Here is a 112060-nt window from a genome sequence, read left to right as displayed (position 1 = left end):
GCTGCGTTCGTCCACGGCCACCGAGTCCGAGCAGGCGCGCCGCCAGGCCACCGAGGCGAGCCGGGCCGCCGAGCAGCGCATGGCGGAGGCCGAGACGGCGCTGCGCGAGGCGCGCGCCGAGGCCGACAAGGTGCTCGCCGAGGCCAAGGAGCTCGCGTCCAAGCAGCTCTCGGCCGCCGAAGGGGCCAACGAACAGCGCACGCGTACGGCCAAGGAGCAGGTCGCGCGGCTGGTCGGCGAGGCCACCAAGGAAGCCGAGGCCACGAAGTCCGAGGCCGAGCAGCTCGTCGCCGACGCGCGCGCCGAGGCCGAGAAGCTGATCAAGGACGCCGCCGAGAAGGCGCGCACGATCACCGCCGAGGAGACCGCGGGCCAGCTCGCCAAGGCGGCCCGTACGGCGGAGGAAGTACTGGAGAAGGCGTCCAAGGACGCCAAGGACACGACGAAGGCCGCCACCGAGGAGGCCGAGCGGATCCGCAGCGAGGCCGAGGCCGAGGCGGACCGGCTGCGCGCCGAGGCGCACGACATCGCCGAGGGGCTCAAGGGCACGGCGAAGGACGACACCAAGGAGTACCGCGCCAAGACCGTCGAGCTGCAGGAGGAGGCGCGCAGGCTGCGCGGCGAGGCCGAGCAGCTGCGGGCCGACGCGGTCACCGAGGGTGAGCGGATCCGGGGCGAGGCACGGCGCGAGGCCGTCCAGCAGATCGAGGAGGCGGCCAAGTCCGCCGAGGAGCTGCTCGCCAAGGCGAAGGCCGACGCGGACGAGCTGAAGTCGGCCGCGACCACGGAGAGCGAGCGGGTCCGCACCGAGGCCATCGAGCGCGCCACAAGCCTGCGCAAGCAGGCCGAGGAGACCCTGGAGCGCACCCGCGCGGAGGCCGACCGGCACCGCGAGGAGGCCGCCGAGCAGGCCGAGGCCACGAAGTCCGAGGCCGAGGACGCCGCGCGCGCCCTGCGCGAGGAGACCGAGCGGGCGATAGCGGCACGTCAGGCCGAGGCCGCCGACGAGCTGGCGCGCCTGCACACGGAGGCCGAGGAGCGTCTTGCCTCCGCCGAGCAGGCACTCACCGACGCCCGCGCCGAGGCGGAGCGCATCCGCAAGGAAGCCGCGGACGAGACGGACCGCCTCCGCTCGGAGTCCGCCGAGCGGATCCGCACCCTTCAGGCGCAGGCCGAGACCGAGGCCGAGCGGCTGCGCACCGAGGCCGCCGCCGACGCATCGCAGGCGCGCGCCGAGGGCGAGAACGTGGCCGTGCGGCTGCGTTCCGACGCCGCCGCCGAGGCCGAGCGCCTCAAGACCGAGGCCCAGGAGTCGGCCGACCGGCTCCGCTCGGAGGCCGCAGCCGCCGCCGAGCGCGTGGGCGCGGAGGCCGCCGAGGCGCTGTCCGCGGCCCAGGAGGAGGCCGCGAGGCGCCGCCGGGAGGCAGAGGAGACCCTCAGCTCCGCGCGCGGCGAGGCCGACCAGGAGCGCGAGCGGGCCCGTGAGCAGAGCGAGGAGCTCCTCGCCTCCGCCCGCAACCGCGTCGAGGAGGCTCAGGCCGAGGCCGTCCGCCTCGTCGAGGAAGCCGACCGCAGGGCGACCGAGATGGTCTCCAGCGCCGAGCAGACCGCCCAGTCCGTACGGGATTCCGTGGCGGGCCTGCAGGAGGCGGCGCAGGAGGAGATCGCGGGCCTGCGCAGCGCCGCCGAGCACGCGGCGGAGCGCACCCGGACCGAGGCGCAGGAGGAGGCGGACCGTGTCCGCTCCGACGCGTACGCCGAGCGGGAGCGTGCCTCGGAGGACGCCGCCCGTGCCCGTCGCGAGGCGAGCGAGGAGGCCGAGGCCGCCAAGTCCCTGGCCGAGCGCACCGTTTCGGAGGCGATCGCGGAGGCCGAGCGGCTGCGTTCGGACGCCTCGGAGTACGCCCAGCGTTCGCGTACGGAAGCCTCGGACGCCATCGCGTCGGCCGAGCAGGACGCGTCCCGCACCCGTGCCGACGCCCGTGAGGACGCCAACCGCATCCGCAGCGACGCCGCGAGCCAGGCCGACCAGCTGATCGGCGAGGCGCGCAGCGAGGCGGAGCGGCTGCAGAACGAGACGGTCGCGGAGGCCGAGCGGCTCCAGGCCGAGACCATCGCCGAGGCCGAGCGGCTGCGTGCCGAGACGGCGGCGGAGGCCGAGCGGGTGCGCTCGGAGTCGGTGGCCAAGGCCGAGAAGCTCATCTCGGACGCGACGGGCGACGCCGAGCGGCTGCGCGCGGACGCGGCCGAGACGGTCGGCTCCGCCCAGCAGCACGCCGAGCGCATCCGGTCCGAGGCCGAGCGCGTCAAGGCGGAGGCGGCGGCCGAGGCCGAGCGGCTAACCTCGCAGGCGCGGGACGAGGCCGAGCGCACCCTGGACGAGGCGCGCCAGGCGGCCAACAAGCGCCGTTCCGAGGCGGCCGAGCAGGTCGACACGCTCATCACGGAGGCCGCGGCCGAGGCCGAGAAGCTGACGGGCGACGCCCAGGAGAAGGCGCTCAAGGCCACCACGGACGCGGAGGCGCAGGCCGACACGATGGTCGGCGCAGCCCGCACGGAGGCCGACCGGCTTGTCTCCGAGGCGAGGGTCGAGGGCAACTCCCTGGTGGAGAAGGCCCGTACGGACGCGGACGAACTGCTCGTCGGCGCCCGCAGGGACGCGACGGCCATAAGGGAGCGTTCCGAGGAGCAGCGCGACCGCATCACCGCGGAGATCGAAGAGCTGCACGAGCGTGCGCGCCGCGAGTCCGCGGAGGCGATGAAGACCGCGGGTGAGCGCTGTGACGCGCTGGTGAAGGCCGCGGAGGAGCAGCTCGCCGAGGCCGAGGCCAAGGCCAAGGAGCTGGTGTCGGACGCGAGTTCCGAGGCCGGCAAGGTCCGTATCTCGGCCGTGAAGCGGGCCGAGGCGCTGCTCAAGGAGGCCGAGACCAAGGTCGCCGAACTGGTGCGCGACGCCGAGCGGGTCAAGGCGGAGGCGCAGGCCGAGGCGGAGCGTACGGTTGACGAGGGCAAACGCGAGCTCGAGGTTCTCGTCCGCCGGCGCGAGGACATCAACGCCGAGATTTCCCGTGTCCAGGACGTACTGGAGGCGTTGGAGTCTTTTGAGGCCCCACCGATTCCGGGCGCGAAGGACGGTGGCGTCAAGGCCGGTGCGGCGGCAGGCTCAACTCGATCGGGTGGCAAGCCGTCTGAGGGCTAGCCAAAGAACTTCTCGCGTGCTTTGTAAGGACCTTCGGCACTGTCGCTGGCAAGTGCTCCGGCGGTTAGCCACTCAAAAGGGGTGTCATTCTCCAGATCAAACGGGCATCTGCTCGATGACACGCCGCTTGGACCCCTAGGATTCCCCCTATCACCTCACCGGTCTCATTCGACAGGAACCCCATGAGCGACACTTCCCCCTACGGCTTCGAGCTTGTGCGGCGTGGGTACGACCGCGCTCAGGTGGACGAACGTATCTCCAAGCTCGTCTCCGACCGTGACAGCGCTCTTGCTCGTATCACTGCTCTGGAAAAGCGCATTGAGGAGCTGCACCTCGAGACGCAGAACGCGCAGGCGCAGGTAGCCGACGCCGAACCGTCGTACGCGGGCCTCGGCGCGCGTGTCGAGAAGATCCTCCGCCTCGCCGAGGAGGAGGCGAAGGACCTGCGCGAGGAGGCTCGTCGCGCAGCCGAGCAGCACCGCGAGCTCGCCGAGTCGGCGGCCCAGCAGGTGCGCAACGACGCCGAGTCGTTCGCGGCCGAGCGCAAGGCCAAGGCGGAGGACGAGGGCGTCCGGATCGTCGAGAAGGCCAAGGGCGAGGCGGGCGCGCTGCGCAGCGAGGCGCAGAAGGACGCGCAGCAGAAGCGCGAGGAGGCGGACGCCCTCTTCGAGGAGACCCGCGCCAAGGCCGCCCAGGCCGCGGCCGACTTCGAGACGAACCTCGCCAAGCGCCGCGAGCAGTCGGAGCGTGACCTGGCCTCGCGTCAGGCCAAGGCCGAGAAGCGTCTCGCGGAGATCGAGCACCGCGCCGAGCAGCTCCGCCTGGAGGCAGAGAAGCTCCGCACGGACGCCGAGCGCCGCGCTCGCCAGACGGTGGAGACCGCTCAGCGTCAGGCGGAGGACATCGTCGCCGACGCGAACGCCAAGGCCGACCGGATCCGCTCGGAGTCCGAGCGGGAGCTCGCCGCCCTGACGAACCGTCGGGACTCCATCAACGCGCAGCTCACCAATGTGCGCGAGATGCTGGCGACGCTCACCGGTGCGGCTGTGGCCGCCGCCGGGTCGCCTGCGGAGGACGAGCCCGTCTCCCGCGGGGTGCCCGCGCAGCAGACCCGATAAGGGCCGTCGAGACGCTCAGAGCCCCTTGCCGCTCCGGTGGCAGGGGGCTCTGTCCCGTTCTAGCGTGGCCGCATGATCGAGCTCGAGGGGCTGACCAAGCGGTACGGCGAGAAGCTGGCCGTCAACAACCTCACCTTCACCGTGCATCCGGGCATGGTCACCGGCTTCCTCGGGCCCAACGGCGCCGGCAAGTCCACGACGATGCGGATGATGCTCGGGCTCGACAACCCCACGGCGGGCGCCGCGCGGATCGACGGCAAGCGGTACGCCCAGCTGAAGGACCCGCTCAAGTACATCGGCGCCCTGCTCGACGCCAAGGCCATGCACGGCGGGCGCAGCGCCTTCAACCATCTCCTGTGCCTCGCCCAGAGCAACGGCATCCCGCGCGCCCGTGTCCATGAGGTCCTGGACACCGTGGGCCTGACGCAGGTCGCCAAGAAGAAGGCCAAGGGCTTCTCGCTCGGCATGGGGCAGCGGCTCGGCATCGCGGGCGCCTTGCTCGGCGACCCCGAGATCCTGATGTTCGACGAGCCGGTCAACGGGCTCGATCCCGAGGGCATCCACTGGATCCGCAACCTGATGAAGTCCCTGGCCTCGCAGGGCCGCACGGTCTTCGTCTCCTCGCACCTGATGAGCGAGATGGCCCTGACCGCCGACCATCTGGTCGTCATCGGCCAGGGACGGCTGCTCGCGGACACCTCGATGGCGGACTTCATCCAGCAGAACTCACGCAGTTACGTCCGGCTGCGCTCCCCGCAGCGCGAGCGGCTCCTCGACGTGCTGCACCAGGAGGGCGTCACCGCCGTCGAGGCGGGCAACGGCACCCTCGAGGTGGACGGCACCCCCGCCGAGGATCTCGGTGAACTCGCCGCCCGCCATCAGCTCGTACTCCATGAACTGAGCCCCCAGCGGGCCTCGCTGGAAGAGGCGTTCATGCAGCTCACCGCGGAGTCCGTGGAGTATCACGCGCACGCCGACCATGCGGGCTCCGACGCCGCCCCGCCTCCTGGCGCGCAGGGCACGGGCTGGGGCGAGAGCTGGCAGCAGCCGAAGAGGGGGGCCTGAGCGATGGCCGCGACGCAGGTACTGAAGTCGGAGTGGACCAAGATCCGCTCGGTCTCGTCGACCGTGTGGACGCTGGGTCTCGCGCTGGTCGTCACGGTCGGGCTCGGTCTGCTGATCAGCATTCTGGCCAAGAACGACTACGACAGCCTCAACGCCCAGGACCGCCGGGTCTTCGACCCGACCTTCACCAGCTTCGCCGGCATGAGCCTCGGCCAGCTCGCGATGATCGTCTTCGGTGTCCTCGTCGTGTCGAACGAGTACAGCACCGGCATGATCCGCACCTCGCTCTCCGCGGTCCCGCAGCGCGCCACCTTCATGGCGAGCAAGGTCGCGGTCGCCACGCTGCTCTGCCTGGTGGTGGGCCTGGTCACCAGCTTCATCGCGTTCTTCGTGGGCCAGGCGATGCTCGGCGAGCACAAGGCGCTGATCGGCGACCCCGGCGTGCTGCGCGCGGTGATCGGCGGCGGGCTCTACATGACGCTCATCGCGATGTTCTCGATGGGCGTCGCGATGATGCTGCGCAGCCCGATGCTGTCCCTCGGCATCCTGATGCCGTTCTTCTTCCTCATCTCCAGCATCCTGGGCAACGTCTCGGCGACAGAAAAGATCGGCCGCTTCCTCCCCGACCAGGCCGGCAACAAGATCATGCAGGTAAAGACCCCCCTGGACGACGACACCCCGTACGGCCCCTGGGGCGGCCTCGCGATCATGGGCGTCTGGGTGGCGGTGGCACTGCTCGGCGGCTACGCGCTGCTCAAGAAGCGGGACGCGTAGCGTCCTCGTCCGGCGGCAGCAGTTCGTCGAAGCCGCGCCAGCCGTCCCACTCCCACACGTCACGCTGCAGATCCGGTTCGAGCGGCACGAAGCGGCCCAGCTCGAAGTCCTCGGGCCCGACCTTGAACCACCGCTCGTCCGCGACCTCCGTCCCCAGGCCCACGGTCCGCGCGGTCAGCCGCACCATCAGCTCCACACCGGCCGACTGCGACAGGTCCTTGCCCTGGATGCGGGTGAACGGCAGCCGCGGCACCGGAGCGTCGACCGGGATCCACACGGTGAACGGAGCACCCCGCTCGACGGCGAGCCAGCAGCGCTCCTCGGCCGGTTCGCCCTTCTCGTCGAGCACATTGAGCCACTTCTTGTAGATGACGAGGCTGCCGTCGTGCGGTGAGCGTTCGAGATAGCGCAGATGGGCGCGGGCGTGCAGGTCGACGACGAAGAGATTGTCGAAGCGGTTGTAGAACCGGATCGCGATGATCGCGTTCTCGCTCTGCGCGTGCGAGCGCCGGTACCCGGGGAAGTCGGCGGTCCACGCGTGCGAGATGGACGCCCGGCGCCGCCAGACGAACGGCCGCAGCGCGAACATCTTGATCAGTACGAAGCCGAGGAGCACGGCGGGCGCGAGCGCCCCGATCACCGAGGCCATGGTCGCCAAGAGCTGCTGCGCGGTGCTCCCCGCCTGGGGATCGAGGTTGTCCGTGCCGACGCACGCGCGCAGCGCGGACAGCGCAAGGTCGAACAGCCGTTCAGGATCGCTGAACCGCTCGCTCAGGGAGCGCGGCGAGTCCTCGGCCATCGTCCACAGCACGGCGATCACCGCGGAGACCCCGGCGAGCACGGTCAGTGTCATGAGCAGCAGGGCGTGGACGGACCGGCCCGCGATCCATCCTCGCGCAGACGTCCGATAGCGCGGGTGCGCGCCACCCCTGCGAGGCCATCTCACCAAGGACCCCAACTTCCCTTCCCCGCACCGCACTTCACCCGGTCCCCCACGGTGGATCGGCTTCTTTCCCGCAACCCGCCGAGGTTAACCCGGCGGCCGAGGAGCGGTGAAGCGGCGGCGCGGGTACGTGTTCCCGTGGAAGGCTGTCCCCGCACCGCGTCGACCATCCCCGAAGGGCGCCATCGTGAGGACTGAGGACCGAAGCCTGGAGTCGCTGGGTCTCGCCGGCGTACCGGCCAGAGAGCCACTGACCTATCCCGGCCGCCCCATCCCCGCCCCGTCGCTGCTCAACGGCGGCGAGCTGCTCCGGCTCGACGTGCGGACCGGCAGGCTCGGCGATTGGTACGTGGAGGAGCCGGTGCGGCGCCGCCTCGACGAGGCCCTCGTGGACGAGGGCCAGGCCGTCACCGGCCGCCGCCACCCGGTGATCGCCGTGGGGTCGAACGCGTCACCCGGCCAGGTGGCGTACAAGCTGACCCGGCTCGGCATCCCCGCCACCGTGCCCATGGTGCCGGTCCGGGTGCGCGGCATCGCGGTCGGCTGCTCCGGGCACATCAGCCCGGCGGGCTATGTCGCGGGCACCCCGTACGTGGACCGGGAGGCCGAGACGCCCCTTGTGGTGACCTGGCTGGACGCCACGCAGCTCAAGGCGGTCGACGACACGGAGTTCCCCGACTACCGCAGGGCCATACTGCCGGGCGACGACTTCGAGATGACCATGCCGTCCGGTGAGCGCCTCGGCGGCGCGTACATCTACTTCAGCGCGCACGGCGTCCTCGCCGACCCGGCGACCGAGCGCCCACGGCCGGGCGGCGGCGACCAGGCGGAACTGCTCGCCGCGCTCCTGAAGGACTCGCCCCGCCTGAGGGAACTGCTCGGCCCCGATCCGGCCAGCTGGGTCGCGGCGGCGGGTTCCACGTCCCGGCTGCGCGAGCTGGGCACGCGCGTCTTCGGGGACGAGGGCTGGGTGCTGCCGCAGACCGACTTCCTGCCGTACGTCGACGAGTCGAGCCGGCTGCGCGTGTACGACGAGCTGCCCCCGCTTGCGGGCTCCCTGCCGTCGGCTCCGTGACGCCTGAGCCCTTTACGCACTCTTGGCCGGAACCGTCAACGCTCGGATACCCTCCTAACCCTTACGGGGGCGTGTGCCCCGACGTCCTGAACCATTCGATGGGTGCGGAGAATGATCGAGGCAGTCGGCCTGACGAAGCGCTACGGCGCCAAGACAGCCGTGTACAACCTTTCCTTTCAGGTGCGGCCCGGCACGGTCACCGGCTTCCTGGGCCCGAACGGCTCCGGCAAGTCGACGACCATGCGCATGATCCTCGGGCTCGACCAACCCACCACGGGTCAGGTGACGATCGGCGGCTACCCGTACCGCAAGCTCCCCAACGCCCCCCGCCAGGTCGGCGCGCTGCTCGACGCCAAGGCGGTGCACGGCGGGCGGCACGCCCGTAATCACCTCCTGTGCCTCGCGCAGCTCTCCGGCATCCCGGCCCGCCGGGTCGACGAGGTGCTCGGCGTCGTGGGCCTCCAGGAGGTGGCGAAGAAGCGCTCCAAGGGCTTCTCGCTCGGCATGGGCCAGCGCCTCGGCATCGCCGCCGCACTGCTCGGCGACCCGCAGGTGCTGCTCTTCGACGAGCCGGTCAACGGTCTCGACCCCGAGGGCATCCTCTGGGTCAGGAACCTGATGAAGTCCCTCGCCGCCGAGGGCCGCACGGTCTTCGTCTCCTCGCACCTGATGAGCGAGATGGCCCTCACCGCCGAGCACCTGATCGTCATCGGCCGCGGGCAGCTCCTCGCGGACATGAGCGTCAAGGACTTCATCTCGCACAACTCCGCCGACTTCGCGCGCGTGCGTACGCCGGAAGGCGACGTGCAGCAGCGCGAGAAGCTGTCGGCCGCGCTGAGCGAGGCCGGCGGCCAGGTCATGCCCGAGCAGGACGGCGCGCTGCGCGTGACCGGTCTTCCGCTCCCCCGCATCAGCGACCTCGCGCACGACGCGGACGTCCGCGTCTGGGAGCTCTCGCCGCACCAGGCCTCGCTGGAAGAGGCGTACATGCGGATGACGCAGGGCGCCGTCGACTACCGCTCGACCGTCGACCAGCGCGCGGGCCTCCAGCAGCAGCTGCCGCCGGGCGCGATGCCTCCGCAGCAGATGCCGGTGCCCGGCCAGGGCCAGCCCGGGTGGTACGCGCCGCCGCCGCCCCAGCAGGGCGGCCAGCCCTTCGCGATGCCGCAGGGCGCGCCCGGCGCACCGCAGGGCACCCCGAACCCGTACGCGACCGCCGCCCCGCAGGCGCCCGCCCCTGCCCCGGCCCCTGCTCCCGCCCCCGACATGACCAAGCGCGACAGCGAGGACCCCCGATGACCACGCCTCCGACTCCGCAGCCGCAGGCGCAGCCCCAGCAGGCACCTCAGCAGGCCCCCCAGCAGGCCTACGCACAGGCCGGTGCCCCCGTGCCCCAGGGCGCCCCGATGGCTCCCCCGCCGGCCGCCCCCGCGCCCCCCTCCGCCTGGCAGCAGGCGATGAACAACGCCTACACCTCGCCGATCCCGGTCAAGAAGACCCACCTGGGCAACGCCCTGGCCTCCGAGTGGACGAAGATCAAGTCCGTCCGCTCGACCATGTGGACCCTCGGCGTCTTCTTCCTCCTGGTCGTCGGCATCGGCCTGCTCGTGGCCGGACAGACCGAGGACCGGGACTACGCGGACGTGCCGTTCACCATCCCGGCCTTCTTCGGTCTGGTGCTCGGCCAGATCTGCCTGATCACGCTCGGCGTCCTGGTGACGTCGTCCGAGTACGGCACGGGCATGATCCGTACGACGTTCACGGCGTCACCGCAGCGCTATCGGGTGCTCACCGCCAAGATCATGATCTTCTTCGTGATCGCCTTCGTCGTCTCGGCGGGTTCCGTCCTCCTGGTGGGCCTGATGACGTCGGGGATGCACAGCGGCCCCGAGGCCGGCGACGTCGCCTGGGCGGGCACGGTCCTCAAGGGCGGGCTCTACGTTTCGCTCCTGGGCGTCCTCGCCCTCGCCGCCGGATCGATGCTGCGGCACTCCGCGGGCGCGATCACCGCGATGCTCGGCGTGGTCCTTGTCCCCGCGATCCTGCCCGTGTTCCTGATGATCTCCGAGGGCACGCGCCCGCTCGGCGAGAAGATGCTGGACTACAACGCCATCAACTCGCTCGCCAAGATCTTCGAGATGGACGGCGAGGGCGGCGGCACCTCGCAGCTGCTGCTGCTCGTCGGCGTGACGGCGGCCGCGATCGCCGGCGCCTTCGCGCTCCTGGAGAAGCGCGACGTGTAGCCGCCAGGGGTTACACCCGGGTCTCAGTACCTGGGCGCGTTACGGGACCGCTGCACCCGCGTGGTGCGGCGGTCCTTCGCGTTCCAGCACGCCTTGTGCCAGTGCCTGCGCTCGTCGACCCCGGAGTGCTCGGGCCAGGCCACCACATGCGCGAGCCCTGAGGGGATCTCCTGGTCGCAGCCGGGGCAGCGGTAGGTCTTGCCGGCCGCGCTCGCTCCCGCGACATGGCGCAGGCTCCACTGCTCGCCCCGCCAGTTCTCGGTGGACTGGAAGCCGCCGTAGCGCCCCGTCGTCTCCCCGTCCATGCGCGGACTGTCTTCTCCGGCGCCCTTCGGGCGGTTGCGACGCGGGGACACGGGACACCTCACGGGATGTACGGGGGCCAGGGGTGTGACCAGCCTACGCGGAGCGGACCCGGGTAGTCGTCCTGCACCAACCCCCACAGATCCCCCCTGCATTTCGCAGAAAATCCGTCAATCTTCATGCCAAGCCGTGCCTTTGGCACGTGTCATGCGTTGTTGCCCGTAGGGGGAGTGCCTGCGTCGGCGCCAAGGAGGCAGGAGTGCGATGCGTGTAGGTAGTTTTGTTCTGGCCGCCCAGTTCCCCGGACAGGGGCAGGGGGAGGCGCTGCACCGTGCGGTGCGGTCCGCCGAGGTGGCCGAGGAGGCGGGCCTGGACTCGGTCTGGCTCGCCGAGCACCACTTCGTGCCGTACGGCACGTGTCCGTCCGCCGTGACCCTGGCCGCGCTCCTTCTCGGGCGTACGCGGCACATCCGGGTCGGCACCGCCGTGAGCGTCCTGCCGACGGTTCATCCCGTCGCCCTGGGCGAGCAGGCGGCCCTGCTGCACCTGACGTCCGGCGGGCGCTTCTCGCTGGGCGTGGGACGCGGCGGGCCATGGGTGGACCTGGAGGTCTTCGGGTCCGGCCTCGAGGCGTACGAGAAGGGCTTCCCGGAGTCGCTCGACCTGCTGTTGCGGTGGCTGACCGAGCCCCGGGTCGCGAGCGACGCGGACCGGTTCCCGTTCCGCGAGGTCGCCGTGGTGCCACGGCCCCAGGAGGCGCTGAGCGGCGCGGGCGGGGATGCCGGGGAGCCGCCCGAGGGACCCGAGGTGATCGTCGCCTGCACCTCGCCGGCCAGCGTGCGGCTCGCGGCGGAACGCGGTCTGCCGATGCTGCTCGGCATGCACGTCGGGGACGAGGAGAAGGCCGAAATGGTGGCGTTGTGGCAGAGGTACGCGCGCGCCGCGGGGCGCACGCCGGAGGAGGTCCTGCGGGCCGCGCACGTCTCGGCCGGGGTCGCGCAGATCGCGGACCGGCGCCTTGACGCGGCGGAGACGCTGCAGAAGGCGATGCCGGGGTGGCTCAAGCAGGGGCTCGACGCGCACGTCACGGTCGACGGCCGGGCACGGGCCATGCGGGACCCGCTCGCGTACACGGAGCTGCTCTGCGGGCTGCATCCGGTGGGGACCCCGCAGCTGTGCGCGGACCGGATCGCGGCGACCTCGGAGCGCACGGGGATCACCCGCTTCGCGCTGCTGGTCGAGGGCTCGGGCGATCTGGCGACGACGGAGGAGAACGTCCGCAGGCTGGGGGCCGAAGTGTTGCCCCAGCTCGGCTGAGCCGCCGAGGCGGGGAGCTGCCGCTCCTGTACCAGAACACCTCCCGCGTACGGAGCGGCAGCAAAAGGCCTCAGCAGTCCCGCAGTTCGGGGGACTGGTTGAGCAGCTGGCCCCGGATCGAGGTGAACCGGGCGAGCCTGTCGTCCACGGATGCATCCAACGGGAACACCGCCACACGGTGGCAGTTCTGGAATGCGAGACGCACTCCGAAGTGGCGCTGCAGAGCACCGCGAATCGCGTCACTCGCCAGCGCCCGCAGGAGCTGTCCGCGTGCCTGCTCACTCGGCGGCGGCGTCTGGTTGTCGGCGAACTCGCCGCCGTCAACCTTCAGCTGGGCCACCAGGGAGCTGATCATCTCCCATGCGTAAGGCAGGGAGGTCCGGACGCAGTCGACGAATTCCGCTTCATCGACCTCGCCTCGCTCGGCCTGTTCCAACAGTGCCGGTGAGACGTCGAGCGACATGGGTTCTCCTCTCGCACCCCCGGGGAGCGGGGGCTTCCGGACAGGGCAGGAGCCCGTGCACGCAGCGTGCATGCACGGCGACCTCCTGCTTATACGGTAAGCACCGGACCCGCGCTGCACCAGGAGATTGGGAACATAACCGGCCAGGATCGAACAGGGCCATCGCCGGAGGAATCGCGCGGACCACCTGGGGTCGAGTAGCGTTGCGCCCCATGCGTCTCGTCATTGCCCGATGCTCCGTGGATTACGCGGGCAGGCTCACAGCCCATCTCCCGTCGGCCCCCCGCCTGATCCTTGTGAAGGCGGACGGCAGTGTCTCGATCCACGCGGACGACCGGGCCTACAAACCTCTCAACTGGATGTCCCCGCCCTGCACCTTGAAGGAGGGGTCGGGGGACGACGCGGGCGTGTGGACCGTCGTGAACAAGGCGGGCGAGAAACTCATCATCACGATGGAAGAGATCCTGCACGACTCCTCGCACGAACTGGGGGTCGATCCCGGCCTCATCAAGGACGGCGTGGAAGCACACCTTCAGGAGTTGCTCGCCGACCGGATCGAGACGCTCGGCGAGGGCTATTCGCTGATCCGGCGCGAGTACATGACGGCGATCGGCCCCGTGGACATCCTCTGCCGCGACGCCGACGGGCAGACCGTCGCCGTCGAGATCAAGCGGCGCGGCGAGATCGACGGCGTCGAGCAACTCACCCGCTACCTGGAGCTGTTGAACCGCGACCCGCACCTGGCTCCCGTCAAGGGCATCTTCGCCGCCCAGGAGATCAAGCCGCAGGCCCGCGTGCTCGCCACGGACCGCGGCATCGGCTGCGCCGTCCTGGACTACAACGCGATGCGCGGCATCGAGGACGACAAGCTGCGGCTGTTCTAGGAGTTCTCGCAGGAGTTCTTGTACGCGAGAGGGGGCCGGGTCCTGGTGGACCCGGCCCCCTCTTCGTACGACTGCGTACGACTGCGTACGCGCGTCAGATCGTCGACGCCGGGCTGCTGCTCGCGGGGCCGCTCGCCGAGTTCGACGTGTCCGGGGACGACGGCGGGTCCGGCGTCGGATCCGTGCTCGGCGGCGGAGTGGTCGGCGGCGGGGTCGTCGGCGGCTTGGTCGTGGGCGGCTTCGTGGTCGGCGGCTTGGTCGTCGGGGGCTTCGTCGTGGGCGGCTTGGTGGTCGGCTTGTCCGTCGGCTTCGTCGTCGGCTTGTCCGAGGTGTCGTCGGACGGCTTGCCGCTGTCGCTCGGCTTGTCCGACGGGCCGTCGCTCTCGCCCGGGGTGCCGTCGTCGGCGGTGCCGGGGATGTTGTCGGGGCCGTCGCTGTCCGGGCGGCTCGTCGAGTCCTTGGCCGGCTTGTCGGCGGTGAGGCCGTCGTCGCCCTGGTCCTCGCTCGCCGACTGCTCGGTCTTGACCTTGTCGGGCGGGTTGTCGTTCCCGTCCGACGTCGCGCCGAGGGTCACCACCGTGCCGAGCACCGCGGCGAGGAGGGCTCCCGCGCCCGCCGCCACGAGGTTGCGCCGGGTGCCGTTGACGATGGAGCGGCGGGTCGGAGCCGGGCTCGCGCCCGCCGCGGGTGCGGCGTTGCGGGTGACCAGGGTCTCGGGCTCCGGAGGCGGTGCGGGCAGCGCGAAGGCCGCCGGTACGCCGCCGGGGGGCGACGCCGACTCGTCGTGGCGCGCGTCGGGCATCTCTTCGCCCGCCGCCGGGCTCGCGCCCGGGATCACGCCGCCCGAGCGGTCGGCGACCAGGGCGAGGGCCCTGCGGCCCGCGATCATGCCCCGCTTGTCGGCGAGCGCGCCGCGCAGGCCGACGGAGGCCTCCAGCTCGACGCGGGCCCGGTCGAGCTGTCCGCCGCAGAGCGCGAGGACGCCGAGCTCATGGTGGAAGTACGCCTCTTCGGCGACCTCACCCGCGGTCCGCGCGGCCTCCTGGCCCGACCGCAGGGCCCGCTCCCAGGCGCCCCAGTCGAGCCCTCCCGCGAAGGCGGGCGCGATCGTACGGGCCAGCAGCACCGCGGCGCTCTCCTCGCCCCCTGCCGGCGCCCCCGACGCGGACTGCCCCGCGACCAGGACGCTCAGGGCGGCGAGCACGGCGTCCGCCTCGGCGACGACCCGCTCCGGGCCGACCGAAGGGTGCCCTGCCCACCAGGCGTAGTGCTGGGCGGCGCCCTGTGCGCGCTCGGCGGCGTCGTCCGCGTATCCGGCGGCCTCCAGCTGTGTGCGCACCCCGGCGGCGAGCCGGTAGTGGGAGCCGACGGGGGTGACGAGCGCGGTGGAGACCAGCTCGGCGAGGGCCGCGTCCGCGTGGGTGTCCCCCACGAGGGCGGGCAGATGCGCCTGGTGGGGCAGTTCCCCGCCGAGCGCGACCGCGAAGCGCAGGGTGCTGCGCGCCGAGGGGCTCAGACGGGAGGCGAGCAGGACCGCGGGCGCCGCGCCGTCGGCGAGCGAGGGCAGCGGCACGTCGTGCCCCTCGGCGTCGAAGGGCGCGTCGACCGGTCCCTCGGCGTAGTAGCCGTACTCGTCGAAGGCGTTCGGGTCGGCGCGCAGCTGGTCGCGCTGGCGCAGCAGGGCGCCCGCCTGGACGAAGCGCAGGGGCAGCCCCTCCGACTCGAACCAGAGGTCGCCCGCCCAGCTCGCCTCGTCGTCCGTCAGGACGCGGCCGACGGCGCGCTCCAGGAGTTCGAGGCCGCGGCTGCGGCCGAGGCCGCCGAGGAAGACCTCTTCGAGGTGCGAGTCGGGCGACGGCGCCGCGACGTCGGGGGTCGCGGAGATCAGGAAGGCGCACTCGGGAGTGGCGTCGAGGAGCTCTTCCAGGGCCGCGGCGCCGAACTCCAGGTCGTCCAGGACGACGACGGCGCCGATGTCGTGGACGAGTTCGAGCAGGAGGGCGCGGTCGGGGCGGTGCAACGGAGCGTTGTAGACCGTGCCGAAGAGGTCCTGGAGCAGGTCCGCGGGCGTCTTGTGGTACCCGGAGAGCCGTACGACGCCGTCCGGCGCGAGGTCCGCGCAGTCCTCGGCGACGGCGTCCAGGAGCGACGTGCGCCCCGAGCCGGCGGGTCCGGTGAGGCGCACCGAGCGCCCGCGTGCGAGCAGGCGCACGAGCCGCTCGCGCTCCTCCTGGCGCTCCAGGAGCGGCAGCCGGGGCAGTGCGGGTCCCGGCGGCACGGGCGGCGCCGAGGCGCGGCGCACCTCGGCGCGCTCGGCCGCGGTGCGCCTGACGGGCCGTGCGGGCAGCTCGCCGGGCGGGCAGGGTTCGATCTCGCTGCCGTCGACGGGGTTCACGGTGAGCAGGAAGTCGCCCGAGACGAGCTGCACGGTGCGGGCGAGCGCGGGCGCGGGCTGCCCGAAGTCGGGTGTCAGAGGATCACGCGGTGGACGCACGGGACGCGCCGAATCGTCGTCGTTGATGCCGTCATGGCCGTACTCTTCCGGTCCCCGGTTCATCGGGTCCATGGTCAAAGCCCCCCAGATGCGTCGTGTACACAGCCCCCTCCGGCCTTGTGCACACTGCGCTGTCGCTTCTGGTCCGGTGCCCCCGCTCGGGCGTCTGTCTCGTCATGACGGTGGGCGACCGAACCCTAGACCTTCGCTCAGTATCTACGAACGGGCGGGGTACCGCGCCGTCCGAGACGTCACAGCTTCGTGAGGATTGTGCGCGAGACGTGCCTCACACACGGGGAAGTGATTCGACCCCGATGCCGCCTTCGATGGCGAGGATTCTGTGCAGCCGGGTCGCCACGAGCAGGCGCTGCATCTGCGGCGGCACACTGCGGAGCACGAGCCGGCGCCCGCACCGTCCCGCGCGCCGGTGCGCGCCCATGATGACGCCGAGTCCCGTGGCGTCCCACGAGTCGAGTTCGGACAGGTCGAGCACCAGGTCACCGGCTCCGTCGTCGACGGCCGAGTGCAGGACCGTTCGGGCGTCCGCCGCGCTGCGTACGTCGAGGCGTCCCCCGACGACCAGCTGGGCCTGGTCGCCCCTGATGTGCATATGCGCTCCCCGAGAGTGCTGAGTTTCGTGTGACGTCTGTTCCGTACGGCGTCTGCGTATGTCACTGCAACTGACTGCCGCATGGGCAAGGAAGTTGCCGTCTGTAAGCGAACCGATACCGAATTCACTCCGAGGGGTGACCCCACAGAGGCGGAGACAGACGTCAGTGCTTGTAGAAGCCCTGCCCGCTCTTGCGTCCGATGTCACCGGCGTCAACCATCCGGCGCATCAGCTCGGGCGGCGCGAACTTCTCGTCCTGGGACTCCGTGTAGATGTTGCTCGTGGCGTGCAGCAGGATGTCGACGCCCGTCAGGTCGGCGGTCGCGAGCGGTCCCATGGCGTGCCCGAAGCCGAGCTTGCACGCGATGTCGATGTCCTCGGCGGTGGCGACGCCCGACTCGTACAGCTTGGCGGCCTCGACGACGAGCGCCGAGATCAGACGGGTCGTCACGAATCCCGCGACGTCGCGGTTCACGACGATGCAGGTCTTGCCGACGGACTCGGCGAACTCACGGGTACGGGCGAGGGTTTCGTCGCTGGTCTTGTAGCCGCGCACCAGTTCGCACAGCTGCATCATCGGCACCGGCGAGAAGAAGTGGGCGCCCACGACGCGCTCCGGACGCTCCGTCACGGCCGCGATCTTCGTGATCGGGATGGCGGAGGTGTTCGACGCGAGCACGGCGTCCGGGCGCACGATCTTGTCGAGCGTACGGAAGATCTCGTGCTTGACCTCGAGCTTCTCGAAGACGGCCTCGACGACGATGTCCGCGTCGGCGACGGCGTCCATGTCGGTGCTCGTCGTGATGCGCCCGAGCGCCGCCTCGGCGTCCTCGGCGGCGAGCTTGCCCTTGCTCACGAACTTGTCGTACGACGCCTTGATCCCGTCGGTGCCACGGGTCAGGGCCTCATCGGTGACGTCCCGCAGGACGACGTCCCAGCCCGCCTGGGCGGAGACCTGTGCGATGCCGGACCCCATGAGTCCGGCTCCGATGACGGCGAGCTTCCGTGCCACTGTTCCGACTCCCCTACCGCTTATCACGCCTGGCTTACACGCTGTTTACGTTTGCCTCTGCGGCGCACGTTAGCGTTCGTGAGCCCGCCTGTGGCAGCAACGAGATGCGCGTCACGTCTCAGATGACGGACATCACACTGGTACGGGTCATTCGGCGTCCCGCACCGCGTAGTTGAGGACCTTCTCGCCGAGCAGGTCCTCTATCTCGTCGAGCAGGACGAGGGCCTCACGGGACACTTCAGCGGGTTTGCGGCACTTGGTCATCTCGTCGCCGATCCACGCCATGAGCGTGGCGTGGACCCATGAGAGCTGACCCGCGATCAGGCCGGGCATGGGGTCGTCGTCGGCGGCCTCCACCTCGTCGGCGAGGGTCTTCTTGAGGTGGTCGAGCGCTTCCTGCTGGATCTCCCAGAGCCGCGAGCGCAGGCCGTGCGCGTCGGTGATGACCTTCATGAAGTCGGCCCAGCCAGTGAAGAGACCGATGGAGGGCGACACGCCCTCCACGTCCGAGCGCAGCTCGCGCAGGACGGCGGCGGCCGCGGACTCCCCCGCGCGACGGCCGCGCACGTAACCGGAGAGCCGGTCGACGACGGCCTCGCCCCGGTCGAGGAAGAGGTCCTCCTTGACCGGGAAGTAGTTGTAGACGGTGTTCACCGAGACGTCCGCGGCCTCCGCGACGTCCGCGACGGTCACCGTGACGAAGCCGTGCTCCAGGAAGAGCCCCGTCGCGATGTCGGAGATCCGCTGCTTCGTCTGCCGCTTCTTGCGCTCCCTGAGTCCTTCAGCCATGACCTCACCCTACGACCACTGGCTAGGGCGACTGAAAACTTGGGCCGTCACAAAACTTGGTGTCATTGCAAAATTGCAGCGACTCTGTTTTTGTGGTCGCCATGGCAATCATCAGCACGGCCGGACTCACCCAGACGTTCCGGACCAAGCGCGGCGCCGTCGAAGCCGTGCGCGGCATCGACCTGACCGTCGCCCCCGGCGAGATCCTCGGCTTCCTCGGACCGAACGGCGCGGGCAAGACGACGACGCTGCGCATGCTCGCCACGCTCCTCGCCCCCACCGGCGGCGCCGCCACCGTCGCGGGCTGCGACCTGGCCCGCGACCCGGCCGCCGTACGGCGCAGGATCGGTTACGTGGCGCAGTCCGGCGGCGTCGACCTGAACATCTCCGTACGCGAGGAACTGGTCACCCAAGGGCGGCTCTATCGCCTGACCAAGCCCCAATCAGCTGCCCGCGCCCGGGAGTTGGCCGCGGACCTGGACCTCACCGACCTCCTCGACCGCAAGTGCGCCACCCTCTCCGGCGGCCAGCGGCGACGCCTCGACATCGCCATGGGGCTCATGCACCGGCCCGAGGTGCTCTTCCTCGACGAACCGACCACGGGGCTCGACCCCGGCAGCAGGGCCGACCTGTGGGCCCTCGTGCGGCGGCTGCGCGACGAACACGGCACCACGGTCGTCCTGACCACGCACTACCTCGACGAGGCCGACGCGCTCTGCGACCGCCTCGTCGTCATCGACAAGGGCGTCGTGGTCGCCGAGGGCACACCGAGCGCGCTCAAGCTCCGCTACGGAGGCTCCATCGACGCCTCGCTCCAGGACACGTTCCTCGCCGTCACCGGGCGCGACCTCACCCCCAAGGACACGGCGCCCGTCGCCGTCTGATCCCCGATAACCCCAGGACCTGACATGTCTGCGTTTCTCTCCGACACCGCGCTGATCTTCGGGCGGTACGCCCGCCAGACCCTGCGCTCCAAGTTCCAGATCCTCTTCGGCGTCCTGATGCCGCTGCTCTACCTGCTCTTCTTCGGCCCGCTCCTGACCGACCTGCCGCTCGGCTCGCGCGGGGACTCCTGGCAGGTGCTCGTGCCGGGCCTGCTGCTCCAACTGGGCCTGTTCGGCGCCTCGTACAGCGGATTCGCGATCATCATCGAGAAGCAGTTCGGTGTCGTGGAGCGGATGCGGGTGACGCCGGTCAGCCGGCTCGCGCTGCTCCTTGGGCGGGTCCTTCGTGATGCCGCGCTCTTCGTCTTCCAGGCGGTGCTCCTGGTCCTTGCGGCCGTGGTCATGGGGTTGCGGGCGCCGCTCGCCGGCATCCTGATCGGCTTCGCCTTCGTTGGGGTCCTGACGGTCGTCCTCGCGTCGCTGTCGTACGCGCTCGCGCTGCTGGTCTCCAAACCGCACGAGTTCGGGCCCGTCATCAACGCGGTCAGCATGCCCTCGATGCTGCTCTCCGGCCTGATGCTGCCGATGGCCCTGGCGCCGGGCTGGCTGGACGTGCTCTCGCACTTCATGCCGTTCCGCTATCTCGTGGACGCGGTGCGGGCCGCCTACGTGGGCGAGTACGCGAGCACGGCAATGCTGTACGGCGTCCTGATGGCGGCGGCGCTCGCGCTCGGGTCCGTGACGGTCGGCACACGTGTCTTCCGGAAGGCGGGCGCGTAACTAGGCTGGCCCCATGGTCAATCTGACGCGCATCTACACCAGGACCGGCGACAAGGGCACGACGGCCCTCGGTGACATGAGCCGGACCGCCAAGACCGATCCGCGGATCTCGGCGTACGCCGACACGAACGAGGCCAACGCCGCGATCGGCACGGCGATCGCCCTCGGTCAGCTCGACGAAGAGGTCGTGAAGGTCCTCGTCCGGGTCCAGAACGACCTCTTCGACGTGGGCGCCGACCTGTCGACGCCGGCCGCCGAGAACCCGGAGTTCCCGCCGCTGCGCGTCGAGCAGTACTACGTCGACAAGCTGGAGGCGGACTGCGACCGCTTCAACGGGGAGCTGGAGAAGCTGCGCAGCTTCATCCTGCCGGGGGGCACGGCGGGGGCCGCGCTGCTGCACCAGGCGTGCACCGTGGTGCGGCGGGCGGAGCGGTCGACGTGGGCGGCGTTCGAGGTCCACGGCAAGGCCATGAACCCCTTGACCGCCACGTATCTGAACCGTCTCTCCGACCTGCTGTTCATCCTGGCCCGTACGGCGAACAAGGCCGTCGGCGATGTGCTGTGGGTGCCGGGCGGCGAGCGTTAGAGCTTGCTGAGGGGGCTCGGGCGGTCGTCCTTGGCGGACTCCACCGGCGGTGACTTCTTCGGGAAGAGCGTGTACGTCGCCGCGATGATCACGTTGATGCCGATCAGCCACACCATCCGCTGCTGCCACCCCCGCAGCGAACCGATGTCGCCGTCACCCTCGACGTACCAGATCGCACCCTGCAGCAGCGCCATGGCGATCAGTCCCGCCAGGATCCAGCGGGCGGCGATCTTCCATTCGTGGATGGCACGCGCGGTGCCGTACTTGGGGGTGGACGGCGGCGGGCCGCCCGCGAAGCGGTGGGCGACTCGGACGTCGACCCACTTGATCGTGTAGTGGCCTAGCGCGATGGAATAGCCGATGTAGACGGCGGCCAGGCCGTGCTTCCAGTCCGGCTCGGCGCCGTTCTTCAGGTCGATCGCGGTGACGACGAAGAGGACGACTTCGAGGACCGGCTCGCAGAGCAGTACGGCGACGCTCGCACGCGGCATCTTCGCCGCGTAGCGCAGGGCAAGGCCCGCGGCCAGCAGCACCCAGAATCCGACCTCACAGATGATGATCAGCGTGACGATCACGGTTCGCTCCTCTCGGTCACCTTTCCAGGCTCCCGGCGGACCGGCCGCGGATCATCGTCAGCAGTGACGAAGCGGGACTGCATCCTTCGATGTAGCGCGCGGTTCCTCCCTCAGGATCAGGCATGGCCGCCGCGTGCCGTGTTGGATGGACGCATGGCCTTGTCCCTCCCCCGCCCGCACCGCGTCGACGTACAGATCGCCGTGGGCAGCGTGCTCGCCGGGCTCGCCCTGTGGGGGCTCGGGCTGCCCATGCAGACGGACCGGCTGCTCGGCCTCAACTGGTCGCTCGTCCCGCTCCTCGTCCTGGGCGGGGCCGAGCTGCTGCGCCAGAGCATGCCGCGGACCGCCCTGATCATCGCCACGCTCGCGCTGACCTTCGACCAGTTCACGGCGGGCAACCTGGCGTCGGTCCTGATGTTCACGGACATCATGTACGCGGCCGTCGTGTACGGGACACCGGCCTCGGCCCGCCGCATCCCGCTCACCACGGGCGCGATCACGGTGGTCCTCACGGTCGGCCTGCTCGCGTGGTGGCAGGAGCCGGAAGCGGTGCTCATCGGCGTGGCGACCGGCATCGTCTCGTTCGGTCCCGCGGCCACCGGCGTCCTGGTGCGCAACCACCGTGAGGCCACCGCCGCGGCCAAGCTGCGGGCCGAACAGACCGCGCTGCTCGCCGAGATGGACCGCGTACAGGCCGTCACCGCCGAACGCGCCCGGATGGCCCGCGAGCTGCACGACATGGTCGCCAACCACCTCTCGGCGATCGCCATCCACTCCACGGCCGCGCTCTCCCTGGACGATGAGAGGACCACCCGCGACGCCCTCGCCGTCATCCGCGAGAACAGCGTCGAGGGGCTCGCCGAGATGCGCCGCCTCATCGGCATCCTGCGGGACGCCGGCGAGGACCTGGAGCCGACGGCCGCGCCCACCCTGGACGGCCTCGGCTCCCTGATCGCGGGCGCCCGCACCAATGGTCTGGACGTCACCCTCGACGACGGTCGCGAGCCGGAGGGCCCGAAGCTTCCCGCACCCGTCGAGCTCGCCGCGTACCGCATCGTCCAGGAATCCCTGACCAACGCCCTCAAGCACGCGTCGCCCGGCCTGGTCACGGTGACGCTCACCCAGGGCCCCCGCTCCCTCGACGTCCACGTGACCAGCCCTTACGGCTCCCCCGCCGGACCCCGCGCCCCCGGCTCCGGAGCCGGCCTCGTCGGCATGCGCGAACGCACCGAACTGCTCGGCGGCGCCTTCGAGTCGGGCCCCGTCGCCACCGCGGACGGCAAGGTCTGGGACGTCAGCGCCACCCTTCCCGTCGACCCCGCAGACCAAGGAGCCACCCCATGATCCGAGTGCTCGTCGCCGAGGACCAGTCCGCCGTACGGGCGGGGCTCGTCCTGATCCTGCGCAGCGCGCCGGACATCGAGGTGGTCGGTGAGGCATCGGACGGCGAGGAGGCGGTGGCGCTCGCCCGTGAACTGAGGCCCGACCTCGTGCTCATGGACATCCAGATGCCCCGCCTCGACGGCGTCTCGGCGACCCGTCAGGTCGTGGCCGACGGTCTCGCGGACGTCCTCGTCCTGACCACCTTCGACCTCGACGAGTACGTCTTCGGCGCGCTGCGTGCGGGCGCCTCCGGCTTCCTCCTGAAGAACACCGAGGCCAAGGACCTCCTGGAGGCAGTCCGCGCGGTCGGCCGCGGCGAAGGGCTGATCGCCCCGGCCGTCACCCGGCGGCTGATCGCCGAGTTCGCCGCCCCGAAGAACGCGAGGCCCGCGCGCCGGGAGAACGGACCCGATCCCGCCATCCTCGACACCCTCACCCGCCGCGAGCGCGAGGTGCTCGCCCGCCTCGGCGAAGGGCTGTCGAACGCGGAGATCGCGGGCCGTCTGGACATGGCGGAGGCGACGGTGAAGACGCACGTCAGCCGACTGCTCGCCAAGCTGGAGCTGCGCAGCAGGGTCCAAGCCGCCGTGCTCGCGCAGGAGTTGGGTGTATGAGCCCGGCTCCGGCGCCTGTGACCGGCGCGATCCGGCCAATGGTTCAGACCTCTTGACCGCTGGTCCAGACCTTTCTATTCTCACCGCACTGCGGTGAGCACTCCCCCCACGTGTTCCACGTGCTCACGGGCGGCGCAGGGATCCACCCCCTATGACCCCCGGATCTCACCCGAGGAGCACACCTTGCGCACCTTGCGCTTCAGACACAGAGCCGTGGCAGGCCTCACCACCCTGCTGCTCCCGCTCGCCACCCTGGTCGCACTCGGCGGTCCCGCCGAAGCCGCGCCGGATGCCGCCCCCGCGGCCACCGCCACGTACGCCAAGACCCAGGACTGGGGCAGCGGCTTCGAGGGCAAGTGGACCGTCAAGAACACCGGAACCACCACCATCAGCTCCTGGAACGTCGAGTGGGACTTCCCCTCCGGCACGAAGGTGACGTCCGCCTGGGACGCCACCGTCACCAACTCCGGCAACCACTGGACCGCCAAGAACCTCGGCTGGAACGGGACGCTCACCCCCGGCGCCTCCGTCTCCTTCGGGTTCAACGGCTCGGGCCCCGGCGCCCCCTCCAACTGCCGGATAAACGGCGGCAGTTGTGACGGCGGCAGCGTCCCCGGCGACGAGGCGCCCTCGGCACCCGGCACCCCCACCGCGTCCGACATCACCGACACCTCGGTGAAGCTCGCCTGGAAGGCGGCCACCGACGACAAGGGCGTCAAGAACTACGACGTCCTGCGCGACGGCTCCAAAGTCGCCACGGTGACCGGCACCTCGTACGCCGACAGCGGCCTCAGCAAGGGCACCGACTACTCGTACACGGTGCAGGCCCGCGACACCGCCGACCAGACGGGACCGGCCTCCGGCGCCGTCAAGGTGCGTACGACGGGCACCACCGACCCGGGCCCCGGCCCCGGTGACAAGGTCAAGCTCGGCTACTTCACCCAGTGGGGCGTCTACGGCCGCAACTACCACGTGAAGAACATCGACACCTCGGCCTCCGCCTCCAAGATCACGCACATCAACTACGCCTTCGGCAACGTCCAGGGCGGCAAGTGCACGATCGGCGACGCGTACGCCGACTACGACAAGGCCTACACCGCCGACCAGTCCGTCGACGGCAAGGCCGACACCTGGGACCAGCCCCTGCGCGGCAACTTCAACCAGCTGCGCAAGCTCAAGGCCAAGCACCCGAACCTCAAGGTCCTGTGGTCCTTCGGCGGCTGGACCTGGTCCGGCGGCTTCACCGACGCCATGAAGAACCCGGCGGCCTTCGCCAAGTCCTGCCACGACCTCGTCGAGGACCCGCGCTGGGCCGACGTCTTCGACGGCATCGACCTGGACTGGGAGTACCCCAACGCCTGCGGCCTGACCTGTGACACCAGCGGTCCCGCCTCGATGAAGAACATGATGCAGGCGTTCCGCAACGAGTTCGGCAAGGACGCCCTCGTCACCGCCGCCATCACCGCCGACGGCTCCAGCGGCGGCAAGATCGACGCGGCCGACTACGGCGGCGCCTCGCAGTACGCCGACTGGTTCAACGTCATGACGTACGACTTCTTCGGCGCCTGGGCGGCCAAGGGCCCGACGGCCCCGCACTCCCCGCTCACCTCCTACCCCGGCATCCCGCAGGACGGCTTCAACTCCGCCGACGCGATCTCGAAGCTGAAGGCGAAGGGCGTCCCCGCCGCGAAGCTCCTGCTCGGCATCGGCTTCTACGGCCGCGGCTGGACCGGCGTCACACAGAAGGAGCCCGGCGGCACGGCGACGGGCGCCGCGCAGGGCACGTACGAAGCGGGCATCGAGGACTACAAGGTCCTGAAGAACTCCTGCCCCGCCAACGGCACCATCGCCGGCACGGCCTACGCCCACTGCGGCAACAACTGGTGGTCGTACGACACCCCGGCGACGGTCAAGAGCAAGATGGCCTGGTCGAAGCAGCAGGGCCTGGGAGGCGCGTTCTTCTGGGAGTTCAGTGGTGACACCACCAACGGTGAGTTGGTGAGCGCCATCAACGACGGTCTGAAGTAGCCCGTCCCGCACAGACGAAGCCGGGGAGAACAGGTACGCCCCCTGTTCTCCCCGGCTTCTTCATGCCTGCGGGCGAGGCTACACATAGCTACGCCACGTTGACCCGTTGCCCAGGAGGCGCCGCCTCCAGCCACGCCAAGAACCCCGTCAGCGCGTCCTCGCCCATCGCCAGCTCGAGACGGACGCCGCGGTGCAGACAGCCGAGGACGATCGCGTCGGAGAGCAGCGCGAGCTCCTCCTCGCCGTCCGGGGCGCGACGGTCGACGACCTCGATGGCCGAGCGCTCCAGGGTCCGCCGGGGACGGGGAGCGTACGAGAAGACCCGGTACCACTCGATCCGGTCGCCGTTGTAGCGGGCGACCCCGTACCCCCAGCCCTTGCCGGAGGTGTCGCCCTTCTCCGGGGCGTTCCAGCGCAGGCTGCAGTCGAAGGTGCCGCCCGAGCGCTGGATGAGCCGGCGCCGCAGCCCGAAGACGAAGAGCCCCACCAACACCAGCACGACCAACACGAGTCCGCACACGAGCAGAGTGAGGATCATCGGCACCGACCTCCTCGCCTCTACGTAACGGACCAACAGAATTGCACCCGCATTGCCTCAGCCGCGACCCGGTCCGGATTGCTCCGGACCTGGCCGCGGCTGAGTCACGTCAAACGCCGTCGCGCCCGTTTCAGCGCGACGACACCGCCCGCAGTCGGACGTCCGCGCGACGCTCGGCGGAGGCGTCGGCCTCCGACTTCGCGCGCTCGAGCGCCCGCTCCGCACGCTGGACATCGATCTCGTCCGACAGCTCGACGATCTCAGCAAGCAGCGACAGCTTGTTGTCCGCGAAGGAGATGAATCCTCCGTGGACGGCGGCGACGACCGTGTTGCCGTCACTCGTACGAATGGTCACCGGGCCCGACTCCAGCACACCCAGAAGCGGCTGGTGACCGGGCATGACGCCGATGTCGCCGGACGTGGTGCGCGCGACGACCAGGGTGGCCTCGCCGGACCAGACACTGCGGTCCGCGGCGACCAGCTCGACATGCAGCTCAGCAGCCAAGGGTGGCTCCTCGGGTCACCACCCGGCGGCTTCGCCGGGTGTTGGGTCAAATTCTAGTGGGCGTACCGGGAGGGGCGGGACTCGCCCACCCCTCCCGTGAGTCATGGACTCAGGAGACGCCGAGCTCCTTGGCCTTCGCCTTCAGGTCCTCGATGCCACCGCACATGAAGAACGCCTGCTCGGGGAAGTGGTCGTACTCGCCGTCGATGATCGCGTTGAACGCCGCGATCGACTCGTCGAGCGGCACGTCCGAACCGTCGAGACCGGTGAACTGCTTGGCGGCGTGCGTGTTCTGCGACAGGAAGCGCTCGACGCGGCGGGCACGCTGGACGACCAGCTTGTCCTCCTCGCTGAGCTCGTCGATGCCGAGAATCGCGATGATGTCCTGGAGGTCCTTGTACTTCTGCAGGATTCCCTTGACGCGCATGGCGGCGTCGTAGTGGTCCTGCGCGATGTAGCGGGGGTCCAGGATGCGGGACGTCGAGTCCAGCGGGTCCACCGCCGGGTAGATGCCCTTCTCCGAGATCGGACGCGAAAGCACGGTCGTCGCGTCGAGGTGCGCGAAGGTCGTGGCCGGGGCCGGGTCGGTGAGGTCGTCCGCGGGGACGTAGATCGCCTGCATCGAGGTGATCGAGTGACCACGCGTCGAGGTGATGCGCTCCTGGAGGAGGCCCATCTCGTCGGCCAGGTTCGGCTGGTAGCCCACCGCGGAGGGCATACGGCCGAGCAGGGTCGAGACCTCGGAACCGGCCTGCGTGAAGCGGAAGATGTTGTCGATGAAGAACAGCACGTCCTGCTTCTGCACATCGCGGAAGTACTCCGCCATGGTCAGACCGGCGAGGGCGACGCGCAGACGCGTGCCCGGCGGCTCGTCCATCTGGCCGAAGACCAGGGCGGTCTTGTCCAGAACGCCCGACTCTTCCATCTCGTCGATGAGGTCGTTGCCCTCACGCGTGCGCTCGCCGACACCGGCGAACACGGAAACGCCCTCGTGCAGCTTGGCCACACGCATGATCATTTCCTGGATGAGGACGGTCTTGCCGACGCCCGCTCCACCGAACAGACCGATCTTTCCACCCTTGACGTACGGGGTGAGAAGGTCGACGACCTTCAGGCCGGTCTCGAACATCTCGGTCTTGGACTCGAGCTGGTCGAAGGCCGGGGCCTTGCGGTGGATCGGCCAGCGCTCGGTGACGTCGGCCTCGGCCTCGGGGTGGTTCAGGATCGCGCCGAGGGTGTTGAACACCTTGCCCTTGGTGATGTCACCGACGGGGACGGTGATGCCCGTGCCCGTGTCGGTCACCGCGGCCTGGCGGACCAGACCGTCGGTGGGCTGCATCGAGATGGCGCGGACGATGCCGTCGCCGAGGTGCTGGGCGACCTCGAGCGTCAGCGTCTTCTTCTCGCCGTCCTTGGCCGGGTCGGCCACCTCGACGTGAAGCGCGTTGTAGATGTCCGGCATCGCGTCGACGGGGAACTCCACGTCGACGACCGGGCCGATCACCCGGGCGACGCGGCCCGTGGCAACGGCCGTATCAACAGTGGTCGTCATTACTTGTCACTCCCCGCGGAAGCGTCGGCCAGGGCACTGGAGCCACCGACGATCTCGCTGATTTCCTGGGTGATTTCGGCCTGGCGGGCCGCGTTGGCAGAACGGGTGAGCGCGTTGATCAGGTCACCCGCGTTGTCGGTCGCCGACTTCATCGCGCGGCGCGTGGCGGCGTGCTTGGAAGCAGCCGACTGGAGCAGCGCGTTGTAGATACGGCTCTCGACGTAGCGCGGCAGAAGGGCGTCGAGGACGTCCTCCGCCGACGGCTCGAAGTCGTACAGCGGACGGGCCTCGTCACTCTGGCCCGCCTCCTCCGCGACCTTGTCGAGGCTCAGCGGGAGCAGCCGGGAACCGGTCGCTTCCTGCGTCATCATCGAGATGAACTCGGTGTAGACGATGTGGAGTTCATCCACGCCGCCCTCCGCCGTGTCCGTCTCGATGGCCTCGATCAGGGGTGCGGCGATCTCCTTGGCGTCCGCGTAGGAAGGGGCATCGGTGAAGCCCGTCCACTGCCCGGAGATCTTCCGCTCACGGAAGTTGTAGTGCGCGATGCCACGGCGGCCGACGATGTACGTGTCGACCTCCTTGCCCTCGCCCCGCAACTTCTCCGTGAGCTTCTCCGCACCCTTGATGGCGTTGGAGTTGAAGGCGCCGGCCAGACCGCGGTCGCTCGAGAGGAGCAGGACAGCGGCCCGGGTCGGAGCCTCGGCCTCGGTGGTCAGCGGGTGCTTGTCGTTCGCACCCGTGGCCACCGCGGTGACCGCGCGGGTCAGCTCGGTCGCGTACGGAGTGGAGGCGGTCACCTTGCGCTGTGCCTTGACGACACGCGAGGCGGCGATCATCTCCATCGCCTTGGTGATCTTCTTGGTCGCGGTGACGGATTTGATGCGACGCTTGTAGACCCGGAGCTGGGCTCCCATGAGTCAGGTCCCTTCCGTCGTCACTTGGACGCGTCGACGGCGGCCGGAGCGTCCTCGCCGAGCAGCTTGCCGTCCGAGGTCTCGAACTGCTTCTTGAACTCGGCGACGGCGTCGGCGATGGCCGTGATCGTGTCGTCGGACATCTTGCCGCCCTCCTTGATGGAGGTCATCAGGCCCTGCTCCTTGCGGTGCAGGTACTCGAGCAGCTCACGCTCGAAGCGCCGGATGTCGACGACCGGGACCTCGTCCATGCGGCCCGTGGTGCCGGCCCAGATGGAGATGACCTGGTCCTCGGTGGCCATCGGCTGGTACTGAGCCTGCTTGAGCAGCTCGACCATGCGCTGACCGCGCTCGAGGGAGGCCTTCGACGCGGCGTCCAGGTCGGAACCGAAGGCGGCGAACGCCTCCAGCTCGCGGTACTGGGCGAGGTCCACGCGCAGACGTCCGGAGACCTGGCGGATCGCCTTGTGCTGGGCGGAGCCACCGACACGGGAGACCGAGATACCGACGTTCAGGGCCGGACGCTGACCGGCGTTGAACAGGTCGGACTCCAGGAAGCACTGACCGTCGGTGATGGAGATGACGTTGGTCGGAATGAACGCCGACACGTCATTCGCCTTGGTCTCGACGATCGGGAGACCCGTCATCGAGCCCTTGCCCATCTCGTCCGAGAGCTTCGCGCAGCGCTCGAGAAGACGCGAGTGCAGGTAGAAGACGTCACCCGGGTAGGCCTCGCGCCCCGGCGGGCGGCGGAGCAGCAGGGACACGGCGCGGTAGGCGTCGGCCTGCTTCGAGAGGTCGTCGAAGATGATGAGGACGTGCTTGCCCTCGTACATCCACTGCTGGCCGATGGCCGAACCGGTGTAGGGCGCCAGGTACTTGAAGCCCGCCGGGTCGGACGCCGGGGCGGCGACGATGGTCGTGTACTCAAGCGCGCCGGCCTCTTCGAGGGCACCGCGCACGGAGGCGATGGTGGAGCCCTTCTGACCGACGGCGACGTAGATGCAGCGCACCTGCTTGTTCACGTCGCCCGAGCGCCAGTTGTCGCGCTGGTTGATGATCGTGTCGACGGCCAGGGCGGTCTTGCCCGTCTGGCGGTCGCCGATGATCAGCTGACGCTGGCCACGGCCGATCGGGGTCATCGCGTCGACGGCCTTGTAGCCGGTCTCCATCGGCTCGTGGACCGACTTGCGGTCCATGACCGTGGGGGCCTGCAGCTCGAGGGCGCGGCGGCCGGACGTCTCGATCTCGCCGAGGCCGTCGATCGGGGCGCCGAGCGGGTCGACGACACGGCCGAGGTAGCCCTCGCCGACCGCGACGGACAGGACCTCGCCGGTACGGGTGACCGGCTGGCCCTCTTCGATGCCGCTGAACTCGCCGAGTACGACGGCGCCGATCTCGCGCTCCTCAAGGTTGAGGGCGAGACCGAGGGTGCCGTCCTCGAACTTCAGCAGCTCGTTGGCCATGGCCGAGGGCAGACCCTCGACCTTCGCGATACCGTCACCGGCGACGGTGACCGAACCGACCTCCTCGCGCGAGGCCGCGTCCGGCTTGTACGCCTGGACAAAGTTCTCCAGTGCGTCCCGGATCTCCTCCGGCCGGATCGTGAGCTCCGCCATCTGGGTTCCCTGCTCTCCTTGTTGGGCCCGAAGTTTCACTTTGGGGGTCTGGGGACTCCCCCCAAGTAAGAGGTGAATCCTCTGCACGGCCCAACTAGGGCCGTAATTACAACGTCTTGCGTTACTGCTAGCGCGCCATGCGGCGGTGTGCGTCCTCGAGGCGGTCCGCGATGCTGCCGTTGATGATCTCGTCGCCGACCTGCACCGTGATCCCGCCGAGGACCTCGGGGTCCACGTCGAGGTTCAGGTGCATCTCGCGGCCGTAGACCTTCGCGAGGGCGGCACCGAGGCGCTGCTTCTGCTGGTCCGAGAGCGGCACAGCGGAAGTGACGACGGCGACCATCCGGCTGCGGCGGTCCGCGGCCAGCTTGGAGAGGGACTCGAGTCCCGACTCCAGGCTACGTCCACGGGGCGCGGTCACGAGGCGCTCGACGAGCCGCTCCGTGGCCTCGTCGGCCCGGCCACCGAGCAGGCTGCGCAGCAGCTCGCTCTTGGCGGCACCCGAGGCGGCGCGGTCGGTCAGCGCGGACCGGAGCCCGGTGTTCGAGGAGACGATCCGGCCGAACCGGAACAGCTCGTCCTCGACGTCGTCAAGCGCGCCCGACTTCTGCGCACCGGTCAGCTCGGCGAGGTTGGTGAGCTCCTCGAGGGCGTCCACCAGGTCACGCGACTGCGACCAGCGCGAGCGGACCAGGCCGGCCACCAGGTCGGCGGTCTCGCCGCCCACCTGCCCGCCGAGCAGGCGCCCGGCGAGCTCTGCCTTGGCCTCACCGGACTGCGACGGGTCGGTCAGGACCCGGCGCAGCGACACCTCGCGGTGCAGCAGCGCCGTGACCGAGGCCAGCTCGTCCGCGAGCCGCTTGGCGTCGACCGACGTGTTGTCGGTCAGCGCGTCAAGACGCTCGCGCGCGGCGGCCAGGGCCTCGCGGCTAGCTCCGTGGGCTGTCATCGAGCCGCCTCGGCCTTCTCCTCGAGCTCGTCGAGGAAACGGTCGATGGTGCGGCTCTGCCGGGCGGAGTCCTCGAGGGACTCACCGACGAGCTTGCCGGCCAGGTCGGTGGCCAGCTGGCCCACGTCCTGACGCAGCGACTGCGCGGCGGCCTTGCGGTCGGCGGCGAGCTGCGCGTGACCGGCGGCCACGATCTCCTCGCGCTGACGCTGGCCTTCGGCACGCATCTCAGCGATGAGCTGGGCGCCCTGCTCCTGCGCCTCCTGGCGCAGACGCGCGGCCTCGTGCCGTGCCTCGGCGAGCTGAGCCTTGTACTGCTCGAGCACGCTCTGGGCCTCGGTCTGAGCGGCCTCGGCCTTCTCGATACCGCCTTCGATCGCCTCCCGGCGCTCGTCCAGAACCTTGTTGATGTTCGGGAGGAGCTTCTTCCAGAAGAAGAAGAAGACGATGGCGAAGGCGATGGTGCCGACGAGCAGCTCGGGGCCCGGCGGAATGAGCGGGTTCTGCTCCTCCGCGTGCTCGGCCGCCAGCTGTACCAGGTTGGCGATCACATCATTGCCTTTCGTCGAACGGGGCTAATCGTCTTTGGCGATCAGGAGCCGTAGACGAACGGCATGACGATGCCGATGAGGGCGAGCGCCTCACAGAAGGCGAAACCGAGGATCTGGTTGGCACGGATCAGACCAGCGGCTTCGGGCTGACGGGCCAGGGCCTCGGTGCCCTTACCGAAGACGATGCCAACACCGATGCCGGGGCCGATCGCGGCGAGACCGTAACCGATGGAGCCGAGGGCCTTGAGGTCACCGGTGACGGCGGCGAGTTCGAGAGTCGCGGACATGCCGTTACTTCCTTCTCTTTCATGGACCGGTGGGGGTTGGCCACCGGGCGCTTAGGGGGTTTTGCGGAGGGGCTCAGTGGTGCTCGGCGAGAGCGCCCTGAATGTACGAGCAGGCAAGCAGCACGAAGACGTACGCCTGAACCGCCTGCACGAAGAGTTCGAAGAGGATCATGCCGATCGTCATCGCGAAGGAGACACCGGCGGCGGGGATCATCCAGCTGTTCAGCAGGTACCAGGAGGCGACGGTGAACATCACCAGCATCAGGTGACCGGCGAACATGTTGGCGAAGAGTCGCACCGCGTGCGTGAAGGGACGCACGAGCAGGTTCGAGAAGAACTCGATGAACGACACGAGCCACTTGATCGGGCCCAGCGAGTTGTCGTAGCCGGTGATGTTCTTCCAACCGCCGACGAAGCCGTGCTTCTTGAAGGTGAGCGGTACCCAGATCAGGTAGACGATGACCGCAAGAACCACCGGGTACGCGAAGATCGACGCGACCGGGAACTGGGCCAGCGGGATCACCGACCAGATGTTCATGATCCAGATGAAGAAGAACAGCGACACCATGAGCGGGACGTACTTCTCGCCGTCCTTCTTGCCCATCGTCTCGTAGACGATCCCGCGGCGCACGAAGTCGTAGCCGGCTTCGCCCACCATCTGCAGCTTGCCCGGGACGACCTTGGCCTTGCCGAACGCCGCGTAGAAGAAGGTGACAACGATGAGCGTGGCCAGCAAGGCAAGCAGCATCACCTTGTTGAACTCGAACCCACCGACGGTGAAGATCGGCTGGAAGAGGAACGAATGCAGGCCCGGCGCGGGGAAGCCACAGCCGTTGTCGGACATGATCCGACAGCTCCACTCAAAGGCGAGCTCAGTTTGGTCAGCACTCACCGCGGGCTCCTTCGGCGTGACGCATAGGTACGGCAACCTCGTTGTCGTGTCGGCGCGGCGCGCAGCCGCGGTTCGGCACCAGACTGGTGTTTCGGATGTGGGCGCGGCGTCCAGGCATCGAGCCTCGCGATCGTGCAGGCGTCAGCTCAGATGCCCGCGCCGGCAGTGCCGCAGTTGGCACCGGACGATAGCAGCATCTCGAACGCGCATTTATCCCGGCCCTACCCTTCACGTCGAGGACCCCGACTTCTCCGGCTTGTCGTTCTGCGCGGAGTCGGGTTCAACGTAAAGGATCTTGGCCTTCATGTGCGCACGAGCCTGTGAGGCCATCCATGCGATGGTCGCCACGACGAGCGCGAGGGCGAAGGTCTTCGGATTGAAGAGCGTGGTGTCCTTGAACAGGCCCATGAAGATGAGAAGCAGCAGAAGCTGGGCGACGTAGAGCATCAAGCCCATCGCCTGGAACAACTGCGGAAGCGATTTCGCAGTCCGTTGCAGCACGAACATTCCGAGCCCCATGAAGGCGATGACCACCGCGGTGCCGACGACTGCGCCGAGAGCCCCCTTGCCACCCGCGACCACACCAGTCACCACGGCGACGATCGCACCGGCGGCAGCAGTGGGTACGGCGGATTGCAGGAGAGTTCGGGTGTCTTGAGACGGCATGGCGGCGCTCCGCTTACTGATGGGGGCAGGGTGTCGTCATGGACGAGCGTAGTCCGGGGTCGAGAGTGTCCCTCGGGCCAATGGACCGTCGCACTACGGTCCTTCGGCTCTATCCCCTGGTTTCGTGAACGGTATCACAAACTATTTGATGAGGTCTTTACCTGCTAGGTGTGCTCGCCGTCACACATGAGAGTTAATCCGCGCGTATGTGCACGCGGCGCGGCAACTTGTCTGGTATTGGGCGAGTTTGCCAGCCGCCGTCAACTCGACGACTCGGCCTTGTGCCGATCCTCGAAGTGTGAGCGGGTGCCAACTGCCGTCGCTCCGTTGACGCCCGATGCGACCGGAGGGCTGTCCTCCGATGCTGCGTCCGTCACATCCGTCCCGTCCGCCGCGGTGTCCGTCACGGCGCCCTTGCGCCGCCGGTAGCGCGGCGGAACAAAGGACTCCGCCCAGCGCGGGATGTGCGGCCTGAAGCGCGGCAGCATCAGCAGGACGAGGCCCACCGCGCTCAGGGCGACGATGACGAGCAGGATCCACATGCTGGCCGAGTGGACCGAGTAGGCCACCGTGCCGAAGCCGATCAGCGCCGACCAGAAGTACATGATCAGCACCGCGCGGCTGTGGGAGTGGCCGATCTCGAGGAGACGGTGGTGCAGGTGTCCGCGGTCGGCGGCGAACGGCGACTTGCCGTTCCACGTACGCCGCACGATCGCGAGAACCAGGTCGGCGAACGGGATGGCGATGATCGTCAGCGGCATCAGGAGCGGGATGAAGACCGGAAGCATCGCGTGCGTCGCGTCGCGGGTGCCCCCGAAGTTCAGGCTCAGGGCGTCACCGTCGATCTGCCCCGTGGCGGAGATCGCGCCCGCCGCGAGGACCAGGCCGATCAGCATCGAGCCCGAGTCCCCCATGAAGATCCGGGCGGGATGGAGGTTGTGCGGCAGGAAGCCCAGGCACATGCCCATCAGGATCGCGGCGAAGAGCGTGGCGGGGGCCGCGGCCTCGATGCCGTAGCCGTACCAGATGCGGTAGGCGTAGAGGAAGAACGCGGTGGCCGCGATGCAGACCATGCCCGCGGCGAGGCCGTCGAGGCCGTCCACGAAGTTCACGGCGTTGATGGTGATGACGACGAGCGCGACCGTCAGGAGCGTGCCCTGGCCCTGGTCGAGGAGGACCATGCCGTAGCCGGGGACCGGGATCCACAGGATCGTCAGGCCCTGGAGGACCATGACACCCGCGGCGATCATCTGGCCGCCCAGCTTGATCAGGGCGTCGATCTCGAACTTGTCGTCCAGGACACCGATCAGCCAGATCAGCGCGGCGCCGGAGAGCAGCGCGCGCGGTTCGTTGGACCGCTCGAAGACGTCGTTCAGATTCGGCAGGTGGTCGGCGACGAGGAGTCCGGCGCACAACCCGAAGAACATCGCGATACCGCCGAGCCGGGGCGTTGGCTCCCGGTGCACGTCGCGGGCGCGGATCTCCGGCATGGCGCCGGCCACGATCGCGAACTTCCGCACCGGGCCGGTCAGCAGGTAAGTCACCGCGGCCGTGATGCAGAGCGTAAGGAGGTATTCACGCACGGGCTTCCCCACAGGTATCGCTGGCCATCTCAGCCCCACACCCTAGCTTCGTGAGCCAGGCGGTCGCGCCGGCTCGCAGTCTGGATACGCCTACATCTCCGTCGTCAGAAGGTAGCTGACGGCCAAGGCGCTCGCTCACCCCACATCGTGCCAGTACCTGCTCCCATAACTCCTGACAGCGGAGCATGCGCTCGACGCCGCCCGCCTGAGTTGACACGACGAAGCACGCAGGAGCCCGCCCCCGAGCTCCGGGGCCCGATTGCCCCGCACGTTGCAGCCCTGTCCAGAGTTTGCAGTCGCGGCCCGACACGCCCGAAGCGCTCGGTGAAACTCGCCAACCTCCCTGGCGACTCTTCTTCTGCACAACCGGAACAGCCATGCGCACAAGTCCTCCACCTGCTCAGCAGCGGGTGAAGTTGCCGCACATGATCAAGTCACGGGTCGCCCCACAAGGTCGATTCAAGACATTGATCAAGAGATTTAGTCGTCAACTAGCAAAATCGCATTGATTAACTTTGTGCGTGCGCGATAGAAATATCGAGCAAACGGGGGTCGACGAAGTTCGAAACAACATGTCGATGCCTTCTCTGATGACCTAAGGAGAAGAATGCACAAGGCAATAGGCGCCGCTGTGACAACAGCGGTGATCGCAGGTTCCTTGGGGATCGCAGTCCCGGCTTCCGCCGATTCAAGCACCAGCACACGATCTGTCGCGCAGGAAAATCAGGATTCCGGCAAGAGTGGGACCGACGCCGGAGTTCAGCGGCTGCGGTGCGGCGGCACGATCAAGCGACTCTCGGCCGGCCCGGGCCCGTTGGGAAACAAGCGCTGGGACATCTACTACAAGAACTGCGGCAGCAGCAGCGTGAAGCGCAAGGTCGACATCAAGTTGGGGCGCGACCTTCCCTGCAAGACAATCAAGGCCAACAAGACGAAGAAGTGGCACTACGAAACGGGCTACTTCGGCCCTGACAGCCCCCGCAAGGTGACGAAGTGCTAGCAAAACAGCTCGTCTTCTAGCGAATGAGTCCGGCTTGGATTTGCATCCAGATTCCAAATTCCAAGCCGGACTTGCACTTCCCCCGACGCGTCATTGATCGTTCGGCAGCCCCGTTCGGCGTACTGGGTCGTTCGTAAGCACGGTGGGCGGCAACGGTCGGCGTCCACGCGGAAGCGGGACCACGGGGGAGGTGCCGAGCCACCATCGTTGTCCGACAGGACCACTCCGCCATCGGCGATCTTGCATAGCCATATTCGCTGATGCGCGACAGAAATCGTGAGCAATCGGGAGTCGCCACGCCATGACCAGGCGTCGGCACTCTCGTCGATTTACGGGGAGAAATAATGCGCAAGTTCGTAGGGACCACTCTCGCCGCAGCTGTCCTGATGGGGACGCTGGGTATGTCTGGTACTGCTGTCGCCGCACCGCAGTCCGGTACGCCGACCACCGCTTCAGAGAGTGCCTCTGGGGACGTGGAGGCCCAGCGACGTAAGTGCGTATCACCGAAGAAGTGGTACAACAAGCGCTTCAACCGAATGGTGCGGGTCAAGAACTCCTGCGGATACAAGGTCTGTTTCTCGGTGACCATGGCGGCTTCGAGGGATCCCGAGTTCGCGATCGGAGCTCGCAAGACCGAGGACTTCCGCTACGGCGGGATCGCTTGGACGAAGGGGACCGGCCTCAAGCGCGTCTCGTGCTGATGAGACGGCCGACGCCTTCTCGGTAGGTTCTCAGGTTCTGCGCCAACGTATTTCGCTGGCGCCAAGCCTCTTCTGGATGTGCTCAACGCACGCATCGAGATGCGAAGTGGTGGTCCAGTCCGATTTCCGGGCTGGACCACCTTTTCCATTTTCCCACTCAGTACGGCGGAAATCTGCCCACCAGTTCTCGCACTTCCTCTCGTACTTTCGAGTCGCTCGCCGCTGTGGACGGGTCACGCACCGCATCGGCCAGGAGCCCGGCGATGCGCACCATCTCCGCGTCGCCCATGCCCTGCGTGCTGACGGCCGCGGTGCCGAGGCGCAGGCCGCGTCCGTCGGCGTACGGCAGGGCGCAGGTGTCCAGGACCAGACCGTGGGCGGCGAGTCTGCCGCGGGCGGTGTGCGCGTCGACGCCCAGGGGCGCGGGGTCGGCCAGGATCAGGTGCGTGTCCGTTCCGCCCGTGGTGAGCGTGCAGCCCGCGACGGCCAGCGCCTGGGCGAGGGTCCGCGCGTTGGCGACGACCCGGTGGGCGTACGCGGTGAAGGCCGGGGTTGCCGCCTCGCCGAAGGCGACCGCCTTGGCGGCGATCGTGTGCATCTGGGCGCCGCCCTGCGTGAAGGGGAACACCGCGCGGTCGATGCGGGAGGCAAGGGCGGAGTCGCACAGGATCAGGCCGCCGCGTGGGCCGCGGAGCACCTTGTGGGTCGTGGCGCAGACGACGTCGGCGTACGGCACGGGGCTGGGGGCCGCTCCGCCGGCGATCAGGCCGATCGGGTGGGCGGCGTCGGCGATGAGGTACGCGCCGACGTCGTCGGCGATGTCGCGGAACGCCGCGTAGTCGATGTGCCGGGGGTAGGCGATGGAGCCGCAGACGATCGCCTTCGGGCGGTGCGTACGGGCGAGGGTTCTGACCTCGTCGTAGTCGATGAGGCCGCTCTCCGCGTCGACGCCGTATCCCACGAAGTCGAACCAGCGGCCCGAGAAGTTCGCGGGCGAGCCGTGCGTGAGGTGGCCGCCGTACGGCAGGCCCATGGCGAGGACGGTGTCGCCGGGGCGCAGCAGCGCGGCGTACGCGGCGAGGACCGCGGAGGAGCCGGAGTGCGGCTGCACGTTGGCGTGCTCGGCGCCGAAGAGGGCCTTGGCGCGGTCGACGGCGATGCGTTCGGCGACGTCCACCAGCTCGCAGCCGCCGTGGTGACGGGCGCCGGGATAGCCCTCGGCGTACTTGTTGGCGAGCGGTGAGCCAAGGGCGGCGAGCACCGCCGGCGAGGTGAAGTTCTCCGCGGCGATGAGCTGGAGGCCGGACGCCTGCCGGTCCTGCTCGGCGAGGAGGACCTCCGCCATCTGGGGGTCCGCGCGGCGCAGCGCGTCGAAGTCAGCGGGCGCCGTCGGGGCGGCGGTGGGTGCGGTGCTGACCGGCATCTTGGGCTCCGGGCCTCGCGAGGGGTGCGGGTCCCTCCAATGTAGGCCCGCCACACGGTGCCCGCGCGGCGTCGCGCGACCAGGGGCGCAGAGAAAGGTTTAAGCCTTGGCCCGCACGCCCGTCAGCGCCGTCACCACCGGGTCGAGCGCCTCGTTGATCTCGTCGCCCACCGAGCGGAAGAACGGCAGCGGCGCCCCGTAGGGGTCGTACACCTCGTCCGCCTCGGCCGTGGGCGCCAGGAGCCATCCCCGCAGTGCCGCGGCGGCCCGCACGAGGGCCCTGGCCCGCTCCACCACTCCCCCGTCGGGGTGCGGCAGCGTCGCCGGGTCTATGGCCCGCACGAGCCGCGTGAACTCCTTGAGCGTGAACGTGCGGAGCCCCGCCGAGTGGCCCATCGAGATGACCTGCGCCCGGTGGTCCCGGGTGGCCGTCAGGACGAGGTCGGCGCGGATGACGTGCTCGTCGAGGAGCTCGCGCCCCTTGAAGCCGGAGGCGTCCGCGCCGAAGTCGGCGAGCACCGCCTCCGCGTTGGTCTCCATGGGGGCGCCCTCGTGCCCCCAGGTGCCCGCGCTCTCCACGATCAGGCCGCCGGTGAAGGGATCGCCCAGGCGGTCGGCCAGGGCATGCCTGGTCAGCCGCTCAGTGATCGGCGAGCGGCACACATTGCCGGTGCTGACGTGGAGGATGCGGAACGAATCGGGATAAGCCGCTATGCCACGCCCCGTCTCAGGGGCTGTCAATTCGCCACCTCGAGGTCGGGTACCACCTTGCGGAGCTCCTCCGCGGTCAGGGCGCCCGCGCGCAGCAGCACCGGCACCTGCCCGGTGACGTCCACGATCGAGGAGGGGACGATGCCCGGCGTCGGGCCGCCGTCCAGGTACACGGAGACGGAGTCGCCGAGCATCTCCTGCGCGGCGTCGCAGTCCTCGGGGGACGGGTGTCCCGTGAGGTTCGCCGAGGAGACCGCCATGGGGCCGACCTCGGTGAGCAGTTCGATGGCGACGGGGTGCAGCGGCATCCGGATCGCGACGGTCCCACGGGTGTCCCCGAGGTCCCACTGGAGCGAGGGCTGCTGCTTGGCGACCAGGGTCAGGGCCCCGGGCCAGAAGGCGTCGACGAGCTCCCAGGCCGACTCGGAGAAGTCGGTGACCAGGCCGTGCAGCGTGTTCGGGGAGCCGATGAGGACAGGCGTGGGCATGTTGCGGCCACGGCCCTTGGCGTCGAGCAGGTCGGCGCAGGCCTCCGGCGTGAAGGCGTCGGCACCGATCCCGTAGACGGTGTCGGTGGGCAGGACGACCAGCTCGCCACGGCGGACGGCCGACGCGGCCTCGCGCAGACCGGTCGTACGGTCGGTCGCGTCATTGGTGTCGTATCGCCGTGCCATCTAGCGGGCCTCCTCGTACACGTACTGCTGGCTTGAAGTGGTGGGGTTCACGGCATCGCCTTGCGGGCGGTCGCGAACCTCGGCCTGTTGTTGAGGTCGGGGTGATCGGCCGCGTCGGCCCAGCCCCGCTCCTCGGTGAAGATCCACGGCACCTGGCCGCCCTGGGTGTCCGCGTGCTCGATGACGACGACACCGCCGGGCCGCAGCAGCCGGTGGGCGGTGCGTTCGATGCCGCGGATCAGGTCGAGGCCGTCCTCGCCGGAGAAGAGCGAAAGCTCCGGGTCGTAGTCACGGGCTTCCGGAGCGACGTACTCCCACTCGGTGAGCGGGATGTACGGGGGGTTCGAGATGAGGAGGTCGACCTGGCCGTCGAGCTCCGGCAGGGCGTCACGCGCGTCGCCCTGGGAGAGCTTGACCCTGGACCCCTCGACGTTCTTCCGCGTCCACTTCAGGGCGTCCTCGGAGAGCTCCACGGCGTGCACGCGCGAGCGCGGGACCTCCTGCGCCATGGCCAGGGCGATGGCCCCGGAACCCGTGCAGAGGTCGACGATGAGCGGCTCGACGACGTCCATCGCGCGCACCGCGTCTATGGCCCATCCCACGACGGACTCGGTCTCGGGCCGCGGCACGAAGACACCGGGCCCGACCTGCAGTTCGAGGTAGCGGAAGAACGCGCGCCCGGTGATGTGCTGGAGCGGCTCGCGGGCCTCACGGCGCGCGATCGTCTCCCAGTAGCGGGCGTCGAAGTCCGAGTCCTTGACGGAGTGCAGCTCGCCCCGCTTCACGCCGTGCACGAAGGCCGCGAGCTCCTCCGCGTCGTTGCGCGGCGAGGGCACGCCGGCGTCGGCCAGCCGCTGGGTGGCCTGAGCCACTTCCGCGAGCAGCAGGTTCACGCTGGTCCTCCGGGGGCAGTGCGGTTGTCGGGTGCTTACGCGGCCGCGAGCTTGGCTGCGGAGTCCGCGTCGACGCAGGCCTGGATGACCGCGTCGAGGTCTCCGTCGAGCACCTGGTCCAAGTTGTACGCCTTGAAGCCGACGCGGTGGTCCGAGATGCGGTTTTCCGGGAAGTTGTACGTCCGGATCTTCTCGGAGCGGTCGACGGTGCGGACCTGGCTGCGACGGGCGTCCGCGGCCTTGCTCTCCGCTTCCTCCTGAGCCGCGGCGAGGAGCCTGGAGCGCAGGATACGCATCGCCTGCTCCTTGTTCTGCAGCTGGCTCTTCTCGTTCTGGCAGGAGGCCACGACGCCGGTGGGCAGGTGCGTGATGCGCACCGCGGAGTCGGTCGTGTTGACGGACTGGCCGCCGGGGCCCGACGAGCGGTAGACGTCGATGCGCAGGTCGTTCGCGTGGATCTCGACGTCGACCTCCTCGGCCTCCGGCGTCACGAGGACACCGGCCGCGGAGGTGTGGATCCGGCCCTGGGACTCGGTGGAGGGCACCCGCTGCACGCGGTGCACGCCGCCCTCGTACTTCAGGCGCGCCCAGACGCCCTGGCCGGGCTCGGTCGCGCCGTTGCCGCCCTTGGTCTTCACGGCGACCTGGACGTCCTTGTAGCCGCCCAGCTCGGACTCGGTGGCGTCGATGATCTCGGTCTTCCAGCCCACGCGCTCCGCGTACCGCAGATACATGCGCAGGAGGTCGCCGGCGAAGAGCGCCGACTCGTCGCCGCCCGCGCCCGCCTTGACCTCGAGGATGACGTCCTTGTCGTCGCTGGGGTCGCGGGGCACCAGGAGGAGCCGCAGCTTCTCGGTGATCTCCTCGCGCTGCTTGTCCAGCTCCTTGACCTCCGCGGCGAACTCCGGGTCCTCCGCGGCCAGTTCACGGGCCGTCGCGATGTCGTCGCCGGTCTGCTTCCAGGCACGGTACGTCGAGACGATCGGGGTCAGCTCGGCGTAGCGCTTGTTGAGCTTGCGCGCGTTGGCCTGGTCGGCGTGGACCGAGGGGTCCGCGAGCTTCGTCTCCAGATCGGCGTGCTCGCCGATCAGTTCCTCGACCGCCTCGAACATCGGGGTCTCCTGAGTTTTCTACGCGAAGGTGCCGCGCAAGGGTTCTACGCGAAGGTGGCTGCTGCGATCAGACGGCAAAGCGCCGGTCCCAACCGCCCCCTCCCGGGGGCGGCCGAAGACCGGCGCAGTGGCTCGCTACTTGTTGGCTGCAGCCTTGCCGAAGCGGGCCTCGAAGCGGGCCACGCGGCCACCGGTGTCGAGGATCTTCTGCTTGCCCGTGTAGAACGGGTGGCACTCGGAGCAGACCTCGGCACGGACGGTGCCGCTGGAGATCGTGCTGCGGGTGGTGAACTCCGCGCCGCAGGTGCAGCTGACCTGGGTCTCGAAGTACTCGGGGTGGATGTCGCGCTTCAAGGTGTCTCCTAGTTTCGGGAGGGCGCCGGGTCGTACGCGCGGATTGCTCGTACGTGAACCGGGGCCGACGTACCAGTCTGCCAGGACGGGTCGCATCTGCCCAAACCGGGGTGGGCGCTGTTCTATTCCCTGCGGCCTGCCGAGGGCGTTCTACTTGCTGGTCACGACGTCGCTCGCGTCGCCCTTGTCGCCCGCGGACTTCTCGGTGGCGGACCTGGGAATGGGCTTGTCGGCCTTGAGCGCGTCCCAGACCTGCTGGTCGGCCTTCTGAAGGGGCAGGACGCGGTTGGGGTCCGCCGGGTCGTACTGGATGGGCATCGTGACCATCTTCATGTCGCCCGCGCCGATGCCCTTGAGGCCGCCCGCGAAGCCCGCGAGGCTCTTGACGTCGTTCAGGTCGGAGTCGGTGGTGATGGCGCTGGTCGCGTCGTTCGCCAGGTCGTACAGCTTCTTCGGGTTGCTGAAGACGCCGACGTCCTTGACCTGGTTGATCAGGGCCTTGATGAAGGCCTGCTGCAGCTGGATGCGGCCGAGGTCGCTGCCGTCGCCGACGCCGTGCCGGGTGCGGACCAGGCCGAGGGCCTGCTCACCGGTGAGCTGGTGGGTGCCGGCCTTCAGGTTGAGGTGGCTGTCCTTGTCGTTGATCGCCTTCTTGGTGGTGATCTCGACGCCACCGAGGGTGTTGATGAGCTTCTTGAAGCCGGAGAAGTCCACTTCGACGTAGTGGTCCATCCGGATGCCGGACATCTTCTCCACGGTCTTGACGGCGCAGGCGGGTCCCCCGACCTCGTACGCCGTGTTGAACATCTGCCGCTGTCCGCCCGGGTCCGTCTTGCCGTCGTCCGTCTTGCACTCGGGGCGGGATATGAGGGTGTCGCGGGGTATGGAGACGACGCTGGCCGTCTTGTGGCCCTTGTTCACGTGCACGACCATCGCCGTGTCGGAGCGGGCGGCGCCCTCGTCCTTGCCGTACTTGGCGTTGTCGCCGGAGCGGGAGTCCGAGCCGAGGACGAGGATGTCCTGCGAGCCGTTGTCGACGTTCTGCGGGCGGTCCGTGCCGAGCGCCGCGTTGATGTCGACGCCCTTGATGTTGCCGTTGAGCTTGAAGTACACGAAGCCGAGGCCCGCACCGCCGATGACGACCACCGAGGCCGCGGTCCACGCGGTGACGACGAGGACCTTGCTGCGCTTCTCGCGCGGCTTGCGACGCCGACCGCCGCCGCCTCGGGCGCGCTTCGGTGCCGTATCCGCCGCGGGTGCGCTCTCGTCGGTCATGTGCTCCTCAGTCCTCGTCGGGTCGGTTACCCCCTGCTTTCAGGGTTCAGGCGTGGTCTGGCGTCACTAGTCAGACGTGGAAACCGAAAGAAGGGTTGCACAGCGATTTGTGAGCGCCCCGGCGCGCACTTGTGACGCATCGTGCACTCCTTTGCCACCCTTATGGCCTCTCACCAGCGGTTTCTCCAGCCGCGGGGCTACTGCCCGTGACCATAAGGATCTCTTAGACGTGTGGCCAAGGTCATTACGCGCTCCTCACGCGCCCCCTGCGACACAAAAGGGCCGCCCCCGTCGGATGACGGGGGCGGCCCTTCTTGCGATGCCGCGGGGACTAGTCGTTGCCGTTGCCCGGCGTCGGGGTCGTCTTCGCGATCTGCATGAGGAACTCGGCGTTCGACTTCGTCTGCTTCATCTTGTCGAGAAGCAGCTCGATGGCCTGCTGCGAGTCGAGCGCGTGCAGCACCCGGCGCAGCTTCCAGACGATCGCGAGCTCTTCGCTGTTGAGCAGGATCTCTTCCTTGCGGGTGGAGGACGCGTCGACGTCCACCGCCGGGAAGATGCGCTTGTCGGAGAGCTTCCGGTCGAGCTTGAGCTCCATGTTGCCGGTGCCCTTGAACTCCTCGAAGATCACCTCGTCCATGCGCGAACCGGTGTCGACGAGCGCGGTGGCGAGGATGGTCAGCGAGCCGCCGTCCTCGATGTTGCGCGCCGCACCGAAGAAGCGCTTCGGCGGGTAGAGCGCGGTCGAGTCGACACCACCGGACAGGATGCGGCCGGAGGCCGGGGCCGCCAGGTTGTACGCACGGCCCAGGCGGGTGATCGAGTCGAGGAGCACGACCACGTCGTGGCCCAGCTCCACGAGGCGCTTGGCGCGCTCGATGGCCAGCTCGGCGACCGTGGTGTGGTCCTCGGCGGGACGGTCGAAGGTCGAGGAGATGACCTCGCCCTTCACCGACCGCTGCATGTCGGTGACCTCTTCCGGACGCTCGTCGACCAGGACGACCATCAGGTGGCACTCGGGGCTGTTCGTGGTGATCGCGTTGGCGACCGCCTGCATGATCATGGTCTTGCCGGTCTTCGGCGGAGCCACGATCAGACCGCGCTGGCCCTTACCGATCGGCGACACGAGGTCGATGATGCGGGTGGTGAGCACGCCCGGGTCGGTCTCCAGGCGGAGCCGGTCCTGCGGGTAAAGGGGCGTCAGCTTGTTGAACTCCGGCCGCCCGCGCCCGGATTCGGCCGCCATGCCGTTGGCCGAGTCGAGGCGGACGAGCGCGTTGAACTTCTCGCGGCGCTCGCCGTCCTTGGGCTGACGGACGGCGCCGGTGATGTGGTCACCCTTGCGCAGACCGTTCTTGCGGACCTGGGCGAGCGACACGTACACGTCGTTCGGACCCGGGAGGTAGCCCGACGTACGGATGAACGCGTAGTTGTCGAGGATGTCCAGGATGCCCGCGACGGGGATCAGTACGTCGTCGTCGGCGACCTGCGGCTCGCTCGCGCCGCCGAACTCGTCGCGGCCACGACGGCCACGGCGGTCGCGGTAACGCCCGCGGCGGCCACGACGGCCACCCGCCTCGTCGTCGAAGTCGTCCTGCGGTCCGTTGTCGCGCTGGTCCCGCTGCTGACGGTCCTGGCGGTCGCCGCGGTCCTGGCGGTCCTGACGGCCGCCGCCCTGCTGACGGTTGCCGCCCTGGCCCTGCTGCTCGTCGCCCTTGTTGCCACGGCGGTCGCGGTCGCGGCCACGGCCCTGGCGGTCACGGCGCTCACGGCGGCCGTCGTTGTCACCGGAGCCGTCGCCCTTGGCCTCGGCCGGCGCGTCCGTCCTGGCCTCGCTCTTGGCGTCGTTCTTCGGCTCGCTCTTCGCCTCGGCGGTGACCGTCTCGGGGCTGCCCGCGTCGGCGGTGGCACGGCGACGGCGGCGCTCGCCCTTGTCGGCACCCGCGGGCTGGCCCGGGATGTCGATCTGCTGCTGGGCGGCGTCATCGGCCTTGGCCGGCTGCTCGGCCTTGTCGGCCTTGCTCGCCTTGGCGGCCTTGTCCGAGCCCGTCGCGTTCGCTGCGGTGTCCTCGCCCGTCCGGGCCTTCGAGGTGGCGCGGCGCTTGGGCTTCGTCTCGGTGTCCGCGGACGAGGCGGGCGCGGCGCTCTTGGCGGAGGCTCCGCCTCCGGCCTGCGCCTCCTTGATGACCTCGATCAGCTGGCTCTTGCGCATCCGCGCGGTGCCCTTGATACCGAGGCCGGATGCGACCTGCTGCAGTTCCGCCAGCACCATGCCATCGAGGCCGGTGCCGCGGCGCCGCCGGGACCCGGCCGAAGCACCGGTGGCAGGCGCCGCAGAGGCGTCCGTGGCGGGCGTGTCGGCAGTCACGCCCATCAGATCGGTGGTGTCGCTCACGAAGGGTCCTTCCCTGGAGCGGACGTCGGCCTGTCTGGCTCGGCGACCGGTTGTGCTGTCCGGAGGTCCTTTGGTGTGTGGACCGTGCCGGGGCGGTGGTCCGCCAACGCGCGGCGGAAGAATTCACTGGTGATGGCGAGTCCCGGTGAGGTGCCACTGAGGTGCGGTGTCACTCGGCTCGGTCACGCCGGTTCCGGAGCGTGCTCGGCACCGCTCAGTGCGAGGCACAGAGCAGTTTGGGAGGCTCCCGGAAGGATGGATGTCCCGGACGGGGACACGAAGCACCTCGCCATGGTGGGGTCGGGTGCAGACTTGAGGTTAACACTACCGGATCCAACAAACATTCCCCCTCTTCTAACCGGCTAACGGGTGTCAGGGCGCAAGCGGCAACACGCTCGCGCCGGACGCGTCGAGCGCCAGGCGATTGGCCGCCCAGCCCTCGCCGGCAAGGCGTGCGACCTTGTCCGCCGCACTCTCGTCGGCCAGCGCGAGGACCGTGGGTCCCGCGCCGGAGATCATCGCCGGGACACCGTCCGCGCGCAGGCGCTCGACCAGGGCGGCGCTCTCGGGCATGGCGGGTGCGCGGTAGTCCTGGTGGAGCCGGTCCTCGGTCGCGGGGAGCAGCAGCTCGGGGCGCCTGGTCAGGGCCTCTACGAGCAGTGCGGCCCGGCCCGCGTTGGCGGCGGCGTCGACGTGCGGGACGGTGCGCGGGAGCAGTCCGCGCGCGGTCTCGGTCAGGACGGGCTTTCCCGGTACGAACACCACCGGAACGACGGAGTCCGCGGGGTCCATCCTGATCGCCCGCGCCGCTCCCCCCTCCATCCAGGAGAGCGTGAAACCGCCGAGCAGACAGGCGGCGACGTTGTCGGGGTGGCCCTCGATCTCGGTGGCGAGTTCGAGCAGCGCGTTGTCGTCGAGCCGGGCGTCGCCGCCTATCGTGACGGCGCGCGCGGCGACGATGCCGGCGCAGATGGCGGCGGACGAGGAGCCGAGGCCCCGGCCGTGCGGAATGCGGTTGGCGCAGACGATTTCAAGACCGCGCGGCTGTCCGCCGAGCAGGTCGAAGGCGGTGCGCAGGGAACGCACCAGCAGATGCGACTCGTCGCGTGGGAGCGTCTCGCTGCCCTCACCTGCGATGTCGATGTTCAGTCCGGTGTCGGCCACCCGTACGACGACGTCGTCGTACAGACCCAGCGACAGGCCGAGGGCGTCGAAGCCCGGGCCGAGGTTGGCGCTGGTGGCGGGGACGCGCACCCGGACGGCGGCGGCGCGGAACGCGGGACCGGCCATCGCTCGATGACTCTCCTTGAGCTGCGATCTTTTGAGGACTTGCCACGTGATGAGGCACTACCCGAAGGCCGCTCTGCGGCAGCACCGCGGCATATGCGGCGGGGCGGGTTCGGTACAGCCTATCGAAGGAAGGTTCTGTGGCGACATAGGGCGCACAGGAGGCGCACGATGCGTGTCGTAAGCCCCCTGTGCACCCCCTATGCGGAGTTGCGGGTTTTCCAGGCGGTTATGCCCGCCGTCAGACTGCGGTTATCCCGGACCGGGACGGTTATGCCAGATCCGGGACGCTCGCGCCAGACCGGATTCGGCTACGCCAGACCCAGACGCTCGGCCGCGGCCGCCGAGTCGACCGGCACCGTGACCGGCTGCGGTGCGCCGGCGACGGCCCAGTCCGGGTCCTTGAGGCCGTTCCCGGTGACGGTGCAGACGATGCGCTGCCCCTTGTCGACCTTGCCCTGCTCGGCCGCCTTCAGCAGACCGGCGACGGAAGCGGCCGACGCCGGCTCGACGAAGACACCCTCCTGGGACGCCAACAGCTTGTAGGCGCGCAGGATCTCACGGTCCGTCACCTCGTCGATGAAGCCGTCAGACTCATCGCGCGCGTCGAGGGCGTACTGCCACGACGCGGGGTTGCCGATGCGAATCGCGGTGGCGATGGTCGACGGGTCCTTGACGATCTCGCCGCGCACGATGGGCGCGGAACCGGAGGCCTGGAAGCCCCACATACGAGGAGTGCGCGTCGAGATCGAGTCGGCGGCGTACTCCTTGTAGCCCTTCCAGTAGGCCGTGATGTTGCCCGCGTTGCCCACCGGGAGCACGTGGATGTCGGGGGCGTCGCCGAGCGCGTCGACGATCTCGAACGAGGCGGTCTTCTGGCCCTCGATGCGGAACGGGTTGACCGAATTGACCAGCGCCACCGGGTAGTTCTCGGAGAGGGCGCGGGCGAGGTTCAGGCAGTCGTCGAAGTTGCCGTCGACCTGGAGGATCTTCGAGCCGTAGACGAGCGCCTGGCCCATCTTGCCGAGCGCGATCTTGCCCTGCGGCACCAGGACGGCGCAGACCATCCCGGCGCGTACGGCATAGGCGGCGGCCGAGGCCGACGTGTTGCCGGTGGAGGCGCAGATGACGGCCTTGGCGCCCTCCTCCTTGGCCTTCGTGATCGCCATCGTCATGCCGCGGTCCTTGAAGGACCCGGTCGGGTTGGCGCCCTCGACCTTGAGATGCACCTCGCAGCCCGTGCGCTCGGAGAGCACCTGCGCGGGCACGAGCGGCGTGCCGCCCTCGCGGAGCGTCACGACCGGCGTCGTGTCGGAGACGGGAAGACGATCCCGGTACTCCTCGATGATTCCGCGCCATTGGTGGGTCATTGCTGCCTACTCCCCTTCAACCCGCATGATGCTGGCGACACCACGCACGGTGTCGAGATTCCGCAGCGCCTCGACGGTGCCGGTGAGGGCGGCGTCGGGCGCGCGGTGGGTGACGACGACGAGGGAGGCCTCGCCGTCCTTGCCCGTCTGACGGACCGTATCGATCGATACGCCGTGCTCGGCGAAGACCGTCGCGACCTGGGCGAGGACACCCGGCTTGTCGGCTACGTCGAGGCTGATGTGATAGCGCGTGACGACCTCGCCCATGGAACTCACGGGCAGCTGGGTGTACGCGGACTCGCCGGGCCCGGTGGCCTCGCCGAGCTTGTTGCGGCAGACGGCGACGAGGTCGCCGAGGACGGCCGACGCGGTGGGGGCGCCGCCCGCGCCGGGCCCGTAGAACATGAGCTGACCCGCGGCCTCCGCTTCCACGAACACGGCGTTGTACGCCTCGCGGACCGACGCCAGCGGGTGGCTGAGCGGAATCATCGCGGGGTGCACGCGCGCGGTGACGGACCCGCCGTCGGCGGCGCGCTCGCAGATGGCGAGCAGCTTGATGGTGCAGCCCATGCGCTTCGCGGACGCGAAGTCGGCGGCGGTCACCTCGGACATGCCCTCGCGGTAGACGTCGTCGAGACGCACGCGCGTGTGGAAGGCGATACCGGCGAGGATCGCGGCCTTGGCGGCGGCGTCGAAGCCCTCGACGTCGGCGGTCGGATCGGCTTCCGCGTACCCGAGCGCGGTGGCTTCGTCGAGGGCTTCCTGGTAGCCCGCCCCCGTCGTGTCCATGGCGTCGAGGATGAAGTTGGTCGTGCCGTTCACGATGCCGAGGACGCGGTTGACCTTGTCGCCGACGAGGGACTCGCGCAGCGGCCGGATCAGCGGAATGGCACCGGCGACGGCGGCCTCGTAGTACAGGTCCCGCCCGTGCTCCTCGGCGGCGGCGTGCAGCGCGGCGCCGTCCTGCGCGATGAGCGCCTTGTTGGCGGAGACGACGGACGCACCGTGCTCGAAAGCGGTGGTGATGAGGGTCTTCGCGGGCTCGATGCCGCCGATGACCTCGACGATGACGTCGATGTCCCCGCGTTTGACCAGCGCGGTCGCGTCGGTGGTGATGAGAGAAGGATCGATTCCCTCACGCACCTTCGAGGGGCGACGGACGGCGACCCCGGCGAGCTCCACCGGGGCGCCGATCCTGGCCGTGAGGTCGTCGGCGTGCGTCGTCATGATGCGCGCCACCTCTGAGCCGACAACCCCACAGCCCAGCAGCGCCACCTTCAGCGGACGCGTACGCATCATCCGACCTCACTTCTCATACATCTACAGTGGGACCAGTCTCGCCCACCCAATCGCGGTTTCCGTCCACGGTCCGGATGGTGAGACATCTATTTCACTGGCCGATACTCTGCCAGACGTTCTTCCTCGGCCGGTATTTCCTCAGCCGACATCCAGACGCAGAAGATCTTCCTCCGTCTCGCGCCGGACGATGACCCGCGCCTCGCCGTCCCGCACGGCGACGACCGGCGGGCGCAGGGCGTGGTTGTAGTTGCTCGCCATGGAACGGCAGTACGCGCCTGTCGCGGGCACGGCGATCAGGTCGCCCGGGGCGAGGTCCGCCGGAAGGAACGCGTCCTTCACCACGATGTCCCCGCTCTCGCAGTGCTTGCCGACGACGCGCACGAGCATGGGCTCCGCGTCGGACTCACGCGAGACGAGCGCGACGCTGTACTCGGCGTCGTAGAGCGCCGTACGGATGTTGTCGGACATGCCGCCGTCGACGGAGACGTACGTACGCAGTCCTTCGAGGGGCTTGACGGTGCCGACCTCGTACAGGGTGAAGGCGGTGGGCCCGACGATGGCGCGGCCGGGCTCGACGGAGATGCGGGGAGTGCGGAGGTTCGCGGCCTCGCACTCGCGCGTGACGATCTCGCTCAGCGCCTTGGCGATCTCGTGCGGCTCGCGGGGGTCGTCCTCGGAGGTGTAGGCGATGCCGAGGCCACCGCCGAGGTCGATCTCGGGAAGCTCGACGCCGTGCTCGTCCCGCACCTCGGCGAGCAACTGGACGACGCGCCGCGCGCTGACCTCGAACCCGGCCATGTCGAAGATCTGCGACCCGATGTGCGAGTGCACGCCGATGAGCTCGAGCCCGTCGAGCTGCAGGGCCCTGCGCACGGCTTCGGCGGCCTGCCCCCCGGCGAGGGCGATGCCGAACTTCTGGTCCTCGTGGGCCGTGGCGATGAATTCATGCGTGTGCGCCTCGACGCCGACCGTCACGCGGATCTGCACGCGCTGGCGGACGCCGAGCCGGTCGGCGATGTGCGCGACGCGCACGATCTCCTGGAAGGAGTCGAGCACGATGCGTCCGACACCGGCGGAGATGGCCCGCTCGATCTCGTCTTCGGTCTTGTTGTTGCCGTGGAAGGCGATGCGATCGGCGGGCATGCCCGCGGCGAGGGCGGTGGCGAGCTCACCACCACTGCACACATCGAGGTTGAGCCCCTCCTCGTGCAGCCACCTCACGACGGCCCGCGAGAGGAAGGCCTTCCCGGCGTAGAAGACGTCGGCGTCCGTGCCGAAGGCGCCGCGCCAGGCGTGGCAGCGGGCGCGGAAGTCGGCCTCGTCGAGGAAGTAGGCGGGGGTGCCGAACTCCTCGGCGAGCCGGGTCACCTCGATGCCGCCGACGGTGACGACACCGTCGGCGCCGCGCCCGACGGTCTGAGACCAGACCTTCGGGTCGAGGGAGTTCAGGTCGTCGGCCGGGGCGGTGTAATGCCCTTCGGGCAGCACGTCGGCGTGGCGGGGCCCGGCGGGGTGTGCGGAACGGCTCATGTCGCGGTCGTCTCTCTCACTTCGGTCACGTGGGGCGCGGCGGGGGTGGCGGACGCTTCGTTGCTGTGGCGCGCGTCGGCCGCTGCGTCGATGTCCGTCACGTCAGTCACGTCGGTCACGTCTCTACGTGTCACAAGTACTCGGGGGCACTGATGCCGAGCAGGGACAGGCCGCCTGCGAGCACCGTCCCGGCGGCTTCGGCGAGCGCGAGCCGGGCGCGGTGGGCGGCCAAGGGTTTCTCGTCACCGAGCGGCAGGACATCGGGCTGAAAGGCGAGGAAGGCATCAGCGATGACGACGAGATGCCGGGCAAGCCGATCGGGCGCACGGTGCCGGGCGGCCGCGGCGAGGATGCGGGGCTGGTCGACCAACGCGTCGAGCAGCTCCCACGCCTCCGGCCCGGCTATGTCCCCGGGCTCGGCACGGAAACCGAGGGCGGCGGCGTTGCGGCTGAGGGCGCGGGCGCGGGAGTGGGCGTACCGCACACGGAAGAGGGGATTGCTCGCCCGCTGGACCAGATGCTCTTCACCCATGCGGGGCCGATCGTGCGCGGCGGAACTGAGGAGGGCCCAGCGGGTGGCGTCGGGGCCCAGGGGGGTGAGGGGCGCGGGGTGGGGGCGGAGGATCTCGGCGTGCGCGGATGGCTTCTCGTAGGCGTCGATGTGTACGCCGAGTGCGTCGGCCGCCGTCCAGGTGGGGCCGGGGGCTCCGTCGCGGGGGGCTTCGTCACCGGGGGCTTCGTCGCAGGTGAGGCGGACGGGGGTGCCCTGGGTGCGGAGGATGCGGCGGAGGGAGTCGGCGAGGACGGCGGCGCGGGGTTCGCGGGGGAAGTGGAGGGTGAGGGGGGTGGTGCGTCCCTCCGCTGGGCCGGGGGGACGGTGGCCGTAGCGGGCGCCGCTGTCGAGGACGTCACGCACGAGGGCGACGCTGCCCGATCGGTGGGTGCGGGGGCCACCGTGATCGAGGGTGATGTTGAGGAACCCGGGCCCGGTGATGTCGATGGCCGCGATGCCGGGCTCCATGGCGAGCCGCGGGGAGAGCACCTCGGCGACTTGCCGGGGCGTACGTCCGGCGGCGCGGGCGATCTGCAGGGCGACGTTGGTGGCGTAATCCCCACACCCACCGGGCCGGGGCCGCTCGACGAGAACCCGCAAGGGGGCGCCGCCACCGACCTCACCAGGGCCACCGACCTCACCAGGGCCACTGAGCTCGCCGAGGCCACTGAGCTCGCCGTCGTCGACGGCGCGACGCATGGCGCGCAGCACGGTGCGGGAGAGCTCGACGGGGGTCACGGGTCAAGCGTATGGGAGGAGGGGGGTGGGGACGCGACCTGGTTTACCTGATGGTCCGGGATGTGGACGGGGGGCGGGCTGGGAGCCGAAGGTGGTGGGGGTCAGGCAGAGAGGGCCGAACCGGATCGACCTCAACCGCCGGGGCGGCCGGCGCGCTCGGCTTCGCCGGCGGCAGCACCAAACTCCCCGCTGAGCGACCCACCACCGCCGGCGGACCCGCCACGGCGGCCGTTCTCCATCAACTGACGTACGATGCCCAGGAGTTCAGACGGCTCGAAGGGCTTGGCAAGGAAGGCGTCGACGCCGACCTCGAGCCCGCTCTCCACCTCGTACTGAGTACAGGCGCTGACGATGACGACGGGCAGATCGCGGGTCCGCGGATCGGACCGAAGGCGAGCGGCGGTACGCAGCCCGTCGAGGCGGGGCATCACCACGTCGAGCGTGACGACATCGGGTCTGACCTGGTCGACCACATCCAGGCACTCGGCACCATCAGCCGCGGTCACGACCTCGAAGCCCTCCAGCTCGAGGTTGACCCTGATCAGCTGCCGGATGACCTTGTTGTCGTCCACAACAAGCACGCGGCCTGACACGCCTGACACAACTCGAGAGTAGGTCCGCGCCCACCACCGCGTCCGGGTTTTCCCCACTTCCGCCCCGCACGGGGGATCGCGCGGCGAAGCCGGCGGTGACCCGCGGCGAAGCCGGCGGTGACCTCTGGGACGCAGGGTGCGGATGCGCCCGCCCTCACGGCCACGGAGTGCGGAAATACCTGTTCATGGGGAGCCGTTAGGAGCTGGTAGGGTTCTACACGTCGCCGCGCAAACCGGCCGACGCGCCCCCGTAGCTCAGGGGATAGAGCAACGGCCTCCGGAGCCGTGTGCGCAGGTTCGAATCCTGCCGGGGGCACCTTGTAGGAGGTGCCCAAGACCCCGTCATCAGCGGAAACGCTGAGGGTGGGGTCTTCGCGTATGTGCGGGCGGATCGGCAGGGCGGTGGCTGTCATGGTCCGGGGAGAGCGATTCGCGTCACCAGCTACACGCAGCTGATTCCCACCGGGCCTCCCCCAGCCTTGTGCGCTGATGGGATCTTTTTGAGTCCTGGTGATGCCGCGCTCGTCGCCCAGGCTTTGTTGCGCGCCGGTGCGCGAGGGTGTCGCGTAGGGCGGTTCGGTTGGGGCGATTAGTTTTGTTGTGGCGATTAGTTTTGTTGTAGGGGGCGGTCTGTATGGGTGAACTGTCGGTCCGACTGGGATTTGGGGATCATCATGGCCGTTACCTACACCTTTGACGTCTTCTCCAGCCTTGATGGCTTCGGGGGCGCCGGTGGTGACTGGACCGGGTACTGGGGCAAGCAAGGGCCCGAGCTTCTCGATCATCGCCTTGGTCTTTATCGCGAGGATCAGCGGATGGTCTTCGGGGCACATACGTATCGGGCTTTCTCCCAGATGCTGGCCGCCAGTACCGAGGAGTCCGAGGTGCGTGATCCGTGGGTCACGCGGATGATCAATCTGCCGGCGACGGTGGTGTCCACCACCTTGAAAGAGCCTCTCGACTGGGCGGATGCGACCGTCGCGAGCGGTGACGCCGTCGAGGTCGTCGCTCGGCTCAAGGAAGAGTCCGCCGTGCCGTTGCGCTCGCACGGCAGCCTGTCGATGAACCGGGCGTTGATGGCGGCCGGCCTGGTTGATCGGGTCCAGGTCACGCTCTTTCCCGTGATCACCGGGCGGAGCGGGCTGGATCCGATCTTCCAGGGTGCGGACGACTTCGATCTCGAGTTGATCGAAAGCCGTGTGCTCGACGGTCGTACTCACGAGCTCATTTATCGGCCCTCCGTGCACGGCTGAGGGTTTCTAGTTCTATGGCCAGGGGCGTGGCCGTGAACATTGAGGAGTAGGTGCCCACCGCCAGGCCGATCAGGAGCGCCAGGGCGAAGTCCGTCAGAGGGGCGCCTCCCAGCGTTGCCAGCGCCGTGAGGATGAATGCTGCGCCCATTCCCGTGTTGATGGTTCTGGGGAGGGTTTGCAGTAGCGCCTTGTTGGTGACTTGGGGGTAGGGGGTTGCGGTTGCGGTAGCGCGTTGGGTAGCGCTAGCGCGTTGGGTTGCGGTAGCGCTAGCGCGTGGGGTTGCGGTAGCGCGTGGGGGCTTTTTTGTTAGTTCTCTTATTCTGTCGAACACCACCACCGAGTCGTTTACCGAATAGCCGATCACCGTCAAGAGCGCGGCCAGAAAGATTCCGTCTATCGGTTTGCCAAGCCACGCGAAGATGCCGACGAGGATGACCACGTCGTGTGCCAGGGCCGCGACTGCGGCGGTTCCCAGGAGCCAGCGGAATCTTGCCGCCAGGTACGCGAGTTGTGCGGCCAGGGCCACTCCGAGGGCGATCAGGGCGCCCTGGCGTAGTTCCTTGCCGAGGCTGGGGCCGATTGATTCGTCTCGGAGTTTTGTGGGTGCTTCGTCTGTCAGGGTGCCGATCGTGGTGGTGATCTCCTCTGCCTGGGCGTTCGTCAGGGTGTGGGTGCGGATGGCGAGGTGATGGGTGGGGGTGCTGGGGGCGTTTGTTGTTTGGACCACCGTCTCTGGGAAGCCTGACTGCGCTAGGGCCTCTCGGGCTTTCTCTGGGGCGATGTGGGTGTCGGTGGCGTACTCGATTACGCGGCCGCCCGTGAATTCGATGCCGAAGTTCAGGCCCTGTGTGGCGATTCCGGTGATCGCCAGGAGCAGCGCGGCCGCGGAAGCCGCCAGCCATCTGCGGGGGTGGCGCATCAAGTTGGGGTTAGCGCGCGTCAGGCGGGCTCGGATCGTGCCGATGCCCGCGATGCCCGTCAGGGCGGGGCGGCGGCGTACGGCTGGGCGTGCCGCGGCATGGTCGGCCAAGGCGCGCGTGATGACCAGGGCGCTGAACATCGAGGCCAGGACGCCGATGCCCAGCGTGACGCCGAAGCCTCGTACCGGGCCTGATGCAAGGAAGAAGAGAAGCCCTGCGGCGATGAGCGTGGTGATGTTGGAGTCCGCGATCGCGCTGAACGCGTTGCGGAATCCTGCGGTCAGGGTGGACCGGGGTGTGGGGCGGTCCCGGGCCGCGTACTCCTCGCGGGCGCGTTCGAAGACGAGGACGTTGGCGTCGACCGCCATGCCGATGGCCAGCACGAAGCCGGCGAGGCCGGGGAGCGTGAGGGTGGCGCCGAGTGCGGCGAGGGTGGCGTAGGAGATCAGGCCGTAGGCAGCCAGGGCCACGGTGGCGAGGGCGCCCATGAGTCGGTAGACGGCGATGATGAAGAGTCCGGTCAGCGTGGTGCCGATGGCTGCCGCCCAGATGCTGGCCGTGATGGCCTGCGCGCCGAGGCTGGCGCCCACCGTGCGCTGCTCGATGATCTCCACCGGTACGGGGAGGGCGCCTCCGCTGATCAGCAGGGCCAGCTCGCGGGCCTCGCTGTCGCTGAACGAGCCCGTGATCTGCGTCGAGCCGCCGCTGATGCCGGATCCGCAGGTGACCGAGGGGTCCACCTGGGGCGAGGAGATGATCTTGCCGTCCAGGACGATGGCGACCCTGCGGGCCGGGTCGCCCGCCGGGTGGCAGGCGGCTTCGCCCGTCAGGCGGGCCCAGGCGTCGCGCCCTGGTCCTTTGAAGTCGACGGTTACGTGCCAGCCGGCGCCTGCCTGCTGGTCGAAGCGGTTGGTGGCCTTCTCGACCTGCTCGCCCGTGAGTGAGGCTGCCTCCAGGTGCAGGGGCGTGCCTGATTCGTCGGTCAGGGTTTGCTGGTGGGGGTGGGAGGGGGGTGTGGGTGACGCTGGGGGTGACGTTGGGGGTGAGGAGGGTGTGGGCGTGGGGTGGTGTGGGGTGTCGAGGGTTTCTTTTGCTGTGCCGGTCACTTGGTGGAAGGTGAGTTCGGCTGTGCGGCCGAGCATGTCCGCCGCCTTGGCCGGGTCCTGGGCGCCGGGCAGTTCTACGACGATCCGGTTGTCCCCGGAGCGGGCGATGGTTGGCTCGGCGACACCGAGCGCGTCGATACGGCCGCGCAGCACCTCCACGGTGCGGTCCGTGGCCTCCTTGTCCGTCTCGGAGGAGGCGGTGGAGGTGGAAGCAGAGGTGGAGGTGGGGCGGGTTTCCAGGACTAGTTGTGTGCCGCCGCGTAGGTCGAGCCCCAGGTGGACGGGCACGGTCAGGGCTACGTAGAGGGACAGGGCCACTGCGGCCAGGGCTAGTAGGGCTCTGATGAGTTGGGGACGAGGGCGAGGGCGGGGGCGGGGGCGGGGGCGGTTGGTTTTGGCTGATCGGCGCGGGGTGGGGGCGCGTAGGGACTTATTTGCGTCTGCGCTCGGGGGATGGTTCGCGTCGGGGCGCGGGGGTGGGTGGTGCACAGTGGGCCTCCGGCAGGCATGCCGCGGCCAGGGCAGTGGCCACGGTCATCGAGGTAAAGGGGTGTCAGGTGCCGGGGGGTGGGGGTGGTGCACGTGCGCCGGGTGGGCCCGCCGCTTGCAGAGATGCGGGCGGCCGTGGTGCCGCCGGGGGCGCCCACGCGGCCTTGTCCAGGGCGGCGGTTGTGCCGTGCGCGGTGGGGGCGGCAGGGGGCGGCGGTGAGGGGCGCTCGCCGGTGATGTCGCGTTGGCTGCGGGTCGCGGCGCTGGAGACTGCGGGGTCCGCGTCGGCTGCGTGCGGGGCGATGGATGCGGGTGCGTACGCGTCGTCTGCGTGCGGGGCGCTGAGCAGGCGGGCGGTGCTGGAGGCTGCGGGGTTGGCGTCGGCTGCGTGCGGGGCGCTGAGCAGGCGGGCGGTGCTGGAAACTGCGGGGCTCGCGTCGGCTGCGTGCCGTGCGCTGGATGCGGGTGCGTACGCATCGTCTGCGTACGAGGCGCTGAGCAGACGCGCGGTGCTGGAAACTGCGGGGCTCGCGTCGGCTGCGTGCCGTGCGCTGGATGCGGGTGCGTACACATCGTCCGCGTACGAGGCGCTGAGCAGACGCGCGGTGCTGCGACCCGCGGGGTTCGCGTCGGCTGCGTGGGGGGTGCTGAGCAGGCGGGCGGTGCTGGCAACCGCCGGGTTCGCGTCGGCTGCGTGCCGTGCGCTGGATGCGGGTGCGTACACATCGTCCGCGTGCGGGGCGCTGAGCAGGCGCGCGGCACTGGCAACCGCCGGGTTCGCGTCGGCTGCGTGCCGTGCGCTGGATGCGGGTGCGTACGCATCGTCTGCGTGCGAGACGCTGAGCCAACGCGCGGCGCTGGAGGCTGCGGGGCTCGCGTCGTCTGCGTGCCGTGCGATGGATGCGGGTGCGTACACATCGTCCGCGTGCGGGGTGCTGAGCAGGCGCGCGGTGCTGTGACCCGCGGGGTTGGCGTCGGCTGCGTGCCGTGCGCTGGATGCGGGTGCGTTTGGGCTGGTCGTGTGCGGGTTGCTGTGTGTGGGTGTGTCTGGCGGTCGGTGATGCTCGTTGAGCATCTGGGCTGATTGGGTGTGCGGTTGTTTGTGCGTGGCGCCATGCGTTTGTGCGCTGTCAGCGGGCGAACGTGGTGAGGTTTCGTCAAATGGCTTAGCTGGTGTGGCAGTTGCCGACCCCGCTGCTGGTGCGGGGACGGGTTTGCTGCTGGGCTCGGGTGGTCCCAGCAGGGTGGTCAGGACCGTGAGCAGTACGGCTAGCCGTAGGGCGAGGGCGCTCGGGACGGCTTGCCATGAGCGGGTCACGGGCCGTCCCTCTCTTCGTGTCCGTGTTGGTGTTGGTGGTGGTGTTGCTCGTGGTCGGCGTGCGTTTTAGGCCTCAAGGCCCGGCCGGGGAGTAGCGGCTGGGCCTTGAGGCGGTCTGGTACGTGGGGGGAATCGGGCACGTAGGGCGGGCTTCACTCGTCGCCCGGTCCGGCATGCGGAGCGCACCGGGCGGACGACGCCGGCCAGGACCGTGGGTGGGCGGGGTCGGTCAGGGTTTGTCGGGCTCTGGGATGCGTGCCTCGAAGCTTGGGGTCAGGGTTCGATCAGGCCCGCTCTGATTGCGTAGCGCGTGAGTTCCAGGCGGTTGCGTAGGCCCAGTTTGTGCAGCAGGTTCGCTCGGTGTCGGTGGACCGTCTTGATGCTGATGAAGAGCATCTCCGCGATCTCCTTCGAGGAATGCCCCTCGGCCACGAGCTTCAGCACCTCCTCCTCCCTCGCCGTCAGCACCTGGTCCGGCGGCTCCTCGCCCTGGCGGACCCGGTCGAGGTAGTTGCGGATCAGCGCGGTGACCGCGCCCGGGTAGAGGAAGGGCTCGTCCCGCATCGCCGCCCTGCAGGCGGCCACCAGGTCCCGGTCGGCCACCGACTTCAGCACGTAACCGCTCGCGCCCGCCTTCAGCGCCTGGAAGAAGTACTGCTCGTTGTCGTGCATCGTCAGCATCAGGACGCGTACGCCCGGCTTCAGCGCCGCCAGTTCGCGAGCGGCCTGCAGACCGGTCATCCGGGGCATCGCGATGTCCAGTACCGCCAGGTCGACCTCGTGCGTGCGGGCCAGGGTGATGGCCTCCGCGCCGTCCCCTGCTTCGGCGACCACCTGGAGGTCCGGCTCGCCGTCCAGGATGAGCCGCACCCCGCGACGTACCAGCGCGTGGTCGTCGGCCAGGAGGATGCGGATCGGCGGCGTACTAGTAGTCATGGTTGCCATCGTGATTGTCGTCGCGGTTGTCGTCGTGGTTGTCGGTGCTTCCCGAAGGTTGCGGAGCTGCGGGTGGTCGTGGAGGGGACGAGGTGTCCGCGAGCGGGACCGTCAGCCTTACCTCCGTGCCGCCCGCCCGCAGGCCCGACGTGACGTCCAGCTTCGCCCCGATGAACAGCGCCCGTTCCCGCATCCCCCGGATACCCGCCCCCTCGTGGGCGACCCCCGTCCCCCGGCCGTCGTCCGCCACGGACAGCACCACCGCACCGTCCGACCTGGTCAGGCTCACCTCGACCCGGTCCGCCTCCGCGTGACGGGCCGCGTTGGTCAATGCCTCCTGGGCCACCCGGTACAGGACCAGTTCCGCCTGCTGATCCAACGGCGGCAGGGATGCGTCGAAGCGGCGTACCACGCGTAGCCCGGCGTGTGTGGCGAACTCCGTGGTCAGAGAGGTCAGCGCGCTGATCAGGCCCAGGTCGTCCAGCACGCCGGGCCGCAGCCTGCGCACCAGGCGGCGTACTTCGTCCAGGCTCCCCCGCGTGATCTCCTGCGCCTGCTGCAGCTCAGCGCGCAGAGGTTCGTCCGCCGCGTCCGCCGCCCGCTTGAGGGCCAGCAGGACCGCGGTCATCGTCTGGCCGACCTCGTCGTGCAGCTCCTGGGCGATACGGCGGCGTTCCGATTCCTGCGCCAGCAGCACGCGAGCGCTGCTGGCGGCCCGTTCCTGCTCCAGCCGTTCGAGCATGGCGTTGAACGTGCGGATCAGTTCGGCGGTCTCTCCCCCGCCCTGTTCCGGCAGGCGGTGCCCGGGGCGCAGCAGGTCGACCGTGGTCATCAGGCGGGTGAGCCGTTCCAGCGGGGCCAGGCCGATCCGCAGCAGGGCCGCGTTGGCGACCAGCATGACGCCCAGGCCGGCCACGAGGATGATCGCCTCGGTCAGCACCACCGGCACGGAGACGGTCACCGGCGCCCACAGCAGCAGCGCGGTGGCACTTCCCAGCACCACCGCGTTGAGTGCGAAGATCCGCCAGAACAGGGACAACGGGTGGCGCCTCTCTTGTGTGTGCCGTGGGGACGTCTCGGCTCGTCCTGCCGGGTCGATGTCGGTGTCGATGCCGATGTCGGTGTCGATCTTCGCCGGTCTTCCGTCCAGCCTGCCTGCTTCCGTTCTCTCCGTCGATGGGGCCCAATGCCCATTTCCTCACCTCGGCCGCACCATGGACCCCTCCGTATCGGGATGGGCCTCCGGAACCGCCCTAGATGGGTATCGCGCCCGATGGGCTTTACGTGCCGCTCCGGCGACGGTGGGGGCATCAACGCGCCGCCCGCCCCGGCGGCCGCCCCGCCGGAAGCCGGAAGAAGGAACCGCCATGTCGCACGACGCGCACCTGCGCCTGGAACACGAACGAGATTCCCGGCTGACCCAGTTGCAGGCCATGCAGGCCGGCGACGGAGCCGGGCGCGAAGCCGAGGAGCAGGTGATGCTGGCGCAGAGGGACACCATCGAGCGGGTCCTCAAGGAGATCGAGGCCGCTCTCGCCCGCGTCCGCGACGGCAGCTACGGCACCTGCCCCACCTGCGCCAAGCCCATCCCGGTCGAGCGCCTGGAGATCCTGCCCTACACGCAGTTCTGCGTGCCCTGCCAGCGCAGGACCGCCTGACCGCCGCCCCCACGGCAACGCCACCACGGCACCGCCCGCCCTCCGTCTCCCGCTCCCCGTCTCTCCCGCCCTGCCCGAGGGGTGAAGTGGTGAATCACCAGATCATCGACGACCAGGTCATCGACGACCGCGGTACGCACCTGTCGCCCGAGGACCTCGCCGCCCTGAGCGAGAACCTCCGCGAGCAGTTCCTCTTCCGGCGCGAGCAGTTGCAGCAGCTCTCCGCCCCCGCGCTGACCCGTGCGGACGCGCTCCTCGACCGGCAGAGCGCGTCCCGCACCGAGGTCCGCATCAAGCTCTCCGCCTCCGCCCGCATGGTCCTCGCCGACGTCGAGGCCGCCCTGCGGCGCATGGACCGCGGCGACTACGGCGCCTGCCACCTCTGCCGGCGCCCCATCGACCGCGAGCGCCTGCTGATCGTGCCGCAAGCCCGCTACTGCGCACGCTGCCAGCAGGTCCGAGGAGTCGATCGATGACCATGACGCCCGACCGCTCCCCCAGCCCCGACCGCGCCCCCATCCCCGGCCCCGGCCCCGCTCCCGCAGCGGGTCGGCATCGCTCATGGCCCTGGTGCCGCCGGTGTTCCGGCATCGCCCTCGACCTCGGCAGTGCGCGGACCCGTGCCTGGACGTCCGGGCGGCGGATGATCCTCGACGTGCCCACGGTGACCTTCACCGGCGGCAGCACCGTCCATCCCGTGCGGCGCGGCGCCATCGTCGACACCCCCGGAACCGCCTTGATGCTCGACCGGCTGCTCGGCCACCGGCTGCCCCGCTTCGGGCGCCCCTTGCTCATCCTGACCGCGCCCGTCCTCGGCGGGGTCGCCTACCGGGCCGCGGCCCGCGCCGCCGTCGAGGTCCTGCGTCCGCGCACCGTCCTCACGATCTCCACCGCGCGAGCCGTGGCCACGGCCGTGGACGCCGATCTGACCCGTCCCCTGCTCGTCGTGGACATCGGCGCCCATCTCACCGAGGTCGCCCTGCTCTGCGAGGGCGATGTGGTCGACGCCCGGCACACCGCCCTGGGGACCAGCGACGTGGACGGCCCGACGCTCCCCTCACCGTCACCAACCTCACCACCCTCACCGTCACCATCCCCCTCGCCGCACCCCCGCATCACCGCCTCCGTCGTCGCGATGGTGACCGCGATGCTCGAACAGGACCGCACCTCCCGCGCCGGCGAAGCCCTCCGGCGGGGCGCGCTGCTCGCGGGCGGCGGTGCGCTGCTGCCCGGCATCAGTTACGGCCTCGCCGCCGAGCTGCACGCTCCCGTCCAGCCCGTGCCCGCCCCGCACACCGCGGCGGTCCGCGGTGCCGCGAAACTCCTCGGGGCCGCGCACGCCCACCCCGCCAGGGCCCACCCCACCAGGACCCACCCCGACTAGCCCACCTCAGGAACACCATCCCGACGACCGAGGAGCCCCCGTGGCCGGCCCCATCCCCCCGGCGCAACCGCCCCCCGAAGCACAAGAACCCCACCTGCCCGATCCTCATCCCCGTCCCCACCCCCGTCGCCCCCACCCCCGTCCCCTCCTGTGGCGCCTGCGTCGCAATCCCATGCGTCGCCGCACCGACCTCGTACAGGCATGGATCGCCGTCGGCCTGTTCCTGGTCGTCCTGACCGCCACCCCGGCCGCCGTCGTCCTGGTCCGCGACGCGGTCGGCCGCCACACCGAACAGATCGCCCGGCATCAGGCCGAGACCCGGCACCGCACCACCGCCGTCCTCGTCCATGACGCGCCCCGCCACCCCGAACCCGGGTCGGTCGAGGCGAAGAACGTGCTGTACCCGGTCACCGTCCGCTTCACCGACCGTCACGGAGACACCCGTACGGCGCAGCAGGACGTCGAGCCCGCCACGTCCGCCGGGAGCACCGTCCCCGTCTGGGTGAGTGACGAGGGGAAGCTCACCGGCCCGCCCCTCACCGATGACGAGGTCCGCGACCACACCGTGGGCTACGCCGTCATGGCCGCCGTCGCCGTCCCGCTCATCGGCGCCGCCGCGTACGCCTGCGCCCACCGCAGGCTCGAGCGGATCAACCTCGCCCGGTGGGAGGCGGATTGGGCCGCCGCCGACGCTCGGTGGGCCGCTTCTCCCTAGGCCCGGCGGATCGGCGGCAGCTCGTACGTCCCGTCGAAGACCGCGGCGCGAGGCGTGTGCATGCGCAGGATCGGGCGGAAGCGGCCCTCCGGTGTGGGCAGCCAGTTCGCCGCCGTCTTGTCGTCGGCGGGACGTTGTGGCTGGAGGAGGAGGGTGAGGGAGCCGTCGTCGTCGTAGCTCAGGCCCGGGGTGCGGTCGCCGATGGAGTGGCGTTCGACCGGGTCGGCGACCAGCTGCCGGTCCGGCAGGCCGTACATCGTCACCGACCAGAACGCGTCCACCGGCGGCGGCTTCTCGAAGCGCAGGGTGTACGACTGCTCGCCCTCCAGCGGCCTGCCGTCGCCGTCCTCCCACGCCAGCGCGCACGCCGCTTCGTAGCCGTGCTCGCCCCAGAGCGCGGTGTGCGCCGAGGTGGCGCGCAGCATGCGGCCCAACTCCCGGTCGGTGCAGATCCATTGGGGGTCCTTGAGCGTGCCGGTCTCGAAGTGGTCGGCGTTGTAGTCGAACGCGTGATACGCGAGTTCCCAGCCGTTCTGTCGACCGTCCTGCTGCGGTCGGCCCTCGCCCCCACCCCCGCTGCCGTCCGCGGCCGCCCGCTCGACCCGTTCCTTGCCCGCCGCGAATCCCGCGCGCAGCGCTTCGGCGAGTTCCGGCTCGGGCTGCGTGTACGGGCTCTCCGCGTCCAGCAGACCCAGTGGCGCGAACCGTTGCTGATACGCGAGGTCGGGCTGCGCGGGCGGGAAGGCGGCCATGCGGGCCCGCAGCTTCTCGTAGAAGAGGATCTCCGGCTCGCCGTCCGGGACGTACGTGTGGGTCGGCAGCCCTCGGGGCTCGCCGGATGCCGTCCAGTACGGCTCCAGGAGGGTGTCCTCCTGGAGTTCCCGCACCGCCGCCACGTCGTCCGGTCCCGTGCACGCCCATCGCCCGACGATCGTCGCCACCTCGGTCGGCACGGCGATCCGGGTGGCGCCCAGCGGGACCTCCTCGTCCCAGCCGGGGGGCGTGAGCAGGTAGCTGGCCTCCTCGGTGCCGGTGGCGCGGCGGCCCACGTAGGCGAAGTTGTTGGTCCACGCGTCCACGAACTGCAGGACGTAGTAGCGGCCGCCGGTGTCCGGGACGGTCAGGAGCAGGGCGCCGCCGGAGAGGTCGAGCTGCGCGAGGGAGCAGATCGTGTCCGGGTCCGGGTCGGGGGCGGGGTCGGCGCTCGTCGGCGGGTCCTGGGAGTCTGCGGGTCTGCCGCCGTGGCTGAACTCGTTGAGCGGCGCGGGAGGCACGGAGCCCATGCCGTTGCGGGAGACGCGGTCGACTTTGTCGAGGTTGAGCACCATCGGGTGGCCGTAGATGTACGCCTCGGCCGCCAGCGCCTGGAGATCGGTCGTGCCGTCGGTCATGCCCGCCGCCTTCTCGTGATCAAGCTCGTTCGTCGTTCGCGATCAAACTCGTTCGTCGTTCGTCGTTCGTGATCAAGGTTCTAGGGCCATCGTCGGGCCGCCCTGCCCCTCCAGCCGTTCCTGCCGCTCACACGGCGTGGCGCGGTCGGGCGGCGGCCGCGGATCACTCCGGCGGTGCCTGGTCGCCGAAGCGGCGTTCGAACTTGGCGACCTGGCCCTCGGAGTCCACGACCCGGGCGCGGCCCGTGTAGAAGGGGTGGCTCTCGGAGGAGATCTCCACCTCCACCAGCGGATACGTCTCGCCGTCGTCCCACTCGATGGTCTGGTCGCTCTCGGCGGTGGAGCGGGTGAGGAAGGCGTAGCCCGCCGAGCGGTCCCGGAAGACGACGGGCCGGTAGTTGCTGTCCTTGTCCTGGGTCATGCCCCCAGGTTCCCCGCGCGCGAACACGACGGCGACCCCGAGGACGCCACGCGAGCTACGGAGCCGACATCGCCGCCGCCCTAGGCACGGGCCCGGTTCTTCGTGGCCGCCTTCTTCGCGGGGGTCTTCTTCGCCGCCGTACTCGTGTTCGCCTTGGCCGTACTCGCCGTCTTCGACGTCGACTTCCTCGCCGCCGTCGTCTTCTTCGCCGCCGCGCCCGTCGCCTTCTTCGCCGTGGACTTCTTGCCGCCCACGTCCTTCGGGGTCGTCTTCGCCCGCCCGGACGAGGACGCAGACGAGGAGGCAGCCCGCTTCCGCCCGCCGCGCTCCAGCGGAGTCACTTCCGCCATCGCTCCGTCGTCCCGCGCCGTCTTCGCCGCGCGCACGCTCTTCTCCAGGGCCGACACCAGGTCGATCACCTTGCCCCCGCCGGAGTCGGCGTCGGTGGCCGGCGCCGCGGGGCTCGTGCCCTCGGCCTTCGCGGTGAGGAGCTCCTCGAGGGCCGCGCGGTAGTCGTCGTGGAGGGTGGAGACGTCGACCTCTCCCAGCGTGTCCATCAGGGCGTCCGCCAGATCGAGCTCCGCGTCCCTGACCTTGACCTGGGTGTCCGGGGCCACGCCGTCCGGCTCCCTGATCTCGTCCGGCCACAACAGCGCGTGCATCGCGATCACGTCGTCCACGACGCGCAGCATCCCCAGCCGCTCCCGCCCCCGCAGCGCGTACCGCGCGATCGCCACCTTCTCGCTCCGCTTCAGCGCCTCCCGCAGCAGCGTGTACGGCTTGGTGGCGGGCACTCCGTTGGCCGACAGGTAATAGGCCGTGTCCATCTGCATGGGGTCGACCCCGCCCGCCGGCACAAAGGCCACGATCTCGATCGTCTTGGCCGTCGGGAGCGGCAGGGCCGCCAGATCCTCGTCGGTGATCGGGATGACCGAGCCGTCCGGGTCCTCGTACCCCTTGCCGATCTCGGCGGACGTCACCTCCCGCTCCTCCAGCTCGCACACCTTGCGATAGCGGACCCGGCCGCCGTCCTCCGTGTGGATCTGCCGGAAGGACACCGAGTGGTTCTCGGTGGCGTTCATGAGCTTGACCGGGATGCTGACCAATCCGAAGGAGATCGCACCGTTCCATATGGATCGCACGTCAGGCACCTCTCAGCTGCCGAGCACCGTTTCGGGGTGGTTCCTCCCCATTCGTGGGATTCTCATCGTATGACGCCGATCACCGAGGTGGAGGGGCGGCGGCTCTCCCTCAGCAATCTCGACAAGGTCCTCTACGCCGCATCCGGCTTCACCAAGGGCGAGATGCTGCACTACTACGCCAGCACGGCCGACGCCCTGCTCCCCCATCTCCGCAACCGGCCCCTGTCCTTCCTGCGCTTCCCCGACGGGCCCGACGGCCAGCAGTTCTTCGCCAAGAACGTGCCCCCGGGCACCCCCGACTGGGTGCACACCGCCGAGGTGCGGCGCTCGGACGGCACCACCCGGCAGATCGTCGTGAACGACCTGGCGAGCCTGATGTGGGCGGGCAATCTGGTGACCGAGTTCCACACTCCCCAGTGGCAGGCGGACGCTCCCGCCCTGGCCGACCGGCTCGTGCTCGACCTGGACCCCGGCGCCCCCGCCACCGTCGTCGAGTGCTGCCGGGCGGGCCTCTGGCTGCGCGAGCGCCTCCAGGCGGACGGCCTGGACGTGTACGCGAAAACCTCGGGCTCCAAGGGCCTGCATCTGCTCTGTCCCTTGGAGCCGACGCCCTCCGAGCAGGTCACCGCGTACGCGAAGGCGCTCGCCCAGGCAGCAGAGGCCGCGCTGCCCGACCTGGTCGTCCACCGGATGACCCGCAGCCTGCGCCCCGGCAAGGTCTTCGTCGACTTCAGCCAGAACGCCGCGGCGAAGACCACCGCCACCCCCTACACCCTGCGCGCCCGCCGGGAACCGACGGTCTCCGCCCCCGTGACCTGGGAGGAGATCGAGGGGTGCGACGACCCGGCGGACCTCGTCTTCCTGGCCGCCGACATCGCGCCCCGCCTGCAGCGGCACGGGGACCTGCTGGACCCGCTCAACGACCCGGACCAGGGCCGCCCGCTCCCGCACGGGCTCCCACGGCCGGGAGAGTGAGATCGTTCCGACGCCGAGGAGATCCGCCGGAAGGGCCCTGGGCCCTAGACCCGCCGCCACGTGTGACGGTCGCGGGCCATCGCGTGCAGTGCCTCCACATCGGCCGGTTTCAGTACGCCGCCGACGCCCGCGAGGGCCGACACCTCCCCGTCGCGCACGATCCGCACCTCGCGCGGCGGGGCCGTCACGTCGAGGTCCGTCGCCCCGAAGAGGGCGAGGACCGGGCGGATCTCGGCGGTCAGCGCGAAGGACGCCCGGTCGGCGTCGGCGCGGATCTCCCTCAGGAGTGGACGCGGGTCCGCGCGGCCGACCGTGACCATCGGGTCGGCGACGCGCACCCGCTGCTTGCGGGCGGGGAGCGTGTGGACGCTGAACAGACCGCCGGGGCCGATCAGGAGGTGGTGGATGCGGGCGCCGCCCGGCAGCGGCACCGAGTGCAGGGTGTGCCAGCCCGCGCCTTCGAGGCCGTCGAGCACCTCGCCGATGGCCTGCTCGGCGGTGAGCGCCCGCTGCCGCGGGTCGGCGCGCAGCCTGCGGGCGGGGGCCGGTTCGCGGTCAAGGGCGATCAGGAGGGTCTCGCCGGGGCGGTTCGGTGCGAGGTCGTCGTCCGGGTGGAGGGCGAGGCGGGCCAGCTCGGCGGGGGTGGGGACGGGCGGTGGGCCGATCGAGACGCCGCCCGTGATGAAGGGGGCGAGGGCACGCAGGACCGCTTCTCTGTGGTCGTCGGCGAGGAGGGTCACGCGGGCCGACTCCCTCTCGTACCACGCCACGTTCCTGCCGTCCGCGCGGCAGACGTACAGCCGCTCCTGTCCGTGCCGCCAGGCCGGTATGACGCGCAGTCCGCTCATGCACCATCACCCCACGAACCATGGGAGCAGCAAGGACATGCCTTGGGCAAGAACCAGGCACGAACCAGGCACGAACCTGGGCGCCTCGGGGAGAAGTTGAGCCACTCGGGACGGCAGTCATGACGGCGGTCGTGACGGCAGTCGAGACGGCGGTCGAGACAACGCTCGCGATCCCCCGCGACAGCCGCGTCACCGTGCCGTCCTCGCAGTGATGGCCCGCTGTTACATTGCCGACGAATGGCCGCAATAGCGGACATCTAGCTTCGGAGCAGAGGCGTCCGCGCCTCGACCGGCCAAGCCCCCAGCCGTAAGGACCGTCCGCTCATGAGCAGCCTCCGCCGCCGTACCGTCCTCCGTTCCGTCGCCGTGACCGCCGTCGTCGGCGGCGCGCTCCTCACGCCGGCCGTCGCCGCCGTCGCGGACACGCCCTCCCGAGCCGAGGACACCCGGACCGTGGCGCCGGCCGCCCCCGGCACCCCCGAGGGTGGCGTCAGGGCGGGCACCGAGGGGTTCCACAGCGGCGACCCGGTGTTCATCGCCGCCGGCGGGGCCATGGCGGCGGCCGGTGCGGCCGGGCTCGGGTACGCCATGCTGCGCCGCGGCCGCACCGACGCCTGAGCCCCCTCCCCCACGCACCCACCCGCAGGAGCCGCCGTGAGCCCGAGCACCCCCGCCGACGAAGCACCCGCCCCCGCGTCGTCCGCCCCCGCGCCCGCCCCCGTAAAGCGCCGTCACACCACCCGCATCGCGGCCGCCGCCACGCTGACCGCCGCCCTCGGCGTCGGCCTCATCGCCTGCGGTCAGGGCTCCGGCGGCAGCCCCGCGCCCGACGTCAAGGTCGACAACGCCGCCGCCGCACCCGCGGCCGAGCCGCACGCCCCGCTGAAGAAGTCCCGGCCGACGGGCCTGCGCATACCCGCGGCCGGGGTCGACGCGAAGTCGATGCTCGACCTCGGCGTGGGCGCGGACGACGCGCTGGAGGTGCCACCCGTCGACAAGGCGGACGAGCCGGGCTGGTGGACCGGGGGTGTGACTCCCGGCGAGAAGGGGGCGGCCGTTCTGGTCGCGCACTACGACACCGCGGAGGGGCCCGCGCTGATGAGGCACGTGGGAAAGGTGAGAATGGGGGACACGATCTCGGTGCCGCGAGCGGACGGAAGCACGGCGACGTTCAAGGTGCGCGAGATAGAACAGGTGGACAAAAAGAACTTCCCCACCCATAAGGTGTATGGGGCGACCGACCGGCCCGAGCTGCGCCTGCTGACCTGTGGCGGCCCGATCAAGGACGGTCACCGCACCGACAACATCATTCTCTACGCCGACCTCGCGCCGTAGCCGGACCCGGGCAACGTGCCCCGGGCCCCGCGGCGCCGCAACCGAACCTCGCGCCGCAGCGGAGCAGCCCCGGGCCGCTCCACCGGCAGGCAGGAGTGCAGTGCACCGGAGCCGTCTCGCGCTCGCCGCAGGACTCGTGCTGCCCGCCGTCCTGCTGGCCGGCGGCTGTGGCGACCCCGGCGACCTGCGCGGGGCCGGTTCCACGCCCACCGCCGAGGCTCCCACCCGCCTGTGGCCGAAGCTGCCGCCCCCGTCGGCGCCCGCCGAGGACTACGGCACGATAGAGAGCCTGCCGGTCAAGGGCGTGGACGTACCGGGCGGCGACCTGCACAAGGTGAACCCGGTGACCGTCGCCAGGGCCGACTTCGACGAGAACCCGGGGATGTACAGCCGTTCGGACGCGGTCTACAAGCAGACGGCCGAGAAGCTCGACGCATGCGACACCAAGGACGCCGACGACGCCGATTGCCCCGTCCTGAAGGCGTACTACCGCGACCTCACCGGTGACGGCAGGGACGACCTCATCATCGGCATCGAGCTGGCCCGCGGGCACGCCGAGAACCTCGACATACGCGCCTACGCCATGGAGAAGCGGCAGTTGACGCAGATCATGGAGATGGGGGACGCGGTGCTCGGCGTCGAACTGGCCGGCCACGAGGTGATCGTCCGCGCCGTATCGGGCATGCCGGGGTACGAGTACCGCACCGTCTGGTCCTGGGACTCCCACCAGAAGTCCATGCTGCCGACGACCGACGAGATCGTGCGCTCCCCGAACGCGCCGAAGGGCAAGCCGTCGCGCAAGCCCGAGCCCGCGGCGAGCAGCCGCCCCGTGCCCTCCCCGAGCGACTCACCGGATGCGACCCCGGGTGCGTCCCCGAGCGGAAGCCGATGAGCCACCGGCTGCCGCGCGGACCGCGGCTCCCCGCCTGGACGGCGACCCTGACCTGGAAGGCCGGGGTCTTCATCACCGTCATGTGCTGCGCGCTCGCCGCGCTGCTCGGCGCGCTCGTGCACGTGTCGGTGACCAACCAGACCGTGGGCCAGGCCCGCGAGCACGCCCTCACCCGGCTCGACGACGCGACCGAGGCGTTCGAGGCGGGCGACGACCTCGGTCCCGGCGCGGGGATCGACCCCGAGGGCCTTCCCGAGCGGCTGCGGGATCTCGCGGTGGGCGGGGAGCGCGGGACGATGGTCGCCGCCCAGGACTCCCGGCCGACGATGTGGGCCGCGGGACCGGCCACGGACCGGCGCGCCATCGCCGTCCGGGTCGACTACGCCCAGGGCGCCCGCACCATCGACGGTCTCGACCGGGCGATCCTCGGCTCCTCGGTGCTCGCGATCGGGGCGACGCTCCTGGTCGGGGCGTTCTCCGTGACCCGCGTGACGCGGCGCCTGCACCAGACGGCGAGGGTGGCCCGCCGGATCAGTGCGGGTGACCTCGACGCCCGCGTGAACGACCCGCGCACCCGTGAACCCTCGCGCACCCAGGACGAGGTGGCCGCGGTCTCCGGCGCGCTCGACACGATGGCGTCCTCGATGCAGGGCAAGCTGCAGAGCGAGCAGCGGTTCACCGCGGACGTGGCGCACGAGCTGCGCACGCCGCTGACCGGTCTGCACGCGGCGGCCGAGCTGCTGCCGCCGGGCCGCCCGACGGAGCTGGTGCGCGACCGGGTGGCCGCGCTGCGCACCCTCACCGAGGACCTCCTGGAGATCTCCCGCCTCGACGCGAAGAGCGAGCGTGTGGAGCTGGACGACCACCATCTCGCCCCATTGGCCGAGCGCGCCGTGCGGGGTTCGGGCATCGATGCCGAGCTGGTCGTCGTACGCGATGTCTGCGTGGTGACCGATCGGCGGCGCCTGGAGCGGGTGCTCGGGAACCTCATCGCCAACGCGGACAAGCACGGGCGCGGGCCGGTCGTACTGACCGTCGACGGGCCCACGCTCTCGGTGCGCGACCACGGCGACGGATACCCGGACTACCTGGTGGCGCACGGCCCGCAGCGGTTCCGCACGGAGGGCACGACCAGGGGCCACGGGCTCGGCCTGACGATCGCGTTGGGCCAGACGGCCGTGCTCGGCGCACGCCTCACGTTCGCCAACGCGGCGGACGGCGGGGCGGTGGCGACGCTGACGCTGCCGTACGAGGAGACCGCGGAAGACGGTTGCCGGGGTGCCGACGGGGCGGTCTGAGCGGCCGTCTGACGCCGTGTGACCTTTTGCGCGCCCAGCGTGCCGATTTTAGTGTGAATTGCGGCCTATGACCCATGCTTCAGGGGCTTGTGCTCCAGGGACTCGCGGGCCGTATCGCATCCGCGCTTTCCATCCGCGCTCTCCAGAGGAGACCCCCATGTCCCTTCGGTCCACCGCAACCGGCACCCGGCTCGGCATACTCGTCGCCGGCGGCGCGCTCGCCGCCTGCACCCTCACCGGTCCGGCCGTCGCGGCCGACGACACCGGCACCAGCGGCCACCCGCGCACCTACAAGGGCCGCGTCATCGCCAAGTCCGGTCTGCTCCTTCGCACCTCCCCCCACCGGGGCGCCAAGGTGATCCGGAGCGTGCCGTACGGCAAGGTCGTCACCATCTACTGCAAGACGACCGGTGACCACGTGTCCGGCAACAACCGCTGGTACCTGCTCACCAACGGGACCTGGGCCTGGGGTGCCGCGCACTACATCGCCAACATCGGGCCCGCCCCGCGCTGGTGCTGACGCACCACAAGCGCACGGTGACATAAGCGGACATTGGCGCCTATCGCTTGCTACGTTCCGGGCATGACCGGAACAGCGACGGCGCCCCCCTCCGTACCCGCTGTCCGTGTGCCCCGGCGCCGTGGCACCGAAGTCGCGCTGATCGTCGTGGCCGTCCTGCTCTCGGTCTACGGCTACTGCGACGTCGGCCTCGCCAAGAACGGCACCGTCCCGCCCGGCGCCGCCGGTTACGGCGCCGGGCTCGGCGTGCTCGCGCTCCTCGCGCATCTCGCCGTCCGCTTCCGCGCGCCCTACGCCGATCCGTTGCTCCTGCCGATCGCCGTGCTCCTCAACGGCCTGGGGCTCGTCCTGATCTACCGGCTCGACCTGGAGACCCCCGGCGACGAGGCGGCGCCCACGCAACTCGTCTGGTCCACCGTCGGCGTGGCGCTCTTCATCGCCGTCGTGTTCTTCCTGCGCGACCACCGGGTGCTCCAGCGGTACGCGTACATCTGCGTCGTCGCCGCCCTGGTCCTGATGATCGTGCCGATCTTCTTCCCGGCCGTGAACGGCGCCCGCATCTGGATCAGGGTCGGCGGATTCTCCATCCAGCCCGGCGAGTTCGCGAAGATCCTGCTCGCGATCTTCTTCGCCAGCTATCTCGCCGCCAACCGCAACGCGCTCGCCTACACCGGCCGTACGGTCTGGAAGCTGACCAAGCTCCAGCTGCCCACCGGGCGGGTGCTGGGCCCGATCGTGGCCATCTGGCTCCTGAGCGTCGGGGTCCTCGTCCTCGAACGGGACCTCGGCACCTCGCTGCTCTTCTTCGGCCTCTTCGTGATCCTGCTGTACGTGGCCACCGGGCGCACCGGCTGGATCGCGGTCGGCCTGGTCCTCGCCGCGGTCGGGGCGTACACGGTCGGCTCGCTCGAACCCCATGTGCACAGCCGGGTCGAGGACTGGCTGCACCCCTTCGCCTCCATCGACGCGGGCCAGGGACCCAACCAACTGGCCCAGTCGCTCTTCGCGTTCGCGGCAGGCGGGATGCTCGGGACCGGGCTCGGGCTCGGCCACTCCATCCTCATCGGCTTCGCCGCCAAGTCCGACTTCATCCTGGCGACGGCGGGCGAGGAACTCGGCCTCGCGGGGCTCGCCGCGATCTTCCTGCTCTACGCGCTCCTGGTGGAGCGCGGCTACCGGGCGGGGCTCGCGCTGCGGGACGCCTTCGGGCGGCTGCTCGCGGTCGGGCTCGCCTCGATCGTCGCGCTCCAGGTGTTCGTGATCGCGGGCGGGGTGTCCGGGCTGATCCCGCTGACCGGCATGGCGATGCCGTTCCTCGCGCAGGGCGGCTCGTCCGTCGTCACCAACTGGATCATCGTGGCGCTGCTCATCCGGGTCAGCGACTCGGCGCGGAGCCAGCCGGTCGGGCCGCCCAGGGAGGACGCGTGACGCGGTACATCCGGCACGCCGCCGCGTTCTGCGCGCTGCTCCTGCTCGCCCTGCTGGTGAACGCCACCCGCGTCCAGGTCGTCCAGGCCGAGCACTTCGACGAGAACCCCGCCAACCGCCGCCAGGCCATCGCACGCTTCGGCCAGCCGCGCGGCGACATCATGGTCGACGGGCGCGCGGTCACCGGCTCCAAGGACACCGGGGAGCAGCTCCGCTACGAACGGACGTACAAGAACGGCCCGTTGTACGCGCCGGTGACCGGGTACGCCTCGCAGGTCTACGGCACGACCCTCCTGGAGAACGCCGAGGACGACATCCTCTCCGGCACCGACCCGATGCTCGCCCCGCTCCCCCTGTGGAACGACATCAGCCGCGCGCAGAACCCCGGCGGCATGGTGCGGACCACGATCAGGGCCGCGGCGCAGCAGGCCGCGTACGCGGGGCTCGGCGGCAAGAAGGGCGCGGTCGCCGCGATCGAGCCGTCGACCGGGAAGATCCTCGCCCTGGTCAGCACCCCCTCGTACGACCCCGAACGGCTCTCCGGCACCAGCGAGGCGGTGGCCAGGTCCTGGGCGTCGCTGAACGGCAGCGCGGACAAGCCGATGCTGAACCGGGCAATCCGCCAGACGTACCCGCCGGGGTCGACGTTCAAGGTGGTGACGGCGGCGGCCGCGCTGGACTCCGGCACGGTCACGGACCTGGACGCCGCCACCAAGTCCCCCGTCCCCTACACGCTGCCCGGCACGAGCACGCAGCTGACGAACGAGGTCGAGGGCTGCAAGAACGCGCCTCTCCGCTACGCCTTCGAGTGGTCCTGCAACACGGTCTTCGCCAAGCTGGGCGTGGACACCGGCCTCGGCGACATGCTGGAGACGGCGAAGAACTTCGGCTTCAACGACAGCGGCCTGGAGATCCCTTCGTCGGTGGCGGCCAGCAACTTCGACACGACGATGGACAAGGCGCAGCTCGCGCTCTCCTCGATCGGCCAGTTCGACACGCGGGCGACGCCCCTGCAGATGGCGATGGTCGCGGCGGCGGTGGCCAACGGCGGCCAGGTCGAGTCCCCGCATCTGGTGGACGAGACCACGACCGACGACGGCGACGTGGTGCGCAACACCGGCACCGGCTCCCTCCACCAGGCCATGAACCCGGCCACGGCCATGCAGCTGAGGGAGATGATGACCGACGTCGTCGAGGAGGGCACCGGCGGCAACGCGGCGATCCCCGGCGTGACGGTCGGCGGCAAGACGGGCACGGCGCAGCACGGCATCGACAACACCGGCACGCCGTACGCCTGGTTCATCTCCTGGGCGCAGAACTCCGGCGACGCCCAGCCGTCGGTCGCGGTGGCGGTGGTGGTGGAGGACGCGGCGGCGGACCGGGGGGACATCAGCGGGGGCGGCAGTGCGGCGCCGGTCGCCAAGGCGGTGATGGAGGCGGTGCTCGCGGGTTCCTGAGCGGAGGCCTGCGCCCGACGCGATGCCGGGCGCGGACTCCTGGTGTCACTTGGCGCCCGGCAGCGCTTCCCTCCGTCGCAGCCAGGCCTCCGGGACCGCGTCGGCTCCCGTGCGCGCGCCGACCACTCCGCCGGTGATCGCGCACGTGGTGTCCACGTCGCCGAGCCCCTCCGCCGTGGTCCACAGCGCCCCGACCAGGTCGTCCTGGTGCCGCGCTGCCGACCACAGGGCGAACGGGACCGTGTCCGTGGCCCGGATGCGCTGTCCGTTGCCGAGCTCGTCCGCGGCCTTCCACGGCTCGGTGTCGAAGGACAGGGCGGCCGCGCGCAGCACGCCCTCGCGGACCTCGCCGGGCGGAGTGTGCTCCGCGACCGCGGCCAGCGTCAGCTCCTCGCGTACGGAGAGCGCGGCCGCCACGGCCACGGCCACCGCGCCCGCGATGCCCTCGGGGTGGGCGTGCGTGACCTGGGCGGACAACGCGGCCTGCGCCGCCGCCAGTTCGAGGTCGGCCGAGAACCACGCGCCCAGCGGCGCGACCCGCATCGCGGCTCCGTTGCCGAGACTGCCCTGCCCGTCGAAGAGTTCGCGCGCCAGTTCCTGCCAGCGCTGCGGCTCCTCCAGGAGCCGGGGCAGCAGCTCGTGCATGCCGCTGCCGTATCCGCGCCCCGAGTCGGCGTCGTACAGCAGCGCGAACGCCCCGGCGAGCTCCGTCCGGCGGATCTCCCCGTGCTCGTCGAGCACCCGCTGCACGCCGAGCGCCATCGCGGTGTCGTCGGTCCAGTGCCAGTGCGGCTCCTCGGGCATCTGGCGCGCACGGATCTGCGTGTACGCGACGCGCGGCGCACGGAAGAGCGGGAACCACCGCTCGCCGAAGGCGTCGCCGAGGGCGAGCCCTTCGAGGCTCCGGCGGGCGGCGGCGCGGTCGGCCGATGTGGAGGTCACGGGAGTCATGGGGCCATGCTGCCCTGCGGGACGACGCCCTGAGACCTTATTTTCCGTCGCCGGCGGCGATCATGTCCTCGACCTCCGCGACCCGTTCGCCCTCCTCCGCCGCGAACCGTTCCGCGTCCAGTTTCTCGGCGATCTCCTCGTCCTGGGCCATCAGCTGGTCGAGGTTGGCGTTGCCCATCTCGAAGACGCCCATGTCGACGTACGCCTCCTGGAGGCGCTTGCCCCACAGGCCGATGTCCTTGACGCACGGCACGATGCGGCTGAAGAGCAACTGCCGGAAGAGGGCGAGGAACTCGGAATTCTCGCTGCACTCCTCGGCCTCCGCCTTCGGGATGCCGAAGTTCTCCAGGACCTCGACGCCGCGCAGCCGGTCACGCATCAAGTAGCAGCCCTCGATGACGAATTCCTCGCGCTCGCGCAGTTCCGCGTCGGAGAGCTGTTTGTAGTAATCCCGCAGCGCCATGCGGCCAAAAGCCACGTGCCGGGCCTCGTCCTGCATGACGTAGGCGAGGATCTGCTTGGGCAGGGGCTTGTCCGTCGTGTCGCGGATCATGCCGAACGCGGCGAGCGCGAGGCCCTCGATGAGGACCTGCATGCCGAGGTAGGGCATGTCCCAGCGGGAGTCGCGCAGGGTGTCGCCGAGCAGGGACTGGAGGTTGTCGTTGATCGGGTAGAGCATCCCGATCTTGTCGTGCAGGAAGCGGCCGTAGACCTCGGCGTGCCGCGCCTCGTCCATGGTCTGGGTCGCGGAGTAGAACTTCGCGTCCATGTCGGGCACGGACTCCACGATGCGCGCCGCGCACACCATCGCGCCCTGCTCGCCGTGCAGGAACTGGCTGAACTGCCAGGAGGCGTAGTGCTTGCGCAGTTCGCCCTTGTCGCGGTCGTTCATCATGTCCCAGTGACGGGTGCCGTAGAGCGACATGGACTCGTCGGGGGTGCCCAGGGGGTCGTACGGGTCGACCTCCAGATCCCAGGCGATGCGCTTGGCTCCGTCCCACTGCTTGTCCTTGCCCTTCTGGTAGAGGGCGAGCAGCCGGGCGCGGCCTTCGTCGTACTCCCAGCTGAAGCGGGCCGCGCCGTTCGCCGGTATCTGCCAGATGTTTCCGTCCGGGGCGTGCGTGTAGAGCTCATGCGTGGACACTGACGGCTCCTAGGTAAGTGGCCTCGTTCTCTCCGTAGTCCCCCCGTGCTGCTTTCGACTGCTCTGTACCGATTGGTAGTTGGAAGGCTCACACGTTCGTAGACGTCGGGTCAACAAGTCGCGCACAAGGGATTGACGCCCTTGCTGACAAGCAGTCTCATAATTCCTGACCGCCGGTAACTCTGACGACGAGGCAGGGGCAGAGTCATGACGACCACCACGGAGGACGCGGCGATCGAAGGGCTGCGGGACGCGCTCGGGGCGCTCAAGGACCGGGAGCAGGTGGCCGAGCGGCTCCTCGACTCCTCCGCCAAGCACTCCTTCGACCCGGACAAGGAGCTCGACTGGGAGGCGCCCTTCGAGGAGGGCAAGTGGTTCTGGCCCCCGGAGCTCCTTTCCCTGTACGGCACGCCGATGTGGCGGCGGATGAGCGAGGAGCAGCGCATCGCGCTCTCCCAGCACGAGGCCGCCGCGCTCGCCTCGCTCGGCATCTGGTTCGAGCTGATCCTGATGCAGCTGCTCGTACGGCACGTCTACGACAAACCGGCCACGAGCGCGCACGTGCGGTACGCCCTGACCGAGATCGAGGACGAGTGCCGGCACTCGAAGATGTTCGCGCGCCTGATCACCCGCGGGGACACCCCGTACTACCCGGTCAGCACCGTGCACCGGAACCTGGGCCGCCTCTTCAAGACCATCTCCACGACGCCCGGTTCGTTCACGGCGACGCTGCTCGGCGAGGAGATCCTCGACTGGATGCAGCGCCTGACGTTCCCGGACGAGCGCGTCCAGACCCTGGTGCGCGGCGTCACGCGGATCCATGTCGTGGAGGAGGCGCGCCATGTGCGGTACGCCCGTGAGGAGCTGCGCCGCCAGATGGTGACGGCACCGCGCTGGTCCCAGGAGTTCACCCGCCTCACCTCGGGGGAGTTCGCCCGCGTCTTCTCCATCGCCTTCATCAACCCGGAGGTCTACACGAACGTCGGCCTGGACAAGCGCGAGGCCATGGCCCAGGTCAAGGCGAGCGCGCACCGCCGAGAGATCATGCAGACCGGGGCCAAGCGCCTGACGGACTTCCTGGACGACATCGGGGTGCTGCGAGGCGCGGGGCGGCGGCTGTGGAAGAGCTCGGGACTGCTGGCCTGACTCCTGGCGTGACGAAGAGGGTACGGAGGGTTCCGGCGCGCTTGTTCGAGCGGGCGGTTACGCTGCGAGGCATGACCTCGCCTGCTCCCACCCGCGCGTACCGGCGCCTCAGTGTCGAAGAGCGGCAGCGGCAGCTCAAGGAGGCCGCCCTGTCCCTCTTCGCGGTGCGCGCACCCGACGAGGTCTCCCTCGACGACGTCGCCGAGGCGGCCGGGGTCTCCCGGCCGCTCGTCTACCGCTACTTCCCCGGCGGCAAGCAGCAGTTGTACGAGGCCGCGCTGCGCTCCGCCGCCGACGAGCTGGAGCAGTGCTTCGCCGAGCCGCCCGAGGGCCCGCTCACCCAGCGCCTCGCCAACGCGCTCGACCGCTACCTCGCCTTCGTGGACCAGCACGACGCCGGGTTCAGCGCGCTGCTCCAGGGCGGCAGCGTCGTGGAGACGTCGCGGACCACGGCCATCGTGGACGAGGTGCGCAGGACGGCCGCCGAGCACATCCTCGCCCACCTGGAGGTCGTGGGCGCCACGGGCCCGCGGCTGCGGATGACCGTGCGGATGTGGATCACCTCCGTCGAGGCGGCGTCCCTGATCTGGCTGGACGAGGAGAAGCAGCCGCCGCTGGACGAGCTGCGGGACTGGCTCGTCGAGCAGTTCATGGCGGTCCTCGTGGCCTCGGCCGGCCGCGACCCGCAGACCGCGGAGGCGGTACGGGCCGCGCTGGCCATGGAGAGCGCCGACGGCCCCGCGGGCTCGCTCGCCCGGCGCGTCCTGCCCGTGGTGAGCGACGCGGCGCACCTGCTGTGACGCGCGGCGGGCGCCTGCTGTGACACTGGCCGGGTGAAGAGCGAAGACACCCCTTTCGTGGGTGGACCCCTGGACGGCCGCGTACTGCCCATCCTGCTCGGCCCGACCGGCCACCCCCCGAAGGTGTACCGGGTCCCGGTGCCGGACGAGGCGGGCGGCCCCGCGACCGTCCTGGTGTACCGCCGGGTGGCCAGGGCCGGGGGCAAGCGGCTCGGCCTGCACCAAGGCTGGACGTACGCGTACGACCCGGAGGGCGACAAGGCCGGGCCCGGCCTGAAGTGGCCGTGGTCGAAGCCGGGCGGGGCGGCCTGAGCCTCGCCTCCGCAAGGGCGGCGCGCCGTCGGACCCTGGACGAGTGACCGCATTGCGCCAACCCGCGCACCTTCCGGAGGCGGACCGCGCCGGGGCCGCTGATGCTCGCGGTGCGGGGCGGAGCCGCCGCCGCGCGCCGGAGGTGATGGCATGTCAGGCAGGCTGCTGCGATGGGTCGGTACGGGTGCGGTGGTCGGCGCGCTGCTGGCGCCCGCTTCCCCGGCGTACGCCGTTCCACAGCCGGACGACACCACCGAGCGCCCGGTGGCCGAGCTCCTGAAAGACCTTCAGGAGCTGTACCGGAAGGCCGAGGAGTCGACGGAGACGTACAACGCGACCGCCGAGAAGCTGAAGGAGCAGCGCGCCGAGGTCACCCGCCTCACCAAGCGCCTGACCCGGGCCCGCGCCTCGGTCCACGACAGCCGGGGCGCGGCGGGCCGCTTCGCCCGCCAGCAGTACCAGGGCACGTCGGAGATCTCCCCCTACGTACGCCTCCTCCTCGCCCGCGACCCGCAGCGGGCCCTCGACCAGGGGCATGTGATCGGGCGCGCGGCGGCGGAGCGCGCCGCGACGGTGGACCGCCTGGTCGGCGGCGAGCAGAAGGCATCCGAGCTCGCGGCCACGGCGAAGAGTGCCCTGGAGACCCAACTCTCGCTCGCCGCCCGGCAGAAGGAGGCCCGGAACAAGGTGAAGGGCCGGCTGAGGGAGGTCGAGGAACTCCTCGCCTCGCTGAGCACGGAGCAACTGGCGGATCTCGCGCGGGCCGAGGAGGAGGGGATGGCGGCGGCGCAGCGGACGTTCCTGGACTCGGGCTCGCTGAGCGGGACCGCGGGGTCACCGGGGGCCCCTGGGTCCCCACCGACCCGCGCGCCTTCCCGGAAAGGCGAGACGGCGCTCGGCTACGCCGTGAAACAGATCGGGAAGCCGTACAAGTGGGGCGCGGAAGGGCCCAAGGCCTTCGACTGCTCGGGCCTCACCTCGCAGGCATGGGCAAAGGCGGGCAAGGACATCCCCCGCACCTCACAGGAGCAGTGGGCGCAACTACGCCGAGTCTCCCTCCGAAAACTGCGCCCGGGCGACCTGATCGTCTACTTCCCCAAGGCCACACACGTGGCCCTCTACCTGGGCGACGGAATGGTCATCCAGGCCCCCCGCCCAGGAGCAAAAGTCAAGGTCTCCCCCATCGCGGCCAACCCAGTCCTCGGCGCGGTCCGCCCGGACCCCTCGGCCAAGCCGATGAAGAACTACGTCCCGCCGAAGCTGCCGCGCGGGGCACGCAACGGCGAGGACGCGGGGTACGGGCGGTCCGACGCGCCGGGTACGGACTAGCCCGTGAGCCCCGCCAGGTACGCGCCCGTCTTCTCCGGGTCGTAGAAGAAGTTCTCGAAGTCCGACGGGTCGTTGAAGCCGTTCGCGAAGCGGTCTGCTGCCGGCTGGAGTTGGCCTGCTGCGCCGATCAGGTTCAGGACGTGCTCCGGCGGGGGCGAGAGCATCGCGTTCGTCCACTTGGTGACGTGCTGGGCCGTCTCCCAGTAGCGGTCGAACGTGGACTGCATCCACTCCTCGTCGAACGGCTTGTCTCCGTGCTCGACGATCGAGGAGAGGTACGCGGCCGCGCACTTGGACGCCGAGTTGGAGCCCTGGCCGGTGATCGGGTCGTTCGCGACGACCACGTCCGCGACGCCGAGAACGGCGCCGCCGCCGGGCAGCCGGCCGATCGGCTTGCGCACCGTCGGGGCATAGCGGCCGGACAGCGTGCCGCCCGCGTCCGTCAGCTCGACCTTGGTCGCCCGCGCGTACTCCCACGGCGTGTACTTCTCGAGGAGTTCGAGGGTCAGCGCGAGGTGCTCCGAGGGGTCCTTGACGCCCTGGAAGACATCCAGCGGGCCGCCGGGGACGCCCTCCCAGAACAGGATGTCCGCGCGCCCGGACGTGGTGAAGGTCGGCATGACGAAGAGTTCGCCGACGCCCGGCACCAGGTTGCACCGCACCGCGTCGAACTCGGGGTGCTCGGGCCGCGGGCCCATCCCGTGGACGTAGGCGACGGCCAGCGCGCGCTGCGGGGTGTCGTACGGGGAGCGGGAGGCGTCGCGCTCGAACATCGAGACGAGCTCGCCCTTGCCCGCGGAGACGAGCACCAGGTCGTACGTGCGGGAGAAGTAGTCGAGGTCGGAGACCGCCGCGCCGTGGATGACCAGCTGGCCGCCCCGCTGCGCGAACGTCTCCATCCAGCCCGCCATCTTCACGCGCTGGTCGACGGACTGGGCGAAGCCGTCCAGCTTGCCGACCCAGTCGATGACGCGGGAGGAGTCGGGTCCCGCGACCGAGACGCCGAGGCCCTCGATCTTCGGCGCCTGCGACTCCCAGAAGTTCAGCTGGAGGTCGCGCTCGTGCTGCAGCGCCGTGTGGAACATGCACTGCGTGGACATCACACGCCCGGACCGGACCTCGTCCGCCGTGCGGTTGGACATCAGGGTGACCTCGTACCCCTGCGACTGGAGTCCGAGAGCGATCTGGAGCCCGGCCTGACCGGCTCCGACGACGAGTATCTTCCGCATGCGGCGTCTTCTCCTACGTGCTGAAAAGCTTAAGGTTAAAGCTATTCGGGGGTTGCTGCGAGGGCGTGGCCGACCAGCGAGAGCAGCGACTCGATCACCGAGATGCGCTGCCTCGCGTCCATGATGAGCACCGGTATGTGCGCCGGGATCGTCAGCGCCTCACGGACGTCCGCGGGCTCGAACTCCTCGGTCCCGTCGAAGTGGTTGACGGCGACGATGTACGGCAGACCGCAGCTCTCGAAGTAGTCGAGCGCCGGGAAGCAGTCGGGGAGCCTGCGGGTGTCGGCGAGGACGACGGCGCCGATCGCGCCGCGCACCAGGTCGTCCCACATGAACCAGAAGCGCTGCTGCCCCGGCGTACCGAAGAGGTACAGCACGAGGTCGTCGTCGAGCGTGATCCGGCCGAAGTCCATGGCGACCGTGGTCGTGGTCTTGTCCGGGGTCGAGGTGAGGTCGTCCGTGTCCTCGCTCGCCTGCGTCATCAGCGCCTCCGTCTGGAGGGGCGTGATCTCGGAGACGGCGGTGACCAGCGTCGTCTTGCCGACGCCGAACCCGCCCGCGACCACGATCTTCGTCGCGATCGGGGCCCGGGTGCGGTCCGTCTGCCAGGCTTGGAGGTTCTCGTCCGGGTCGGGGCCCGGGATACGGAGGTCAGAGACGGCGGAGTCCACTGAGCACCCTTTCCAGCAGTGCGCGGTCCGGCTGTCCCGGGCCGTGGCCCGTTCCGTACACGCGGATCTTTCCCTGGTCTGCGAGGTCGCTGAGCAGGACGCGGACCACGCCGAGCGGCATCTTCAACAGCGCGGCGATCTCCGCGACCGTACGCATGCGGCGGCAGATCTCGACGATGGCCCGCATCTCCGGCATGACCCGCGCGATGGCATTGCCCTGCGGCAGCTCACGGCGCTCCTCGGGGGCCTCGAGGGCGGCCACGAACGTCTCGACGAGCAGGACGTGGCCGAAGCGGGTGCGGCCGCCGGTGAGGGAGTACGGGCGTACGCGCGCGGGTTTGCGGTCGCCGCCCCGCTGGGGCAGCTTGCCGGGCTTACTGCTCATCGGACGCTCTCCATCGACTGGCGCAGCTCACTGCGGAGTTCGGGGGTGAGGACATGCCCGGCGCGGCCGACGAAGAGCGCCATGTGGTACGCGACGACGCTCATGTCGCAGTCCGGGGTGGCGTGCACGCCGAGCAGCGAGCCGTCGCTGATCGACATGACGAAGAGGCTGCCCTCCTCCATCGCGACGACGGTCTGCTTGACGGCTCCCGCGTCCATCAGCTTGCCGGCGCCGATGCAGAGGGAGCCGAGGCCGGACACGATGGTGGCGAGGTCGGCGCTGGAGCCCTTGGGCCCCGAACTGTTGTCCACCGCCTGCTCGTTGTTCCGCGCGGGGTCGGACGAGAGCAGCAGCAGGCCGTCGGAGGAGACCACCGCGACCGAGAGCAGCCCCGGCACCTCCTCCACGAGATTCGTCAGCAGCCAGTGCAGGTTGCGGGCTTCGCTGCTCAGTCCGAATCCGGCGGGGCTGCCGCCGGCGGTGGAGCTGCCGGTGGACTTGCTGCCGGTGGAAGAACTGGGCGAGCGCATGGGCGCAGTCAACTACTTGCCTCCTCGACTGTGTCCCCCATGTTTTTGGTCTCTTCGTTACGTTCGGTCAGCTCGGCCTCTACGTCGCGACGGCCGCTGATGGCCCCCTGGTGAAAGCCTCCGAGTCGCTTGCGCAGCGCTTCGGCGTCGACGGAGCCGCTGCGCGCCTTGGGCACGGTGGGCTCGGGCGCGGTGATCTTCGGCGTGCGCTTGGGGAGCCCCTTGTCGGTGACGCGCTCCCACTTGGGGGTGGGGGCGGGCGCGGCTTCGGGCTCGGTCTCGGTCTCGGTCTCGGTCGTGAATTCGGGCGTGGGTTCGGTCGCGGGAGCCTCGGCTTCCGGCGCCTCCGGCTCCTCCGGGGCGGGCGGAACCGCGAGTTCCATGGTCGTCTCGGCCGAAACCTCGGGCGCGGCCTCCGGCGACACCTCAGGCGCGGCCTCCGAGTCCGCCTCCGCGTCCCGTACCGTCTGCTCGGCAGCCGCGATCAGCGGGTCCGCGGCGGCGGCCCCCGCCGAACGCCCCGGCAGCACGTTGGAGTTCGCCTCGGCCTCCGAGCCGGGCAGGTGCACCGCGGGCGCCGCCCCGGCCACCGGAACGCCGACCGGCGGAGCACCCACCGCGGGCGCCGCGGCGAGGATCGCCTTCGGCAGCACCACGACCGCCGCGACGCCGCCCTGCTTCTGCTCGCGCAGCCGGACCCGCGCCCCGTGCCGCGCGGCGAGCCGGGCCACGACATAGAGGCCGAGCCCGAGCCCGTCCCCGCTCTCCTGGTCGTACGCGTCGTCGGGACGGAAGTCCGCGAGGCGGGAGTTGAGCTCCTCCATGCGGTTCTCGGTGACCCCTATGCCCTCGTCCTGCACGGAGAGCATGACCTCGCCGCTCTCCAGGAGCCAGCCCGAGACCTCCACGGAGGCGTCCGGCGGCGAGAACGAGGTCGCGTTCTCCAGGAGCTCGGCGACCAGGTGGCTGATGTCGTCCGCGGCGAAGCCCGCGACATGCGCGTGCGGCGGCAGCGTGGCGATGCGCACCCGCTCGTACCGCTCGATCTCGCTGACGGCGGCGCGTACGACGTCGACCAGCGGGACCGGGCCGGGGTGCTGGTGGCCGTGCTCGGCGCCGGCGAGGACCAGGAGGTTCTCGCTGTGCCGGCGCATGACCGTGGCGAAGTGGTCGAGCTTGAAGAGGGTGGCGAGGCGGTCGGGGTCCTGCTCGCGGTCCTCCAGGTTCTCGATGACGGCGAGCTGCCGCTCGACCAGGCCGAGGGTGCGCAGCGCCAGATTGACGAACGTGCCGTGGATGGACTGGCGCACCCGCTCCAGATGGGCGGAGGCCTCGACCAGTTCGGCACGCAGCGTCTCGCGCTCGTCGGCCATGGACTGACGCTGTCCGATGAGGTGCTTGCGGTCGGCTTCGAGCGTGGTGAGGCGCTCGGTGAGGGCCGCCGCGTGCTCGTGCAGCGCGTTGACGGACCGTACGACCTGGGCGAACTCGTCGTCGCGGCCGTTGAAGCGGATCGGCTCCTGGGGCGCGGGCTCGTGGGCGAGGCGGGCCGAGCCGATGCGCAGGACGGCGAGCGGGCGGGTCAGGCTGCGGGCCATGGCCATGGCGACGCCGACGGCGACGAGCAGCGTGACGCCGACGAGGGCGACGCGGATCTCCAGCGCCGTCACGTCCTCGTCGCGCAGGTCGGTGAGGTTCTTGGTGCGCTGCACCGTGAGCGCGGACTCGGCGCCGCGCATCATCTCGATGCGGGCGGAGAGCGCGGCGTCGAGCTTCTTGGGGTCGAAGCCGACCTCGGCGGTGGAGAGCGTGGGCTGGTCGGTGAGGCGGGTGAGGTACTTCTCGGCCGTGGTCACCTCGTGGCCCGTGACGGTCGAGTCGTACGTCGTACGGGCGCGGTCCGTGGCCGCGTCCCGGAAGTCGGCGAGGGATGCCTGCGCGCGCACGTGGGCCTGCTGGCCGGCGGCGCTGAGGGCGTCGCGGGTCTTCCCTGCGGCGGGCGACTCGTCGACCACCGTGGTGGGCAGCCCGGTCACGGGGTCGATGCTCGTGCTCGTCTCCGTGGAGCGCGGGACGGCGAGGGCGGCGAGGAGCAGGCCGCGGGCGCTCGCCGCCTGCTCGACGGCGTGGTCCAGGTCGGCGAGCGCGTAGGCCCCGGAGCCCGCGCGGGGCGGGGTCTTCTCGGCGAGCTCGCGGGTCAGGCCGTGCAGTTCGGTGATGACCTTCGAGTACGCGGTGTGGGCTTGGAGAGCGGTGCTCTTGCCGGTGAGCGCCGCTCTGCGCACGGCCCCGATGTCGGAGAGGTCCTCACGCAGCCCGGCCGGGGCGTCGGCCGTGCGCAGCTCCTCGATCTGGCGGTCCACGCGGGCGCTGCGGCTCTCGGAGAGCCCCTTGCCCTGCGGGCGGCCCGCGGCGATGAACGAGGTGACCTCGTCGCGCTCGTCGGCCAGCGAGTGGCCCAGGGACACCGCGTCCTGGGTGCGCTCGGCGAGGGTCACCAGCTGCTGTGCGTCGTTCAGTTGCCCGGAGGCGGCGACGACGGCGGGCGCTCCGGCGCCGGCGATCGCGGCGGCCACCACGGCGACGGCGACGATCAGCCGGTTGCGCACGCGTGCGGTGGGCTTGGAGTTGACCGACTTCACGGGCTTGGCGGGCTTCGAGCCGTCAGGAGGCGTCACCGCGGGGGCGGTGGGCTCTCCCGCCGCGTGCTCGGGGGTCTCTCCCGCTGTGGGCTCGGGCGCACGCTCCATAGGGGTGGTCGCGCCCGGCGTGGCCCCTTCGGGAGCCGTCTGCTTGCCCTTGCGCCCAGGCCGCATCTTCTGCACCGGTGCTCGCATTCTTGTTTTTCGTCTGCCCATGGGCCCGGGTGACGATCCGTCAACACACGCGCCCCCCGGTACGGCTCCAGACCCTTCCAGTGCCGATGGGTGGCAGTCGTGCATCACATGCCTGGCCACCCGAAGGAGTGAACATCGGCGGGGAGTTGGCGAGCAAGTCCCGCCGCGGGCCGAAAGTCCCGGCCACGGTGCGCCGGTTGGACGTCGACCGCAGGCTTTGGCAGAATGCGCCGCCACACGCCGCCGGAAGCGATCATTCCGACTGAAATCCGGCGTCTGACCTGCTGGTCCGGGCCAACCCCCGTTGTTTCTCGCCTCTCCGGCGGCCTTGTGAAGGCCTCGTGCAGACTGGCCGGATGCGTATCGAACTCGCCACCGAGCCCGGAGACCCCGCGCGCCCCAACGAGGACTATGCCGCGGTGATCCTTCCCGCAGCCGGACAAGGCGGATCGCTCGTCCTCCTGGACGGGGTGACCCCGCCTGCCGGAGACGACGGCTGTCTGCATTCCGTCCCCTGGTTCACGGCGCGACTCGGCGGCGCACTGGGAGAACTGTCCGTTTCGCGACGGGATATGACGCTCTCCGAGATCCTCGCGGCGGCGATCGTGCGCACCGCGGAGGCCCATGACCAGACCTGTGACCTTTCTCACCCGCGTACGCCTCAGGCGACCGTGATTCTGGTGCGTTGGGACGAGGAGCGGGTGGAGCACCTCGTCCTGTCCGACTCCGCGCTCCTGATGGCGGGCCCGGACGGCCACGTCACGCCGGTGCTCGACGAACGCCTCGCGCAACTGCCCCCGCGGATCCGCGCCCTGCGCGACGCGGTCCGCGCGCTGCCGCGCGGCACCACCGAGCGCGAGGAGGCGGGGCGTGTGTACGGCGCCGCGGTCGAGGCCCTGCGGAACGCGGAGGACGGCTTCTTCACCGCGGCCGCCGATCCGTCGGCCGCCGCGCGCGCCGTCACCGGAACCTGGCCGCGCGCCGAGGTGTCAGCGGTGGCCGCCCTCACGGACGGCGTCGGCCGCTGGGTCGAGACGTTCCGGGAGGGCGACTGGGCGGAGTGCTTCGCGCTGCTGCGCAAGGAGGGCCCGCAGCGCCTGGTGGACCGGGTACGGGAACTGGAACGCGCGGACCCCGAGGGCACCACATTCCCCCGAGGCAAACTGCATGACGACGCGGCGGTGGTGTACGCGGAGTTCTGATGTGACCGGGGGCGCGCCCCGAGGGGGCGCGGGGAACTGCGCGAGCAACCACGCCCGACCCGCAGACGACAGCGGACCGACGTCACCCAAGGGGCGCGGGGAACTGCGCGACAAGCCACAACCCACCCGCAGCCGAAATCGCACCCCCAACAACCCCCTAGCCCTCAAGACTCCGGCGACTCATTCAGCTGCCGCAAAAGGCGGGCCAGCTCCGCGACCTCCGTGCGGTCCCACCCGGCCAGCTTCCGCACATACCGCTCCCGCCGCCCCGCCCGCACCGTACGGAACCGCGTGCCGCCCTCCGTCGTGAGGTGGACCAGCCAGGCCCGCCCGTCGGCCGGGTCGGGCTCGCGGGCGACGAGCCCCAGCTCCTCAAGGGCCCGCAACTGGCGGCTCATCGTGGCCTTGCCGACACCGATGTACGCGGCGAGGTCGGTGGCCCGCTGCGGGCCCGAGTCGTCGAGGCAGACCAGGAGTCCGTACGCGGCGGGCTCCAGGTCGGGGTGCACCTGACGCGCCATCTCCCCGGAGGAGGCCCGCGCCCGGCGCAGGAGCAGCGTCAACTCGCGCTCCAGCGAGAGGAACTCACGGTCGACGCCCCTGTTCACGTCGGCTCCACCGTCGCTCACGTCGGCTCCACCGTCGTTCTCGCCCTCGTGCACTTCAGCACCCATGGCACGCTTTCTTTCCGGATCAGAGAAGTTTTCCGCCCCGCACGGCGGCAGACATCCGCGTCGGCCCATCGCCGCAGCTCGACCAGTATTTCGTAGTGCCCCGACGCCCCGCGCCGAGGACACCGCCGCTGGAGTAGACCAACGGCAGACATGGAACCCCCTTCCCAGCCCCGGGTCTACGTGCGTAGCGTCGTACGTGACATGTTCACACCAGGAACATGTCGACAGGTCCCCCCACGAGCTCCATCGAGCTCAATCGAGGCCTACGGAGGCACGCATGCCCGTGCACAGACCCGGAACGCCCCGCCGCTCCCGCTGGTCGGCGGCCGCCATCCTGCTCTCAGTCCTCTCCGCCCTCTCCCTCCTCCTCACCCTGCCGGGCGCCGCACAGGCCGCCGGCGGCGACGACACCCCCGCCCGCGGCTCCGCCCGCATGGGCCAGGGCGTCGTCGAGCACGACGGGCAGGGCAGTCTGCCGCCCGGCGGCGACGCAGTACAGACCGAAGGCGTCGACGTCAGCAGCCACCAGGGCAACGTCGCCTGGTCGACGCTCTGGAACAGCGGCGTGAAGTGGTCCTACGTCAAGGCGACCGAGGGCACGTACTACAAGAACCCTTACTTCGCCCAGCAGTACAACGGTTCGTACAACGTGGGCATGATCCGCGGGGCCTACCACTTCGCGACGCCCGACACCTCGTCGGGCGCCGCCCAGGCCAACTACTTCGTGGACAACGGCGGCGGCTGGTCCCGCGACGGCAGGACGCTGCCGGGCGCGCTGGACATCGAGTGGAACCCGTACGGGGCGGCCTGCTTCGGCAAGTCCCAGTCCGCGATGGTCACCTGGATCCGGGACTTCCTGAACCAGTACAAGGCGCGCACCGGCCGGCACGCGGTGATCTACACGGCCACCAGCTGGTGGAAGCAGTGCACCGGCAACTACGGCGGCTTCGCCGTCAACAACCCGCTGTGGATCGCGCGTTACAACACCTCGCCGGGTGAGCTGCCCGCCGGGTGGGGCTTCCACACGATGTGGCAGTACACCTCGACGGGCCCGACGGTCGGGGACCACAACAAGTTCAACGGCGCGCTCGACCGGGTCGTGGCGCTCGCCAACGGCTGAGCACCCCCCTGCGCGAGGGCCCGGAACCTCTTTCGGGGTCCCGGGCCCTCACCGGCCGGCCGCCTCCGTCACGCGGCGGCCGGAACCCTCACCTCGGCCTCCGTCAGGGCCAGTTCGAGGACCTGCCGGACGTCCGTCACCGGGTGCACGTCCAGCTTCTCCAGGATCTCGGCCGGGACGTCGTCCAGGTCGGCCTCGTTCCGCTTCGGGATGATCACCGTGGTGATCCCGGCGCGGTGCGCGGCGAGCAGCTTCTGCTTGACGCCGCCGATCGGCAGGACGCGCCCGGTCAGCGAGACCTCACCGGTCATGGCCACATCCGTACGGACCAGACGGCCGCTGAGCAGCGACGCGAGAGCGGTCGTCAGGGTGACGCCCGCACTCGGCCCGTCCTTGGGGACGGCGCCCGCCGGGAAGTGGACGTGCACGCCGCGCTCCTTGAGGTCGCCGACGGGCAGCTCCAGTTCCGCGCCGTGCGAGCGCAGGAAGCTCAGCGCGATCTGCGCCGACTCCTTCATGACGTCGCCGAGCTGGCCGGTGAGCGTGAGCCCGGAGGCTCCCGTCTCCGGATCGGCGAGCGAGGCCTCGACGAACAGGACGTCGCCTCCCGCGCCGGTGACCGCGAGCCCGGTCGCCACGCCCGGGACCGCCGTGCGCCGCTCGGCCGGGTCCTGCGCCGACTCGGGCACGTGGTGCGGACGTCCGATGAGACCGCGCAGGTCGTCCTCGCCGACGGTGAACGGCAGCTCCCGCTCGCCCAGCTCGTGCTGCGCGGCGACCTTGCGGAGCAGCCGCGCGACGGACCGCTCCAGGTTCCGTACGCCGGCTTCCCGGGTGTACTCCCCCGCGAGCTTGCGCAGCGCGCTCTCGTCCAGGGTCACCTCGTCCGTCTCCAGGCCTGCCCGCTCCAGTTGGCGCGGGAGCAGGTGGTCACGGGCGATGACGACCTTCTCGTCCTCGGTGTAGCCGTCGAGCCTGACCAGCTCCATGCGGTCGAGCAGCGCCTCGGGGATGGATTCGAGGACGTTCGCCGTCGCCAGGAACACCACGTCGCTCAGGTCGAGCTCGACCTCCAGGTAGTGGTCGCGGAACGTGTGGTTCTGCGCCGGGTCGAGGACTTCGAGGAGGGCGGCCGCCGGGTCGCCCCGGAAGTCGGAGCCCACCTTGTCGATCTCGTCGAGGAGGACGACCGGGTTCATGGACCCGGCCTCCTTGATGGCCCGCACGATCCGTCCGGGCAGCGCCCCGACGTACGTACGCCGGTGTCCGCGGATCTCCGCCTCGTCGCGTACGCCGCCGAGCGCGACCCGCACGAACTTGCGGCCCATGGCGTGCGCGACGCTCTCGCCGAGGCTGGTCTTTCCGACGCCGGGAGGACCGACCAGGGCGAGCACGGCGCCGCCACGGCGGCCGCCGACGACCCCGAGGCCGCGGTCGGCGCGCCGCTTGCGCACCGCGAGGTACTCGGTGATGCGCTCCTTCACGTCCTGGAGGCCCGCGTGCTCGGCGTCCAGGACGTGCTGGGCGCCCTTGATGTCGTACTCGTCCTCGGTCCGTTCGTTCCAGGGCAGTTCGAGGACCGTGTCGAGCCAGGTCCTGATCCAGGAGCCCTCGGGCGACTGGTCGCTGGAACGCTCCAGCTTGTCGACTTCCTTGAGGGCGGCCTCGCGGACGTTCTCGGGGAGGTCGGCGGCCTCGACGCGTGTGCGGTAGTCGTCGGACTCCTCAGCCGCGTCCTTGCTGTCGCCGTTGATCTCGCGCAGCTCCTTGCGCACGGCGTCGAGCTGGCGGCGCAGCAGGAACTCGCGCTGCTGCTTGTCGACGCCCTCCTGGACGTCCTTGGCGATGGACTCGGCGACCTCCTGCTCGGCGAGGTGCTCGCGCAGCTGCTCGGTGGCGAGCTTGAGGCGGGCGACCGGGTCGCCGGTCTCCAGGAGCTCGATCTTCTGATCGGTGGAGAGGAAGGGTGAGTATCCGGAGTTGTCGGCAAGGGCGGAGACGTCGTCGATCTGCGTCACGCGGTCCACGACCTGCCAGGCACCGCGCTTCTTCAGCCAGCTGGTGGCGAGCGCCTTGTACTCCTTGACGAGCTCGGCCACCGCTCCGGGGAGGGGGTCGGGCACGGTCTCGTCGACCTTGACGCCCTCCACCCAGAGCGCGGCGCCGGGCCCGGTCGTCCCGGCACCGATGCGCACGCGGCCACGGCCGCGGATCAGGGCGCCGGGGTCACCGTCGGAGAGGCGGCCGACCTGCTCGACGGTGCCGAGGACGCCGGTCGCGGCGTACGTCCCGTCGATGCGCGGAACAAGAAGGACCTGCGGCTTGCTGCTCCCATCGGAGCGGGCGGCGGCCTGGGCCGCCTCGACCGCGGCACGCACCTCGGTGTCGGACAGGTCGAACGGAACCACCATGCCGGGCAGGACAACCTCGTCGTCGAGCGGCAGCACGGGCAGTGTCAGCGGTGTGGACGGCTTCGACTCGGCGGACTCAGTAGTCATGATCTCCCCTTCGGCATTCAAGTTGAGCTATGTGGACTCAATGCTCGTGAGTCCATGAATGTTCCCCAAGGGATGTTCGCTGTGAGCGATCGCTTCGACACGTGCGGGGATGCGTCAGGCGGACCGGCGCCACCGTCGCACCAGCGGCCACGTGGCGACGCCGATCGACAGGGCCAGCAGGTGGCCCCAGTTCGTCATCGGGTCCGTGAACGCGATCAGGTCGTCGATCAGCATGCCGCCGAAGCCGGCGAGCACAAGACACCGCAGCCACGGCCTGAAGAGCCCGGCCAGCGCGCCGACGCTCGCCGCCACACCGAAGCTGATGCCGTAGTCGAGGCGGTGCAGGGAGCTCTCGGGCAGCTGCCCCGCGAGGACCGAGAGGCCGACGGGGACCTCGGTCGCGAGGGTGGCCACGACATGGCCGAGCAGGAAGACGCCCGCCGTGCGCAGTGCGCCGATGCGGCGCTCGAGTGCCGTGAGCACCAGCAGGAAGCCGATCGCGTACGGCGACGCGATGCCGCCCGCGATCCACAGCGCGCTGGCCACCAGGACGAGCAGCGGCTGCTGCGTCAGATGCGCGACGTCCGTGCTGGAGTGCCGGTGCAGGTCCGAGACCAGGGACGGTTCCGCGTACTGCGCCAGGAGCGACGTCAACGCGAGGACCGCGGCATAGCCGAACGTGAAGGGCGTACCGGTGGGGGTCGGCAGGACGCGCCACAGACCGGTGACCCACGGGCGCCGACCGGGCGCCGCCACCTCAGGGGTCATCACCTCGGGCGCGCGATCCCGCTGTCGCGGGATGCCGTCCAGGCCGGGCGGGGCCGTCTCCTCGGGCGCCGCGGGGGCGGTCTCCTCGGGCGCCGCAGGGGCGGCCGACGCGCTCGGGTCCAAGGTGAGACGCTCCTTCCGTCATGTCCACCCTTTGCCGATCTTTCCGGCACTGTCTATGACCCGTGCCACGACCCACGCCACGTGAGACGCGAATCACAGCAACCCAAGAGCCCGTGTCGGCGTCCGCCCCGAACCGCGCCTCCTGCGGTCATACCCTGACCGCCATGCAAACCCACACCACCGCCCCCGTCGTCATCGACCGGCGCGAGGGGCCGTACGGCGAGGTCGTACTGCGGCGCCATGGTGCGCTTCTGCAGATCATCGCCAACGGCTGTTTCCTGATGGACACTTCGGACGGCCGCTCGGAGCGGCTCCTCGTCGACGCGGCGTACGACGCCCTCGACGACCCACGGGAGCCCGCCCTGCTCATCGGCGGCCTGGGCGTCGGCTTCTCCCTGGCCCACGCGGCGGCCGACCCGCGCTGGGGCCGCATTACGGTCGTCGAGCGCGAGCAGGCCATCATCGACTGGCACCGCGCAGGCCCGGACGCCCCGCTGGCCGGGCTCTCCGGCGCCGCGCTCGCCGATCCGCGCACGGAGATCCTGCACACAGACCTGGTGGCGCATCTCGTCGGCGCCGACACCCCTGAGGGCGCCCCGAGGACGTACGACGCGCTCTGTCTGGACATCGACAACGGGCCGGACTGGACGGTGACGGAGGACAACAACTCCCTCTATTCTCCGGCCGGTCTGGCGGCCTGTCAGGCTCGCCTCCGTCCCGGCGGAGTGCTCGCCGTATGGTCCGCCAAGCCCTCGTCCGCTTTCGACTTCGCTCTACGGAATGCCGGGTTCCAGTCGGTACGGACGGAAGAGATCCCCGTTGCCCGAGGCGTACCCGACGTGGTTCATCTCGGCGTCAGGGCTGCGTAGCCGAGGTGCCTTCGCGACCCGTACCCTGCTGACCGAACACAAGCGATCAGTGTCAGGGGCGGGCGATGGAGCAGACACACACCTCCCACAACGGCGCGACGGCGGCGATGCCAGGCGCCCAGCGCCGGGTTCTGGTGGTCGAGGACGACCCGACGATCGTCGACGCCATCGCCGCCCGGCTACGCGCCGAGGGTTTCGTAGTGCAAACGGCGGGCGACGGTCCGTCGGCGGTCGACACCGCACAGGCTTGGCAGCCCGATCTGCTGATCCTGGACATCATGCTGCCGGGCTTCGACGGGCTTGAAGTGTGCCGCCGGGTGCAGGCCCAGCGGCCGGTGCCGGTCCTCATGCTGACGGCGCGCGACGACGAGACGGACATGCTGGTCGGGCTCGGCGTCGGCGCCGACGACTACATGACCAAGCCGTTCTCCATGCGGGAGCTCGCGGCCCGCGTGCACGTCCTGCTGCGCAGGGTCGAGCGGGCCGCGCTCGCCGCGACCACCCCGCGCAGCGGCATCCTGCGGCTCGGCGAGCTGGAGATCGACCACGCCCAGCGGCGGGTCAGAGTGCGCAGCGAGGACGTCCATCTGACGCCGACGGAGTTCGACCTGCTCGTCTGCCTGGCCAACACACCGCGTGCGGTGCTCTCGCGCGAGCAGCTGCTCACCGAGGTGTGGGACTGGGCGGACGCCTCGGGCACCCGGACCGTCGACAGCCACATCAAGGCCCTGCGCCGGAAGATCGGCGCCGAGCGGATCCGTACGGTGCACGGCGTGGGATACGCCCTGGAGACCCCGACCCCGTGAGGTGGGCCGTCCGATGACCGGTCCCTTCGGCGGGCTGCGGCCGTTCTCCATCAAGACCAAGCTCGGCACCCTGGTGGTCGTCTCGGTCTTCATCACCACGGGTCTGCTGATGGTGGCGATGAAGACGGAGACGGAGCTGCGCTTCATCACCGTCTTCTCCGTGATCGCCACGCTGCTGATCACGCAGTTCGTGGCGCACAGCCTCACCGCGCCCCTGGACGAGATGAACTCCGTGGCGCGCGCCGTCTCGCACGGCGACTACACGCGCCGGGTGCGCGGCGCCGACCGCCGCGACGAGCTGGGCGACGTGGCCACCACGATCAACCGCATGGCGGACGACCTGGAGGCCCAGGACCAGCAGCGCAAGGAGCTGGTCGCCAACGTCTCGCACGAGCTGCGCACCCCCATCGCGGCGCTGCGCGCGGTCCTGGAGAACGTCGTCGACGGAGTGTCCGCCGCCGACCCGGAGACCATGCGTACGGCCCTGAAGCAGACGGAACGGCTCGGGCGGCTCGTGGAGACGCTGCTCGACCTGTCCCGCCTGGACAACGGCGTCGTGCCGCTGAAGGCCCGCCGCTTCGAGGTGTGGCCCTATCTGTCGGGCGTCCTCAAGGAGGCCAACATGGTGGCCTCCGCGCGCGCGGGCATCGCGTCGGGCTCCGGCAGCCACACGCGTACGGACGTGCATCTGCACCTGGACGTGACGCCGCCGGAGCTGACCGCGCACGCCGACGCCGAGCGCCTGCACCAGGTCGTGGCGAACCTCATCGACAACGCGGTCAAGCACAGCCCGCCGCACGGCCGCGTCACCGTGCGCGCCCGGCGCGGCCTCTACCCCGAGTCCCTGGACCTGGAGGTCCTCGACGAGGGCCCCGGCATCCCGGAGTCGGAGTGGCACCGGGTCTTCGAGCGCTTCAACCGCGGCAGTCACGCGAACACTCCTCCGCAGGGACCCGGCAGCGACGGCGGCACCGGACTCGGGCTCGCCATCGCGCGCTGGGCGGTCGATCTGCACGGCGGTCACATCGGAGTGGCCGAATCCCCTCGCGGCTGCCGGATCCAGGTCACCCTTCCGGGCCTGCCCGAACTGCGAAGTTGACGTATCGTTCGAAACGGAAGCGATTCGCGGGCGCATCGGAAGCGCGCCCGGGTGAAGCCGCCGCGCAGGGCAGGGCCCGCGCGGCAATCCGGCGTTCCGGAACCTCGCTTGTTTCCCGCCATTTACGCCGCCGAAACCATCCGTCCAGTGTGACTTACGCGACGGATGACGGGCCCGGCCTGCACCTGGCGGTGATGGAGGCGTAGCCTTGATTCCCGCTGTCCATCACCTTGTGAAGCGGAAGAGGGCGGTTACCGCCGTGTCGTCACAGTCCCCCAGTAGCTCGAGCATCTCGACCGACCAAGACGGGCAAGGCAAGAGCCCTGCTGCTGCCTTCGGTCCCAATGAGTGGCTCGTCGACGAGATCTATCAGCAGTACCTCCAGGACCCGAATTCGGTCGACCGAGCCTGGTGGGACTTCTTCGCCGACTACAAGCCAGGAGCGGGCGCGTCACCGACCGCCGCCCCGGCCAAGCCGGCGGGTGACGCAGCCGCGGGGGCTGCGGCCACCAGTGCTCCCGCCGAACCGGCGAAGCCCGCGGCCGCTCCTGCGGCCCCCGAGAAGCCCGCAGCGCCCGCCGCGCCCGCAGCCCCGGCTGCGAAGCCCGCGGCCGCCGCTCCGGCCCCCGCCGCCAAGCCCGCGGCCGCGAAGCCCGCCGCCAAGGCGGAGCCCGCCACGGAGGCCCCGGCAGGACCCGAGTACGTGACGCTGCGCGGCCCCGCCGCCGCGGTCGCGAAGAACATGAACGCCTCCGTGGAGGTCCCGACGGCGACGTCGGTCCGCGCGGTCCCGGTGAAGCTGCTCTTCGACAACCGCATCGTCATCAACAACCACCTCAAGCGCGCCCGCGGCGGGAAGATCTCCTTCACGCACCTCATCGGGTACGCGATGGTGCAGGCCATCAAGGCCATGCCGTCGATGAACTACTCCTTCGTGCAGAAGGACGGCAAGCCGACGCTGGTCAAGCCGGAGCACATCAACTTCGGCCTCGCCATCGACCTCGTGAAGCCCAACGGCGACCGTCAGCTGGTCGTCGCGGGCATCAAGAAGGCCGAGACGCTGAACTTCTTCGAGTTCTGGCAGGCCTACGAGGACATCGTCCGCCGCGCTCGCGACGGCAAGCTCGGCATGGACGACTTCACCGGCGTCACGGTCTCGCTGACCAACCCCGGTGGCCTCGGCACCGTCCACTCGGTCCCCCGCCTGATGCCCGGACAGTCGGTCATCATGGGCGTCGGCTCGATGGACTACCCCGCGGAGTTCCAGGGCACCTCCCAGGACACCCTGAACAAGCTCGGCATCTCGAAGGTCATGACGCTCACGTCGACCTACGACCACCGGGTGATCCAGGGCGCCGCCTCCGGCGAGTTCCTGCGGATCGTCGCGAACCTGCTGCTCGGCGAGAACGACTTCTACGACGAGATCTTCAAGGCGCTGCGCATCCCGTACGAGCCGGTCCGCTGGCTCAAGGACATCGACGCCTCGCACGACGACGACGTCACGAAGGCCGCCCGCGTCTTCGAGCTGATCCACTCCTACCGCGTCCGCGGCCACGTCATGGCCGACACGGACCCGCTGGAGTACAAGCAGCGCAAGCACCCCGACCTGGACATCACCGAGCACGGCCTCACCCTGTGGGACCTGGAGCGCGAGTTCGCGGTCGGCGGCTTCGCCGGCAAGTCGATGATGAAGCTGCGCGACGTCCTCGGCGTCCTGCGCGACTCGTACTGCCGCACCACCGGCATCGAGTTCATGCACATCCAGGACCCGAAGCAGCGCAAGTGGCTGCAGGACCGCATCGAGCGCACCCACGCCAGCAAGCCGGAGCGCGAGGAGCAGCTGCGCATCCTGCGCAGGCTGAACGCGGCGGAGGCCTTCGAGACGTTCCTCCAGACGAAGTACGTCGGCCAGAAGCGCTTCTCCCTGGAGGGCGGCGAGTCCGTCATCCCGCTGCTCGACGCCGTCATCGACAGCGCCGCCGAGTCGCGTCTGGACGAGGTCGTCATCGGCATGGCCCACCGCGGCCGCCTGAACGTCCTCGCGAACATCGTGGGCAAGTCGTACGCCCAGATCTTCCGCGAGTTCGAGGGCAACATGGACCCCAAGTCCATGCACGGCTCCGGCGACGTGAAGTACCACCTGGGCGCCGAGGGCACCTTCACCGGCCTGGACGGCGAGCAGATCAAGGTCTCGCTCGCCGCGAACCCGTCCCACCTGGAGACGGTCGACCCGGTCATCGAGGGCATCACCCGCGCCAAGCAGGACATCATCAACAAGGGCGGCACGGACTTCACGGTCCTGCCGGTCGCCCTGCACGGTGACGCGGCCTTCGCGGGCCAGGGTGTGGTCGCCGAGACGCTGAACATGTCGCAGCTGCGCGGTTACCGCACGGGCGGCACGGTCCACATCGTCATCAACAACCAGGTCGGCTTCACCGCCGCCCCGGAGTCGTCGCGCTCCTCCATGTACGCCACCGACGTGGCCCGCATGATCGAGGCGCCGATCTTCCACGTGAACGGCGACGACCCCGAGGCCGTCGTCCGCATCGCGCGGCTCGCCTTCGAGTTCCGTCAGGCGTTCAACAAGGACGTCGTGATCGACCTCATCTGCTACCGCCGCCGCGGTCACAACGAGTCGGACAACCCGGCGTTCACGCAGCCCCTGATGTACGACCTGATCGACAAGAAGCGCTCGGTGCGCAAGCTCTACACCGAGTCCCTCATCGGTCGCGGCGACATCACCCTGGAAGAGGCCGAGCAGGCCCTGCAGGACTTCCAGGGCCAGCTGGAGAAGGTCTTCACAGAGGTCCGCGAGGCCATCTCGCAGCCCGCCGAGGCCGAGGTCCCGGCCCCCGAGGCCGAGTTCCCGGTGAACGTCGACACGTCGATCACCCAGGAAGTCGTCAAGCGGATCGCCGAGTCCCAGGTCAACATCCCCGACCGGGTCACCGTCCACCCGCGACTGCTGCCGCAGCTGCAGCGCCGCGCGTCGATGGTCGAGGAAGGCACGATCGACTGGGGCATGGGCGAGACCCTCGCCATCGGCTCGCTGCTCCTGGAGGGCACGCCGGTCCGTCTGTCGGGCCAGGACTCGCGTCGTGGCACGTTCGGTCAGCGCCACGCGGTCCTCATCGACCGCGAGACGGGCGAGGACTTCACGCCGCTCCTGTACCTCTCCGAGGACCAGGCGCGCTACAACGTCTACGACTCGCTGCTCTCCGAGTACGCGGTGATGGGCTTCGAGTACGGCTACTCGCTGGCCCGTCCCGAGTCCCTCGTCATGTGGGAAGCGCAGTTCGGTGACTTCGTCAACGGCGCGCAGACGGTGGTGGACGAGTACATCTCGGCCGCCGAGCAGAAGTGGAACCAGCACTCCGGCGTCACGCTGCTGCTTCCGCACGGCTACGAGGGCCAGGGACCGGACCACTCGTCCGCCCGCATCGAGCGCTTCCTCCAGCTGTGCGCGCAGAACAACATGACGGTCGCGATGCCGACCCTTCCGTCGAACTACTTCCACCTTCTGCGGTGGCAGGTGCACAACCCGCACCACAAGCCGCTGGTGGTCTTCACCCCGAAGTCGATGCTGCGCCTCAAGGCGGCCGCCTCGAAGACGGAGGAGTTCACGACGGGTGGCTTCCGCCCGGTCATCGGCGACGACTCGGTCGAGGCGTCGGCGGTCCGCAAGGTCGTCTTCTGCTCCGGCAAGCTGTACTACGACCTGGAGGCCGAGCGGAAGAAGCGCGAGGTCAAGGACACCGCGATCATCCGCATCGAGCGTCTGTACCCGCTGCCGGGTGCCGAGCTCCAGGCGGAGATCGCGAAGTACCCGAACGCCGAGAAGTACCTGTGGGCGCAGGAGGAGCCGGCGAACCAGGGCGCGTGGCCCTTCATCGCCCTCAACCTCATCGACCACCTGGACCTGGCGGTCGGCGCGGACATCCCGCACGGCGAGCGCCTGCGCCGCATCTCGCGGCCGCACGGCTCGTCCCCGGCGGTCGGCTCGAAGAAGCGTCACGAGCAGGAGCAGGAGCAGCTCCTGAGCGAGGTCTTCGAGGCGTAGGCCCGAGCGGTTCGTCCGAGCGGTTCGTTCGAGCGTTTCGTACGGCGGTGGGCCCGGTCCCGAGTGCTTGTCACCCGGGGCCGGGCCCACCGGCGTATCGGCTTATCCTGAATGTCCCGAGCAGTCGCTCGTCCGTAGTCGTTCGTCAATCGCGGAGCCTGTCTTGTACTTCACCGACCGTGGCATCGAGGAGCTGGAGAAGCGGCGCGGCGAGGAGGAAGTCACCTTCGAGTGGCTCGCCGAGCAGCTCCGCACCTTCGTGGACCTCAACCCGGACTTCGAGGTCCCGGTGGAGCGCCTGGCGACCTGGCTGGCCCGCCTGGACGACGAGGACGAGGACGAGTAGAGCCCGTCATCCGCCGAACTCAACCCCGCGCCTCCCCGGCGTCGGCGGCCCGCACCCTGTCGTAGGCAAGCCCCAGGGAGCCGTGCACCAGCAGGAGTGCGCCGGCCACGGCCCATCCCCCGCTGCGCCGCCGCACCGCCCATGCCGCCAGCGGCAGCCCCACGGCCATCTGCGCCACCGCGAGGGCGCGCGCCCGGGGTCCCCGCAGCCAGGGCCCGAAGGGCCCCCGCTCGACCACGTCCAGCTCTGCCCGCACCGCGTCCCGCCACCCGGACCACTCGACCTCCCGTGCTCCCGGCGCCACGCGTGCCACCGTGCGCAGCCGGTCCGCGGGTTCCCCGGGGCCGAGGCCGGCCGGGAGGGCCACCTCCGCCCGCGCGAGGACGGCGAGCAGCCCGAGGAGCCGCGCGCGGGCGTCTGACTCCGTGTCGGGGCGCCCCAGGGCCTCCAGCGCCTGCATGTCCAGGACGGGGTCGAGGCCGAGCCGGGCGGCGAAGGTCCGCAGCGCCTCGTCCTCGCCCACGGGCGTCCCGTTCGCCAGCCACACGTACTCGACGGTGCGCCGGAAACCCGCGGCGAGGGTGCAGCCCGAGCGGTCGGAGTCCCACCACAGCGCCAGTACGGGCCAGGAGGCCCCGACGGCGAGCGCGGTGGCCCACCCCGTGAGCACCCGGTCCACCGGTTCGTCGCCGTGCACCCAGGGTTTGCCCTCGGGCACCAGGACGCTCCACTCGCGCCCCGCGGGGGCGAGCAGCATCGGTTCGCGCAACAAGCGGGCGGCGGGCTCGACCGCGTCGGGTTCGGCCCGGCAGAGCAGCAGCGCACCGGCGGCGGAGACCTGCTCGAAAGCTTCGGACGACATGGCCCCACGCTAGGTCAAATCACCGTATTCGGCGCAGAGAAGCGAAGGTGTCTTGACTTTCCGTGACCGCGATATATCGTGTATTGCAGAGACGCGATATGGCGCGTTGTTGTCCGGGCTTTCGGCCCTCCCGTCCACAGCAGCCCAGTACGCCGAGGAGGTCAGCCCGATGTCAGAGTGGTCCGTCGCCGAGCCCCAGAAGCTCACGTTCGACGCCCCCGTGAAGACCCTCCACGTGCGCGTGGTCAACGGAACGGTGAACGTCGTGGGCACCGACGAAGTTTCCGCCCGCCTCGAGGTCTCCGAGATCGAGGGGCCGCCGCTGACCGTCACGCAGGCCGACGGCGTGCTGACCGTGGCCTATGACGACCTGCCCTGGAAGGGCTTCCTCAAGTGGCTCGACCGCAAGGGCTGGCGCCGCAGCGCGGTGGTCTCCCTGGCCGTCCCCGCGGGCACCCGCGTCGAGGTGGGCGTGGTCGGGGCGGGCGCCGTGGTCTCGGGGATCGAGGGGAGCACGGAGGTCAAGGGGGTCACCGGCGACACGACCTTCGTCGGCCTCTCGGGCCGGGTCCGCGCCGATACGGTCTCGGGCAGCGTGGAGGCCCAGGGCATCACCGGCGACCTGCGCTTCAACTCCGTCTCCGGCGATCTGACGGTCTTCGAGGGAGCGGGGTCCTCCGTCCGGGCCGATTCGGTGAGCGGCTCGATGATCGTGGATCTCGACCCGGCGGGCGTTCCGGCCGACATCGGCCTGACGAGCGTGTCGGGCGAGATAGCGATCCGGTTGCCCCATCCGACGGACACGGACGTCGAGGCGAACACCGCGAGCGGCGCGGTGTCCAACGCGTTCGAGGATCTGCGGGTCAGCGGCCAGTGGGGGGCGAAGAAGATCACCGGCCGTCTGGGATCGGGCAGCGGAAAGCTCAGGGCGACGACGGTCTCGGGGTCCATCGCGCTGCTGCGCAGGCCGCCGGCGGAGGAAGATCTTTCCGACGCGGTCCCGCCGACCGCTTCCCCGACCGGCCCGCCGGACCCGACGGACGCTCCCCCGACCGACGACGCCGCCCCGACCGACAAGAAGGTGCTCTGAGATGGCCCCCGTGTTCGCCCATGGCCGACTGCGCCTGTATCTGCTGAAGCTCCTCGACGAGGCGCCGCGCCACGGCTATGAGGTGATCCGCCTCCTGGAGGAGCGCTTCCAGGGCCTTTACGCACCGTCGGCTGGCACGGTCTATCCGCGCCTGGCGAAGCTGGAGGCCGAGGGCCTGGTCACGCACACCACGGAAGGCGGCCGCAAGGTGTACGCCATCACGGACGCGGGCCGCGCCGAACTGGCCGACCGCAGCGGTGAGCTGGCCGACCTGGAGCTGGAGATCCGCGACTCCGTCGCCGAGCTCGCCGCGGAGATCCGGGACGGCGTGCGGGGCGCGGCCGGTGAGCTCCGCCGGGAGATGCGGGAGGCGGCCAAGGAGGCGCGCGCGTCCGGTGGCGGGGCCGAGGGCAAGAGCGGGGCCAGGAGCGGGGCGGGTTCCGGCTCCGAATCCGGCTCCGGTTCCGGCTCCGGCAGGCCCTTCCCCGACCCCTCGGACTTCTTCGACGGGTCCTGGGGCGACAAGGAGGGCTGGCGCCAGGCCAAGGAGGAGTTCAAGCGCGCGCGGACGGAGTGGAAGGAGCAGGCGCGGCGGGCGAAGGACGAGACCCGCAGGGCACGCGAGGACGCCCAGCGTGCCCGCCGCCAGGCCCAGGACGCGCAGGAGACGGCCCGCGCCCAGGTCCAGGAGGAGGTGCAGCGCATCGCGCGGCGCGTCCAGGACCAGGTGCAGGACCACTTCACGCGGGGTGACTGGCCGACCGGGGTCCGCGAGGGCCTGACGGAACTGGCCAAGGAGTTCGGCGACTTCGGCAAGGATCTCGGCAAGGACCTGGGCAAGGACTTCGGTGACTTCGGCCGCAAGGGGCCGTCCTCCACCGCCGAGGAGCCCAAGTTCACCTCGGCCCCGGAGGACGGGGTCCCCACGGAGTACGTCCCGGAGTGGGCCCAGGAGGACACCACCGGCAATCCGTCACGGGACCTGGACCGCCTCCTGGACCGCTTCCGTGACGACATCCGCGACGCCGCAAGGGACCACGGCGTGACGGAGGACCAACTGCGGGACGCGCGCCGTCACTTGTCGTCGGCGGCGGCCCACATCGCCGCGACCCTGCGCACACCGAAGGGCTGACCCCGGGGCGCCAAGGCCGCCGGCCGCCTACACGGGGCCGGGGTCGGAGCCGGGGCCAGGGCCTGCTCCGGAGCCGTACAGCACCCGCTCCACCGACTCGTGGGTCACGCCATGGTCCGCGAGTACCTCGCTGACGATTCCGGGGCGGACGGTCAGGGCGAACAGGATGTGTTCGTCGCCGATCTGGCGGTCCCTGCGGGCGGTGGCCATGCGCAGGGACTTCACCAGGGTGTCCTTGGCCTCGCGGGTGAACGGCCGGTGCCCGCTCCAGCTCCGGCCGGGGCGTCCGGCCCCGCGCCCGCCCGCCAGCGCTCCGGCGCCATGGACCTCCTCGACCCGGGAGACGATCTCGGACACGTCGATGCCGAGTCCCGCAAGGGCCTCCGTGTCGGCCTGCGAGAGGCCACCGCGGCGGCGCGCCTCGCCCAGGGCGCCCTCGATCGAGTCGCGGCGGCGCGTGGCCCCGAGCGAGGCCAGGGCGAAGGACGCCCGGCTCGCCTCGCGGTCGAGCAGCGCGAGGAGCATGTGCCCGTCGTCGACGCAGGCCGCGCCTTCGCCCTCGGCATGCTCGACCGCGCCCTTGACGACGGCGCGGGCGTCCTTCGTGAACCGCTCGAACATCACTGCCTCCCGTACTTCTTGTGCACGGCCTGCCTGCTCACTCCGAGCTCCGCGGCGATCCCCTGCCACGACCAGCCCTGCCGGCGCGCACTGCGCACCTGCACGGCCTCCAACTGCTCCACCAGCCTCCGCAGCGCGGAGACGGCCCGCAGTCCGACTCGTGGGTCACGGTCACCCGCACGCTCGGCGAGATCCGTAGCTTCGGTCATGCACGTCAACTTACGTTGACAGGGAGGCGATGTCAACCAATGTTGACACCCTGGCTGCCCAGGGGCCCACCCCGGGCTCAGGCGCCCTCGAGCACGATCTTCCCGAACAGGTCGCCGGACTGCAGGCGCTCGAAGCCCTCGCGTGCCCGGTCGAGCGGCAGCACCTCGTCGATGACGGGACGTACGCCCGTGGCCGCGCAGAAGGCCAGCAGGTCCTCCAGTTCGTCCTTGGTCCCCATCGTCGAACCGACGATCTTCAGCTCCAGGAAGAAGATGCGGGTCAGTTCCGCGTGCGAGGGACGGTCACCACTGGTCGCCCCCGAGATCACCAGAGTGCCGCCCGGCTTGAGGGACTTGACGGAGTGCGACCACGTTGCCGCCCCCACCGTCTCGATGACGGCGTCCACCCGCTGCGGCAGCCGCGCGCCGGCCTCGACGGCCTCCACCGCGCCGAGCTCCAGGGCCCGCTTCCGCTTCGCCTCGTCGCGGCTCGTGGCGAAGACCCGCAGCCCCGCGGCCTTGCCGAGCACGATCGCGGCCGTCGCGACACCGCCACCGGCGCCCTGGACGAGGACCGAATCCCCGGGACGCACCCCGGCGTTGGTGAAGAGCATGCGGTACGCGGTGAGCCACGCCGTCGGCAGGCAGGCCGCCTCGGCGAACGACAGGTCCTTCGGCTTCGGCAGCAGATTCCACGTGGGGACGGCGACCTGTTCGGCGAACGTCCCCTGGTACTTCTCGGTCAGGATGGAGCGGCCCTCCGCGGGACCGACCCCATGGCCGGTCTGGCCGATGACGGAGTGCAGGACGACCTCGTTGCCGTGCTCGTCGATGCCCGCGGCGTCGCAGCCGAGGATCATCGGCAGCCGGGCGTCGGGGAGACCGACCCCGCGCAGGGACCACAGGTCGTGGTGGTTGAGAGAGGCGGCCCGGACGTTCACGGTCGACCAGCCGGGCCTGGGGTCGGGGGCGGGACGCTCCCCCAACTCAAGTCCGTTGAGCGGCTGGTCACGGTCGATGCGGGCGGCGTAGGCAGCGAACATGTGGCAGACGATAGGCGTGGGCCCTACCCGTACGTAACCACGCAGGACTGTGACACGCGCCGCGCCCCCGCCCCGTACACACCACGTGCGTACGAGACGGGGGCGCGGGTCACACCGTGCGGCGCACCGATCAGCGGCGAGCCACGCCTTCGGCCCGAGCGGCAGCCGCAACGGCCGCGGTGACCGCCGGGGCGACCCTCTCGTCGAACGGCGAGGGGATCACGTAGTCGGCGGAGAGCTCGTCGCCCACCACGCCGGCCAGCGCCTCCGCGGCGGCGATCTTCATCGTCTCGGTGATGCGCGAGGCCCGCACCTGCAGCGCGCCCGCGAAGATGCCGGGGAAGGCCAGCACGTTGTTGATCTGGTTCGGGTAGTCCGAGCGCCCGGTCGCGACGACGGCCGCGTACTTGTGGGCGATGTCGGGGTGCACCTCGGGGTTCGGGTTGGCCATGGCGAACACGAACGAGTTCGGCGCCATGGAGGCGACCGCGGGCTCGGGGACGGTGCCGCCCGAGACGCCGATGAACACGTCCGCACCCGCGAGGGCGCTCTCCAGCGAACCGCTGAGCCCGGCCTTGTTGGTGATCTCCGCGAGCTCACGCTTGACCGGGGTGAGGTCGTCCCGGTCCCGGCTCACGACGCCCTTGCGGTCCGCGACCGCCACATCGCCGAGGCCCGCCTCGAGCAGGAACTTGGCGATGGCGACCCCGGCCGCACCGGCACCGGAGATCACGGCGCGCAGCTCACCGAGCGTGCGCCCGGTCAGCCGTGCCGCGTTCCGCAGCGCGGCGAGCGTGACGACCGCCGTGCCGTGCTGGTCGTCGTGGAAGACCGGAATGTCGAGCCGCTCCTGGAGCTTGCGCTCGATCTCGAAGCAGCGCGGGGCCGAGATGTCCTCGAGGTTGACGCCGCCGAAGGACGGCGCGAGGCGCACCACGGTCTCGACGATCTCGTCCGCGTCCGTCGTCGCGAGCGCGATCGGGACCGCGTCCACGCCGCCGAACTGCTTGAAAAGAATGGCCTTGCCCTCCATCACGGGGAGGGAGGCCTCGGGGCCGATGTCACCGAGGCCGAGCACGGCCGTGCCGTCGGTGACCACGGCCACGACGTTCGACTTCCATGTGTAGTCGTTCACCAGCTCCGGCTGCTCGGCGATCGCGGTGCACACTTTCGCGACGCCGGGCGTATACGCCAGGGACAGGTCGTCCTTGTCCCGCACGGGCACGGTGGCCTGCACGGCCATCTTGCCGCCACGGTGCAGCGCGAACGCCGGATCGAAGGGCTCTTCAGCGCCTTCGTGACCCGTATTGCTGTCGCTGCGAGGATTGACGATCTCCGCTGCCACTTGTCTTACCCCTTAAGTCTTAAATCATCAGTTGAGGGTGTCCACTCCTGGTTGAGAAGTGGGCGGGCACCGCGTCTGTTCCCCGCCTGTCGGCGGAGGGAGGTACAGACACGCGAGCGCGCCGCACACGCGCCCTGGGCCCCGGATGAGGGGTGTAACGCACCTTTCTACCTGACGGTGCTCGGCATGGGCGAGTGGGATTGGTTACCTGAGGTGCCCTTGACCGTTGTAGTGGTCCGACAACAACGGGAGACGGGCCTGCGGCGGGCCGATCCCCGGATTTTTCGTGGCGAGCCCGTCACCGGTCCACATCGCGAGATTCACCCGAGATTCACCGAAGATCTCAAATGGCGGTACTTCGTTCCGGGCCGGTACGGCCCTGTTGTCCCGGCCTGTCGGGGTTGCCAGGTGACCCGTTATCCGATTTTGACATCTCTGGCACCCAGAATCGGACGGTCCGAATGGCAAGATGCGGTCATCACACGAGGTCGCGACACCCGAAGGTGTGTGCACGACCGCTCGGCAACTCCCTCATCCGCCGGAGGACCCTCATGACCGCACGCTCCATTTGTCGTACCACCGCCGGTAAGTCCGCGAAGTCCCGGATGGCCACGGTCGGCGCGATCGCGGTCGCCGGTGCGCTGCTGCTGACCGGTTGCGGTGACCAGACCAAGAGCAAGGACGAGGGCGGCGAGAAGGTGAGCAACGCACCGCTCGCCGACAAGCTCCCCAAGGACATCCGTGACGCGGGTGTCATCAAGGTCGGTTCGGACATCGCGTACCCGCCCGTCGAGTTCAAGGACAAGTCGGGCAAGACCGTCGGCATCGACCCCGACCTCGGCGCCGCCCTGGGCAAGCAGCTCGGCGTGGAGTTCCAGTTCGACAACGGCACCTTCGACACGCTGCTCGGCGGTCTGCGCTCCAAGCGCTACGACCTCGCGATGTCGGCGATGACCGACACGAAGAACCGCCAGGAAGGCGTCGACGAGGAGACCGGCAAGAAGATCGGCGACGGCGTCGACTTCGTCGACTACTTCACGGCCGGCGTCTCGATCTACACCAAGAAGGGCGACGACCAGGGCATCAAGACCTGGAGCGACCTCTGCGGCAAGAAGATCGTCGTCCAGCGCGGCACCGTCTCGCACGACCTGGCCAAGGCCGAGTCGAAGAAGTGCAAGGGCGGCAAGAAGATCACCATCGAGTCGTTCGACAACGACCAGCAGGCCCAGACCCGCCTGCGCTCCGGCGGCGCGGACGCGGGCTCGTCCGACTTCCCGGTCGCCGCGTACGCGGTGAAGACCTCGGGCGGCGGCAAGGACTTCGAGCTGGTGGGCGAGCAGGTCGAGGCCGCTCCGTACGGCATCGCGATCTCCAAGAAGAACCCCGAGCTGCGGGACGCGATCAAGGCCGCGCTCGACGCGATCATCAAGAACGGCGAGTACGACAAGATCATCTCGAAGTGGGGCGTCGAGGACGGCGCGGTCAAGGAAGCCCAGATCAACGGCGGCAAGTGACCGCGTAAAACGTCTCGCCGCTGAAAGGCCACTCCCGTGACAACCGACATCTCCAAGAAGGGGCCGGAGGACACACCCCCGTCCTCCCACCCCGAGGCCATCAAGGCCATCCCGGTCCGGCACTACGGCCGGTACGTCGCCGCTGTCGTCGCCATCGCGGCGCTCGCCGCGATCGTCTACGCGTTCTCCCAGGGCGACATCAACTGGAACGCGATCCCCGAGAACTTCTTCGACGACCGCATCCTCAAGGGCGTCCGCGAGACCCTGATCCTGACCGCCCTGTCGATGATCATCGGCGTGGTCGGCGGCGTCATCCTCTCGGTCATGCGGATGTCGAGGAACCCGGTGACCTCGTCGATCGCCTGGTTCTACATCTGGTTCTTCCGCGGTACGCCGGTCCTGGTCCAGCTCTTCGTCTGGTTCAACCTCGGCTTCGTCTTCGACTACGTGAACCTCGGCCCCGTCTACAAGGACGAGTGGTCGGACTTCATGACGCCGTTCCTGACGGCGCTGCTCGGCCTGGGTCTCAACGAAGCGGCGTACATGGCGGAGATCTGCCGCGCCGGTCTGCTCTCGGTCGACGAGGGCCAGACCGAGGCCTCGCACGCGCTCGGCATGAGCCACGGCAAGACGCTGCGCCGGGTCGTGCTCCCACAGGCGATGCGCGTGGTCGTGCCGCCGACGGGCAACGAAGTCATCAACATGCTGAAGACGACGTCGCTGGTCGCGGCGGTCCAGTACTACGAACTCCTGCGGTACGCGCAGGACATCGGCACCTCGTCCGGCGCGACGGTGGAGACCCTGCTGCTCGCCGCGTGCTGGTACCTGATCATGACGTCGATCCTCAGCGTCGGGCAGTACTACCTGGAGCGTTACTACGCACGCGGTTCGTCGCGCTCCCTGCCGGACACCCCGTTCCAGAAGATCAAGGCCAACATGTTGTCGCTCGGCAACCGCGCGGGAGGTGTGCGCTGATGACCACCGCCATGGTGAAGTCCGAGGGCGTCCACAAGTCCTTCGGCCACGTCGAGGTCCTCAAGGGCATCGACCTGGAGGTCAAGTCGGGTGAGGTCTTCTGCCTCATCGGCCCGTCCGGCTCCGGCAAGTCGACGTTCCTGCGCTGCATCAACCACCTGGAGAAGATCAACGCCGGCCGGCTCTACGTCGACGGCGAACTGGTCGGCTACCGGCAGAAGGGGGACAAGCTGTACGAGCTCAAGGACAGCGAAGTCGCCCTCAAGCGCCGGGACATCGGGATGGTCTTCCAGCGCTTCAACCTCTTTCCGCACATGACGGCCCTCGAAAACGTCATGGAGGCGCCGATCCAGGTCAAGGGCGAGACGAAGGCGGCGGCGAGGGAGCGTGCCGGGCAGCTTCTGGAGCGCGTCGGCCTCGCCGACAAGGCGAAGAACTACCCCTCGCAGCTCTCGGGCGGCCAGCAGCAGCGCGTGGCCATCGCCCGCGCGCTCGCGATGGAGCCGAAGCTGATGCTCTTCGACGAGCCGACGTCGGCGCTCGACCCCGAGCTCGTCGGTGACGTGCTCGACGTCATGCGCGACCTCGCGGAGTCCGGCATGACGATGGTCGTCGTCACGCACGAGATGGGCTTCGCACGCGAGGTCGGCGACAGCCTCGTCTTCATGGACGAGGGCGTCGTGGTCGAGTCAGGCACCCCGCGCGACGTCCTGACCAATCCGCAGCACGAGCGGACGCAGTCCTTCCTGTCGAAGGTCCTGTAAAGCGGTCCTGTGACACCTGCATACGCCGAAGGGGCGGTACGGATCCACGATCCGTACCGCCCCTTCGTGTTCCGCTACTTGAGGCCGAGCACCATCGCGTCCGAGGGCGACGACCACACCGTGCGCGCCTCGCCGAAGCCCGCGTCGCGCAGCGTCCGCGCGTGCCACTCGGGCGAGGGGGTGTCGCCGTCCGCGTGCTCGCCGTAGATCTCGAAGCGCTTGGCGGTGGGGCCCGCGAGCACCGGGTCCTTGGCGGCGAGGTCCCACCAGTCGCGCCAGTCCAGGGCGCCTTCGGCCTTGGCCTGGTCCATGCGGGCGTGCCGCTGGGCCCGGTCGGCGGCGTTCAGGCGGGGCGTCGCCGGGTCGGGCATGTGGTCGGCGTTCAGGAAGACGCCGCCGTCCCTGACGAGCCCCGCGAGCTGCCCGTAGAGGGCGGTGAGGGGCTCGCTGTGCAGCCAGTGCAGGGCGGTGGCGGTGAGGACGGCGTCGTACGAGTCGTACGGGAGCTGGGCCGTCCACTCGGGGTCCTTGAGGTCCGCGGTGACGAACGTGACGCGGTCGTCCCCGGCGAAGGTGCCCTCGGCGATGGCCAGAAGCGCGGGGTCGAGGTCGACGCCCGTACTGACCGCCTTCGGGAACCTCTTGAGCAACCGGTCCGTAATACTCCCCGTACCGCACGCGAGGTCGAGGACGCGCGGTTCGGTGCCGACCACGGCCTCGACCATGTCCAGCATGACCCGGAACCGCTCCTCGCGGTCGGGCAGATACCACTCCTGCTGCCGGTCCCAGCTGTCCTGCCACGCGCGCCAGTCGGCCTTGGACACCGTTTCCGTCATGAGAAGCCCTCCCGTACGTAATACGCTCTCGTAATACCCTAGAAGCACGCGCAACTGTTACTCACGCACCTGACGAAGATAGCCCGCCCCGGTAAGGACTACAAGTGGAACTGGCCTATTACTCGGACTACGCCGTACGTCTGGTCAACAGCGAGGAGCCGGGTCGCAACAAGGACGCGCTCACGTCGGTCGAGGCGGTCCGTGAGCTGTTCGGAGGCAATGCGCAGGCGGCACGGCGTGCCACGGATTCCGATGTCACCCGCTTCCGTTCGGTGCGGGGCCGGCTCAGGTCGGTCTTCGAGGCGGCCGACGGCGGCGACGAGACCCTGGCGGTCGATCTGCTGAACTCACTGCTCATGGAGTTCCCGGTCAGCCCGCAGATCTCGGGGCACGACCACCGCGACGACGACGGTCACCCGCTGTGGCACATGCACCTGGCCGACCACCCGTCGAACGCGACGTCCGGCTACGCGGCGATCGCCGCGATGGGCCTGGCCTTCCACCTCACCGAGCACGGCGTGGACCGCCTGGGCCTGTGCGAGGCAGCGCCGTGCCGCAACGCCTATCTCGACACGTCGACCAACCGCTCCCGGCGCTACTGCTCGGACCGCTGCGCGACCCGCGCCAACGTCGCCGCCTACCGCGCCCGCAAGCGCCTGGAGACGGAGCGGTCGGCCAGCACGGGGCGCGCGGCGGAAACGGCCCAGCGCAGCAGGGTGAACGGCGAGCGCTGACCGGAGCCGAACTGCGGCGGGCGGTAGCGGAACCACACCTTCCCCAGGACGAGTTCCTCGGGCACCGTGCCGTAGTCCGTGCTGTCCCCGCCGGCGTACGTGTTGTCCCCGAGCACCCACCAGCCGCCCTCGCGCCGCTCGGCGGCCCGCTTGACGACCAACAGGTCCTGCTGGAACGGATGGCGGAGCACCACCACGTCACCCGCTCGGACCCGTGCGCCCCACTGCACCACCAGGCGATCCCCGTGGTACAGCGTGGGCACCATCGAAGGGCCGGTCACCTCGGCCGCGCCCAACGGCAAGATGGCCCTTCTGCGTTCGCTCTCCTGCGACAGCTCCGGCATCCCCGCACCTCCCCGGTCCTATCCTCCACGAGTCCCAGTCTGACCCTGGACTTTTGTCCTAAGCCCATGGGGGCACTCGCGAAAAGCCGTCTCTCACGGAGTAATGTCCCACCTGAGAAGACGATCACGAGGAAGGACCGCTGCATGCTTTCCCGCCTGTTTGCCCCCAAGGTAAAGGTCAGCGCCCACTGCGACCTCCCCTGCGGCGTGTACGACCCGGCCCAGGCCCGCATCGAGGCGGAGTCGGTCAAGGCCGTCCAGGAGAAGATGGCCGCCAACGACGACGCGCAGTTCCAGACGCGCGCCATCGGCATCAAGGAGCAGCGCGCGGAGCTCGCCAAGCACCACGTGTCGGTGCTCTGGAGCGACTACTTCAAGCCCCCGCACTTCGAGAAGTACCCGGAGCTGCACCAGCTGGTCAACGACACCCTGAAGGCCCTCTCGGCCGCCAAGGGCTCGTCGGACCCGGCCACGGGCCAGAAGGCGCTGGACTACATCGCCCAGATCGACAAGATCTTCTGGGAGACCAAGAAGGCCTGACCCACCGGTCGGCTCTTCACGAGCACAGACGAAAGCACCCGGCGTCCGCGCGGAGCCGGGTGCTTTCGCGTTGCCTCAGCCCTGCAGCGACGCGAGACCTTTGCGCAGGTCCTCCGCGTTCATCACGGGGTAGATCTCGACCTCGGCGCCGAGTTCCAGGAAGAACGGCTCCGCGATGGACGGCATCTGTGAGCTGTCCTGCATGTCGAAGACGAAGGTGGCGGCCCGCCCGCCCTCACTGGGGCCGAAGTACGCCGCCTCGGGCTTGAGCTGTTCCGTCACCGACTGCATGAGCTTCGGCAGCGTGCCGTTCTTGATCGCCTCGTTCGAGATCTGCGTGTCCAGACGTGCTCTCAGCATGACTCTCATGGCTCTCACATCCCTCCCCTCCAGAATCCCGCACCAGGCCCGCTCGCGCAGCGCCAGACGCACCGAGGCATAAATCGGTTGCCGCCGCGCCCCGCCCCCTGCTGCACTCTGCCTACGCCTAGACCCGTCGAGGAGACGCAATGCGCCGTTTGTTCATGTCCAGCCAGAAGGGAACTGCCATCAACCCAGAG

General features: G+C 70.0%; 108 protein-coding genes and 1 tRNA gene (1 of these 109 cut by a window edge). 49 read left to right on the top strand and 60 right to left on the bottom strand.

The annotated features are described in order from the left end of the window. From scy to AB0M70_RS16250, 4 genes are all read left to right on the top strand, one after another. Positions 1 to 3199, top strand: the 3' portion of a protein-coding gene (gene scy, locus AB0M70_RS16265) for a polarized growth protein Scy (protein ID WP_365820601.1). The gene continues 719 nt to the left of window position 1, outside the view; 3199 of the gene's 3918 nt are visible here — the last part of the coding sequence; its start codon lies beyond the left edge, outside the window; it ends in the stop codon at positions 3197 to 3199. A gap of 182 nt (positions 3200 to 3381) precedes the next feature. Beyond that, positions 3382 to 4317 (top strand): cellulose-binding protein, encoded by a 936-nt coding sequence (locus AB0M70_RS16260; RefSeq protein WP_190081912.1) that lies wholly within the window; start codon positions 3382 to 3384, stop codon positions 4315 to 4317. Between the two features lie 72 nt (positions 4318 to 4389). After that, complete coding sequence (locus AB0M70_RS16255; RefSeq protein WP_365820599.1) at positions 4390 to 5382, top strand: ABC transporter ATP-binding protein; 993 nt, start codon at positions 4390 to 4392, stop codon at positions 5380 to 5382. 3 nt (positions 5383 to 5385) lie between these two features. Next, positions 5386 to 6156 carry an ABC transporter permease gene (locus tag AB0M70_RS16250; protein WP_365820597.1) on the top strand — a complete coding sequence of 257 codons (771 nt, stop codon included), beginning with the start codon at positions 5386 to 5388 and terminating at the stop codon, positions 6154 to 6156. On the opposite strand, the gene AB0M70_RS16245 is transcribed toward AB0M70_RS16250, so the two are convergent. Beyond that, positions 6137 to 7009 (bottom strand): hypothetical protein, encoded by an 873-nt coding sequence (locus AB0M70_RS16245; protein WP_365820595.1) that lies wholly within the window; start codon positions 7007 to 7009, stop codon positions 6137 to 6139. The two genes, AB0M70_RS16250 and AB0M70_RS16245, sit on opposite strands and share 20 nt — an antisense overlap. A gap of 277 nt (positions 7010 to 7286) precedes the next feature. On the opposite strand from AB0M70_RS16245, the gene AB0M70_RS16240 reads away from it, so the two are divergent. The 3 genes from AB0M70_RS16240 (at position 7287) to AB0M70_RS16230 (ending at position 10417) form a co-directional block, all read left to right on the top strand. Beyond that, positions 7287 to 8174 (top strand): hypothetical protein, encoded by an 888-nt coding sequence (locus AB0M70_RS16240; protein WP_365820593.1) that lies wholly within the window; start codon positions 7287 to 7289, stop codon positions 8172 to 8174. A 111-nt stretch (positions 8175 to 8285) separates the two neighbouring features. Further along, a complete protein-coding gene (locus AB0M70_RS16235; protein WP_365820591.1) occupies positions 8286 to 9473 on the top strand; it encodes an ABC transporter ATP-binding protein in 1188 nt (395 codons plus the stop codon). 158 nt (positions 9474 to 9631) lie between these two features. After that, entirely contained in the window at positions 9632 to 10417 is a 786-nt protein-coding gene (locus AB0M70_RS16230) for an ABC transporter permease (RefSeq protein WP_363209415.1), read from the top strand. 23 nt (positions 10418 to 10440) lie between these two features. On the opposite strand, the gene AB0M70_RS16225 is transcribed toward AB0M70_RS16230, so the two are convergent. Then, positions 10441 to 10773, bottom strand: a complete 333-nt coding sequence (locus tag AB0M70_RS16225) for an ATP/GTP-binding protein (protein ID WP_365820589.1) — start codon at positions 10771 to 10773, stop codon at positions 10441 to 10443. A gap of 211 nt (positions 10774 to 10984) precedes the next feature. On the opposite strand from AB0M70_RS16225, the gene AB0M70_RS16220 reads away from it, so the two are divergent. Then, positions 10985 to 12037 (top strand): LLM class flavin-dependent oxidoreductase, encoded by a 1053-nt coding sequence (locus tag AB0M70_RS16220; protein ID WP_365820587.1) that lies wholly within the window; start codon positions 10985 to 10987, stop codon positions 12035 to 12037. Positions 12038 to 12107: 70 nt separating this feature from the next. Here AB0M70_RS16220 and AB0M70_RS16215 read toward each other — a convergent pair whose 3' ends face one another. Further along, complete coding sequence (locus AB0M70_RS16215; RefSeq protein ID WP_361049961.1) at positions 12108 to 12500, bottom strand: SCO5389 family protein; 393 nt, start codon at positions 12498 to 12500, stop codon at positions 12108 to 12110. Positions 12501 to 12712: 212 nt separating this feature from the next. On the opposite strand from AB0M70_RS16215, the gene nucS reads away from it, so the two are divergent. Beyond that, positions 12713 to 13384, top strand: a complete 672-nt coding sequence (gene nucS / locus AB0M70_RS16210; RefSeq protein WP_363209304.1) for an endonuclease NucS — start codon at positions 12713 to 12715, stop codon at positions 13382 to 13384. A 94-nt stretch (positions 13385 to 13478) separates the two neighbouring features. On the opposite strand, the gene AB0M70_RS16205 is transcribed toward nucS, so the two are convergent. From AB0M70_RS16205 to AB0M70_RS16190, 4 genes are all read right to left on the bottom strand, one after another. After that, positions 13479 to 15950 (bottom strand): ATP-binding protein, encoded by a 2472-nt coding sequence (locus tag AB0M70_RS16205; RefSeq protein WP_365820584.1) that lies wholly within the window; start codon positions 15948 to 15950, stop codon positions 13479 to 13481. 214 nt (positions 15951 to 16164) lie between these two features. After that, positions 16165 to 16488: an STAS domain-containing protein gene (locus AB0M70_RS16200; protein WP_160507247.1), complete on the bottom strand. Its 324-nt coding sequence runs from the start codon at positions 16486 to 16488 to the stop codon at positions 16165 to 16167. Between the two features lie 163 nt (positions 16489 to 16651). Further along, entirely contained in the window at positions 16652 to 17500 is an 849-nt protein-coding gene (locus AB0M70_RS16195) for a 3-hydroxyacyl-CoA dehydrogenase family protein (protein WP_365820582.1), read from the bottom strand. 147 nt (positions 17501 to 17647) lie between these two features. Further along, a complete protein-coding gene (locus tag AB0M70_RS16190) occupies positions 17648 to 18289 on the bottom strand; it encodes a TetR/AcrR family transcriptional regulator (protein ID WP_365820580.1) in 642 nt (213 codons plus the stop codon). Between the two features lie 101 nt (positions 18290 to 18390). Here AB0M70_RS16190 and AB0M70_RS16185 point away from each other — a divergent pair, with 101 nt between their 5' ends. The 3 genes from AB0M70_RS16185 to AB0M70_RS16175 are packed head-to-tail and all read left to right on the top strand — an operon-like array spanning position 18391 to position 20539. Further along, positions 18391 to 19173 (top strand): ATP-binding cassette domain-containing protein, encoded by a 783-nt coding sequence (locus AB0M70_RS16185; RefSeq protein ID WP_365820578.1) that lies wholly within the window; start codon positions 18391 to 18393, stop codon positions 19171 to 19173. Between the two features lie 24 nt (positions 19174 to 19197). After that, positions 19198 to 19953 carry an ABC transporter permease gene (locus tag AB0M70_RS16180; RefSeq protein WP_363209299.1) on the top strand — a complete coding sequence of 252 codons (756 nt, stop codon included), beginning with the start codon at positions 19198 to 19200 and terminating at the stop codon, positions 19951 to 19953. A gap of 13 nt (positions 19954 to 19966) precedes the next feature. Continuing rightward, positions 19967 to 20539 carry a cob(I)yrinic acid a,c-diamide adenosyltransferase gene (locus AB0M70_RS16175; RefSeq protein WP_365820576.1) on the top strand — a complete coding sequence of 191 codons (573 nt, stop codon included), beginning with the start codon at positions 19967 to 19969 and terminating at the stop codon, positions 20537 to 20539. Here AB0M70_RS16175 and AB0M70_RS16170 read toward each other — a convergent pair. After that, a complete protein-coding gene (locus AB0M70_RS16170) occupies positions 20536 to 21114 on the bottom strand; it encodes a hypothetical protein (RefSeq protein WP_365820574.1) in 579 nt (192 codons plus the stop codon). The two genes, AB0M70_RS16175 and AB0M70_RS16170, sit on opposite strands and share 4 nt — an antisense overlap. Before the next feature lie 153 nt (positions 21115 to 21267). Here AB0M70_RS16170 and AB0M70_RS16165 point away from each other — a divergent pair, with 153 nt between their 5' ends. The 3 genes from AB0M70_RS16165 to AB0M70_RS16155 all read left to right on the top strand — a co-directional run bounded on the left by AB0M70_RS16165 (position 21268) and on the right by AB0M70_RS16155 (position 25139). Beyond that, on the top strand, positions 21268 to 22458 hold the full coding sequence (locus tag AB0M70_RS16165) for a histidine kinase (protein WP_365820572.1): 1191 nt from the start codon (positions 21268 to 21270) through the stop codon (positions 22456 to 22458). Continuing rightward, the gene (locus AB0M70_RS16160) at positions 22455 to 23111 is read left to right on the top strand and encodes a response regulator transcription factor (protein WP_363209295.1); all 657 of its coding nucleotides are present in this window, start codon (positions 22455 to 22457) and stop codon (positions 23109 to 23111) included. Before AB0M70_RS16165 ends, AB0M70_RS16160 begins: the two co-directional genes overlap by 4 nt. Before the next feature lie 192 nt (positions 23112 to 23303). Beyond that, complete coding sequence (locus AB0M70_RS16155) at positions 23304 to 25139, top strand: glycoside hydrolase family 18 chitinase (protein ID WP_365820570.1); 1836 nt, start codon at positions 23304 to 23306, stop codon at positions 25137 to 25139. Between the two features lie 88 nt (positions 25140 to 25227). Here AB0M70_RS16155 and AB0M70_RS16150 read toward each other — a convergent pair whose 3' ends face one another. The 11 genes from AB0M70_RS16150 to AB0M70_RS16100 all read right to left on the bottom strand — a co-directional run bounded on the left by AB0M70_RS16150 (position 25228) and on the right by AB0M70_RS16100 (position 35198). Then, the gene (locus AB0M70_RS16150; RefSeq protein WP_361833629.1) at positions 25228 to 25677 is read right to left on the bottom strand and encodes a DUF2550 domain-containing protein; all 450 of its coding nucleotides are present in this window, start codon (positions 25675 to 25677) and stop codon (positions 25228 to 25230) included. Between the two features lie 130 nt (positions 25678 to 25807). Continuing rightward, complete coding sequence (locus AB0M70_RS16145) at positions 25808 to 26182, bottom strand: F0F1 ATP synthase subunit epsilon (protein WP_160507238.1); 375 nt, start codon at positions 26180 to 26182, stop codon at positions 25808 to 25810. 109 nt (positions 26183 to 26291) lie between these two features. After that, positions 26292 to 27734 carry a F0F1 ATP synthase subunit beta gene (gene atpD / locus AB0M70_RS16140; RefSeq protein WP_363209294.1) on the bottom strand — a complete coding sequence of 481 codons (1443 nt, stop codon included), beginning with the start codon at positions 27732 to 27734 and terminating at the stop codon, positions 26292 to 26294. Beyond that, positions 27734 to 28651 carry a F0F1 ATP synthase subunit gamma gene (locus AB0M70_RS16135; RefSeq protein WP_365820567.1) on the bottom strand — a complete coding sequence of 306 codons (918 nt, stop codon included), beginning with the start codon at positions 28649 to 28651 and terminating at the stop codon, positions 27734 to 27736. The genes atpD and AB0M70_RS16135 overlap by 1 nt, the downstream gene beginning before the upstream one ends. 20 nt (positions 28652 to 28671) lie before the next feature. Then, positions 28672 to 30270 (bottom strand): F0F1 ATP synthase subunit alpha, encoded by a 1599-nt coding sequence (gene atpA / locus AB0M70_RS16130; protein WP_363209292.1) that lies wholly within the window; start codon positions 30268 to 30270, stop codon positions 28672 to 28674. Positions 30271 to 30397: 127 nt separating this feature from the next. Further along, entirely contained in the window at positions 30398 to 31219 is an 822-nt protein-coding gene (locus AB0M70_RS16125) for a F0F1 ATP synthase subunit delta (protein ID WP_365820565.1), read from the bottom strand. Continuing rightward, positions 31216 to 31770, bottom strand: coding sequence for a F0F1 ATP synthase subunit B (locus tag AB0M70_RS16120; RefSeq protein WP_365820563.1), 555 nt, complete (start codon positions 31768 to 31770; stop codon positions 31216 to 31218). Before AB0M70_RS16120 ends, AB0M70_RS16125 begins: the two co-directional genes overlap by 4 nt. A gap of 41 nt (positions 31771 to 31811) precedes the next feature. Further along, positions 31812 to 32057, bottom strand: coding sequence for an ATP synthase F0 subunit C (gene atpE, locus AB0M70_RS16115; protein ID WP_365820561.1), 246 nt, complete (start codon positions 32055 to 32057; stop codon positions 31812 to 31814). A gap of 73 nt (positions 32058 to 32130) precedes the next feature. Next, positions 32131 to 32901, bottom strand: coding sequence for a F0F1 ATP synthase subunit A (gene atpB / locus AB0M70_RS16110; protein ID WP_365820694.1), 771 nt, complete (start codon positions 32899 to 32901; stop codon positions 32131 to 32133). A 276-nt stretch (positions 32902 to 33177) separates the two neighbouring features. Further along, entirely contained in the window at positions 33178 to 33615 is a 438-nt protein-coding gene (locus AB0M70_RS16105; RefSeq protein WP_365820559.1) for a hypothetical protein, read from the bottom strand. Between the two features lie 260 nt (positions 33616 to 33875). Further along, on the bottom strand, positions 33876 to 35198 hold the full coding sequence (locus AB0M70_RS16100) for an MraY family glycosyltransferase (RefSeq protein WP_365820557.1): 1323 nt from the start codon (positions 35196 to 35198) through the stop codon (positions 33876 to 33878). 607 nt (positions 35199 to 35805) lie between these two features. Between AB0M70_RS16100 and AB0M70_RS16095 the strand changes: the two genes are divergently transcribed. After that, positions 35806 to 36198, top strand: coding sequence for a hypothetical protein (locus AB0M70_RS16095; RefSeq protein ID WP_365820555.1), 393 nt, complete (start codon positions 35806 to 35808; stop codon positions 36196 to 36198). A gap of 344 nt (positions 36199 to 36542) precedes the next feature. Beyond that, a complete protein-coding gene (locus AB0M70_RS16090; protein WP_365820553.1) occupies positions 36543 to 36899 on the top strand; it encodes a hypothetical protein in 357 nt (118 codons plus the stop codon). Between the two features lie 157 nt (positions 36900 to 37056). On the opposite strand, the gene glyA is transcribed toward AB0M70_RS16090, so the two are convergent. The 15 genes from glyA to AB0M70_RS16015 all read right to left on the bottom strand — a co-directional run bounded on the left by glyA (position 37057) and on the right by AB0M70_RS16015 (position 53163). Further along, positions 37057 to 38322, bottom strand: a complete 1266-nt coding sequence (gene glyA / locus AB0M70_RS16085) for a serine hydroxymethyltransferase (protein ID WP_365820551.1) — start codon at positions 38320 to 38322, stop codon at positions 37057 to 37059. A 99-nt stretch (positions 38323 to 38421) separates the two neighbouring features. Further along, complete coding sequence (locus AB0M70_RS16080; protein ID WP_363209286.1) at positions 38422 to 39063, bottom strand: protein-tyrosine-phosphatase; 642 nt, start codon at positions 39061 to 39063, stop codon at positions 38422 to 38424. Next, positions 39060 to 39707, bottom strand: coding sequence for an L-threonylcarbamoyladenylate synthase (locus AB0M70_RS16075; RefSeq protein ID WP_363209285.1), 648 nt, complete (start codon positions 39705 to 39707; stop codon positions 39060 to 39062). Before AB0M70_RS16075 ends, AB0M70_RS16080 begins: the two co-directional genes overlap by 4 nt. A gap of 47 nt (positions 39708 to 39754) precedes the next feature. After that, positions 39755 to 40600 (bottom strand): peptide chain release factor N(5)-glutamine methyltransferase, encoded by an 846-nt coding sequence (prmC, locus tag AB0M70_RS16070; protein WP_361050016.1) that lies wholly within the window; start codon positions 40598 to 40600, stop codon positions 39755 to 39757. 35 nt (positions 40601 to 40635) lie between these two features. Beyond that, positions 40636 to 41712, bottom strand: a complete 1077-nt coding sequence (gene prfA, locus AB0M70_RS16065) for a peptide chain release factor 1 (RefSeq protein WP_365820548.1) — start codon at positions 41710 to 41712, stop codon at positions 40636 to 40638. 135 nt (positions 41713 to 41847) lie between these two features. Continuing rightward, complete coding sequence (rpmE, locus tag AB0M70_RS16060; RefSeq protein ID WP_363209283.1) at positions 41848 to 42066, bottom strand: 50S ribosomal protein L31; 219 nt, start codon at positions 42064 to 42066, stop codon at positions 41848 to 41850. Between the two features lie 150 nt (positions 42067 to 42216). Continuing rightward, positions 42217 to 43341: an LCP family protein gene (locus tag AB0M70_RS16055; RefSeq protein WP_365820545.1), complete on the bottom strand. Its 1125-nt coding sequence runs from the start codon at positions 43339 to 43341 to the stop codon at positions 42217 to 42219. A gap of 331 nt (positions 43342 to 43672) precedes the next feature. Then, on the bottom strand, positions 43673 to 45736 hold the full coding sequence (gene rho / locus AB0M70_RS16050; protein WP_365820543.1) for a transcription termination factor Rho: 2064 nt from the start codon (positions 45734 to 45736) through the stop codon (positions 43673 to 43675). Positions 45737 to 46108: 372 nt separating this feature from the next. Next, positions 46109 to 47026, bottom strand: coding sequence for a homoserine kinase (gene thrB, locus AB0M70_RS16045; protein WP_363209280.1), 918 nt, complete (start codon positions 47024 to 47026; stop codon positions 46109 to 46111). A gap of 308 nt (positions 47027 to 47334) precedes the next feature. Beyond that, positions 47335 to 48393: a threonine synthase gene (gene thrC / locus AB0M70_RS16040; protein WP_363209279.1), complete on the bottom strand. Its 1059-nt coding sequence runs from the start codon at positions 48391 to 48393 to the stop codon at positions 47335 to 47337. Between the two features lie 6 nt (positions 48394 to 48399). Further along, positions 48400 to 49692: a homoserine dehydrogenase gene (locus AB0M70_RS16035; RefSeq protein ID WP_365820540.1), complete on the bottom strand. Its 1293-nt coding sequence runs from the start codon at positions 49690 to 49692 to the stop codon at positions 48400 to 48402. A 138-nt stretch (positions 49693 to 49830) separates the two neighbouring features. Continuing rightward, on the bottom strand, positions 49831 to 51222 hold the full coding sequence (lysA, locus tag AB0M70_RS16030) for a diaminopimelate decarboxylase (protein WP_365820538.1): 1392 nt from the start codon (positions 51220 to 51222) through the stop codon (positions 49831 to 49833). Continuing rightward, entirely contained in the window at positions 51219 to 51341 is a 123-nt protein-coding gene (locus AB0M70_RS16025; protein WP_365820536.1) for a hypothetical protein, read from the bottom strand. Before AB0M70_RS16025 ends, lysA begins: the two co-directional genes overlap by 4 nt. An 11-nt stretch (positions 51342 to 51352) precedes the next feature. After that, positions 51353 to 52513 (bottom strand): ArgS-related anticodon-binding protein NrtL, encoded by a 1161-nt coding sequence (nrtL, locus tag AB0M70_RS16020; protein ID WP_365820534.1) that lies wholly within the window; start codon positions 52511 to 52513, stop codon positions 51353 to 51355. A gap of 131 nt (positions 52514 to 52644) precedes the next feature. After that, complete coding sequence (locus AB0M70_RS16015) at positions 52645 to 53163, bottom strand: response regulator (RefSeq protein ID WP_365820532.1); 519 nt, start codon at positions 53161 to 53163, stop codon at positions 52645 to 52647. Between the two features lie 187 nt (positions 53164 to 53350). On the opposite strand from AB0M70_RS16015, the gene AB0M70_RS16010 reads away from it, so the two are divergent. Continuing rightward, a tRNA-Arg gene (locus AB0M70_RS16010) sits at positions 53351 to 53422 on the top strand. A 358-nt stretch (positions 53423 to 53780) separates the two neighbouring features. Further along, on the top strand, positions 53781 to 54359 hold the full coding sequence (locus tag AB0M70_RS16005) for a dihydrofolate reductase family protein (protein ID WP_365820530.1): 579 nt from the start codon (positions 53781 to 53783) through the stop codon (positions 54357 to 54359). On the opposite strand, the gene secD is transcribed toward AB0M70_RS16005, so the two are convergent. The 4 genes from secD to AB0M70_RS15985 form a co-directional block, all read right to left on the bottom strand. Further along, positions 54331 to 56703: a protein translocase subunit SecD gene (secD, locus tag AB0M70_RS16000; protein WP_365820528.1), complete on the bottom strand. Its 2373-nt coding sequence runs from the start codon at positions 56701 to 56703 to the stop codon at positions 54331 to 54333. The genes AB0M70_RS16005 and secD overlap by 29 nt on opposite strands. Before the next feature lie 235 nt (positions 56704 to 56938). Then, the gene (locus AB0M70_RS15995; protein WP_365820524.1) at positions 56939 to 57790 is read right to left on the bottom strand and encodes a hypothetical protein; all 852 of its coding nucleotides are present in this window, start codon (positions 57788 to 57790) and stop codon (positions 56939 to 56941) included. Positions 57791 to 58465: 675 nt separating this feature from the next. Beyond that, positions 58466 to 59128, bottom strand: coding sequence for a response regulator transcription factor (locus tag AB0M70_RS15990; RefSeq protein WP_365820522.1), 663 nt, complete (start codon positions 59126 to 59128; stop codon positions 58466 to 58468). Next, positions 59118 to 60167 carry a HAMP domain-containing sensor histidine kinase gene (locus AB0M70_RS15985; RefSeq protein WP_365820520.1) on the bottom strand — a complete coding sequence of 350 codons (1050 nt, stop codon included), beginning with the start codon at positions 60165 to 60167 and terminating at the stop codon, positions 59118 to 59120. The genes AB0M70_RS15990 and AB0M70_RS15985 overlap by 11 nt, the downstream gene beginning before the upstream one ends. Positions 60168 to 60495: 328 nt before the next feature. On the opposite strand from AB0M70_RS15985, the gene AB0M70_RS15980 reads away from it, so the two are divergent. The 4 genes from AB0M70_RS15980 (at position 60496) to AB0M70_RS15965 (ending at position 62885) form a co-directional block, all read left to right on the top strand. Beyond that, on the top strand, positions 60496 to 60786 hold the full coding sequence (locus AB0M70_RS15980; RefSeq protein WP_365820518.1) for a TraR/DksA C4-type zinc finger protein: 291 nt from the start codon (positions 60496 to 60498) through the stop codon (positions 60784 to 60786). Between the two features lie 86 nt (positions 60787 to 60872). Then, the gene (locus AB0M70_RS15975; RefSeq protein ID WP_365820516.1) at positions 60873 to 61262 is read left to right on the top strand and encodes a TraR/DksA C4-type zinc finger protein; all 390 of its coding nucleotides are present in this window, start codon (positions 60873 to 60875) and stop codon (positions 61260 to 61262) included. A gap of 2 nt (positions 61263 to 61264) precedes the next feature. After that, positions 61265 to 62170, top strand: a complete 906-nt coding sequence (locus tag AB0M70_RS15970) for a rod shape-determining protein (RefSeq protein WP_365820693.1) — start codon at positions 61265 to 61267, stop codon at positions 62168 to 62170. 172 nt (positions 62171 to 62342) lie between these two features. After that, complete coding sequence (locus AB0M70_RS15965; RefSeq protein ID WP_365820514.1) at positions 62343 to 62885, top strand: hypothetical protein; 543 nt, start codon at positions 62343 to 62345, stop codon at positions 62883 to 62885. Here AB0M70_RS15965 and AB0M70_RS15960 read toward each other — a convergent pair. The 3 genes from AB0M70_RS15960 to AB0M70_RS15950 form a co-directional block, all read right to left on the bottom strand. Further along, a complete protein-coding gene (locus tag AB0M70_RS15960; RefSeq protein WP_365820512.1) occupies positions 62882 to 64276 on the bottom strand; it encodes a DUF1254 domain-containing protein in 1395 nt (464 codons plus the stop codon). The two genes, AB0M70_RS15965 and AB0M70_RS15960, sit on opposite strands and share 4 nt — an antisense overlap. Before the next feature lie 163 nt (positions 64277 to 64439). After that, positions 64440 to 64697 (bottom strand): type B 50S ribosomal protein L31, encoded by a 258-nt coding sequence (locus AB0M70_RS15955; protein ID WP_365820510.1) that lies wholly within the window; start codon positions 64695 to 64697, stop codon positions 64440 to 64442. An 80-nt stretch (positions 64698 to 64777) separates the two neighbouring features. Continuing rightward, positions 64778 to 65839 (bottom strand): Ku protein, encoded by a 1062-nt coding sequence (locus AB0M70_RS15950; RefSeq protein ID WP_365820508.1) that lies wholly within the window; start codon positions 65837 to 65839, stop codon positions 64778 to 64780. Between the two features lie 69 nt (positions 65840 to 65908). Here AB0M70_RS15950 and ligD point away from each other — a divergent pair, with 69 nt between their 5' ends. After that, positions 65909 to 66814: a non-homologous end-joining DNA ligase gene (ligD, locus tag AB0M70_RS15945; RefSeq protein ID WP_365820506.1), complete on the top strand. Its 906-nt coding sequence runs from the start codon at positions 65909 to 65911 to the stop codon at positions 66812 to 66814. 44 nt (positions 66815 to 66858) lie between these two features. Here ligD and AB0M70_RS15940 read toward each other — a convergent pair whose 3' ends face one another. Then, positions 66859 to 67662, bottom strand: coding sequence for a nuclease-related domain-containing protein (locus tag AB0M70_RS15940; protein WP_365820504.1), 804 nt, complete (start codon positions 67660 to 67662; stop codon positions 66859 to 66861). Between the two features lie 324 nt (positions 67663 to 67986). Here AB0M70_RS15940 and AB0M70_RS15935 point away from each other — a divergent pair, with 324 nt between their 5' ends. The 7 genes from AB0M70_RS15935 (at position 67987) to AB0M70_RS15905 (ending at position 74592) form a co-directional block, all read left to right on the top strand. Further along, the gene (locus AB0M70_RS15935) at positions 67987 to 68280 is read left to right on the top strand and encodes a hypothetical protein (protein WP_365820502.1); all 294 of its coding nucleotides are present in this window, start codon (positions 67987 to 67989) and stop codon (positions 68278 to 68280) included. Between the two features lie 171 nt (positions 68281 to 68451). Next, positions 68452 to 68997, top strand: a complete 546-nt coding sequence (locus AB0M70_RS15930) for a class F sortase (RefSeq protein ID WP_365820692.1) — start codon at positions 68452 to 68454, stop codon at positions 68995 to 68997. A 100-nt stretch (positions 68998 to 69097) separates the two neighbouring features. Then, a complete protein-coding gene (locus AB0M70_RS15925; RefSeq protein ID WP_365820501.1) occupies positions 69098 to 69889 on the top strand; it encodes a hypothetical protein in 792 nt (263 codons plus the stop codon). Beyond that, positions 69886 to 71187, top strand: coding sequence for a HAMP domain-containing sensor histidine kinase (locus AB0M70_RS15920; RefSeq protein ID WP_365820499.1), 1302 nt, complete (start codon positions 69886 to 69888; stop codon positions 71185 to 71187). Before AB0M70_RS15925 ends, AB0M70_RS15920 begins: the two co-directional genes overlap by 4 nt. 157 nt (positions 71188 to 71344) lie before the next feature. After that, a complete protein-coding gene (locus AB0M70_RS15915; protein ID WP_365820497.1) occupies positions 71345 to 71707 on the top strand; it encodes an SH3 domain-containing protein in 363 nt (120 codons plus the stop codon). A gap of 63 nt (positions 71708 to 71770) precedes the next feature. Continuing rightward, entirely contained in the window at positions 71771 to 73135 is a 1365-nt protein-coding gene (locus AB0M70_RS15910; RefSeq protein ID WP_365820495.1) for an FtsW/RodA/SpoVE family cell cycle protein, read from the top strand. After that, positions 73132 to 74592, top strand: coding sequence for a penicillin-binding transpeptidase domain-containing protein (locus AB0M70_RS15905; RefSeq protein ID WP_365820493.1), 1461 nt, complete (start codon positions 73132 to 73134; stop codon positions 74590 to 74592). Before AB0M70_RS15910 ends, AB0M70_RS15905 begins: the two co-directional genes overlap by 4 nt. A 45-nt stretch (positions 74593 to 74637) precedes the next feature. Here the strand turns inward: AB0M70_RS15905 and AB0M70_RS15900 are convergent, their stop codons facing one another. Both AB0M70_RS15900 and AB0M70_RS15895 read right to left on the bottom strand, forming a co-directional pair. Further along, on the bottom strand, positions 74638 to 75543 hold the full coding sequence (locus AB0M70_RS15900; protein ID WP_365820491.1) for an ADP-ribosylglycohydrolase family protein: 906 nt from the start codon (positions 75541 to 75543) through the stop codon (positions 74638 to 74640). 37 nt (positions 75544 to 75580) lie between these two features. Next, complete coding sequence (locus tag AB0M70_RS15895) at positions 75581 to 76687, bottom strand: ferritin-like domain-containing protein (protein WP_365820489.1); 1107 nt, start codon at positions 76685 to 76687, stop codon at positions 75581 to 75583. A 207-nt stretch (positions 76688 to 76894) separates the two neighbouring features. Here AB0M70_RS15895 and AB0M70_RS15890 point away from each other — a divergent pair, with 207 nt between their 5' ends. From AB0M70_RS15890 to AB0M70_RS15875, 4 genes are all read left to right on the top strand, one after another. Further along, complete coding sequence (locus tag AB0M70_RS15890; RefSeq protein WP_365820487.1) at positions 76895 to 77833, top strand: diiron oxygenase; 939 nt, start codon at positions 76895 to 76897, stop codon at positions 77831 to 77833. A gap of 71 nt (positions 77834 to 77904) precedes the next feature. Then, the gene (locus AB0M70_RS15885; RefSeq protein WP_363209250.1) at positions 77905 to 78633 is read left to right on the top strand and encodes a TetR/AcrR family transcriptional regulator; all 729 of its coding nucleotides are present in this window, start codon (positions 77905 to 77907) and stop codon (positions 78631 to 78633) included. 33 nt (positions 78634 to 78666) lie between these two features. Then, complete coding sequence (locus AB0M70_RS15880; protein ID WP_365820485.1) at positions 78667 to 78945, top strand: hypothetical protein; 279 nt, start codon at positions 78667 to 78669, stop codon at positions 78943 to 78945. A gap of 150 nt (positions 78946 to 79095) precedes the next feature. Continuing rightward, on the top strand, positions 79096 to 80274 hold the full coding sequence (locus AB0M70_RS15875) for an NlpC/P60 family protein (protein ID WP_365820483.1): 1179 nt from the start codon (positions 79096 to 79098) through the stop codon (positions 80272 to 80274). Here the strand turns inward: AB0M70_RS15875 and AB0M70_RS15870 are convergent. From AB0M70_RS15870 to AB0M70_RS15850, 5 genes are read right to left on the bottom strand one after another with little or no spacing between them, the layout of a single operon-like run. After that, positions 80271 to 81503: a styrene monooxygenase/indole monooxygenase family protein gene (locus AB0M70_RS15870; RefSeq protein WP_365820481.1), complete on the bottom strand. Its 1233-nt coding sequence runs from the start codon at positions 81501 to 81503 to the stop codon at positions 80271 to 80273. The genes AB0M70_RS15875 and AB0M70_RS15870 overlap by 4 nt on opposite strands. Before the next feature lie 41 nt (positions 81504 to 81544). Next, positions 81545 to 82174: an ATP/GTP-binding protein gene (locus AB0M70_RS15865; protein ID WP_365820479.1), complete on the bottom strand. Its 630-nt coding sequence runs from the start codon at positions 82172 to 82174 to the stop codon at positions 81545 to 81547. Next, the gene (locus AB0M70_RS15860; protein ID WP_361181495.1) at positions 82155 to 82559 is read right to left on the bottom strand and encodes a DUF742 domain-containing protein; all 405 of its coding nucleotides are present in this window, start codon (positions 82557 to 82559) and stop codon (positions 82155 to 82157) included. Before AB0M70_RS15860 ends, AB0M70_RS15865 begins: the two co-directional genes overlap by 20 nt. Then, positions 82556 to 83089, bottom strand: coding sequence for a roadblock/LC7 domain-containing protein (locus AB0M70_RS15855; RefSeq protein ID WP_365820691.1), 534 nt, complete (start codon positions 83087 to 83089; stop codon positions 82556 to 82558). Before AB0M70_RS15855 ends, AB0M70_RS15860 begins: the two co-directional genes overlap by 4 nt. Before the next feature lie 8 nt (positions 83090 to 83097). Then, positions 83098 to 85926, bottom strand: a complete 2829-nt coding sequence (locus tag AB0M70_RS15850) for a nitrate- and nitrite sensing domain-containing protein (RefSeq protein WP_365820477.1) — start codon at positions 85924 to 85926, stop codon at positions 83098 to 83100. A gap of 356 nt (positions 85927 to 86282) precedes the next feature. On the opposite strand from AB0M70_RS15850, the gene AB0M70_RS15845 reads away from it, so the two are divergent. After that, complete coding sequence (locus AB0M70_RS15845) at positions 86283 to 87128, top strand: protein phosphatase 2C domain-containing protein (protein WP_365820475.1); 846 nt, start codon at positions 86283 to 86285, stop codon at positions 87126 to 87128. Between the two features lie 164 nt (positions 87129 to 87292). Here AB0M70_RS15845 and AB0M70_RS15840 read toward each other — a convergent pair whose 3' ends face one another. Continuing rightward, positions 87293 to 87802 (bottom strand): MarR family transcriptional regulator, encoded by a 510-nt coding sequence (locus AB0M70_RS15840; protein WP_365820473.1) that lies wholly within the window; start codon positions 87800 to 87802, stop codon positions 87293 to 87295. Positions 87803 to 88079: 277 nt separating this feature from the next. On the opposite strand from AB0M70_RS15840, the gene AB0M70_RS15835 reads away from it, so the two are divergent. Further along, entirely contained in the window at positions 88080 to 88922 is an 843-nt protein-coding gene (locus AB0M70_RS15835) for a lysozyme (protein WP_365820471.1), read from the top strand. A gap of 68 nt (positions 88923 to 88990) precedes the next feature. On the opposite strand, the gene lon is transcribed toward AB0M70_RS15835, so the two are convergent. Beyond that, on the bottom strand, positions 88991 to 91420 hold the full coding sequence (gene lon / locus AB0M70_RS15830) for an endopeptidase La (RefSeq protein ID WP_365820469.1): 2430 nt from the start codon (positions 91418 to 91420) through the stop codon (positions 88991 to 88993). Positions 91421 to 91534: 114 nt separating this feature from the next. Next, positions 91535 to 92311: a rhomboid-like protein gene (locus tag AB0M70_RS15825; protein ID WP_365820468.1), complete on the bottom strand. Its 777-nt coding sequence runs from the start codon at positions 92309 to 92311 to the stop codon at positions 91535 to 91537. A 164-nt stretch (positions 92312 to 92475) separates the two neighbouring features. Here AB0M70_RS15825 and AB0M70_RS15820 point away from each other — a divergent pair, with 164 nt between their 5' ends. The 5 genes from AB0M70_RS15820 to AB0M70_RS15800 all read left to right on the top strand — a co-directional run bounded on the left by AB0M70_RS15820 (position 92476) and on the right by AB0M70_RS15800 (position 99491). Further along, a complete protein-coding gene (locus AB0M70_RS15820; RefSeq protein ID WP_365820466.1) occupies positions 92476 to 93180 on the top strand; it encodes a spermidine synthase in 705 nt (234 codons plus the stop codon). A gap of 65 nt (positions 93181 to 93245) precedes the next feature. Next, entirely contained in the window at positions 93246 to 93986 is a 741-nt protein-coding gene (locus tag AB0M70_RS15815; RefSeq protein ID WP_365820464.1) for a response regulator transcription factor, read from the top strand. Between the two features lie 13 nt (positions 93987 to 93999). After that, positions 94000 to 95085, top strand: a complete 1086-nt coding sequence (locus tag AB0M70_RS15810) for a HAMP domain-containing sensor histidine kinase (protein ID WP_365820462.1) — start codon at positions 94000 to 94002, stop codon at positions 95083 to 95085. 259 nt (positions 95086 to 95344) lie between these two features. Beyond that, positions 95345 to 99145 (top strand): multifunctional oxoglutarate decarboxylase/oxoglutarate dehydrogenase thiamine pyrophosphate-binding subunit/dihydrolipoyllysine-residue succinyltransferase subunit, encoded by a 3801-nt coding sequence (locus tag AB0M70_RS15805; protein ID WP_365820460.1) that lies wholly within the window; start codon positions 95345 to 95347, stop codon positions 99143 to 99145. 163 nt (positions 99146 to 99308) lie between these two features. Next, complete coding sequence (locus AB0M70_RS15800) at positions 99309 to 99491, top strand: DUF6104 family protein (protein ID WP_003961784.1); 183 nt, start codon at positions 99309 to 99311, stop codon at positions 99489 to 99491. A gap of 19 nt (positions 99492 to 99510) precedes the next feature. Here AB0M70_RS15800 and AB0M70_RS15795 read toward each other — a convergent pair whose 3' ends face one another. After that, a complete protein-coding gene (locus AB0M70_RS15795; RefSeq protein WP_365820458.1) occupies positions 99511 to 100353 on the bottom strand; it encodes a hypothetical protein in 843 nt (280 codons plus the stop codon). A 169-nt stretch (positions 100354 to 100522) separates the two neighbouring features. On the opposite strand from AB0M70_RS15795, the gene AB0M70_RS15790 reads away from it, so the two are divergent. Beyond that, entirely contained in the window at positions 100523 to 101443 is a 921-nt protein-coding gene (locus tag AB0M70_RS15790) for a DUF4097 family beta strand repeat-containing protein (RefSeq protein ID WP_365820456.1), read from the top strand. Between the two features lies 1 nt (position 101444). Next, the gene (locus tag AB0M70_RS15785) at positions 101445 to 102575 is read left to right on the top strand and encodes a helix-turn-helix transcriptional regulator (protein WP_365820454.1); all 1131 of its coding nucleotides are present in this window, start codon (positions 101445 to 101447) and stop codon (positions 102573 to 102575) included. 27 nt (positions 102576 to 102602) lie between these two features. Here the strand turns inward: AB0M70_RS15785 and AB0M70_RS15780 are convergent, their stop codons facing one another. From AB0M70_RS15780 to AB0M70_RS15765, 4 genes are all read right to left on the bottom strand, one after another. Further along, entirely contained in the window at positions 102603 to 103196 is a 594-nt protein-coding gene (locus AB0M70_RS15780) for a Clp protease N-terminal domain-containing protein (protein ID WP_365820452.1), read from the bottom strand. Next, positions 103196 to 103405 carry a helix-turn-helix domain-containing protein gene (locus AB0M70_RS15775; protein ID WP_361833496.1) on the bottom strand — a complete coding sequence of 70 codons (210 nt, stop codon included), beginning with the start codon at positions 103403 to 103405 and terminating at the stop codon, positions 103196 to 103198. The genes AB0M70_RS15780 and AB0M70_RS15775 overlap by 1 nt, the downstream gene beginning before the upstream one ends. Before the next feature lie 77 nt (positions 103406 to 103482). Next, positions 103483 to 104448: a zinc-binding dehydrogenase gene (locus AB0M70_RS15770; protein WP_365820450.1), complete on the bottom strand. Its 966-nt coding sequence runs from the start codon at positions 104446 to 104448 to the stop codon at positions 103483 to 103485. Positions 104449 to 104578: 130 nt separating this feature from the next. Further along, the gene (locus AB0M70_RS15765; RefSeq protein ID WP_363209222.1) at positions 104579 to 105793 is read right to left on the bottom strand and encodes an NADP-dependent malic enzyme; all 1215 of its coding nucleotides are present in this window, start codon (positions 105791 to 105793) and stop codon (positions 104579 to 104581) included. Between the two features lie 551 nt (positions 105794 to 106344). Between AB0M70_RS15765 and AB0M70_RS15760 the strand changes: the two genes are divergently transcribed. The 3 genes from AB0M70_RS15760 to AB0M70_RS15750 are packed head-to-tail and all read left to right on the top strand — an operon-like array spanning position 106345 to position 109046. Continuing rightward, entirely contained in the window at positions 106345 to 107307 is a 963-nt protein-coding gene (locus AB0M70_RS15760; protein WP_365820448.1) for an ABC transporter substrate-binding protein, read from the top strand. Positions 107308 to 107343: 36 nt separating this feature from the next. Next, the gene (locus tag AB0M70_RS15755) at positions 107344 to 108282 is read left to right on the top strand and encodes an amino acid ABC transporter permease (protein ID WP_365820446.1); all 939 of its coding nucleotides are present in this window, start codon (positions 107344 to 107346) and stop codon (positions 108280 to 108282) included. 11 nt (positions 108283 to 108293) lie between these two features. Continuing rightward, the gene (locus AB0M70_RS15750; RefSeq protein ID WP_365820690.1) at positions 108294 to 109046 is read left to right on the top strand and encodes an amino acid ABC transporter ATP-binding protein; all 753 of its coding nucleotides are present in this window, start codon (positions 108294 to 108296) and stop codon (positions 109044 to 109046) included. A gap of 74 nt (positions 109047 to 109120) precedes the next feature. Here AB0M70_RS15750 and AB0M70_RS15745 read toward each other — a convergent pair whose 3' ends face one another. Next, positions 109121 to 109882, bottom strand: coding sequence for a class I SAM-dependent methyltransferase (locus AB0M70_RS15745; RefSeq protein WP_365820444.1), 762 nt, complete (start codon positions 109880 to 109882; stop codon positions 109121 to 109123). A gap of 104 nt (positions 109883 to 109986) precedes the next feature. On the opposite strand from AB0M70_RS15745, the gene AB0M70_RS15740 reads away from it, so the two are divergent. After that, positions 109987 to 110616: a CGNR zinc finger domain-containing protein gene (locus tag AB0M70_RS15740; RefSeq protein WP_365820442.1), complete on the top strand. Its 630-nt coding sequence runs from the start codon at positions 109987 to 109989 to the stop codon at positions 110614 to 110616. On the opposite strand, the gene sodX is transcribed toward AB0M70_RS15740, so the two are convergent. Continuing rightward, on the bottom strand, positions 110520 to 110960 hold the full coding sequence (gene sodX, locus AB0M70_RS15735; protein ID WP_363209217.1) for a nickel-type superoxide dismutase maturation protease: 441 nt from the start codon (positions 110958 to 110960) through the stop codon (positions 110520 to 110522). The two genes, AB0M70_RS15740 and sodX, sit on opposite strands and share 97 nt — an antisense overlap. Before the next feature lie 144 nt (positions 110961 to 111104). Between sodX and sodN the strand changes: the two genes are divergently transcribed. Continuing rightward, positions 111105 to 111500 (top strand): superoxide dismutase, Ni, encoded by a 396-nt coding sequence (gene sodN, locus AB0M70_RS15730; RefSeq protein WP_160507177.1) that lies wholly within the window; start codon positions 111105 to 111107, stop codon positions 111498 to 111500. A 75-nt stretch (positions 111501 to 111575) separates the two neighbouring features. Here sodN and AB0M70_RS15725 read toward each other — a convergent pair whose 3' ends face one another. Continuing rightward, entirely contained in the window at positions 111576 to 111869 is a 294-nt protein-coding gene (locus AB0M70_RS15725; protein WP_365820440.1) for a hypothetical protein, read from the bottom strand. Between the last annotated feature and the right edge of the window lie 191 nt (positions 111870 to 112060).

This window comes from Streptomyces sp. NPDC051214 (assembly GCF_040682375.1).
GTDB lineage: Bacteria > Actinomycetota > Actinomycetes > Streptomycetales > Streptomycetaceae > Streptomyces.
The sequence above is the reverse complement of the archived record's forward strand: the minus strand, read 5'-3'. Positions and strand labels throughout refer to the sequence as shown.

What these genes read in the sequence shown, in the direction of transcription:
- atpE (WP_365820561.1), bottom strand. Translation starts at nt 32,057, where the DNA reads ATGTCCGCGACTCTCGAACTCGCCGCCGTCACCGGTGACCTCAAGGCC.
- AB0M70_RS15885 (WP_363209250.1), top strand. Translation starts at nt 77,905, where the DNA reads ATGACCTCGCCTGCTCCCACCCGCGCGTACCGGCGCCTCAGTGTCGAA.
- AB0M70_RS16250 (WP_365820597.1), top strand. Translation starts at nt 5,386, where the DNA reads ATGGCCGCGACGCAGGTACTGAAGTCGGAGTGGACCAAGATCCGCTCG.
- AB0M70_RS15940 (WP_365820504.1), bottom strand. Translation starts at nt 67,662, where the DNA reads ATGAGCGGACTGCGCGTCATACCGGCCTGGCGGCACGGACAGGAGCGG.
- AB0M70_RS15935 (WP_365820502.1), top strand. Translation starts at nt 67,987, where the DNA reads ATGAGCAGCCTCCGCCGCCGTACCGTCCTCCGTTCCGTCGCCGTGACC.
- AB0M70_RS15900 (WP_365820491.1), bottom strand. Translation starts at nt 75,543, where the DNA reads ATGACTCCCGTGACCTCCACATCGGCCGACCGCGCCGCCGCCCGCCGG.
- AB0M70_RS15725 (WP_365820440.1), bottom strand. Translation starts at nt 111,869, where the DNA reads ATGAGAGTCATGCTGAGAGCACGTCTGGACACGCAGATCTCGAACGAG.
- AB0M70_RS15810 (WP_365820462.1), top strand. Translation starts at nt 94,000, where the DNA reads ATGACCGGTCCCTTCGGCGGGCTGCGGCCGTTCTCCATCAAGACCAAG.
- AB0M70_RS15750 (WP_365820690.1), top strand. Translation starts at nt 108,294, where the DNA reads ATGGTGAAGTCCGAGGGCGTCCACAAGTCCTTCGGCCACGTCGAGGTC.
- AB0M70_RS15965 (WP_365820514.1), top strand. Translation starts at nt 62,343, where the DNA reads ATGCGTCGCCGCACCGACCTCGTACAGGCATGGATCGCCGTCGGCCTG.
- AB0M70_RS15870 (WP_365820481.1), bottom strand. Translation starts at nt 81,503, where the DNA reads ATGCGGAAGATACTCGTCGTCGGAGCCGGTCAGGCCGGGCTCCAGATC.
- AB0M70_RS16200 (WP_160507247.1), bottom strand. Translation starts at nt 16,488, where the DNA reads ATGCACATCAGGGGCGACCAGGCCCAGCTGGTCGTCGGGGGACGCCTC.
- lon (WP_365820469.1), bottom strand. Translation starts at nt 91,420, where the DNA reads ATGACTACTGAGTCCGCCGAGTCGAAGCCGTCCACACCGCTGACACTG.
- AB0M70_RS16205 (WP_365820584.1), bottom strand. Translation starts at nt 15,950, where the DNA reads ATGGACCCGATGAACCGGGGACCGGAAGAGTACGGCCATGACGGCATC.
- AB0M70_RS15960 (WP_365820512.1), bottom strand. Translation starts at nt 64,276, where the DNA reads ATGACCGACGGCACGACCGATCTCCAGGCGCTGGCGGCCGAGGCGTAC.
- AB0M70_RS16005 (WP_365820530.1), top strand. Translation starts at nt 53,781, where the DNA reads ATGGCCGTTACCTACACCTTTGACGTCTTCTCCAGCCTTGATGGCTTC.
- AB0M70_RS15990 (WP_365820522.1), bottom strand. Translation starts at nt 59,128, where the DNA reads ATGACTACTAGTACGCCGCCGATCCGCATCCTCCTGGCCGACGACCAC.
- AB0M70_RS15820 (WP_365820466.1), top strand. Translation starts at nt 92,476, where the DNA reads ATGCAAACCCACACCACCGCCCCCGTCGTCATCGACCGGCGCGAGGGG.
- sodN (WP_160507177.1), top strand. Translation starts at nt 111,105, where the DNA reads ATGCTTTCCCGCCTGTTTGCCCCCAAGGTAAAGGTCAGCGCCCACTGC.
- AB0M70_RS15745 (WP_365820444.1), bottom strand. Translation starts at nt 109,882, where the DNA reads ATGACGGAAACGGTGTCCAAGGCCGACTGGCGCGCGTGGCAGGACAGC.
- AB0M70_RS15835 (WP_365820471.1), top strand. Translation starts at nt 88,080, where the DNA reads ATGCCCGTGCACAGACCCGGAACGCCCCGCCGCTCCCGCTGGTCGGCG.
- AB0M70_RS15875 (WP_365820483.1), top strand. Translation starts at nt 79,096, where the DNA reads ATGTCAGGCAGGCTGCTGCGATGGGTCGGTACGGGTGCGGTGGTCGGC.
- AB0M70_RS16150 (WP_361833629.1), bottom strand. Translation starts at nt 25,677, where the DNA reads ATGATCCTCACTCTGCTCGTGTGCGGACTCGTGTTGGTCGTGCTGGTG.
- AB0M70_RS16075 (WP_363209285.1), bottom strand. Translation starts at nt 39,707, where the DNA reads ATGGCACGGCGATACGACACCAATGACGCGACCGACCGTACGACCGGT.
- AB0M70_RS15910 (WP_365820495.1), top strand. Translation starts at nt 71,771, where the DNA reads ATGACCGGAACAGCGACGGCGCCCCCCTCCGTACCCGCTGTCCGTGTG.
- AB0M70_RS16035 (WP_365820540.1), bottom strand. Translation starts at nt 49,692, where the DNA reads ATGATGCGTACGCGTCCGCTGAAGGTGGCGCTGCTGGGCTGTGGGGTT.
- AB0M70_RS16245 (WP_365820595.1), bottom strand. Translation starts at nt 7,009, where the DNA reads ATGACACTGACCGTGCTCGCCGGGGTCTCCGCGGTGATCGCCGTGCTG.
- atpD (WP_363209294.1), bottom strand. Translation starts at nt 27,734, where the DNA reads ATGACGACCACTGTTGATACGGCCGTTGCCACGGGCCGCGTCGCCCGG.
- AB0M70_RS16125 (WP_365820565.1), bottom strand. Translation starts at nt 31,219, where the DNA reads ATGACAGCCCACGGAGCTAGCCGCGAGGCCCTGGCCGCCGCGCGCGAG.
- AB0M70_RS15790 (WP_365820456.1), top strand. Translation starts at nt 100,523, where the DNA reads ATGTCAGAGTGGTCCGTCGCCGAGCCCCAGAAGCTCACGTTCGACGCC.
- AB0M70_RS15840 (WP_365820473.1), bottom strand. Translation starts at nt 87,802, where the DNA reads ATGGGTGCTGAAGTGCACGAGGGCGAGAACGACGGTGGAGCCGACGTG.
- AB0M70_RS15845 (WP_365820475.1), top strand. Translation starts at nt 86,283, where the DNA reads ATGCGTATCGAACTCGCCACCGAGCCCGGAGACCCCGCGCGCCCCAAC.
- prfA (WP_365820548.1), bottom strand. Translation starts at nt 41,712, where the DNA reads ATGTTCGAGGCGGTCGAGGAACTGATCGGCGAGCACGCCGATCTGGAG.
- AB0M70_RS16160 (WP_363209295.1), top strand. Translation starts at nt 22,455, where the DNA reads ATGATCCGAGTGCTCGTCGCCGAGGACCAGTCCGCCGTACGGGCGGGG.
- AB0M70_RS15785 (WP_365820454.1), top strand. Translation starts at nt 101,445, where the DNA reads ATGGCCCCCGTGTTCGCCCATGGCCGACTGCGCCTGTATCTGCTGAAG.
- thrB (WP_363209280.1), bottom strand. Translation starts at nt 47,026, where the DNA reads ATGGCCGGTCCCGCGTTCCGCGCCGCCGCCGTCCGGGTGCGCGTCCCC.
- AB0M70_RS16220 (WP_365820587.1), top strand. Translation starts at nt 10,985, where the DNA reads ATGCGTGTAGGTAGTTTTGTTCTGGCCGCCCAGTTCCCCGGACAGGGG.
- AB0M70_RS16260 (WP_190081912.1), top strand. Translation starts at nt 3,382, where the DNA reads ATGAGCGACACTTCCCCCTACGGCTTCGAGCTTGTGCGGCGTGGGTAC.
- AB0M70_RS15795 (WP_365820458.1), bottom strand. Translation starts at nt 100,353, where the DNA reads ATGTCGTCCGAAGCTTTCGAGCAGGTCTCCGCCGCCGGTGCGCTGCTG.
- AB0M70_RS16095 (WP_365820555.1), top strand. Translation starts at nt 35,806, where the DNA reads ATGCACAAGGCAATAGGCGCCGCTGTGACAACAGCGGTGATCGCAGGT.
- AB0M70_RS15780 (WP_365820452.1), bottom strand. Translation starts at nt 103,196, where the DNA reads ATGTTCGAGCGGTTCACGAAGGACGCCCGCGCCGTCGTCAAGGGCGCG.
- atpB (WP_365820694.1), bottom strand. Translation starts at nt 32,901, where the DNA reads ATGTCCGACAACGGCTGTGGCTTCCCCGCGCCGGGCCTGCATTCGTTC.
- AB0M70_RS15980 (WP_365820518.1), top strand. Translation starts at nt 60,496, where the DNA reads ATGTCGCACGACGCGCACCTGCGCCTGGAACACGAACGAGATTCCCGG.
- AB0M70_RS16175 (WP_365820576.1), top strand. Translation starts at nt 19,967, where the DNA reads ATGGTCAATCTGACGCGCATCTACACCAGGACCGGCGACAAGGGCACG.
- AB0M70_RS16215 (WP_361049961.1), bottom strand. Translation starts at nt 12,500, where the DNA reads ATGTCGCTCGACGTCTCACCGGCACTGTTGGAACAGGCCGAGCGAGGC.
- AB0M70_RS16180 (WP_363209299.1), top strand. Translation starts at nt 19,198, where the DNA reads ATGTCTGCGTTTCTCTCCGACACCGCGCTGATCTTCGGGCGGTACGCC.
- nucS (WP_363209304.1), top strand. Translation starts at nt 12,713, where the DNA reads ATGCGTCTCGTCATTGCCCGATGCTCCGTGGATTACGCGGGCAGGCTC.
- AB0M70_RS15850 (WP_365820477.1), bottom strand. Translation starts at nt 85,926, where the DNA reads ATGCGAGCACCGGTGCAGAAGATGCGGCCTGGGCGCAAGGGCAAGCAG.
- AB0M70_RS16235 (WP_365820591.1), top strand. Translation starts at nt 8,286, where the DNA reads ATGATCGAGGCAGTCGGCCTGACGAAGCGCTACGGCGCCAAGACAGCC.
- AB0M70_RS15760 (WP_365820448.1), top strand. Translation starts at nt 106,345, where the DNA reads ATGACCGCACGCTCCATTTGTCGTACCACCGCCGGTAAGTCCGCGAAG.
- AB0M70_RS15890 (WP_365820487.1), top strand. Translation starts at nt 76,895, where the DNA reads ATGACGACCACCACGGAGGACGCGGCGATCGAAGGGCTGCGGGACGCG.
- AB0M70_RS16105 (WP_365820559.1), bottom strand. Translation starts at nt 33,615, where the DNA reads ATGCCGTCTCAAGACACCCGAACTCTCCTGCAATCCGCCGTACCCACT.
- AB0M70_RS15815 (WP_365820464.1), top strand. Translation starts at nt 93,246, where the DNA reads ATGGAGCAGACACACACCTCCCACAACGGCGCGACGGCGGCGATGCCA.
- AB0M70_RS15855 (WP_365820691.1), bottom strand. Translation starts at nt 83,089, where the DNA reads ATGCGCTCGCCCAGTTCTTCCACCGGCAGCAAGTCCACCGGCAGCTCC.
- glyA (WP_365820551.1), bottom strand. Translation starts at nt 38,322, where the DNA reads ATGCCGGTCAGCACCGCACCCACCGCCGCCCCGACGGCGCCCGCTGAC.
- AB0M70_RS16255 (WP_365820599.1), top strand. Translation starts at nt 4,390, where the DNA reads ATGATCGAGCTCGAGGGGCTGACCAAGCGGTACGGCGAGAAGCTGGCC.
- AB0M70_RS16135 (WP_365820567.1), bottom strand. Translation starts at nt 28,651, where the DNA reads ATGGGAGCCCAGCTCCGGGTCTACAAGCGTCGCATCAAATCCGTCACC.
- AB0M70_RS15915 (WP_365820497.1), top strand. Translation starts at nt 71,345, where the DNA reads ATGTCCCTTCGGTCCACCGCAACCGGCACCCGGCTCGGCATACTCGTC.
- sodX (WP_363209217.1), bottom strand. Translation starts at nt 110,960, where the DNA reads ATGCCGGAGCTGTCGCAGGAGAGCGAACGCAGAAGGGCCATCTTGCCG.
- thrC (WP_363209279.1), bottom strand. Translation starts at nt 48,393, where the DNA reads ATGACCCACCAATGGCGCGGAATCATCGAGGAGTACCGGGATCGTCTT.
- AB0M70_RS15955 (WP_365820510.1), bottom strand. Translation starts at nt 64,697, where the DNA reads ATGACCCAGGACAAGGACAGCAACTACCGGCCCGTCGTCTTCCGGGAC.
- AB0M70_RS15770 (WP_365820450.1), bottom strand. Translation starts at nt 104,448, where the DNA reads ATGTTCGCTGCCTACGCCGCCCGCATCGACCGTGACCAGCCGCTCAAC.
- AB0M70_RS15920 (WP_365820499.1), top strand. Translation starts at nt 69,886, where the DNA reads ATGAGCCACCGGCTGCCGCGCGGACCGCGGCTCCCCGCCTGGACGGCG.
- AB0M70_RS16055 (WP_365820545.1), bottom strand. Translation starts at nt 43,341, where the DNA reads ATGACCGACGAGAGCGCACCCGCGGCGGATACGGCACCGAAGCGCGCC.
- AB0M70_RS16185 (WP_365820578.1), top strand. Translation starts at nt 18,391, where the DNA reads ATGGCAATCATCAGCACGGCCGGACTCACCCAGACGTTCCGGACCAAG.
- AB0M70_RS16230 (WP_363209415.1), top strand. Translation starts at nt 9,632, where the DNA reads ATGAACAACGCCTACACCTCGCCGATCCCGGTCAAGAAGACCCACCTG.
- AB0M70_RS16090 (WP_365820553.1), top strand. Translation starts at nt 36,543, where the DNA reads ATGCGCAAGTTCGTAGGGACCACTCTCGCCGCAGCTGTCCTGATGGGG.
- AB0M70_RS16165 (WP_365820572.1), top strand. Translation starts at nt 21,268, where the DNA reads ATGGCCTTGTCCCTCCCCCGCCCGCACCGCGTCGACGTACAGATCGCC.
- AB0M70_RS16190 (WP_365820580.1), bottom strand. Translation starts at nt 18,289, where the DNA reads ATGGCTGAAGGACTCAGGGAGCGCAAGAAGCGGCAGACGAAGCAGCGG.
- atpA (WP_363209292.1), bottom strand. Translation starts at nt 30,270, where the DNA reads ATGGCGGAGCTCACGATCCGGCCGGAGGAGATCCGGGACGCACTGGAG.
- AB0M70_RS15970 (WP_365820693.1), top strand. Translation starts at nt 61,265, where the DNA reads ATGACGCCCGACCGCTCCCCCAGCCCCGACCGCGCCCCCATCCCCGGC.
- lysA (WP_365820538.1), bottom strand. Translation starts at nt 51,222, where the DNA reads ATGAGCCGTTCCGCACACCCCGCCGGGCCCCGCCACGCCGACGTGCTG.
- AB0M70_RS15860 (WP_361181495.1), bottom strand. Translation starts at nt 82,559, where the DNA reads ATGAGCAGTAAGCCCGGCAAGCTGCCCCAGCGGGGCGGCGACCGCAAA.
- ligD (WP_365820506.1), top strand. Translation starts at nt 65,909, where the DNA reads ATGACGCCGATCACCGAGGTGGAGGGGCGGCGGCTCTCCCTCAGCAAT.
- AB0M70_RS15775 (WP_361833496.1), bottom strand. Translation starts at nt 103,405, where the DNA reads ATGACCGAAGCTACGGATCTCGCCGAGCGTGCGGGTGACCGTGACCCA.